General features: G+C 68.7%; 93 protein-coding genes, 3 tRNA genes and 2 pseudogenes (1 of these 98 running past the window's edge). 49 read left to right on the forward strand and 49 right to left on the reverse strand.

Translation table 11 applies throughout. The features are described from left to right. A partial coding sequence (locus C469_RS08690) for a methyl-accepting chemotaxis protein (RefSeq protein WP_008005757.1) occupies window positions 1-1489 on the reverse strand: 1489 nt, incomplete at its 3' end. A 141-nt stretch (window positions 1490-1630) separates the two neighbouring features. Here C469_RS08690 and C469_RS08695 point away from each other — a divergent pair. Further along, a complete protein-coding gene (locus tag C469_RS08695) occupies window positions 1631-3421 on the forward strand; it encodes an excinuclease ABC subunit C (protein ID WP_008005759.1) in 1791 nt (596 codons plus the stop codon). Window positions 3422-3774: 353 nt separating this feature from the next. Here the strand turns inward: C469_RS08695 and hemL are convergent, their stop codons facing one another. The 5 genes from hemL to C469_RS08720 all read right to left on the reverse strand — a co-directional run bounded on the left by hemL (window position 3775) and on the right by C469_RS08720 (window position 9751). Beyond that, on the reverse strand, window positions 3775-5112 hold the full coding sequence (hemL, locus tag C469_RS08700; RefSeq protein ID WP_008005761.1) for a glutamate-1-semialdehyde 2,1-aminomutase: 1338 nt from the start codon (window positions 5110-5112) through the stop codon (window positions 3775-3777). 188 nt (window positions 5113-5300) lie between these two features. Then, window positions 5301-6971: an ammonium transporter gene (locus C469_RS08705; RefSeq protein ID WP_008005762.1), complete on the reverse strand. Its 1671-nt coding sequence runs from the start codon at window positions 6969-6971 to the stop codon at window positions 5301-5303. A 505-nt stretch (window positions 6972-7476) separates the two neighbouring features. Continuing rightward, window positions 7477-8508 (reverse strand): DNA repair and recombination protein RadA, encoded by a 1032-nt coding sequence (gene radA, locus C469_RS08710; protein ID WP_008005767.1) that lies wholly within the window; start codon window positions 8506-8508, stop codon window positions 7477-7479. A gap of 217 nt (window positions 8509-8725) precedes the next feature. Next, window positions 8726-9226, reverse strand: a complete 501-nt coding sequence (locus tag C469_RS08715; RefSeq protein WP_008005768.1) for an ACT domain-containing protein — start codon at window positions 9224-9226, stop codon at window positions 8726-8728. Window positions 9227-9280: 54 nt separating this feature from the next. Next, on the reverse strand, window positions 9281-9751 hold the full coding sequence (locus C469_RS08720; RefSeq protein ID WP_008005770.1) for a DUF6789 family protein: 471 nt from the start codon (window positions 9749-9751) through the stop codon (window positions 9281-9283). 189 nt (window positions 9752-9940) lie between these two features. Here C469_RS08720 and C469_RS08725 point away from each other — a divergent pair, with 189 nt between their 5' ends. Continuing rightward, window positions 9941-12166, forward strand: a complete 2226-nt coding sequence (locus tag C469_RS08725) for an ATP-dependent DNA helicase (protein WP_008005772.1) — start codon at window positions 9941-9943, stop codon at window positions 12164-12166. A gap of 43 nt (window positions 12167-12209) precedes the next feature. Here C469_RS08725 and C469_RS08730 read toward each other — a convergent pair whose 3' ends face one another. Beyond that, window positions 12210-12569 carry a DUF7473 family protein gene (locus tag C469_RS08730; protein ID WP_008005774.1) on the reverse strand — a complete coding sequence of 120 codons (360 nt, stop codon included), beginning with the start codon at window positions 12567-12569 and terminating at the stop codon, window positions 12210-12212. A gap of 73 nt (window positions 12570-12642) precedes the next feature. Further along, window positions 12643-13200: a TATA-box-binding protein gene (locus C469_RS08735; protein ID WP_008005776.1), complete on the reverse strand. Its 558-nt coding sequence runs from the start codon at window positions 13198-13200 to the stop codon at window positions 12643-12645. A gap of 87 nt (window positions 13201-13287) precedes the next feature. Here C469_RS08735 and C469_RS08740 point away from each other — a divergent pair, with 87 nt between their 5' ends. The 3 genes from C469_RS08740 to rpiA all read left to right on the forward strand — a co-directional run bounded on the left by C469_RS08740 (window position 13288) and on the right by rpiA (window position 16494). Beyond that, a complete protein-coding gene (locus C469_RS08740; protein ID WP_008005777.1) occupies window positions 13288-14370 on the forward strand; it encodes a THUMP domain-containing protein in 1083 nt (360 codons plus the stop codon). 190 nt (window positions 14371-14560) lie between these two features. Further along, window positions 14561-15688 carry an ORC1-type DNA replication protein gene (locus C469_RS08745; RefSeq protein ID WP_008005780.1) on the forward strand — a complete coding sequence of 376 codons (1128 nt, stop codon included), beginning with the start codon at window positions 14561-14563 and terminating at the stop codon, window positions 15686-15688. A 71-nt stretch (window positions 15689-15759) separates the two neighbouring features. Next, complete coding sequence (rpiA, locus tag C469_RS08750) at window positions 15760-16494, forward strand: ribose-5-phosphate isomerase RpiA (protein ID WP_008005781.1); 735 nt, start codon at window positions 15760-15762, stop codon at window positions 16492-16494. A 97-nt stretch (window positions 16495-16591) separates the two neighbouring features. Here rpiA and C469_RS08755 read toward each other — a convergent pair whose 3' ends face one another. Beyond that, window positions 16592-16759 carry a DUF1931 family protein gene (locus C469_RS08755; RefSeq protein WP_004047560.1) on the reverse strand — a complete coding sequence of 56 codons (168 nt, stop codon included), beginning with the start codon at window positions 16757-16759 and terminating at the stop codon, window positions 16592-16594. Window positions 16760-16946: 187 nt separating this feature from the next. Between C469_RS08755 and larB the strand changes: the two genes are divergently transcribed. Both larB and C469_RS08765 read left to right on the forward strand, forming a co-directional pair. Then, complete coding sequence (gene larB, locus C469_RS08760) at window positions 16947-17744, forward strand: nickel pincer cofactor biosynthesis protein LarB (RefSeq protein WP_008005783.1); 798 nt, start codon at window positions 16947-16949, stop codon at window positions 17742-17744. A gap of 225 nt (window positions 17745-17969) precedes the next feature. Next, window positions 17970-18242, forward strand: a complete 273-nt coding sequence (locus C469_RS08765) for a GIY-YIG nuclease family protein (protein WP_008005789.1) — start codon at window positions 17970-17972, stop codon at window positions 18240-18242. A 21-nt stretch (window positions 18243-18263) separates the two neighbouring features. On the opposite strand, the gene hisG is transcribed toward C469_RS08765, so the two are convergent. Continuing rightward, window positions 18264-19154 (reverse strand): ATP phosphoribosyltransferase, encoded by an 891-nt coding sequence (gene hisG / locus C469_RS08770; RefSeq protein WP_008005790.1) that lies wholly within the window; start codon window positions 19152-19154, stop codon window positions 18264-18266. Window positions 19155-19314: 160 nt separating this feature from the next. On the opposite strand from hisG, the gene C469_RS08775 reads away from it, so the two are divergent. The 6 genes from C469_RS08775 to C469_RS08800 all read left to right on the forward strand — a co-directional run bounded on the left by C469_RS08775 (window position 19315) and on the right by C469_RS08800 (window position 28658). Then, window positions 19315-21204, forward strand: coding sequence for a hypothetical protein (locus tag C469_RS08775; protein ID WP_187127445.1), 1890 nt, complete (start codon window positions 19315-19317; stop codon window positions 21202-21204). A gap of 72 nt (window positions 21205-21276) precedes the next feature. Next, window positions 21277-23331, forward strand: coding sequence for an excinuclease ABC subunit UvrB (gene uvrB, locus C469_RS08780; protein WP_008005794.1), 2055 nt, complete (start codon window positions 21277-21279; stop codon window positions 23329-23331). Between the two features lie 104 nt (window positions 23332-23435). Beyond that, window positions 23436-23966: a hypothetical protein gene (locus tag C469_RS08785; RefSeq protein WP_008005797.1), complete on the forward strand. Its 531-nt coding sequence runs from the start codon at window positions 23436-23438 to the stop codon at window positions 23964-23966. Between the two features lie 86 nt (window positions 23967-24052). Next, complete coding sequence (locus tag C469_RS08790; RefSeq protein WP_008005799.1) at window positions 24053-24652, forward strand: hypothetical protein; 600 nt, start codon at window positions 24053-24055, stop codon at window positions 24650-24652. A 366-nt stretch (window positions 24653-25018) separates the two neighbouring features. Continuing rightward, window positions 25019-27637 (forward strand): ribonucleoside-diphosphate reductase subunit alpha, encoded by a 2619-nt coding sequence (locus C469_RS08795; protein ID WP_049911203.1) that lies wholly within the window; start codon window positions 25019-25021, stop codon window positions 27635-27637. A 28-nt stretch (window positions 27638-27665) separates the two neighbouring features. Further along, complete coding sequence (locus C469_RS08800; RefSeq protein WP_008005803.1) at window positions 27666-28658, forward strand: ribonucleotide-diphosphate reductase subunit beta; 993 nt, start codon at window positions 27666-27668, stop codon at window positions 28656-28658. Window positions 28659-28680: 22 nt separating this feature from the next. Here the strand turns inward: C469_RS08800 and C469_RS08805 are convergent. After that, window positions 28681-29996: pseudogene (locus tag C469_RS08805) on the reverse strand (SPFH domain-containing protein). 156 nt (window positions 29997-30152) lie between these two features. Here C469_RS08805 and C469_RS08810 point away from each other — a divergent pair. Further along, entirely contained in the window at window positions 30153-31454 is a 1302-nt protein-coding gene (locus C469_RS08810; RefSeq protein ID WP_008005805.1) for an O-acetylhomoserine aminocarboxypropyltransferase/cysteine synthase family protein, read from the forward strand. A gap of 25 nt (window positions 31455-31479) precedes the next feature. On the opposite strand, the gene C469_RS08815 is transcribed toward C469_RS08810, so the two are convergent. From C469_RS08815 to C469_RS08830, 4 genes are all read right to left on the reverse strand, one after another. Next, window positions 31480-32310, reverse strand: a complete 831-nt coding sequence (locus C469_RS08815) for an ABC transporter permease (RefSeq protein ID WP_008005807.1) — start codon at window positions 32308-32310, stop codon at window positions 31480-31482. Continuing rightward, the gene (locus tag C469_RS08820) at window positions 32307-33341 is read right to left on the reverse strand and encodes an ABC transporter ATP-binding protein (RefSeq protein ID WP_008005808.1); all 1035 of its coding nucleotides are present in this window, start codon (window positions 33339-33341) and stop codon (window positions 32307-32309) included. The genes C469_RS08815 and C469_RS08820 overlap by 4 nt, the downstream gene beginning before the upstream one ends. A 43-nt stretch (window positions 33342-33384) precedes the next feature. Further along, window positions 33385-35565: an NAD-dependent DNA ligase LigA gene (gene ligA, locus C469_RS08825; protein WP_008005809.1), complete on the reverse strand. Its 2181-nt coding sequence runs from the start codon at window positions 35563-35565 to the stop codon at window positions 33385-33387. Between the two features lie 118 nt (window positions 35566-35683). Beyond that, window positions 35684-36859: a metal-dependent hydrolase family protein gene (locus C469_RS08830; protein WP_008005810.1), complete on the reverse strand. Its 1176-nt coding sequence runs from the start codon at window positions 36857-36859 to the stop codon at window positions 35684-35686. Window positions 36860-36969: 110 nt separating this feature from the next. Between C469_RS08830 and C469_RS08835 the strand changes: the two genes are divergently transcribed. Beyond that, window positions 36970-38661, forward strand: a complete 1692-nt coding sequence (locus tag C469_RS08835) for an HVO_2922 family protein (protein ID WP_008005811.1) — start codon at window positions 36970-36972, stop codon at window positions 38659-38661. Between the two features lie 98 nt (window positions 38662-38759). Here C469_RS08835 and C469_RS08840 read toward each other — a convergent pair whose 3' ends face one another. Next, complete coding sequence (locus C469_RS08840) at window positions 38760-39032, reverse strand: glutaredoxin family protein (protein ID WP_008005812.1); 273 nt, start codon at window positions 39030-39032, stop codon at window positions 38760-38762. Window positions 39033-39620: 588 nt separating this feature from the next. Further along, window positions 39621-40535, reverse strand: a complete 915-nt coding sequence (gene mdh, locus C469_RS08845) for a malate dehydrogenase (RefSeq protein WP_008005813.1) — start codon at window positions 40533-40535, stop codon at window positions 39621-39623. A gap of 117 nt (window positions 40536-40652) precedes the next feature. On the opposite strand from mdh, the gene C469_RS08850 reads away from it, so the two are divergent. The 3 genes and pseudogenes from C469_RS08850 (at window position 40653) to C469_RS08860 (ending at window position 44425) form a co-directional block, all read left to right on the forward strand. Continuing rightward, window positions 40653-41246: a DUF7474 family protein gene (locus C469_RS08850; RefSeq protein WP_008005814.1), complete on the forward strand. Its 594-nt coding sequence runs from the start codon at window positions 40653-40655 to the stop codon at window positions 41244-41246. A gap of 65 nt (window positions 41247-41311) precedes the next feature. Next, complete coding sequence (locus tag C469_RS08855; protein ID WP_008005823.1) at window positions 41312-42712, forward strand: MFS transporter; 1401 nt, start codon at window positions 41312-41314, stop codon at window positions 42710-42712. Between the two features lie 73 nt (window positions 42713-42785). Further along, window positions 42786-44425, forward strand: a pseudogene (locus C469_RS08860) (histidine kinase N-terminal 7TM domain-containing protein). On the opposite strand, the gene C469_RS08865 reads toward C469_RS08860, so the two are convergent. The 4 genes from C469_RS08865 to C469_RS08880 form a co-directional block, all read right to left on the reverse strand. Then, window positions 44426-45172: a hypothetical protein gene (locus tag C469_RS08865; RefSeq protein ID WP_261797446.1), complete on the reverse strand. Its 747-nt coding sequence runs from the start codon at window positions 45170-45172 to the stop codon at window positions 44426-44428. Window position 45173: 1 nt separating this feature from the next. Then, window positions 45174-45917, reverse strand: coding sequence for a DNA polymerase sliding clamp (locus C469_RS08870; RefSeq protein ID WP_008005825.1), 744 nt, complete (start codon window positions 45915-45917; stop codon window positions 45174-45176). 62 nt (window positions 45918-45979) lie between these two features. Further along, complete coding sequence (locus C469_RS08875; protein ID WP_008005827.1) at window positions 45980-46303, reverse strand: hypothetical protein; 324 nt, start codon at window positions 46301-46303, stop codon at window positions 45980-45982. Between the two features lie 127 nt (window positions 46304-46430). Then, window positions 46431-47810: a phosphoglucomutase/phosphomannomutase family protein gene (locus C469_RS08880; RefSeq protein ID WP_008005829.1), complete on the reverse strand. Its 1380-nt coding sequence runs from the start codon at window positions 47808-47810 to the stop codon at window positions 46431-46433. Window positions 47811-47966: 156 nt separating this feature from the next. On the opposite strand from C469_RS08880, the gene C469_RS08885 reads away from it, so the two are divergent. Beyond that, window positions 47967-48506, forward strand: a complete 540-nt coding sequence (locus C469_RS08885; protein WP_008005831.1) for an NADPH-dependent FMN reductase — start codon at window positions 47967-47969, stop codon at window positions 48504-48506. An 80-nt stretch (window positions 48507-48586) separates the two neighbouring features. On the opposite strand, the gene C469_RS08890 is transcribed toward C469_RS08885, so the two are convergent. Further along, window positions 48587-49657, reverse strand: coding sequence for a phosphotransferase family protein (locus C469_RS08890; RefSeq protein ID WP_008005833.1), 1071 nt, complete (start codon window positions 49655-49657; stop codon window positions 48587-48589). Window positions 49658-49824: 167 nt separating this feature from the next. On the opposite strand from C469_RS08890, the gene C469_RS08895 reads away from it, so the two are divergent. The 6 genes from C469_RS08895 (at window position 49825) to C469_RS08920 (ending at window position 56575) form a co-directional block, all read left to right on the forward strand. Beyond that, window positions 49825-51045 carry an acyl-CoA dehydrogenase family protein gene (locus tag C469_RS08895; protein WP_008005835.1) on the forward strand — a complete coding sequence of 407 codons (1221 nt, stop codon included), beginning with the start codon at window positions 49825-49827 and terminating at the stop codon, window positions 51043-51045. A gap of 166 nt (window positions 51046-51211) precedes the next feature. Beyond that, the gene (gene hjc / locus C469_RS08900) at window positions 51212-51754 is read left to right on the forward strand and encodes a Holliday junction resolvase Hjc (RefSeq protein WP_008005837.1); all 543 of its coding nucleotides are present in this window, start codon (window positions 51212-51214) and stop codon (window positions 51752-51754) included. An 87-nt stretch (window positions 51755-51841) separates the two neighbouring features. Next, window positions 51842-52786: a serine/threonine-protein kinase Rio1 gene (gene rio1, locus C469_RS08905; RefSeq protein ID WP_008005838.1), complete on the forward strand. Its 945-nt coding sequence runs from the start codon at window positions 51842-51844 to the stop codon at window positions 52784-52786. A 102-nt stretch (window positions 52787-52888) separates the two neighbouring features. Continuing rightward, complete coding sequence (locus C469_RS08910) at window positions 52889-53431, forward strand: KH domain-containing protein (protein WP_008005839.1); 543 nt, start codon at window positions 52889-52891, stop codon at window positions 53429-53431. 536 nt (window positions 53432-53967) lie between these two features. Beyond that, entirely contained in the window at window positions 53968-55620 is a 1653-nt protein-coding gene (gene thsA / locus C469_RS08915) for a thermosome subunit alpha (RefSeq protein WP_082230124.1), read from the forward strand. A gap of 313 nt (window positions 55621-55933) precedes the next feature. Next, entirely contained in the window at window positions 55934-56575 is a 642-nt protein-coding gene (locus C469_RS08920; protein ID WP_008005841.1) for a lactate utilization protein, read from the forward strand. Between the two features lie 275 nt (window positions 56576-56850). Here the strand turns inward: C469_RS08920 and C469_RS08925 are convergent. Continuing rightward, window positions 56851-56924: transfer RNA gene (locus C469_RS08925), tRNA-Lys, on the reverse strand. Between the two features lie 111 nt (window positions 56925-57035). Here C469_RS08925 and C469_RS08930 point away from each other — a divergent pair. Beyond that, entirely contained in the window at window positions 57036-58373 is a 1338-nt protein-coding gene (locus tag C469_RS08930; RefSeq protein ID WP_008005843.1) for a M20/M25/M40 family metallo-hydrolase, read from the forward strand. Here the strand turns inward: C469_RS08930 and C469_RS08935 are convergent. After that, window positions 58346-59014, reverse strand: a complete 669-nt coding sequence (locus C469_RS08935) for a DUF7119 family protein (RefSeq protein WP_008005845.1) — start codon at window positions 59012-59014, stop codon at window positions 58346-58348. The genes C469_RS08930 and C469_RS08935 overlap by 28 nt on opposite strands. A 163-nt stretch (window positions 59015-59177) precedes the next feature. Between C469_RS08935 and C469_RS08940 the strand changes: the two genes are divergently transcribed. Further along, complete coding sequence (locus C469_RS08940) at window positions 59178-60299, forward strand: aminopeptidase (protein ID WP_008005846.1); 1122 nt, start codon at window positions 59178-59180, stop codon at window positions 60297-60299. Window positions 60300-60314: 15 nt separating this feature from the next. On the opposite strand, the gene C469_RS08945 is transcribed toward C469_RS08940, so the two are convergent. Both C469_RS08945 and C469_RS08950 read right to left on the reverse strand, forming a co-directional pair. Next, window positions 60315-62525 carry an LUD domain-containing protein gene (locus C469_RS08945; RefSeq protein WP_008005848.1) on the reverse strand — a complete coding sequence of 737 codons (2211 nt, stop codon included), beginning with the start codon at window positions 62523-62525 and terminating at the stop codon, window positions 60315-60317. Next, the gene (locus tag C469_RS08950; RefSeq protein ID WP_008005850.1) at window positions 62526-63032 is read right to left on the reverse strand and encodes a LutC/YkgG family protein; all 507 of its coding nucleotides are present in this window, start codon (window positions 63030-63032) and stop codon (window positions 62526-62528) included. Window positions 63033-63218: 186 nt separating this feature from the next. Between C469_RS08950 and C469_RS08955 the strand changes: the two genes are divergently transcribed. Next, complete coding sequence (locus C469_RS08955) at window positions 63219-64931, forward strand: L-lactate permease (protein WP_008005851.1); 1713 nt, start codon at window positions 63219-63221, stop codon at window positions 64929-64931. A gap of 618 nt (window positions 64932-65549) precedes the next feature. Here C469_RS08955 and pheT read toward each other — a convergent pair. Both pheT and pheS read right to left on the reverse strand, forming a co-directional pair. Then, window positions 65550-67286: a phenylalanine--tRNA ligase subunit beta gene (pheT, locus tag C469_RS08960; protein WP_008005852.1), complete on the reverse strand. Its 1737-nt coding sequence runs from the start codon at window positions 67284-67286 to the stop codon at window positions 65550-65552. Next, window positions 67286-68794: a phenylalanine--tRNA ligase subunit alpha gene (gene pheS, locus C469_RS08965; RefSeq protein ID WP_008005853.1), complete on the reverse strand. Its 1509-nt coding sequence runs from the start codon at window positions 68792-68794 to the stop codon at window positions 67286-67288. Before pheS ends, pheT begins: the two co-directional genes overlap by 1 nt. Before the next feature lie 291 nt (window positions 68795-69085). On the opposite strand from pheS, the gene C469_RS08970 reads away from it, so the two are divergent. After that, entirely contained in the window at window positions 69086-69388 is a 303-nt protein-coding gene (locus C469_RS08970) for a HalOD1 output domain-containing protein (protein ID WP_008005855.1), read from the forward strand. Between the two features lie 27 nt (window positions 69389-69415). Here the strand turns inward: C469_RS08970 and C469_RS08975 are convergent, their stop codons facing one another. The 3 genes from C469_RS08975 to C469_RS08985 form a co-directional block, all read right to left on the reverse strand. Then, window positions 69416-70123: a hypothetical protein gene (locus tag C469_RS08975; protein ID WP_008005863.1), complete on the reverse strand. Its 708-nt coding sequence runs from the start codon at window positions 70121-70123 to the stop codon at window positions 69416-69418. Between the two features lie 75 nt (window positions 70124-70198). Further along, window positions 70199-70849: a nucleotide-binding protein gene (locus tag C469_RS08980; RefSeq protein ID WP_008005865.1), complete on the reverse strand. Its 651-nt coding sequence runs from the start codon at window positions 70847-70849 to the stop codon at window positions 70199-70201. Beyond that, window positions 70846-71736 (reverse strand): DUF7857 domain-containing protein, encoded by an 891-nt coding sequence (locus tag C469_RS08985; RefSeq protein WP_008005866.1) that lies wholly within the window; start codon window positions 71734-71736, stop codon window positions 70846-70848. The genes C469_RS08980 and C469_RS08985 overlap by 4 nt, the downstream gene beginning before the upstream one ends. 96 nt (window positions 71737-71832) lie before the next feature. Between C469_RS08985 and C469_RS08990 the strand changes: the two genes are divergently transcribed. Then, window positions 71833-72996, forward strand: a complete 1164-nt coding sequence (locus tag C469_RS08990; protein ID WP_008005868.1) for a hypothetical protein — start codon at window positions 71833-71835, stop codon at window positions 72994-72996. A gap of 269 nt (window positions 72997-73265) precedes the next feature. On the opposite strand, the gene C469_RS08995 is transcribed toward C469_RS08990, so the two are convergent. From C469_RS08995 to C469_RS09005, 3 genes are read right to left on the reverse strand one after another with little or no spacing between them, the layout of a single operon-like run. Further along, window positions 73266-74078 carry a CPBP family intramembrane glutamic endopeptidase gene (locus tag C469_RS08995; protein ID WP_049911182.1) on the reverse strand — a complete coding sequence of 271 codons (813 nt, stop codon included), beginning with the start codon at window positions 74076-74078 and terminating at the stop codon, window positions 73266-73268. Beyond that, window positions 74078-74485: a DUF4260 domain-containing protein gene (locus C469_RS09000; RefSeq protein WP_008005872.1), complete on the reverse strand. Its 408-nt coding sequence runs from the start codon at window positions 74483-74485 to the stop codon at window positions 74078-74080. Before C469_RS09000 ends, C469_RS08995 begins: the two co-directional genes overlap by 1 nt. Further along, complete coding sequence (locus C469_RS09005; protein ID WP_049911185.1) at window positions 74478-75254, reverse strand: hypothetical protein; 777 nt, start codon at window positions 75252-75254, stop codon at window positions 74478-74480. The genes C469_RS09000 and C469_RS09005 overlap by 8 nt, the downstream gene beginning before the upstream one ends. 173 nt (window positions 75255-75427) lie before the next feature. Between C469_RS09005 and C469_RS09010 the strand changes: the two genes are divergently transcribed. Further along, the gene (locus tag C469_RS09010) at window positions 75428-75853 is read left to right on the forward strand and encodes a type IV pilin (RefSeq protein ID WP_049911187.1); all 426 of its coding nucleotides are present in this window, start codon (window positions 75428-75430) and stop codon (window positions 75851-75853) included. A 31-nt stretch (window positions 75854-75884) separates the two neighbouring features. On the opposite strand, the gene C469_RS17835 is transcribed toward C469_RS09010, so the two are convergent. Beyond that, the gene (locus C469_RS17835) at window positions 75885-75989 is read right to left on the reverse strand and encodes a DUF7386 family protein (RefSeq protein ID WP_449272117.1); all 105 of its coding nucleotides are present in this window, start codon (window positions 75987-75989) and stop codon (window positions 75885-75887) included. A gap of 528 nt (window positions 75990-76517) precedes the next feature. Then, window positions 76518-76697, reverse strand: coding sequence for a hypothetical protein (locus tag C469_RS17490; protein ID WP_049911189.1), 180 nt, complete (start codon window positions 76695-76697; stop codon window positions 76518-76520). A gap of 27 nt (window positions 76698-76724) precedes the next feature. Between C469_RS17490 and C469_RS17495 the strand changes: the two genes are divergently transcribed. The 5 genes from C469_RS17495 to C469_RS09040 all read left to right on the forward strand — a co-directional run bounded on the left by C469_RS17495 (window position 76725) and on the right by C469_RS09040 (window position 85899). After that, window positions 76725-77237, forward strand: coding sequence for a hypothetical protein (locus tag C469_RS17495; RefSeq protein WP_241429993.1), 513 nt, complete (start codon window positions 76725-76727; stop codon window positions 77235-77237). 469 nt (window positions 77238-77706) lie between these two features. After that, window positions 77707-77985 carry a ribbon-helix-helix domain-containing protein gene (locus tag C469_RS09025; RefSeq protein ID WP_049911190.1) on the forward strand — a complete coding sequence of 93 codons (279 nt, stop codon included), beginning with the start codon at window positions 77707-77709 and terminating at the stop codon, window positions 77983-77985. 197 nt (window positions 77986-78182) lie between these two features. After that, a complete protein-coding gene (locus C469_RS09030) occupies window positions 78183-83198 on the forward strand; it encodes a DUF4011 domain-containing protein (RefSeq protein WP_008005882.1) in 5016 nt (1671 codons plus the stop codon). A gap of 338 nt (window positions 83199-83536) precedes the next feature. After that, a complete protein-coding gene (locus C469_RS09035) occupies window positions 83537-84928 on the forward strand; it encodes an ATP-binding protein (protein ID WP_008005884.1) in 1392 nt (463 codons plus the stop codon). A gap of 101 nt (window positions 84929-85029) precedes the next feature. Next, window positions 85030-85899 carry a DNA adenine methylase gene (locus C469_RS09040; RefSeq protein WP_008005885.1) on the forward strand — a complete coding sequence of 290 codons (870 nt, stop codon included), beginning with the start codon at window positions 85030-85032 and terminating at the stop codon, window positions 85897-85899. A gap of 15 nt (window positions 85900-85914) precedes the next feature. On the opposite strand, the gene C469_RS09045 is transcribed toward C469_RS09040, so the two are convergent. The 5 genes from C469_RS09045 to C469_RS09065 form a co-directional block, all read right to left on the reverse strand. Continuing rightward, the gene (locus C469_RS09045; RefSeq protein ID WP_049911192.1) at window positions 85915-86952 is read right to left on the reverse strand and encodes a restriction endonuclease; all 1038 of its coding nucleotides are present in this window, start codon (window positions 86950-86952) and stop codon (window positions 85915-85917) included. 71 nt (window positions 86953-87023) lie between these two features. Then, entirely contained in the window at window positions 87024-88046 is a 1023-nt protein-coding gene (locus tag C469_RS09050) for a hypothetical protein (RefSeq protein ID WP_008005890.1), read from the reverse strand. 296 nt (window positions 88047-88342) lie between these two features. After that, window positions 88343-88415: transfer RNA gene (locus C469_RS09055), tRNA-Arg, on the reverse strand. A gap of 27 nt (window positions 88416-88442) precedes the next feature. Then, window positions 88443-91118, reverse strand: coding sequence for an efflux RND transporter permease subunit (locus C469_RS09060; RefSeq protein ID WP_008005891.1), 2676 nt, complete (start codon window positions 91116-91118; stop codon window positions 88443-88445). Continuing rightward, window positions 91119-92942, reverse strand: coding sequence for a COG1361 S-layer family protein (locus tag C469_RS09065; RefSeq protein ID WP_049911194.1), 1824 nt, complete (start codon window positions 92940-92942; stop codon window positions 91119-91121). 217 nt (window positions 92943-93159) lie between these two features. On the opposite strand from C469_RS09065, the gene C469_RS09070 reads away from it, so the two are divergent. The 7 genes from C469_RS09070 (at window position 93160) to C469_RS09100 (ending at window position 100325) form a co-directional block, all read left to right on the forward strand. After that, on the forward strand, window positions 93160-93966 hold the full coding sequence (locus C469_RS09070) for a TrmB family transcriptional regulator (protein ID WP_008005895.1): 807 nt from the start codon (window positions 93160-93162) through the stop codon (window positions 93964-93966). 136 nt (window positions 93967-94102) lie between these two features. Continuing rightward, complete coding sequence (locus tag C469_RS09075) at window positions 94103-95716, forward strand: PAS domain S-box protein (protein WP_008005897.1); 1614 nt, start codon at window positions 94103-94105, stop codon at window positions 95714-95716. 91 nt (window positions 95717-95807) lie between these two features. After that, the gene (gene rimI, locus C469_RS09080; protein WP_008005900.1) at window positions 95808-96281 is read left to right on the forward strand and encodes a ribosomal protein S18-alanine N-acetyltransferase; all 474 of its coding nucleotides are present in this window, start codon (window positions 95808-95810) and stop codon (window positions 96279-96281) included. Window positions 96282-96349: 68 nt separating this feature from the next. Next, window positions 96350-98149, forward strand: coding sequence for an oligoendopeptidase F (pepF, locus tag C469_RS09085; RefSeq protein ID WP_008005901.1), 1800 nt, complete (start codon window positions 96350-96352; stop codon window positions 98147-98149). Window positions 98150-98792: 643 nt separating this feature from the next. Then, the gene (locus tag C469_RS09090) at window positions 98793-99695 is read left to right on the forward strand and encodes a tetratricopeptide repeat protein (protein ID WP_049911196.1); all 903 of its coding nucleotides are present in this window, start codon (window positions 98793-98795) and stop codon (window positions 99693-99695) included. Next, complete coding sequence (locus tag C469_RS09095) at window positions 99696-99995, forward strand: DUF424 domain-containing protein (RefSeq protein ID WP_004047822.1); 300 nt, start codon at window positions 99696-99698, stop codon at window positions 99993-99995. Window positions 99996-100013: 18 nt separating this feature from the next. After that, complete coding sequence (locus tag C469_RS09100; RefSeq protein ID WP_049911197.1) at window positions 100014-100325, forward strand: hypothetical protein; 312 nt, start codon at window positions 100014-100016, stop codon at window positions 100323-100325. Between the two features lie 61 nt (window positions 100326-100386). Here the strand turns inward: C469_RS09100 and C469_RS09105 are convergent, their stop codons facing one another. The 5 genes from C469_RS09105 to C469_RS09125 all read right to left on the reverse strand — a co-directional run bounded on the left by C469_RS09105 (window position 100387) and on the right by C469_RS09125 (window position 106496). Next, window positions 100387-101499: a pyridoxal-phosphate-dependent aminotransferase family protein gene (locus tag C469_RS09105; RefSeq protein WP_008005906.1), complete on the reverse strand. Its 1113-nt coding sequence runs from the start codon at window positions 101497-101499 to the stop codon at window positions 100387-100389. Between the two features lie 94 nt (window positions 101500-101593). Continuing rightward, on the reverse strand, window positions 101594-101851 hold the full coding sequence (locus tag C469_RS09110; protein ID WP_008005907.1) for a DUF7561 family protein: 258 nt from the start codon (window positions 101849-101851) through the stop codon (window positions 101594-101596). Between the two features lie 401 nt (window positions 101852-102252). Further along, window positions 102253-103377: an ABC transporter ATP-binding protein gene (locus C469_RS09115; RefSeq protein WP_008005909.1), complete on the reverse strand. Its 1125-nt coding sequence runs from the start codon at window positions 103375-103377 to the stop codon at window positions 102253-102255. Beyond that, a complete protein-coding gene (locus tag C469_RS09120) occupies window positions 103367-105187 on the reverse strand; it encodes an ABC transporter permease (RefSeq protein ID WP_008005910.1) in 1821 nt (606 codons plus the stop codon). The genes C469_RS09115 and C469_RS09120 overlap by 11 nt, the downstream gene beginning before the upstream one ends. 7 nt (window positions 105188-105194) lie before the next feature. After that, the gene (locus C469_RS09125) at window positions 105195-106496 is read right to left on the reverse strand and encodes a thiamine ABC transporter substrate-binding protein (RefSeq protein ID WP_008005912.1); all 1302 of its coding nucleotides are present in this window, start codon (window positions 106494-106496) and stop codon (window positions 105195-105197) included. 246 nt (window positions 106497-106742) lie between these two features. Here C469_RS09125 and C469_RS09130 point away from each other — a divergent pair, with 246 nt between their 5' ends. Both C469_RS09130 and hisA read left to right on the forward strand, forming a co-directional pair. After that, the gene (locus C469_RS09130; RefSeq protein ID WP_049911198.1) at window positions 106743-107588 is read left to right on the forward strand and encodes a hypothetical protein; all 846 of its coding nucleotides are present in this window, start codon (window positions 106743-106745) and stop codon (window positions 107586-107588) included. A gap of 65 nt (window positions 107589-107653) precedes the next feature. Beyond that, the gene (gene hisA / locus C469_RS09135; protein ID WP_008005917.1) at window positions 107654-108409 is read left to right on the forward strand and encodes a 1-(5-phosphoribosyl)-5-[(5-phosphoribosylamino)methylideneamino]imidazole-4-carboxamide isomerase; all 756 of its coding nucleotides are present in this window, start codon (window positions 107654-107656) and stop codon (window positions 108407-108409) included. A gap of 20 nt (window positions 108410-108429) precedes the next feature. Here the strand turns inward: hisA and C469_RS09140 are convergent, their stop codons facing one another. Beyond that, window positions 108430-109245 carry a UspA domain-containing protein gene (locus C469_RS09140; RefSeq protein WP_008005918.1) on the reverse strand — a complete coding sequence of 272 codons (816 nt, stop codon included), beginning with the start codon at window positions 109243-109245 and terminating at the stop codon, window positions 108430-108432. After that, entirely contained in the window at window positions 109245-110696 is a 1452-nt protein-coding gene (locus C469_RS09145; protein ID WP_008005920.1) for an APC family permease, read from the reverse strand. The genes C469_RS09140 and C469_RS09145 overlap by 1 nt, the downstream gene beginning before the upstream one ends. Before the next feature lie 106 nt (window positions 110697-110802). Between C469_RS09145 and hisB the strand changes: the two genes are divergently transcribed. The 3 genes from hisB (at window position 110803) to cgi121 (ending at window position 114537) form a co-directional block, all read left to right on the forward strand. After that, the gene (gene hisB / locus C469_RS09150; RefSeq protein WP_008005921.1) at window positions 110803-111399 is read left to right on the forward strand and encodes an imidazoleglycerol-phosphate dehydratase HisB; all 597 of its coding nucleotides are present in this window, start codon (window positions 110803-110805) and stop codon (window positions 111397-111399) included. Between the two features lie 97 nt (window positions 111400-111496). After that, window positions 111497-113944, forward strand: a complete 2448-nt coding sequence (locus C469_RS09155; RefSeq protein WP_008005923.1) for an ATP-dependent DNA helicase — start codon at window positions 111497-111499, stop codon at window positions 113942-113944. Beyond that, complete coding sequence (cgi121, locus tag C469_RS09160; protein WP_008005927.1) at window positions 113941-114537, forward strand: KEOPS complex subunit Cgi121; 597 nt, start codon at window positions 113941-113943, stop codon at window positions 114535-114537. The genes C469_RS09155 and cgi121 overlap by 4 nt, the downstream gene beginning before the upstream one ends. A gap of 190 nt (window positions 114538-114727) precedes the next feature. On the opposite strand, the gene C469_RS09165 is transcribed toward cgi121, so the two are convergent. After that, a tRNA-Gln gene (locus C469_RS09165) sits at window positions 114728-114800 on the reverse strand. Between the two features lie 191 nt (window positions 114801-114991). Here C469_RS09165 and C469_RS09170 point away from each other — a divergent pair. Continuing rightward, window positions 114992-115343, forward strand: the 5' portion of a protein-coding gene (locus C469_RS09170) for an IMP cyclohydrolase (RefSeq protein WP_008005928.1). 257 nt of this gene lie beyond the right edge of the window; 352 of the gene's 609 nt are visible here — the first part of the coding sequence; the start codon lies at window positions 114992-114994; its stop codon lies off the right edge, out of view.

Here is a 115343-nt window from a genome sequence, read left to right on the forward strand (position 1 = left end):
ATGTGTATAAGAGACAGGTCGCGGCCTGGTCGTCCGTGGTCCGGGCGACCTCGGCGACGCCGGCGGCGGCCTCGTCGACCGCGTCCGCGATCTCCTCCAGCGAGTCGAGCACCGTCTCGATCTCGGTGCCCGCGTCCTCGATGCGGTCGTGCGAGCGCTCGACGGCGGTGCTCGTCTCGTCGGACTGCGCCTGCAGCTCCGCGAGGCTCTCCGTGATCTCCTCGGTGTAGCCGCGGGTCTCGTCGGCGAGCTTCTTCACCTCCTCGGCGACGACCGCGAAGCCGTCGCCGCCCTCGCCGGCGCGGGCCGCCTCGATGTTGGCGTTCAGCGCGAGCAGGTTGGTCTGCTCGGCCACGTCGGAGATGACTTCGATGACCTCCTCGATGTCGTCCATGCGCTCCGAGAGCGCGCCGACGCTCTCGACCAGCTCGTCGCCGATGTCGACCACGTCCTCGGTCGCCTCGCGGGCGTCCTCGCTGGCGTCGAGCCCCTCGTCGGCGGCCTCGCTGGCGGCGACCGCGGCGGAGTCGACCTGGTCCGCGGTTGCGGCGACCTCCTCCATCCCGGCCGAGAAGGACTGCATCTCGGAGACGCTCTCCTCGAGGAGCTCGTTCTGCTCGTCGACGTTCTCGGCGATGTCGGCGGCGGCCCCGCTCGCCTCCTGGACCGTCCGGTCGATCCGTCGGGCCTGCTCGTGGACGCCCTCGGAGAGGTCCTGGAGGTTCTCCGCCATCCGGTTGACGACGTCGATGACGGCCAGCAGCTCCTCGTCGAGGATCTCGCACTCCTCGTGGCAGACCGCCCGGGCGTCGAGGTTCCCCTCACCGATCTCCTCGGCCGTGGCGCGGATCTCCGAGACCAGCTCCTTCGTCGCGTCCCGCTCGTTGATGTTCTCCGTGCGGTCGATGACGACCTCGGTGACGCCGACGAGCTCGTCGCCGTCGTACAGCGGCGTCGCCGTGAACTCGATGTGCTTCTCGTCGCCGTGCTGGTCCAGCATCGTGCTGGTGTCGCGGTAGCGGTTCCGGGCCGAGTCACACCGTTCGACGCCGTACACCTCGTCGGCGTCCTCGGGCGCGTCGAGCACCTTGTCGGCGAGGGTGTCCGCCCGGCGGCCGTCGGGGTAGAACAGCTCTGAGACGTGACCGTGGCCGACCGCGTCCTCGCGCTCCGTCCCGGTGAGCGAGACGATAGACCCGTTCCACTCGGCCACGTTGCCGTCGGCGTCGAGGACGAACGTCGGGACGCTCGTCGCGTTGAACATCTGCTCGAAGCCCGCCCCGGCCAGCGTCGCGGCACGGTCGACGCCCGTCTCTTCGGTTACCCCGTACTCCTCGGCGTCGGTCTCGTTCGTTACGCCCCGCCAACCGGGTCCGTCCGATCCCGAGTCGCCGGTCTCGTCGCCGACGACGACGCCCCCGTCCGGGACCGATCGCGAGTCCCGGTCCCGACCGAACGCCCGTCGGAGCAGCCCTCGTAGTCCCGTCATTTCTACCTGGGGCTCCCCCAACCATCTAAATAAACTGTCGCTCTTGGTTCCCAAAATTGATAATCACGGCCAGCCGGACGACGGGGGCGGTCCGATCCCCGCCCGCAGCGTTCAAACGCGTCCGGCGGCTACCCCTGACCGATGGACGCCGACGCCGTGCGCGAGCGGGCCGCGGACCTCCCGACCGATCCCGGCGTGTACCAGTTCCGGGCCGGGGAGACGACGCTGTACGTCGGCAAGGCCGTCGACCTCCGCGCCCGCGTCAGGTCCTACGCCGACCCGCGCTCGGGGCGCATTCGGGGGATGGTCGGGCGCGCCGACCGGATCGAGTTCGCGGTGACGGACACCGAGACGCAGGCGCTCCTCCTGGAGGCGAACCTGATAAAGCGGCTCCGACCGCGCTACAACGTCCGGCTGAAGGACGACAAGTCGTACCCGCTGGTCGCGATCACGGATCACCCCGTGCCGCGGATCGAGGTGACCCGCGACCCCGAGGAGGGCGCGGTCGCGTACGGCCCGTTCACGGACAAGCGACGCGTGGACGCGGTCGTGAAGGCGATCCGCGACGAGTACCGCCTCCGCGGCTGCTCCGACCACAAGTACGCGAACCGGGACCGCCCCTGCCTCGACTACGAGATGGGGATCTGCTCGGCCCCCTGTACCGGCGAGATCGACCCCGAGAGCTACGCCGAGGACGTGGCGGCCGCCCGGCGGTTCTTCGAGGGCGAGACGGGCGTCCTCGCCGACCCGCTCCGGCGGCGGATGGAGGCCGCCGCCGAGAGTGCGGAGTTCGAGCGCGCCGCGAACCTCCGGGACCGACTCGAGGCGGTCGAGGCGTTCCACGGCGAGGGCGGCGAGGCCGTGAGCGACCGCGGCGACGACCGGACCGTCGACGTGCTCGCGGCCGCCGTCGAGGGCGATATCGCGCGCGTCGCCCGGCTCCACAGCGAGCGCGGCCAGCTCGTCGACCGGAGCCGCCACCGGTTGGACGCGGCGGCGGTGGGAGACGAGGGTGACGGCGACGCGGACGACGCCGGGGAGGACGTTGCCGGAGAGGACGCCAACACGCCCGCAGCGGTCCTGTCAGCGTTCCTCGCGCAGTACTACGCCGAGCGGGAGTTCCCGGACGCGGTGCTCCTCGCCGAGCGCCCCGCCGACTCGGACGTGGTCGACTGGCTGGAGGCCGAGGGGGTCTCGGTCCGCGTCCCCGGCGCGGGGCGGGAGGCGAAGCTCGTCGAGCTCGCGCTGAAGAACGCCCGCAAGCGCGGCGGCCGCGACGACCCCGTCGGCGCCCTCGGCGAGCGGCTCGGGATCGACCGCCCCGCCCGGATCGAGGGGTTCGACGTGAGCCACGCGCAGGGGACCGCGGTGGTCGGCTCCGACGTGTGCTTCGTCGACGGGAGCGCGGAGACCGCCGACTACCGCCGGAAGAAGCTCACCGACCGCAACGACGACTACGCGAACATGCGCGAGCTGGTCCGGTGGCGCGCCGAGCGCGCGGTCGCCGGCGAGGACGACCGCCCCGACCCCGACCTCCTCCTGATCGACGGGGGCGAGGGCCAGCTCGGGGCCGCCCGCGACGCGCTCGCGGAGACCGGCTGGGACGCCCCCGTCGTCGCGCTCGCGAAGGCCGAGGAGCTGGTCGTCACGCCGACCGGAACCCGAAAGTGGCCCGACGACGCCCCCGAGCTCCATCTGCTCCAGCGGGTCCGCGACGAGGCGCACCGCTTCGCCGTCTCCTACCACCAGACCGTCCGCGACGAGGTCAAGACGGTCCTCGACGACGTGCCCGGCGTCGGTCCCCAGACCCGCCGCCGGCTCCTCCGGCGGTTCGGGTCGGTCGAGAGCGTGCGCGAGGCTTCCCGCGACGACCTCACCGACGTCGACGGCGTCGGCGACGCGACCGCCGAGACGCTCCGCGAGCGTTTATAACTGAACGACGCGGTCGGCGTCGCCGGCGGCAGAGCCGCCGGCTGCAAGAGACGCGTCGCGCCTCCATGCGCCCCAGTGAGCGGCCCAAAGGGCCGCGAACTGACGGTGCGAGGGACGCGGTGAGCGCTCAGAGAGCGCGAACCGGGAGGTTGGGGAGGCGTGAGGCGCGGTTGCGGTCGGGTGGGGCTTTGGCGGTGTTCACCGCAGAGCCGTCGATCACGTATTGCCGAGCGACCGGGGCTGTGGAGGTGTTCACCGTGCCGTTTCAGATTTATAAACGGCCGACAACAACACCACTCGATCGCTTATAAACAACTGATCTGCCAAATTGACACACGTACTCCCGCTATCGCTCAGATCGCTTCTCGGTACGCCTCCAAGGTCCGCTCGACGTCCTCCTCCGTATGCGCGTAGGAGGTGAACTGGCACTCGAACTGGTTGGCGGTGAGGAACACGCCGCGCTCTTTCATCTCCTGCCAGAACACGCGTTCCCACCGGTCGGTGGCGGCGCGGGCGACGTCGGCGCCGTTCTTCGGACAGCCGTCGTAGCGGCCGCAGTCGGGGTTCTGCCGACAGCCGCCTGCACAGCAGGCGTCCGGATCGTCGGGCGCGTCTCGCGTGAAGATCGTCTTGAACATCGAGTCGGTGCCGACGACGGTGTACTCGGGCGCGCGCTCCGCACAGATATCTGCGATCCCCTCGCGGAGCTTCCGGCCGAGCCGGTTGACGTGCTCGTACACGTCGTTCTCGGCGGCGTACTCCAACGACGCCTTCCCGGCGGCCATCGTCACGGGGTGTCCCGAAAAGGTCCCCGACTGGAACACGTCGCCGGCCGGAGTGAACTCCTCGACGATCTCCGCTTGCCCACCGATCGCGCCGACCGGGAACCCGCCGCCGATGATCTTGCCGAACGTCGTCACGTCCGGGGTGACGCCGAACTTCGACTGTGCGCAGCCGAGGCCACCGACGCGGAACCCGGTGATGACCTCGTCGAAGACGAGGAGGGACCCGTGGTCGTCACACAGGTCGCGAAGCGTCTCGTGGTAGCCGTCCACGGGCATCACGATCCCCATGTTCGCGAGGATCGGTTCGACGAGGACGGCGGCGATGTCGTCGCCGTGTTCGGCGAACACCTCTTTGGCGGCCTGCGGGTCGTTGAACGGGATCGGGAGGGTGTGTTGCGCGAACTCCTCCGGGATCCCCTTCGTCGATGGATGGGCGTCCCCCGGGGACCCCTCCACGAGCGTCGACTCCTGGGCGCCGTGGTAGCCGCCCTGCATGACGACGATCTTGTCGCGGCCGGTGTGCCCCCGTGCGAGCCGGACCGCCGAGACGGTCGCCTCCGTCCCGGAGTTGACGAACCGGATCGACTCCACGCTCGGGACGTGCCGCGCCACGAACTCGGCGTGCTCGACCTCGATCTCCGTGGGCGCGCCGTACATCGGCCCCGCCGACGCGTGCGACTGGACCGCCGCCTCCACCGCGTCGGGCAGGTCGTGGCCGTACAGCAGCGGCCCGTACCCCATCACCCAGTCGACGTACCGGTTGCCGTCGGCGTCGATCACGTGGCCGCCGTCCCCGCGCTCGACGAAGAAGGGGTGCGGCATCGTCGCCCGGACCGAGGAGTTGACGCCGCCGGGCATGACCGACAGCGCGCGGTCGTACAGCGCGCGCGAGCGTTCGTGGTTCATGTCCGACGGTTGGGTCGGCGGGATGAAAGTAGTTGCCGACCGCCGGCGTGACCGGGGCGAGGGCGCCCGGGATCGAAGTCGACGGGCGCCGCGGCTCGGAGCCGGAGCGTCACTGAAAAAGCGCGCGTCGAAATCCGCCGGTTACGGTTACTACCGTGAACGGCCTCGCGTCGTCTCCGACGCCGGCCCTACACCGCCTCCGGACCGGTCGTGCCCGTGCGGACCTGCAGCGCGTCCTCGACGGGCATGATGAACACCTTGCCGTCGCCGGGCTCGCCGGTCTTCGCGGCGCCGGCGATAGCGTCCGCGACCTCGTCGGCCGGGATGTCGGCGACGACGACCTCGACTTTCACCTTCTGGTGGAGGTCGACGGTGAACTCCTCGCCGCGCCACTGGCCCTTCTTCGCGGGCTGGCTGCCGCGGCCGGAGACGTTCGTCACGGTGAGCGAGGGCGCGTTGATCTCCGCGAGCGCCTGCTTGATCGCCCCGAGCTTGTCGGGACGGACGACCGCGGTGACCATCTTGATCTGCGAGCCCGCCTCCTCGCCGCCGTCGGCGCGCGGGGAGTCCTCGGTGGTGTCGACGACGGCGCCGCCGTCGGTCGCGACGTTCGCGCGGCCGAACTCGGGGTAGGTCTCGACGCCGTGCTCGCTGACGTCGAGCCCGTCGCGTTCGTGGTCGGGGGTGACGCGGGCCTGACCGACGGCCTTGAACGCGCCGAAGACGACGGCGGTCGCGACGACCGTCCACGCGGTGATGGCGACGACGCCGATGACCTGCGAGACGAGCAGGTCGACGGAGAAGCCGTTGATGCTGACGAACGGCAGCGCGACGACGCCGATGACGCCCGCGGAGCCGTGAACCGGGAAGACCGCGCACACGTCGTCGATCTTCATCTTGTCCGAGACGAACTTGAAGACGAGCGGGAGCTGGAGACCGCAGACGAGCGCGACCAGGATGGCGCCCCACCAGGTCGCCAGGTTCGCGATGCCGGTGACCGCGACCAGACCGGCGAGCACGCCGTTGGCGACGTACAGGGTGTCCACCTTCTTCGTGAGGTACATCGAACCGAGCGCCGCGCCGATGGCGCCGGCGCCCATGCCGAGCGTCGTCGTCAGCGCGACGCGACCGACCGCGGCGTAGCCGCCGAGCGCGAGTTCGCCGGACTCGGTGACCGAGAACACGGTCGCCGTCGTGCCGACGTTGAAGCCGTACCAACCGAACGCCAGGATGAGGGTGCCGAGCACCGCGAACGTCATCGAGTGACCGGGGATGACGTTCGTGGAGCCGTCCTCGGCGTAGCGGTCCATGCGCGGACCGAGCATGTACGCCGCGGTGAGCCCGGCGATACCGCCGACGCCGTGGACGATCATCCCGCCCGCGAAGTCGACGAAGCCGACGGCGGCGAGGGGGCCACCGCCCCAGGTGATGCCCGCGACGACCGGGTAGATGACCGCCGAGATGGCGACCGTGTACGCCACGTACGCGCGGAGCTTCGCGCGGCCGGCGACCGCGCCGGAGACGATCGTCGCCGCCGTCATCGCGAAGACGGCGCCGAACAGCCAGCTGTTGATCCAATCGCCGTCACTGAGGGCCGAGGCCGAAGAGAAGCCGCCGCCACCGGCGACGCCCTCGATCCCGAAGCCGACTAAGAAGTACACGAGAACGCCGATACCCCATGTGAGAAGGTTCTTGGTGAGCTGGTTCGCGACGTTCTTCGCGCGTACCTGCCCCGCCTCGAGCATGGCGAAGCCGGCGTGCATGAAGAAGATCAGGAAACAGACCATCGCGACCCACATCAGATTCACGCCCTCCGCGAGGACGCTCGGATCGATGCTCGCGAGTACGCCGGTCGTCACGCTCCGACCACCTCAACTGAACATACGTCCTTCGAACCACGCATTTCGTTCGTGTTCATGTGCTGAATCACGTTCCGACAACGGGGAATAGGGATATATAAACGTTTGAGTTGGGTTTCACAAAAAATCTTCTTGATAATACGCCGAGTGTCAGATATAAGGACAAATGAATGGTGTATAAGGACGTATTTCCGACTGACTGTCCGCAATCCTTGCGCTCGAACCGGACAGATGTTTTATAAATTATCTGATAATACGTGTCGGAGCGGGCGATTTCGGGGCGTGCGGCGCCGGGCGCGGTCGCCGCTGGCGATTTTTGCCGCGCCGAATTCGGCCCGAAACCGGCGTTATGGCGTCAAACGACCGAAATCGAGCGTTTCAGACGCTCCGAGAGGAAGTTTACGTTCGTCAACCGGTGTCGGAGTTCGATCCAGATACGATCGGCGGATCGGTCGATCGCGTTCGAATCGGAAGCCAGCGGTGCCGACCGGGGAACTGGAGCGGGCTACTCCGGCTTCAGCCCCTCGCCCTGCACCCGCATCACGGCCTCGCCGTCCGCGAGGTTCGGCGCGTCGACGAGCCGGACGATCCGCTTGTCGCCCTTCGACTTGCGGAGGTACATGCGGAACGTGGAGGCGTGCCCGAGGATGTTCCCGCCGATCGCCTGGGTCGGGTCGCCGAAGTAGGAGTCGGGGTTCGACGCGACCTGGTTGGTGACGAGGATGGCGGTGTTGAACAGGTCGCCGATCCGCATCAGGTCGTGGAGGTGTTTGTTCAGCTTCTGCTGGCGGTCGGCGAGCTCGCCCCGACCGACGTACTCCGCGCGGAAGTGGGCCGTCAGCGAGTCGACGCAGACGATCCGGATGGGCCACTCGCTCTCCTCGTGTTCGCCGGCGAGCTCCTTGGCCTTCTCGGCCAGCAGGATCTGGTGGTTGGAGTTGAACGCCTTGGCGACGTGGATCTGGTCCAAGAACGCGCCGACGAGTTCCTCCATCGCCTCCTCGTCGCTCGGCGTGCCCTCGATCTCGCGGCGCTCCATCTCGTCGACGAGGATCTCGTCGTCGAGCCCGCGGACCATGTCGTCGATCCGCTCCGGCCGGAACGTGTCCTCGGAGTCGACGAAGATGCACCCGCCGTCGAGGCCGCCGTGCTCCGGCGGGAGCTGGACGTTGACGGCCATCTGATGGGTCACCTGCGACTTCCCGGACCCGAACTCGCCGTACACCTCGGTGATCGACTGCGTCTCGATGCCGCCGCCGAGCAGGTCGTCGACCTCGTCGATCTGCCAGGAGAGCTTGCCGATCTCCTCGCGGCGTTCGAGCACGGTCGCGCCCGTCTCGAAGCCGCCGACGTCGGCGGCGTCGCGGGCGGCGTTGATGATGTCCGCGGCCGAGGATTCGCCGATGTCGGCGGTGTTCGACATCTCGCCGGGGCTCGCGACGGCGATCGACTGGTAGCTCTCGAACCCGTTCTCGACGAGCTTGTCTGCGGTGGCGGGGCCGACTCCGGGGAGGTCTTCGAGTTCGTCTTCAGGCATGTACACGACCCTTGTTCGCCATCCCGTATAAAGACTGGTTTACACCCGAGTGAAAGTGAAAATCGGGCCGGAACGGCGCTCCGGACTGGCTCGGCATCGCACGTGAGGCTCCGGTCGGACGCGGCGCTCGCCGTCGCGGCGGAACTGGTCGGTCCACCGATCGCTCGATCGGCGGCGGTCGCTCTCGCATCGCCGACCGTTTCAGAACCCGACCGTTTCAGAACCCGACGCGGCGGACGTACGCCAGATCGCGGATCTCGACGAGGAGGTCGCCGGAGAGGTCGGCGTCGGTGATGACGTACAGCTTCGGGTCGTCGGTGAACTCCGGGTCCTCGCTCAGGACCTGCCGGATCGAGACGTCGTGGTCGGCCAAGATGCCGGTCACCTCGGCGACGATCCCGGCCTCGTCGGCCGCCGCGACCTCGATCGTGAGGACCGTGAGGTCCAGGACGGGAGCTAGGTCCATCAGGCTCGGCACCGACGAGATGTTGGTGAAGATGCGCTTCAGTTCTGGGTCGGCCAAGATCGCGTCCGTCGTCGAGTCGACGACGCGGCGGTCGACGTCGAGCTCGCGCGCGATGCCGGTGTAGGGGATCTCGATCCCGCCGGAGACGACCCGCCCCTCCTCGTTGACGGAGAAGCCGCGCTCCAAGAACAGCCGGATCACGGACTGCTGGCTGGGCGACCCCTCGAACTTCTCGAGGATCTCGTCGAACATTCGTTGCTACGGTGCTCGTCGCCGAGGAGTTAAAAAGCGGGGTACTGCAGCGTCTCAGTTCGCGACCGACGAGTAGACGCCGCCGAGGACCGCCCCGTACACGACGTGGCCGACGAGGCTCTCGACGCCGACGTTCGGCAGCGGCGGCGCGCCCGGGAACCCGACGGCGCCCAGCCAGATCGGCATCGCGATCACCGCGAGCGCGACCCAGACGAGGAAGCCGTAGCCCGCACCGACGCCGAGGCTCGTTCCGGCCGAGTCGCCGAGGTGCGGATTCAGGCTCGCGATCGCGGCGAATCCGAGACCGATGACCGCGCCGTGGGACATGTGGATCGCCCAGCCGACCGCGCCGGCGGGTCCCTCGATGCCGTACATCGCCGGGATCGCCATCTGCAGTACGCCGGGGGTCATCACCGACATCATCGCGCCGAAGACGAGTCCGCCGACCAGTCCGCCGGTCACGCCCGCCTTCCAGTTGCCGGTCTCAGTCGATACGTCGGTCGATGTTACGGTTTCAGTCGCCATCTCGGTTCGGTAGTCGCCCGAGAACCGGTAATTCGTGCCGGTATAATGCGGTCGCGTCGCACAGGCCCCATACTTATATATAGTTGTTGAAACTACTGTGCCGGATCAAATAGTCGGCTCTCCGTGCCGTCCGACCACGTCCGCCGCGGCACCCCACCCCTTTTAGCCGGTGGCGCCGAACTGCGTCCCGTGTCAGAGTCGCCGCATCTGCGGTTCTTCCCGTACGAGGAGCCGTACCCGAACCAGCGCGAGGCGATGGACAGGGTCGCCAACGCGCTGGACCGCGGACAGGACGTGCTGTTCGAGGGCGCGCCCGGGACGGGGAAAACACTCTCCGCGCTCGTGCCCGCCTTGGAACACGCCCGCGAGCACGACCGCACGGTCGTGATCACGACCAACGTCCACCAGCAGATGCGCCAGTTCGTCGAGGACGCCCGCGCGATCACGCGCGAGGAGCCCATCCGCGCGGTCGTCTTCAAAGGGAAGTCGTCGATGTGCCACATCGACGTCGACTACCAGGAGTGTCAGACCCTCCGGGACACCACCCGCGAGATGGTGGAGACCGAGAGCGAGGTCCGCGAGCTCGAGAGCCGCCAGCGCGAGCTGCTGGCGGAGAGCCGCGAGGGCGACGCGGGCGCGGCCGAGGCCCGCGAGTCGGTGATGGACGAGCTCGACGAGCTGGAGGCCGAGATCGACGAGTACGAGACCGCGAACGTCTGCGCGCACTACCGGAACAACCTCGTCGAGAACACCGACGAGTTCTTCGGATGGCTCTTCGAGGACGTTCGCACCCCAGAGGACGTGTACGCGTACGCGGACGAGCGCGAGCTCTGCGGCTACGAGCTGTTGAAGGAAGGGATGGAGGGCGTCGATCTGGTGGTGTGTAACTACCACCACCTGCTCGATCCCAACATCCGCGAGCAGTTCTTCCGGTGGATCGACCGCGACCCCTCGGAGATCATCACCGTCTTCGACGAGGCACACAACGTCGAGGACGCCGCCCGCGACCACGCCACTCGGACCCTCACCGAGAACACGCTAGACGCCGCCCTCGACGAGCTCGCGGAGAGCGACGACTCCCGCGCCGAGGCGTCCGAGAACGTCGTCCGCGCGTTCCGCGACGCCCTCGTCGAGACCCGCGACGACGCGCTCGGCGTCGGCGGGCGCGAGTCGGTCGGCGAGAACTGGGAGGACCTCTCTATCGCCAACGACGACCGCCGAGACGACCTCACGCTCGCGTTCCTCCGGAACTACGAGGGGAAGGGGATCGACACCGAGACCGAGCTCGCGATCCAGCTCGGACAGGCGCTCGACGAGGAGTACGAGCGCCGTTACCGCGACGGCGAGACCACGACGCGCACGGAGTGCCAGACCCTGCAGGTCGCCCGCTTCGTCTCGACGTGGATGGAGGAGGGGACCGAGCTGGGCCAGTACCCGGTCGTCTCCGTGCGCCGCGACGGCGCCACCGACGAGGTGTACGGCCGCGCGGAGCTGTACACCTGTATCCCGCGCCGTGTCACCGAGGCCCTGTTCGACGAGGTCGCCGCGAGTGTGCTGATGAGCGCGACGCTCCGTCCGTTCGAGGTCACCAAGGACGTGCTCGGCTTGGAGGACGTGGCGTCGCTGGCGTACGAGATGGGGTATCCCGAGGCGAATCGCCGGACGTTCGCGGTCGACACGCCGCCGCTGTTCGCCTCCGAGCGCAACGACCCGGAGACGCAGGAGGCGGTGGCGTCGCTGCTGCGCGACGCGATCCGCTTCACGCCGGGGAACACGCTCGCCTTCTTCCCCTCCTACGCCGAGGCAGAGCGCTACTACGAGCGGCTCGGCGGGTCGGCAGGCGGCGGCACGGGCGGCGGCACCGGCGCCGGCGGCGGGCTCGCGGGCGCGGACCTCGGAGCGCTGTACCTCGACGGCCCCGGCGAGGACGAGGAGGACCTGCGCAGGAGGTTCGTCGAGAGCGACGACGCGACGCTGTTCACCTCGCTGTGGGGGACGCTCGCCGAGGGCGTGAGCTTCGACGGCGACGACGCCCGGACGGTCGTGGTCGTCGGCGTTCCGTACCCCCACCTCTCCGACCGGACGGAGGCGGTCCAGGACGCCTACGACCGGGCGTTCGCCGACCGCGACCGCTCCCGCGACCCCGGCTGGGCGTACGCGGTCGAGATCCCGACGATCCGCAAGACCCGACAGGCGCTCGGTCGGGTCGTCCGCGGCCCCGACGACTTCGGCGTTCGGATCCTCGCAGACCGCCGGTACACGACCGCGGACATGGGGAAGTACTCGGTCCGCGGCGCGTTCCCGCCGGAGGAGCGCGAGGAGCTGCTCGACATCGACCCGACGAAGCTGAAGTTCGCGATGCTGAACTTCTACGGCGACCACGACGCGTACGACGGGGCGCCGCCGGAGCCGTGAAACGGCGGTGAGGGAGAGCCGCCGGTTGCCGTGAGTCCCCGTTTCACCCCGGTCGCGCCGCGAGCAGCACCGCGATTCCGAGCAACACGATCCCGAGCAGCGTCGTGATCACGGCGTGGATCACGGTCATCCCGACCACGAGCCGCCGAGGCTGGTCGTAGCTCCACGCGAACATCGCGCCGTCGACGAGGAGCGCGGCCGCGACGATCAGCGCCTCGGGGAGCGCGAAGGCGCCGCCGACGACGCCGATCACCGCGGGGAGCGGGCCGACGTAGAGGGCGCGGCGCGGGTCTACGTCGCCGAGGACGTTCCGGGCGGCGAGGTGGGCGGTCACGGAGAGGAACAGCGCGAACAGAACGGTCGTCCCCAGCACCGACGCCGGCGTCACCGTCTGAAGGAGCATGGGCCAGCTACGTGACCGCGCGTAAAAGCGATCGCGGAATCGGCACGGGAAGAATGGGCAGCGCGTCGACCGCCTACGCCAACAGTCCGAGTCCGTCCAGCTCCTCGACGATCACGTCGACGGCGGCCGCGGCGTCGTCGGGACTCGTCCCGCCGGTGACGACGAGCTTCCCGCTGCCGAACAGCAGCGCCACCACGTCGGGCTCGTCGATCCGGTAGACGAGTCCGGGGAACTGCTCCGGCTCGTACTCGATGTGTTCGAGCCCGAGCCCGATCGCGATCGCGTTGAGGTTGAGACTCTCGCCGAGGTCCGCGGAGGTGACGATGTTCTGGACCGTGATCTCGGGGTCCTCGATCGGGATCTGGAGCTTGCGGAGCTCGTCGAACACCAGGTCGAGGCTCTCGTGGACGGCCTCGATGGAGTTCGCGCCCGTACAGACGATCTTCCCCGAGCGGAAGATCAACGCGGCCGACTTGGGGTCCGTGGTGCGGTAGACGAGTCCGGGGAACTGCTCCGGGTCGTAGTCGGCGCCCTCGAGGTCCATCGCGACGCTCTGGAGGTCGAGCTCCTGCCCGATCCCCGTGGAGGCAACGACGTTCTCTATCGTGATCGTCTCCTTCGGATCGGCCATTTCTACCTCTGTACACAGTTGAAGCACGTAAAAAGGTGGCTGGTCGGAACCGCTATCCTCTTGCAATCGGCGACCGGACTCCGCGGCGTGTACTGGCTCGAACTCGCCGGCGAGGAGGACGCGTTCGCCGCCCGCGAGGCCGCCGTCGCGGCGACGGGCGTGGAGCTGCTCGCACCGGGAGTCGCGGGCGCCGGGAGCGTCGGCGGTGGGGGAGACGCCGGCGACGCGAGCGATCCGGTCCGCCGGCTCGCCTACACCCGCGCCGCCCACGAGGCGATCGCCCGGACCGACGCCGAGATAGACGCCGCCGCGGCCGCCCTCGACGCGGCGCCCCTCGACCGGTCCGGCACGATTGCGGTCCGCGCTCGCAACGTCCGGAACACGACCGGCGTCTCGACGGGCGCGGCCGAGCGCGAGCTGGGCGGCGTCCTCGTCGACCGCGGGTTCGACGTCGACCTCGACGACCCCGACCACGTCCTGCGCGCGCTGTTCGCGGCCGGCGAGCGCGACGACCACGAGGCCGTCCCGGGCGCGGACGGCGGCGAGGCGTCCGTCTGCGCGCTCGGGTGGGTCGCGGTCGAGGCCGCCCGCGACTTCGCGCCCAAGCCGACCGACCGCCCCTTCTTCCAGCCGGGGAGCATGGCGCCGGCGGACGCCCGCGCGTACGTCAACCTCGCCGGCGCGGCGCCCGGCCGGACCCTCCTCGACCCGATGTGCGGCACCGGCGGGCTTCCGCTGGAGGCCGGGCTCGTCGGGAGCGACGCGGTCGCGTGCGACGCGCAGGCGAAGATGGTCCGCGGGACGCGCGAGAACCTCCGGGAGTACGTGGGCGGGGGTGACGGCGGCGACGCGGACAGCCCCGACTTCGCCCCCGACTGGCACGTCGCCCGCGGCGACGCCACCGACCTCCCCCTACGCGACGACGCGGTCGACGGCGTCGCGTTCGACGCCCCGTACGGCCGCCAGTCGAAGATCGCCCGCCACGAGCTCGCGGACCTCGTCTCCGGCGCGCTCGCCGAGGGCGCTCGGGTCGCGCCGCGCGCGGTGATGGTGGCCGACCGCGACTGGCGCGGGGAGGCCCGAGGGGCCGGCTGGACGGTCGACGCCGCGTTCGAGCGCCGGGTCCACCGGTCGCTCACGCGGCACGTGCTCGTGCTCGACCGGGAGTGACCACGGTCGCTCTCGGCGCGCGACCGCCGCGAGTGCGGGGCGGGTTCGACGCCGGTTCGACGCGATCGCACCGTCCCGAGAGTGAACGATCGGTCGGCGATACCCGGCGGGTGAGCGTCGCAGGCGACAAGTTTCAGTTTCACCGTCCCCGCGGGCAACGGTTAAGTGGGCGGCCTGTCGTGGTGTTCACATGACCGGGGACGCCGGCGGCGACATGCTCTCGTGGGACGAGTCGGTGTTCCGCGACGAGTCGGTGTTCGAGATCGACCACGTCCCCGAGACGTTCCGCCACCGCGAGAGTCAGCTGGAGAGCCTGAAGTACGCGCTCCGGCCCGCCGTCCGCGGCTCCCGCCCGCTCAACACGATGGTGCGCGGCCCGCCCGGCACCGGGAAGACCACCGCGGTCCAGAAGCTGTTCGGCGAGCTCGGCGCCCGGACCGACGTGCGGACGGTCCGCGTGAACTGCCAGGTCGACTCGACGCGGTACGCCGTCTTCTCGCGGCTGTTCGAGGGGATCTTCGACTACGAGCCCCCATCGTCGGGGATCTCGTTTAAAAAGCTGTTCGGCCAGATCACCGACCGGCTCGTCGAGGAGGACGACGTGCTCGTCGTCGCCTTAGACGACGTGAACTACCTCTTCTACGAGAACGAGGCCTCCGACACGCTCTACTCGCTTTTACGCGCCCACGAGGCGCACTCGGGCGCGAAGATCGGCGTCATCGTCGTCTCCTCCGATCTGGGCCTCGACGTGATCGACGACTTGGACACGCGGGTTCAGTCGGTGTTCCGCCCCGAGGAGGTGTACTTCCCCGTCTACGACGCGGCCGAGATCTACGACATCCTCTTCGAGCGCGCGAAGCGCGGGTTCCACGACGGCGTCATCGGCGACGCCGAGTTGGAGCGCGTCGCCGAGCTCACCGCCGAGAGCGGCGACCTCCGGGTCGGGATCGACCTGCTCCGACGGGCCGGGCTCAACGCGGAGATGCGCGCCTCGAAGACGATCGCCGAGGAGGACGTGGAGTCCGCCTACGACAAGTCGAAACACGTCCACCTCTCGCGGTCGCTCCGCGGGCTCTCGGAGTCCGAGCGCGCCCTCGTCCGCGTGCTCGCCGAGAACGACGGCGAGCGCGCCGGGACGGTGTACGAGGCGTTCCACGACGAGACGGACCTCGGCTACACCCGCTACTCGGAGATCATCAACAAGCTCGACCAGCTCGGCGTGATCGAGGCCGAGTACGCCGACGTGGAGGGTCGCGGGCGCTCCCGAGAGCTCTCCTTGGCCTACGAGGCCGAGGCGGTGTTAGACCGGCTGGAGTGACCTCGTCGTCACGGACCGGCCCGCCCCGCGACCCCGACGCCTTTTCAACCGCCCCGCACGCAGTCGACTCCATGAAGACGAGCGGCGGCAGCGACGCGGCGAAGCGACGCGCCGGCGAGTCGGCGGCCGAGGCGGTCGCCGACGGCGAGGTGGTCGGCCTCGGCACCGGGTCGACGGCGGCCCACGCGATCCGGCGGCTCGGCGACCGGGTCGACGCCGGGCTCGACGTCAGGGGCGTGGCGACCTCCTTCGCGAGCCGCGAGCTCGCGGCCGAACGCGGGGTTCCCCTCCTCGACCTCGACGAGGCCGTCGGTCCCGACGCGCCCGGGATCGACGTGGCGATCGACGGAGCGGATCAGGTCGCGGTCGGCGGGGAGGGCGACGAACCGGCGACCGGCGTCGGGGCGCTTATAAAGGGCGGCGGCGCCGCCCACGCCCGCGAGAAGCTGGTCGACGCGGCGGCCGACCGCTTCCTCGTCGTCGCCGACCCCTCGAAGGAGGCGCCGGTCCTCGACCGACCCGTTCCGGTGGAGGTACTCCCCGCCGGCCGAACCGCGGTCGCCGAGGCGGTGCGGGCGGCCGGCGGCGAGCCGACCCTGCGGCGCGCGGAGCGGAAGGACGGGCCGGTCGTCACGGACAACGGGAACCTCGTGCTCGACTGCGCGTTCGGCGCGATCGACGACCCGGACACCCTGGCGACGACGCTGGCGACGACGCCCGGCGTCGTCGAACACGGGATCTTCGTCGGACTCGCGGACGAAGTCCACGTGGGGACGGAGACGGGCGTGCGGATCGCGCGGCGGTGAGGGGAGTCCGCGGGACCCGATCGCGTCCGGATCGACGGACGCGCCGCTCGTCGGTCGGCAGTCGCGCAAAAAATGAAGAACGGAAAGCGCGTCCGTCTTAGAGGTCGCGAGGCTGGACCGTCTTCCGGTCGTTGGCCTCGGCGCGGCGCGCGGCGTCTTCGAGCAGCTCGTCCACTTCGTCGTCCAGCGCGTCGTAGAAGTCCGAAGCGACGTTCTTGTCGTCCAGGGCTTCCTTGACGGCCGCTTTGACAATAAGGTCTGCCATGCGCTCGACGCTATCCGGCGACAGTTAATAAGAGTTCCTGAATTCGCCCGCGAGGGACGCCGTGCGGGCGGTTCGCGGCGGTGTCCCGAAGCGCTCACTTATAAACTTTGTGAGAACGAGAGCGGATCGGCGACCGAGATCGGCTCGGATCGATAGGTACGACCCCGTTCGGCCCCCACGAGCGACCATGCGCGACACGCTCGAGGCGCTCGACGCCGGGGAGATCGGCGTCGCGGAGGCGGAGTCACGGCTCGCGGGCTACGCGACGACGGCGGCGGGGCGGTTCGACGCCGCCCGCGAGCGACGGCGCGGGATCCCCGAGGCGATCCTCGCGGAGGGGAAGACGCCCGCGGAGGTCGCGGCGCTGACGGCGACCGCGGTGGAGACGACCGGGCGCGCGCTCGTCACGCGGGCCGATGCCGACGACGCGGCCGCGATCCGAACGGCGATTGAGGACCGCGAACTCGACGACGGGACCGACACCGGGGACCCGATCGACGCGACCGTCGACCACGACGAGCGGACCGGAACCGTCGTCGTTCACGCCGGCGACTTCGAGCGCCCGGCCCTCGACGCGACCGTCGCGGTCGTCGCGGCAGGCACCGCGGACGCGGCGGTCGCGGGGGAGGCGGCGGTCGTCGCCCGCGAGATCGGCGCGACGGTCGACCGGGTCGACGACGTGGGAGTCGCGAATCTCGACCGGATCTTGGACCAGCGCGACCGGATCCGCGAGGCCGACGCGGTCGTGGTCGCCGCCGGACGCGAGGGGGCGCTCCCGACCGTCGTCGCGGGACTCGTCGCCGCGCCGGTGATCGCGCTCCCGGTCTCGACCGGCTACGGCGTCGGCGGCGAGGGCGTCGCGGCGCTGGAGGGCGCGCTCCAGTCCTGTTCGGTGCTCACGACGGTGAACGTCGACGCCGGCTTCGTCGCCGGCGCGCAGGCGGGGCTGATCGCTCGGGCGGTCGACGCGGCCGGGCGCGACTGATCGCTCGGGCGGTCGACGCGGCCGGGCGCGACTGATCGCTCGGGCGGTCGNGGGCGGTCGACGCGGCCGGGCGCGACTGATCGCTCGGGCGGTCGACGCGGCCGGGCGCGACTGATCGCTCGGGCGGTCGACGCGGCCGGACGCGACTGACTCGTCGGCCCGCCGTCAAGCCGAAGCCGTCCCGAGACCGGTACCTATTCGCCTCGGTCGCACCGATCCCGCGTCGTGTCGACACCGAACGAGGACTCGTCTCACCACGTGTACGTCATCGAGTGCGCCGACGGCACGCTCTACACCGGCTACACCACCGACGTGGAGCGACGCGTCGCCGAACACGACGCCGGCGAGGGCGCCAAGTACACCCGGGGCCGGACTCCCGTGACCCTTCGCCACGTCGAGTCGTTCGGCTCGAAGTCGGCGGCGATGTCGCGCGAGCACGCGATCAAGTCGCTCACGCGCGCTCAGAAGGAGCGGCTGATCGACGGCGACGACGGCTGAGTCGGTGAGGCCGCGGCCTCGCTACTCGACCAACCGCTCGATCTCGGTGACGAGGATGCCGGTCGCCCCGACCGACTTGAGCTCCGAGATCGTCGCGAACACGTCGCGCTCCTCGACGACGGCGTGGACCGCCACCATCCCGTTGCCGTTCTCGTCGGCCTCCACGTTCATCACGGTCGGTCCGCCGAGTCCGGGGATCACGTCTTTCACCTCGTCGAGCCGCTCTTTCGGCGCGTTCATCATCAGGTACCGGCGCCCGTCGGCCGCGAGCACGGACTCGAAGGCGGTCAGGACCTGCTCGACCTTCGGGTCGTCGACCACGTCGGAGCGCGCGAACAGCCGCACCGAGGAGTCGAGCACGTCGTCGATCACGGCGAGCCGGTTCACCTTCAGCGTCGTGCCCGTGGAGGTGATGTCGACGATGGCGTCGGCCATGTCGACGTGGGGAGTCAGCTCCGTGGCGCCCGTCACCGTGACCACGTCGGCGTCGACGCCCACGCGGTCGAGGTAGTCGCGGGTGACCGCCGGGAACTCGGTGGCGATCGTCCCGCCCGCGAGGTCGCCGACGCTCTCGATCTCGCCGTCCTCAGGCGCCGCGAGGACGAGCCTGCAGGAGCCGTACCCCAGATCGAGTACGTCGACGAGGTCGCCTTCTTCGGCCGCGGCCGCGGAGTCGACGACGCCGCCCGACTCCGCGGCCTGATCGAGGCCCGTGATCCCGATGTCCGCCGCGCCGTCGCGGACGTACTCGGGGATGTCGGCCGCGCGCGCGAAGAGGATCGACACGTCGGGGTCGACGGTGTCGGCGTACAGCTGGCGGTCGGCGGTCTCCTCGACGTGGAGCCCCGCGCGCTCTAAGAGCGAGAGCGTCGGGTCGTGTAGGCGGCCCTTGTTGGGGACGGCGATGCGCATACGTCGAGCGTCGCGGGGGGACGGGGAAACGTTTTCGTCCGACGGCTCGGTCGCTGTGAACCCCGTACTGACGGCGGATCCGGGACACGGACGAACTCCGTGCGAGTTAGCGCGCTAATATACGCCATCTTATATACTTATAAAACATTATGAATACTGGATGAGTACAAACCCCACCGACGCGAGACGCCGAACCGGGGGCCGTTCCGACGGGCTCGGACCGACGAGACGGGCAGTTCTCGCCGCCGGTGGGGTCGTCGCGCTCGGCGGGCTCGCGGGGTGTTCCGGCCTCGACGGACTGGTGGACCGCGCCGGCGAGCAGGTGCTCGGGACGACGGTCTCCACGCCGGCGGCGTTTTACGCCGGACGGTCGCCGGTAGACGAGCGAGCGGGTAGCACCACCGACGGCGAACGCGGCGACCGGGCGCAGGTCCTCCGCACCGGCCCGGTCGGGGTGGCGTACGTGCCGGCGACGGCTCGGGCCGACTCCCGGGAAATCGAACTCGAAGGATTTTCCGTCAGCGGGGCGACGAAAGCCCGGGACTACAACTCCTCGCGTTCGAACAAACCCAGCTCCGAGTGGTGGGCCGGCCCCGACGACGACATCGTCGACGACGACGATGACGCGGACGGTATTCTGGACGTCGAACTCGAGCTGCTGGGCCACGTCGTGACCGCACAGGACGCCGTGGAGCGACGCGCCCCGGACGAAGCGAAACGCGCCCTCGACGCGTTCATCGACGACACCGAGACCGCCCTCAGACCGAAACTCGACAACTGCGGGACCGGCGTCTGTGAGACCGTCCGTGAGAACTCCGATATCCGAGAGCAGGGCGTTCGGATCGCACGCCGGGCCATCGCCGACGCGAACTGGGCCGCGGCGGTGCGAGAGCTCGCGGGCGTCGAGGAGATCGTCCTCGGAGACGTCGAGCGGCTCGACGACGTCCTCGTCGAGCGTCGCCCCGGGCGGCCGCGGTTCATCGACGTTATCGAGTACCTGCGAGGCACGCCGACCGTCGGCGAGCGCTTCACCGTCTGCCTGCCCGACGCCAGTCTGCCGGGGGATCTCGGCTCGCTCGCCGAGGAACTCACACTGGACCGGGTCCTCGCGTACTTCGCCCCCTCACACGAGCCAGATGGTCGACGGACACCGTTCAGTGACCGATACGGAACGCGGGGTATCGAGTACGACGACGAGGGCTGCGTTCGACTCGACGGCCCCGTCTCGCTGCATAGGGATATCGCCTGTCAGACGATCCTCTCGGCCGAACTGGACACGTACCGCACCGAGAACCGGGCGATAGTCGGCTTCGCTACCGAAGGGGGCGCGGTCGTTAGCGGCGCGCCGGCGTTGGCCGACACCGATGGAAAACGTGTCTTCCTCGTGGCCGACGACGTCACGGGTGAGATCATCTTAGGCGAAGACAGAGACATGGTGATGCCGGGAAGCGCCGACGACGGCTCGGTGAGCGCGACGCTGGTCTGTCCCGTGGCCGTGACGCCCGCGGACTGCCCGTGTCCGTTGCCCGGGCTGTTCTACGTTCGGCGGATCGTCCGCGACGATCAGCTCGTCTTCGCCGGCGGGTGGATCCTCGACGAGGGCGCGCTGTACGAGGATTCGGTGACTCTTCTGTTCGACGAGGGGCCGACTGAGGTCGCGAGTGTGACTCCCGACGACATCGAGAGCGACGACTTCGACGACCGCGTCGTCGAGGGGTTCTCCCGCGACCGGAGCCGATACGGGTCGGCGATCGGTAGCGCTCGGGTACAGGGAACCGAGATGAACAAGGCGGAACTGATCGAGGCGATGGCGTCGCACGCATTAACACAAACTGACGGGGGGCGGAAGGGGCTCAACGCCGTGAACGTCAAGGTACTCGGCAGACAGGGAGCCGACGATGACGGCGACGAGGGGCCGACCTACGTGAGCGCAACCGCCGTAGACGCCCCGCTCGTCCATCTGGCCGGAGCCGGAACGCGCTCGCCGGACGAGAACATCGGACTGTTGTCACGAGGTATCGATAAGAAAGATATCCGCAGAGGGATGTGACCGCTCGCACGGGGCCGCGCCGCCGTCGATCCCCGCGCCGCTCAAGTGTCTCGCCGCCCAACGACGCGTATCGTGAGCGACGCCGACTCTCCCCTCTCCGAGGACCGTCCGACCGTCGACCGCCCCCTCCGCGTCGACGCCCCGTTCGAGCCCGCGGGCGACCAGCCGGAGGCGATCGACGGGCTGGTCGAGGGGTTCGAGTCGGGCGCCGACAGGCAGACCCTCCTCGGTGTGACGGGGTCCGGGAAGACGAACACCGTCTCGTGGGTCGCCGAGGAGCTTGACCAGCCGACCCTCGTCTTGGCCCACAACAAGACGCTCGCGGCCCAGCTCTACGAGGAGTTCCGCGAGCTGTTCCCGGACAACGCCGTCGAGTACTTCGTCTCCTACTACGACTACTACCAGCCGGAGGCGTACGTCGAGCAGACGGACACGTTCATCGACAAGGAGATGTCGATCAACGAGGAGATCGACCGCCTCCGCCACTCCGCGACGCGCTCGCTCCTCACCCGGGACGACGTGATCGTGGTCGCCTCGGTGTCGGCCATCTACGGCCTCGGCGACCCCCAGAACTACCGCGACATGGCGCTCCGCTTGGAGGTCGGCGAGGAGGTGGGTCGCGAGGAGCTGCTCACCCGGCTCGTCGACCTGAACTACGAGCGCAACGACGTGGACTTCACGCAGGGCACCTTCAGGGTGCGCGGCGACACCGTCGAGATCTACCCGATGTACGGGCGCTACGCGGTCCGGGTGGAGCTGTGGGGCGAGGAGATCGACCGCATGCTCAAGGTCGACCCGATGAAGGGCGAGGTCGTCTCGGAGGAGCCCGCCGTCATGCTCCACCCGGCGGAGCACTACTCGATCCCGGACGACAAGCTGGAGCAGGCGATCGCGGAGATCGAGGACCTGATGGAGAAACGCGTGCGCTACTTCGAGCGACAGGGGGACCTCGTGGCGGCCCAGCGCATCGAGGAGCGCACCACCTTCGACGTCGAGATGCTCCGCGAGGCGGGCTACTGCTCGGGGATCGAGAACTACTCGGTGCACATGGACGACCGGGAGTCGGGCGACGCCCCCTACACCTTACTCGACTACTTCCCCGACGACTTCCTCACCGTCATCGACGAGTCACACCAGACGATCCCCCAGATCAAGGGGCAGTACGAGGGGGACAAATCGCGGAAGGACTCGCTGGTCGAGAACGGGTTCCGGCTCCCGACCGCCTACGACAACCGCCCCCTGACGTTCGAGGAGTTCGAGGGGAAGACGGACCGCACGCTCTACGTCTCGGCGACGCCGAGCGACTACGAGCGCGAGACCTCCGACCGGATCGTCGAGCAGATCGTCCGCCCGACCCACCTCGTCGACCCGAAGGTGGAGGTGACGGGGGCGACGGGACAGGTCGAGGACCTCCTCGAACGAGTCGGCGAGCGGATCGAGCGCGACGAGCGCGTCCTCGTCACCACCCTCACCAAGCGGATGGCCGAGGACCTCACGGAGTACTTCGAGGAGGCCGGGATCGACGTGGCGTACATGCACGACGAGACGGACACCCTGGAGCGCCACGAGATCATCCGCGACCTCCGGCTCGGGAACATCGACGTGCTCGTCGGGATCAACCTGCTCCGCGAGGGGCTCGACATCCCCGAGGTCTCGCTGGTGGCGATCCTCGACGCCGACCAGGAAGGGTTCTTGCGTTCGACCACGACCCTCGTCCAGACGATGGGGCGCGCCGCGCGCAACGTCAACGGCGAGGTCGTCCTCTACGCCGACCGGATGACGGACTCGATGGAGGCAGCCATCGAGGAGACCCAGCGGCGTCGCGAGATCCAGCTCGAGTACAACGAGGAGCACGGCTACGAGGCGACCACCATCGACAAGCCGGTCGGCGAGACGAACCTCCCGGGCTCGAAGACGGATACCTCGTCGGTCAGCGTCGGCGACGTGGAGAGCCCCGAGGAGGCGAAGGCGCAGATCGAGGCGCTCGAAGATCGGATGGACGAAGCCGCGAGCAACCTGGAGTTCGAGCTGGCGGCCGACATCCGCGACCGGATCGCGGAGCTGCGGCGCGCCTTCGAGCTCGACGGCGGCGACGACGGCGTGCCGGCGCCGATGATCGACGAGTAGGGTGGCGCCCCGGTCGCCTCGACCGCTCTCGCGCCGGCGCCGATTCTCGCGCGTCGAGACCCGCGACGACGGGGTTTTTATCCGCGAGCGTCGGAACGCGTCACATGAAGCGGCGCGCGGTGGTGGCCGGACTCCTCTCCGTCGCCAGCGCGGGCTGTACCGACCGCCTCCACGACGTGGCGGCCTCGACGCCGCGAGACCTCGCGGTCCGGAGCCGGTACGTCGACGGCGACCCGCTCGTCGAGGGGCAGAGCGTGCGCTCGCTCCCCGAGGGGCTTCTGACTCACGCCGCCTCCTTCCGGTCGGAGTCGGAGGCGACGGCGGCGGTCCTCCCCGACCGCTCGGAGACGCTGGCGTTCGTCGAGGCCACGTCGTTCGTCGACGACGGCGGCGAGTCTGTGCTCGTCGCCGCCCAGCGGCTCACCGCGCCCGAGGTCGAGCTCCGGCTCGGCGCGATCAGCCGAACCGGGGACCACTCGCTCCGCGTCGCCGTCGACGTGGCGGGCGTCCGCGGCGAGGTCCAGACCGACGACCCCGTGGTCAAGACGCTCCTCCTGCGGCTGACGGACGAGCGGGGGCCGCCCGAGCGCGTCGTCGTCTCGATCGAGGGCGACCGGGCCGGCGTGACGGTGTGAGGCGGAGGAGCCCCGAGCGGTGAGTCCACCGGTCCGACCCGTTCGCGTCCCGCGATCGTTTAGTGGCTCGGCGGTCTCCCGCCGATATGGCATCCCTTCGTCGTCGCCTCCTCGGCGCCGCGCTGCTCGCAGCCGCCGCGGCCGCGTTCGGGGTCGCAGCGACCGTCGCGCCCGTGATCGTCCCCGAGGCCGGGACCGCGTCCGGTAACCCCGACCTCGTCGTGCCCTCTCCGGTCTCGCTGTTGGCCGCGCCCGCGCTCCTCGCGGTCGGATCGGTGTTGCTGGTCTCCGGGGGAGCCACGCTCCTCGACGCCGACCTCTCCGCGCGCGCCGCCCTCCTCGCGCCCGCGCTCGGCGCCGTCGTCGCGCTCGCGCTCGGCACCGGGATCGGTACGGACTTCGGGGCACCCCTCGCCGCGTTCGCCGCCTCGGAGGCGCTCGCGACGCTGAGCGCCGGTCCGCCCGGCACGATCGCGGCCGGCGCCGTCGCCGGAGCGACGGTGGCACCGGTGGTCCGCGCCGCGACCACGGAGGACACGGTGACGCTGCTCGTCGGCGCGACCCTGCTGCTCGCGTCGGTCGCGGCCGCGTCGGCCGACCCGCTCGCGCTCGCGACCGGGGGCGTCGCCGGCGCGCTCGCGGTGGGCGCGCTCTGGGCGGTCGACCCGGCGACGTGGCGGCCCTGACCTCGCGGTCGCTACCGGAGTTGGAGCCGGCGGCGGCGCGATAACTCCCTTCTCGGCGATCGATCCGACCGCGTGAGAGGCGAAGTCCGCCGCGTGTTCGGAGTCGGTACGCCGCGCTCTCCGCACGCCGTTATACAATCTAAATTGTTTTACTGAAATTCTGTTGGTAATATTTATCCCGGTGGAGCCGGAGGTGTCTGACACGGTTCGAACGGTGGACGCCGCCGATCGCGGTCGATAGCCGCGCTCTCGCGGCGATCGGAACGCGACCCGCGAGTGGCGACGCTGTCGACGCTCCGCGGCGGATCGGTCTCGATCGGTCCGCGGCGGAGCGGACCCGGACGAGCCGGACGAACCGGAGACACCATGAGCACGACGACACACGACACCGCGGTTCGCGACCTGCTCGACCGCGCTCGGGCGGGCCACGAGGACGTATTGAACGACGACGAACGCGACCGGATCGCCGACGAGGTCGAACGGGCGCTGTACGACGGCGCCGATCCCGGAGAGGTGGCCGAGGCGACGGTCGACGCGCTCACGGCGCGCATCGAACGCGACCCCGCCTACGACGCCGCCGCCGCTCGCGTCGCTCGGGAGGACTACTTCAGACGGGTGACCGGCGAGCGGCCGCCCGAAGGCGACGACGCGCTCGCGGCGGCGTACCGCGACTCCTTCCGCGGGGCGATCGCCCGAGGGCTCGACGCCGACCTGCTCGACGAGCGGATGGGCGAGTACGACCTCGACCGGCTCGCCGACGCGATCGAGCCGGGGCGGGACGCCCTCTTCGACTACACCGCGCTCGACACGCTCGAGCAGCGGTACTACCTCCGGGAGGCGGACGCGGAGCCGTTCGAGCTCCCACAGGTGTTCTGGATGCGGGTCGCGATGGGCGTCGCGCTCCGCGAGGAGGAGTCCGAGCGCGAGGCCCGCGCCGAGGAGTTCTACGAGGTCCTCTCGACGCTGCGGTTCGTCCACTCCACGCCGACGCTGTTCCACGCCGGGACGACCCACCCCCAGCTCTCCTCGTGTTACCTCACGACCGTTCCGGACGATCTGGAGGGGATCTTCGACGCGTACAAGGAACACGCGACGCTCTCGAAGTGGTCCGGCGGGCTCGGCAACGACTGGACTCCGCTGCGGGCCGACGGCGCGCTGGTCTCCTCGACCGGTGTCGAGTCGACCGGCACGGTGCCGTTCCTCAAGATCTCGAACGACGTGACCGGCGCGATCAACCGGTCCGGGAAGCGCCGGGGGGCCGCGGCCGCCTACCTCGAGGCGTGGCACCTCGACTTCCCGGCGTTCATCGACCTCCGCCGGAACACCGGCGACGAGCGCCGCCGCACGCACGACATGAACACCGCCGCGTGGGTGCCCGACCTGTTCATGGAGCGCGTCGAGGACGACGCGGAGTGGACGCTGTTCTCCCCGGACGAGGTGCCCGACCTGCACGGCGCGTACGGCGAGGAGTTCGAGAGACTGTACGAGGCGTACGAGGAGGCCGCCGAAAACGGCGAACTCCGGCAGTACGAGACGGTCGACGCGAGCGAGCTCTGGCGCGAGACGCTCACGCGGCTGTTCGAGACGGGCCACCCGTGGATCACGTTCAAGGACCCGTGTAACGTCCGGTCGCCGCAGGACCACGTCGGCGTCGTCAACTCCTCGAACCTCTGTACGGAGATCACGCTCAACACGAGCGACGAGGAGACCGCCGTCTGCAACCTCGGCTCGGTGAATCTCGCGCGCCACATGACGTTCCGCGGTGACGCGGAGGCGCACCCCGCGCCCGACGACGTCGCGGTCGCGGCGCGGAGCGGCGGAGACGGCTCCGGGAACGCGACCGAGACGGCGGACCCTCCCCTCGATCTCGGCGCCGACGGCGACGCCGCCGAGCTCGACGCCGAGCTGTTCGCCGACACCGCCGAGACGGCGATGCGGATGCTCGACAACGTCGTCGATCTCAACTTCTACCCGACGGAGAAGGCCGAGCGCTCCAACATGCGGCACCGACCGATCGGGCTCGGAATGATGGGGTTCCACGAGGCGCTCCAGCTCGCCCGCGTCCCGATGAACTCCGAGCGCGCGCTCGGATTCGCCGGGAAGGCCGGCGAGCTACTGGGGTACCACGCGATCGACAACTCTGCCAAGCTGGCGGCCGAGCGCGGCGCCTACGAGACGTTCGAGGGGTCGAAGTGGGACCGCGACCTCCTGCCGCAGGACACCCTCGACCTGCTGGCCGACGAGCGCGACCGGGAGGTCCCGGTCGACCGCGAGGAGACGCTCGACTGGGACGCGGTCCGCGAGCGGATCGCCGACCACGGGATGCGCAACTCCAACACCACCGCGGTGGCGCCGACGGCGACGATCTCCACCATCGCCGGCACCTCGCCGTCGATCGAGCCGCTGTACTCGAACCTCTACGTCAAATCGAACATGTCTGGCGACTTCACCGTCGTCAACGAGCGACTCGTCGCCGACCTCAAGGCCGAGGGCCAGTGGGGCGCCGAGGCCCTCGACCGCCTGAAGTACCGCGACGGCGCGGTCGGCGACCTCGACCTGCCCGGCGACCTCTCGGACCTCTACCGCGGCGCCTTCGAGATCGACCCGCGCCACCAGCTCCGGCTCACCGCGCGGCGCGGCGCGTGGATCGACCAGAGCCAGTCGCACAACGTCTTCTTCCCGTCGACCGACGGCTCGTTGCTCGCCGACGTGTACGAGACCGCGTGGGAGTGCGGGCTGAAGACGACGTACTACCTGCGCACCCTCGGTGCGTCGAGCATCGAACAGTCGACGCTCGACATGGCCGAGTACGACGACACGCAGTCGCGCGGCGGGGACGGTGATTCCGACGGCGGGTCCGGGTTCGGCGACGAGCCGGCTTCGGCCGCCGTCGAGTCCGAGGACGACCCGACCGCCGACTCGTCGAGCGCGGCGGGAGACGACCTCCCGACCGTCGAGGACCCGACGTGCGACGCCTGCCAGTAATCAGCCGATTGCCGAACTCACACCACCGATGCCGATACTCAACACCGACAGCCAGCACGACCCGAACAAGATCCTGCCGATACAGTACGACTGGGCCCGCGAGTACTACCGGAACGGCGTCAACAACAACTGGGTCCCCGAGGAGGTCCCGATGGCCGACGACGTCCACCAGTGGGAGAACGACGAGCTCACCGAGGCGGAGCGTCAGCTCGTCGAGTGGAACCTCGGGTTCTTCTCGACGGCGGAGTCGCTGACCGCGAACAACCTCGTGTTGGCGGTGTACGACTACGTCACCGCCCCCGAGTGCCGCCAGTACCTGCTCCGGCAGGCGTACGAGGAGGCGATCCACACGGACACGTTCATCTACTGCTGTGACTCGCTCGGCTTCGAGCCCGAGTACCTGTACGGGATGTACGACCGGATCCCGGCCATCCAACGGAAAGACGAGTTCGTCGTCGACCTGACGCGGTCGATCGACGACCCGTCGTTCACCGTCGAGACCGACGAGGACGTGCGGGAGCTCCTCCGAGACCTCGTCGGCTTCTACGTGATCATGGAGGGGATATTCTTCTACGCCGGCTTCGCGATGATGCTCGCGCTGAAGCGGCGCGGGAAGATGGTCGGGGTCGGCGAGCAGTTCGAGTACATCATGCGCGACGAGTCGCTCCACCTCAACTTCGGGGTCGACCTGATCAACACGATCCGCGAGGAGAACCCCGGCGTCTGGACGGCCGAGTTCGAGGCGGAGATCGACGAGCTGATCCGCGAGGCCGTCGAACTGGAGTCGACCTACGCCGAGGAGGCGTGCCCGCCGGACCTCATGGGAATGTCCGCCGAGGGGTTCGTCGAGTACGTCGAGTACGTCGCCGACCGCCGGCTCACCCAGCTGGGCATGGACGAGCGGTTCGGCACGGAGAACCCGTTCCCGTGGATGTCCGAGGCGGTCGATCTGAACCGCGAGGCCAACTTCTTCGAGCGGCAGGTCACCGAGTACCAGTCCGGCGGGTCGCTGGACTGGTAGGCGGTCGGCGGCGGCGCGTCGATCAGTCGCCCGGTCGCTCGCTTTCGGTCTCCAGTTCGATGTCGCGGTCGGCCTCGCGGGTCTCCTCCGCCTGCCGGGCGAGGTCGACGTCGCGGGCCGTGTCCGCGTCGCGGGTCTCGTCGGTCCGCAGGTCGCTGTCGGCCACCGTGTCGAGCTGTTCGAGCGCGCTCTCGATGTCCTCCAAGCCGAGCATCTTCTCCGTCTCCTCGTCGAACTCCAAGCTCGCTAACCCCTCCATCTGCTGCACGTCGGAGCCGGAGAGGGCCTTGCCGTAGCGGCCGACGAGGCTGGTGAGTTCCTGCGGGAGGACGAACGTGGTGGACTCGCCTTTCCCGATCTCCTCTAAGGTCTCCATGCCGCGCTCGATGATGGCGCGCTCGCCCATCGACTCGGCNCGAACGTGGTGGACTCGCCTTTCCCGATCTCCTCTAAGGTCTCCATGCCGCGCTCGATGATGGCGCGCTCGCCCATCGACTCGGCGGAGCGCGCGCGGAGGACAGTGGAGATGGCGTCGCCCTGCGCCTCGAGGATCTGGCTCTGTTTCTCCCCCTGCGCGCGGATGATGTTCGACTGCTTGTCACCCTCGGCCTGCTCGACCGCGGAGCGGCGTTCCCCCTGCGCTTCGAGGATCATCGCGCGCCGGCGACGCTCCGCGCCCGTCTGTTGCTCCATCGCGCGCTGGACCTCCTGCGAGGGGCTCACCTCGCGGACCTCGACGGCCTCGACGCGGATCCCCCACTCGTCGGTCGGCTCGTCCAGCTCCTCGTTGATGCGGTCGTTGATCTGGTCCCGGCGCGAGAGCGTGTCGTCGAGTTCCATGTCGCCGAGGACGGCGCGGAGGGTGGTCTGCGCGAGGTTCGAGACGGCGTTCTTGTAGTCGTCGACCTCTAGGAAGGCCTTCTTCGCGTCCATCACCTTGATGTAGACGACCGCGTCCGCGGTCACCGGCGAGTTGTCCCGCGTGATCGCCTCCTGCTGCGGGACGTCGAGCGTCTGCGTCCGCATGTCGAACGCGTACGTGCGGGAGACGAACGGCGGGATGAGGTGGACGCCGGGTTCGAGGAGCTTCCGGAACTCGCCGAACACCGTGAGCGCCTCCTTGTCGTAGGCGTCGACGATCTCGACCGCGCTGACGACCGTCACGGCCGCCAGCAACACCGCGAGCGCCGCGACGCCGAAGACGAGGCTCTGACTGAGGAGGGCGAAGCCGACGAGCAGGGCGGCGCCGAGCGCCGTGTACTGCCAGACGGAATCGGGGATGCCGCCCATCGCGTCCTCCAACTCGAAGGAATCGCCGCGCGGACCTTGGGTTCCCATGGCTAACGTTACGTTTCAACGCTGTTAACGGTTCGCACGAGACGGGGGCGCTCGGGCCGAAACCGACCGGGAGGTCGTTGCCGCCCCGTCTCCGAGATACCGGAAACGGCCGCAACATCGGGCGGCTTTACAACTTCGGCGCACGGAGCCGCTCGTATGGCATCCGACGACGACAACGACCGCGAGTTCCGCACCCGAAGCGTCCACGCCGGCTCCGATCCGGACCCGGCCACCGGCGCGCGCGCCACGCCCATCTACCAGACGACCTCCTACGAGTTCGAGGACGCCGACCACGCGGCCCGGCTGTTCGCGCTGGAGGAGGCCGGCAACGTCTACTCGCGGATCATGAACCCGACGAACGCCGCCCTCGAAGAGCGGATCGCCTCCCTCGAGAACGGCGTGGGCGCGGTCGCCACGTCGTCGGGGATGGCCGCGCTCGATCTGGCGACGTTCATGCTCGCGTCCGCGGGCGACAACGTCGTGTCGTCGTCCGCGCTGTACGGCGGTACGTACACCTACCTCACCCACTCGGTCGAGCGCCGGGGGGTCTCGACCCGCTTCGTCGACCCGCTCGACTACGAGGGGTACGCCGACGCCATCGACGGCGACACCGCCTACGTCCACCTCGAGACCATCGGGAACCCCGCCCTCGTCACGCCCGACATCCAGCGGATCGCCGACATCGCCCACGAGCACGGCGCCCCGCTGTTCGTCGACAACACGTTCGCGACGCCCTACCTCTGCCGCCCCCTCGACCACGGCGCGGACCTCGTCTGGGAGTCGACGACGAAGTGGCTCACGGGCAACGGGACCACGGTCGGCGGGATCTTGGTCGACGGCGGCTCGTTCCCGTGGGCCGAGCACGCAGAGAAGTACCCCGAGATCGCGCAGGACAACCCCGCGTACCACGGGATCAACTACGTCGAGGCGTTCGGCGAGGCGGCGTTCACGTTCGCCGCGGTCACCCGCGGGCTGCGCGACCTCGGCGACCAGCAGTCGCCGTTCGACGCGTGGAACACCCTCCAGCAGACCGAGTCGCTCCCGCTCCGGATGGAGCGCCACTGCGAGAACGCCGGGATCGTCGCCGAGTACCTCGACGAGCACGAGGACGTGGCGTGGGTGAACTACCCCGGGCTGGAGAGCCACGAGACCCACGAGGAGGCGAGCGAGTACTTGCAGGGCGGCTACGGCGGCATGATCACCTTCGGGCTTGAGGGCGGCTACGAGGCCGCGAAGGGGACGGTCGAGAACGCCGACCTCGCCTCGCTGCTCGCGAACGTCGGCGACGCGAAGACGCTCGTCATCCACCCGGCGTCGACCACTCACCAGCAGTTGACCGAAGAAGAGCAGGAGGCGGCAGGCGTCACCGGCGACATGGTACGGCTCTCGGTCGGTATCGAGGACCCGGCCGACATCGTCGCCGACCTCGAGGCGGCGATCGAGCGCGCGTCGGCGTAGTCGGCCGCGAGACAGCCGGTTTCCCTTATAAATCGTCCGTGTCGAACTTCCAGAGCCCGGCCAGCGGCGGCGCGATCGTCCAGAACACGAGCATCGACACCGCCGATATCTGCTGATTGACGGCCTCGCCCGAGAGCAGCTGGCCGCCGAGGAACGCGTTGGACAGCAGTTCGACCCCGGTTATCGGGTTCGCGACCTGCAGGAACACGCTGATCTGCTGTTGCGAGACCGGCAGGGGACCGATCAGTCCCGCGTCGCCCGCGGCACCGAGGAACCGCCCGGTGATGGCACCCCACAGCATCACGAACAGGACGTAGGTCGCGACCCCACCGATCAGCGCCTGTCGCTGCGTCCTCGCCGCGGCCGAGCAGCCGACCGCGATCGCGACGAAGACGACGCCGAGGACCGCGGCGAAGACCGTGTACCCGAGGTACGACCCGACGTTGAACGCCTGGATGTACCCGAGCTGAGCGAGCGCGAACAGTACGACTGCCGGGAGGAGGAAGCCGGCGAACACGGCGAGCGACAGCGCGGCGCCGCGCCCGGCGACCTTTCCGAAGACCACGTCGGCGCGCGAGTGCGGCAGCGACAGGAGCAGCTTCAGCGAGCCCGACTCGCGCTCGCCGCTGACGGCGTTGTACCCGACGACGACGCCCACGAGCGGGACGAGCGTCGTCACGAGGAAGGGGCCGACGGCGGCGCTCAACAGGAACTCAGTCGCGAACTGCTCGCCCGGCGGCGCGAAGACGTACGCGAAGACGGCGACGAGCAGCGAGAACAGCGCCACGAGGATCAACATCCCGCGGGAGCGCACGGTGTCCTGGAAGTCCTTCTCCGCGATGGCGGGGAGGCTCATCGGCCCACCTCCTCGTGCTCGTCGGTGTCGTCGGCGTCGCCGGTGTCACCGATATCGCCGGCATCGGCCTCGTCGGTGTCGTCGACCCCCTCCTCCCCCGGATCCTCGCCGCCCGCACCAGGCGCGTCGCCCTCCGTGTACGCCAAGAAGAGGTCCTCCAGCGACGCCTCGCGGGTGTGGAAGTCGGCGACGGCGACGCCGGCGTCCTCCAGCGCGCCGATGACGCGCGTCTTCGCGCCGTCGGCGCAGCTCACGACGAGCGCGTCGCCGTCGCGGTCGACGCGGCTCACGCCGTCGAGGTCGCGGACCGCGGCCACCGCGTCGGCGTCCGCGTCGTCGCCCACCGCGATCTCTAGCGTCTCCTCGCCGCCGACGGCCTCGCGGAGCCCCGCCACGGAGTCCTCGGCGACGAGGTCGCCCTCGCGGAGGATGCCGACGCGGTCGCAGACGGCCTCGACCTGTTCGAGGATGTGCGAGGAGAAGAAGACGGTCGCGCCGCGGTCGGCCTCGGCCCGGACGATCTCGCGCATCTCCTTCGCGCCCGCCGGGTCCAGCCCGGAGGAGGGTTCGTCGAGGATGAGCAGGTCGGGGTCGCCGGCGAGCGCCATCGCCAAGGCGAGCCGCTGGCGCATCCCCTTCGAGTAGCCGCCGGCCGTGCGGCCGGCGTCGTCGAGGAGCCCGACGCGGTCGAGGAGGGCGTCCGGGTCGTCGTCAGCCTCCTTCGACCGGACCGCGAACTCGACGTGTTGGCGCCCCGTGAGCCGGTCGTACACGGAAAAGCCGTCGGGGAGCACGCCGGTGCGTTGGCGGATCGCGACGCCGTCGGCCGTGGCGTCCTGTTCGAGCACGCGCACCGTCCCCGCGGTCGGGCGAACGAGGTCGAGCACCATGTCGATCGTCGTCGACTTGCCGGCGCCGTTCGGACCGAGGAAGCCGTACACCTCGCCCTCCTCCACGGTGAGATCGAGGTCACGAACGGCCGTGACGTCGGCGAACTCCTTCGTCACGCCCCGCAGTTCGATGGCGGTCATACCACCTCGTTCCCGCGTCGCCGGATAAAGGGTTGCGGGTTCGCTACTCGTCCCCCTCGGGCGGCCACGCCACCCCGCGCTCCGCGAGAAGCTCGGCGAACTCGCCCTCGTCGAGCAAGGGCACGCCCTCCGCGTCGGCGTCGTTTCGCTTCGACCGCCCGGGGCTCTCGCCGGCGACGAGGTAGTCGGTGTTGCCGGAGACGCTCGACGTGGCGTTCGCGCCGTGCGCCTCCACGTGCGCCTGCGCCTCCCCCCGCGTCGTCGAGAGCGACCCGGTGAACACGAACGTCAGGCCGTCGAGCGCCTCGCCGGCGTCGACGTCGACCGATTCCGGGTCGACGCCGCGCTCGCGGAGCCCCTCGATCGCCGCCCGGTTCTCCTCGGTGTCGAGGAACGTCCGGATCGACTCGGCCACCTCGGGGCCAACGTCGTCGACGGCGCGGAGCTCGTCCCCGTCGGCGTCGATGATCGCGTCGAGGTCGCCGAAGTGCGCCGCCAGCGCCCGGGCCGTCGTCGCGCCCACGTCGGGGATCCCGAGCCCGGCGAGGAAGTCGTCGAGCGGTGGCTCCCTCGTCGCCTCCAGCTCCGCGATCAGGTTCTCGGCGCTCGTCTCGCCCCACCCCTCCAGCGCGGCGAGGTCGTCGACCGCGAGGTCGTAGAGGTCGGGCAGCGACTCGACGAGTTCGGCCTCGCGGAGCTGTTCGACGCGTTCCGGGCCGAGCCCCTCGATATCGAGCGCGTCTCGGCGCGCCCAGTGTTCGATCGCCCGATCCAGCTGCGCCGGGCACCCGAGCCCGCCGGTACAGAACGCGAGGGGGCCGTCGCGCTCGACGGGGGCGTCGCAGATCGGACAGCTCTCGGGGAAGGCGTAGGTCCCCTCGGAGCGCTTCTCGACCACCTCGGGGACGTAGGGGATCACGTCGCCGGCGCGGTAGATCCGCACGCGGTCGCCGACGTTCACGCCGAGCGCCTCGATCTCGGCGGGGTTGTGGAGGGTCGCTCTCGAGACGGTGACGCCGCCCACGTCGACCGGGTCGAGCTCGGCGACGGGAGTGAGCCGACCCGTCCGGCCCACCTGCACCGTGACCCCCTCGACCGTGGTCGTCGCGGTCCGCGGCGGGAACTTGTACGCGAACGCCCAGCGCGGCGCCCGCGCGGTCGACCCGAGCGCCTCGCGGTGCGCGCGGTCGTCGACGGCGATCACGACGCCGTCGATCGCGTAGTTCAGCCCCTCGCGGTCGGCCATGAGGCGGTCGCGGTAGTCGAGCGCGCCCTCGATGTCGGGGACGCGCTCGACCCGGTCGGCGCGCCGGAGGCCGAACGCGTCGAACGCGTCGAACTCCGCCCAGTGGGTGCCGGGGCGGTCCGGGGGGCCGGATTCGGGGCCGTCCTCGCCTCGCGCCGTCCCCTCGCCGTCCGTCTCCCACGCCAACACGTCGAAGAAGAACACGTCGAGGGGGCGCTCCGCGACGACCGACGGGTCGAGCTGACGGAGGGTGCCGGCGGCGGCGTTACGGGGGTTCGCGAACGGCTCCTCGCCGCGCTCGATCAGCTCCTCGTTGTACGCCTCGAACGCGTCGCGGGGCATGTAGGCCTCGCCGCGGACCGCGAGCCGGGAGGGCGGGTCGCCGCGTAGCTTTCCGGGGACGGACCGGATCGTCCGGATCTGCTCGGTCACGTCGTCGCCCGCGGTCCCGTCGCCGCGGGTGGCGGCGCGGGCGTACTCGCCGTCCTCGTACACGACCTCGACGGAGAGCCCGTCGAACTTCGGCTCGCAGACGTACTCGACCCCGCCCGGGTCGAACCCCTCGGCGTCGAGCCCCTTCCGCACGCGCTCGTCGAACGCTCGGACCGCCTCCGCGTCGGTCGAGTTGTCGATGGAGCGCATCGGCGCGACGTGCTCGACCGTCTCCAGCTCGTCGAGGGGTCGGCCGCCGATCCGGCGGGTGGGGGAGTTCTCGGTCGGGAGGTCGAACGCGTCCTCGAGCTCCCGCAGCCGGGCGAACAGCCGGTCGTACGCCTCGTCGGGGACCAGCGGATCGGCCTCCACGTAGTACCGGTGGTCGTGCTCGCGGACCGCCGCGCGGAGCAGCGACGCCTGCTCGGCGGCCTCGTCCTCGGAGAGCGACGCGACCGGTTCGAAGTCGGTCGGCGGCGACTCGACGTAGGGGTTCTCGTCCGGGTCCGCGTGCCGGGGCGTCGACCCGGAGTGCGCGCTCGTCATCGACTGATCGTTGCGTCGGCTCGGGTTAAAAACGAGCGTTCGGGGGCGGTCGACCGCGCGGCGGGACCGTCGCACGGTCGACGTCGCGAGCGGCGGCCGCGCGTCCCTACGCGCGTCCCTACGCGACCCGATCGCCCGCGGCGAACACCGCTTTCGGCTCCTGCCACGCGGTCACGTCCTCCGTGGGGTCGGCGTCGAGGACGACGAGGTCGGCGCGGTACCCCGCCTCGACTCGCCCCACGTCGTCGAGCCCGAGGAGGTCGGCGGCGTTGACGGTGGCGGCCTCCAGCGCGCGCTCCGGCGAGAGGCCGTAGTCGACCATGTACGCCAGCTCCCGCGGGATGTCCGCGAAGAAGTTGAACGGGGTGCCGGCGTCGGTCCCCATCGCGACGGGGACGCCGGCGGCGAGCGCGTGGTCCCACGCGTCGTCGAAGCGGTCGGCCGCGTCCTCGGCCTTTTCCACCGCGTCCGCGGGAATCCCGGCCTCGACGCCGTTGTCGACGATCCCGCGGAGCGCGCTCGCGGTCGGGACCCAGTAGGTCCCGCGCTCGGCCATCATCTCGGCGGCCTCGCGGTCCATGAACGTGCCGTGCTCGATACTGGAGATCCCCGCTTCGACCGCGTTCTTGATCCCGACCTCTCCGTGGGCGTGAGCCGCGGTGGGCGTGTCCGTCGGCGCGGCGGCGTCGGTGAACGCAGCCAGCTCCTCGGGGGTCAACTCGGGGGCGCCCGTCACCGCGCCCTCGGTGAGGACGCCGCCCGTCGCCATGCACTTGAGCACGTCCGCGCCCGCCTTCAGCTGCTCGCGGGCGGCCTTCCGGATCTCGCTTGGCCCGTCAGCTTCGCGCCCGAACCAGTTGCCGTGGCCGCCGGTCATGATCACGTTGCGGCCGCACGCGAGGACGCGCGGGCCGTCTATGTCGCCGGCGGCGACCGCCTCGCCCGCGTCGAGCGCGAGCGTCCCGCGGCTGCCCAGATCGCGGACCGTCGTGACCCCCGCTTCGAGGGCGTCTCGGAGGTTGCCGGCCGCACGGTAGCTCGCGGTGTAGTCGCTGTCGGAGACCGCGGTGGCCACGTCGGGCCGCCCGTCCATCATGACGTGGACGTGCGCGTCGATCAGCCCCGGCGCGACCACCGATCCACTCGCGTCGGTCTCGGCGTCGACCGCCTCCTCGCCGCCGATCTCCTCGACCGCGTCCGGCCCGACCGCGACGATCTCGCCGTCCGCGACGGCGACGTCGCCCTCGCGGGTCCCGTCGGCGTCGACCACCCGTCCGCCTCGAAGCACGTGCATGCCCTCACAGGGGGGCGTTCGATCCGTAAACGCTCGGGTCGCGGTACCGCTGCGCACGGGTTCGTGTCTCTGACCCATACACATATCCGGGTGGGTTGAGACGGCTACCCATGGCAAGCGATGAACAGCGATCGTCCGGCGGGCTGTACGAGCGGCGCATCGGGACGCCGACGACCGACGACGAGGTGAACGGGTTCTGGCTGTTTGGGTTCGGCGTGCTGCTCGGACTGGCCGGGGTCGTCCTCTTCTTCCTCACGGAGTCGGCGACGACCGCCCGCGGGCTCGCGTACGCGCTCGCGGCGCTGGCCCCGCCGTTCGTCATGCTCGGCGCGGTGATCCGCTTCCCGCTCCGCCGATCGGGGACGTTCTTCGGGTACCTCGGGACGACGGTCAGCGTCATCGGCGTGGTCTGGTTCGTGAACATCTTCCCGGGCGGCTGGTCCACCACCTCCGGCGAGCCGACCGTGATCGCCGTGTACGGTGCCGGACTCGCGCTCATCGGGCTCGCGGGGACGGTCGTCCCGCTGCTGTCCGACCCGGTCCGTGAGGACTACGAGCGGATGCGGGGCGCGGCGGTGGCCGCGACGACCGAACGCGACGAGACGAGCACGGAGTTGGAGGCGACCGAGTCGGAGTTGGAGGCGGTTCGAGAGGAACTGCAGACGACCGAATCGGCGCTCGCAGAGATCCGCGAGGAGCTCTCGGAGACGGAGTCGGCGCTCGACGCGGCCCGCGCGGAGACGGCGGCGCTGCGGGAGAGCAAGGCGCGGTTCGAGCTGTTCGAGGACGCGGGCGGGAAGCCGCGCTGGCGGCTCCGCCACCGCAACGGCAACGTGATCGCGACCGCCGGACAGGGGTACAGCAGCCGCGGCAAGGCCCAGAAGGGGCTCCACAGCGTCCGGCGGAACGCGCTCGGCGCCGGGATCCTCCGGATCGAGACGTCGATCGCGGAGGCCGATTCGGTCGCCGCCGACGACGGCCCCGAGCCCGCGGACGCCGCGGACCCGGACGTGGCCGTCCCGAGCGAGGACGAGGCGAGCGCGAGCGCGGCGACCTTCGAGCTGTTCGAGGACGCGGGCGGCGACTGGCGCTGGCGGCTCCGCCACGACAACGGGAACGTCATCGGCGACTCGGGCGAGGGGTACGCCTCCAAGTCGAACGCGAAGCGCGCGCTCGGCCGGGTCCGCGAGCACGTCGCCGCCGCGGACTACCTCCGGGTCGACCCGACCGCCTTCGAGATGTTCCGCGACGCGGCCGGCGAGTGGCGCTGGCGGCTCATCCACGAGAACGGGAACGTGCTGGCCGACTCCGGCGAGGGGTACTCCTCGCGCTCGAAGGCCCGGCAGGGGCTCGACAGCGTGCGGTCGAACGCCGCCGACGCGGCCCTCGAAGCGGTCGGCGACGACGGCGCGAGCGGTGACGCAGACGGGAGCCCGAACGCGACCTTCGAGCTCTACGAGGACGCGGCCGAGGAGTACCGCTGGCGGCTCCGCCACCGTAACGGCAACATCATCGCCGACTCCGGCGAGGGGTACGGCTCCGAGTCGGGCGCGCGGGACGCGATCGGACGCGTCCGCGAGTACTCCCCCGAAGCCGACGTGTTAGAGGTCGGCAACGCGGCCTTCGAGATCTACGAGGACGCGGGCGGCGAGTGGCGCTGGCGGCTCCGCCACCGCAACGGCAACATCGTCGCCGATTCGGGCGAGGGGTACGCCTCCCGGTCGAACGCGGTCGAAGCCGTCACGGGTGTGAAAGCGAACGCCCCCGGCGCGGCGGCGGAGACGGTCGAGGCGGGGGAGTAGGTCGAGGCGGCGGAGACGGTCGAAGCGGGAGAGTAGGTCGAAGCAGGGGAGCAGGTCGGCGCTGGCCGGGGCGTTTTTCGAGTTCTTTTAAAAGTCGATCAGGACGCCGCGAGGAGCTTCAGGCGCAGGTCCCGCTCGTCGACCTCGTACTTGAACGCCGGGTGGCCGTCGACGAGCACGTAGGGGACGCGCTCGCCGTACTCCGCGGCCAGCTCGGGGTCCTCGTCGAGGTCGACCATGTCGAGGTCGACCGCCACGTCGAGGCCCTCGGCGACCTCCTCGATGGTCTCGCGGGCGACCTCGCACAGCGAGCAGTCCTCGCGGGTGTACACCGTGACGGGCACGGTCTCCGAGGCGTCCGTCTCGCTCATACTCGGCTGTTGGGTCGGCGGCGACGAGTCGCTTTCGATCAATCGGATTCGCGGAGAGTGGTAGCGTCGGAGACATTTCTAAAGCCACAGCCGCTCGCTTATAAGCGGGTGACTGTCTATCGACGGTGGACATCTTCAAAGCCCCAGCCGGGAAGCCGACGTACGCTCGCTGCGCTCCTCACTCGGTCGCTATCGCTCTCTCGTTGCGGTGCTTGCGTCGCCTACGTCGGCTTCCCGGCTGCCCCTTTGAGTCCCGCCCCGCACCGCAACCGCACCTCACACCTCCCCAGCCTCGTCGCCGGCGGCTTCGCCGCCGGCTGCCCGTGGCGCTCTGCGCCACGCTGTCACCGGACTACGTCCGGTTGCAAGCGAGAGCTTCGCTCTCGCCCTGTCGCTGGCGCCGATGGCGCCAGCGACTCCCTCGCGCGGTGCTGCTCGGCCGCGAAGCGGCCTCGCAGGCACGCGCCACCGCGTAGCTGTTTATAAGAGATCGCTCACCGCTGTCGCTGACTCCGGCTACCGTCGTAAGAAAAATCGGGAGATTGAGACCGCGTCGCCGCCGACGACCGACGAGAGCCGAGCCACTTTTTAAGCGATCTTGTCGTACTGCTCGGAGAGCTTCTCTGCGGCCTCGTCGAGCAGGTCGGCCTCGTACTCGTCGAGCTCCCACTCGACGACCTCCTCGACGCCGTTCGAGCCGAGTTTCGCGGGGACGCCGAGCGCGGTGTCCTCGTAGCCGAACTCGCCGTCGAGCACGACCGAACAGGGGAGCACCTCGCCGGTGTCGTTCAGGATGGCCTCGACCGTGTGCGCGACGCCGGTGGCGGGCCCCCACTGCGTGGCGCCCTTCCGACTGATCACGTCCATCGCGGACTCCTGGAGGTCCGCGAGGATCTGCTCTTTCTCGTCGGCGTCGAACTCGGGGTCCCGACCGTCGACGCGCACCTTCGAGAAGACGGGCGCCTGCGCGTCGCCGTGCTCGCCGAGGATCGTCGCCTCGACGTTCCGCACGGGCGCGTCGAACCGTTGAGAGAGGACGTACCGGAAGCGCGCGGAGTCGAGCCGCCCGCCGAAGCCGACCACCTTGTGGCGGTCGCGGTCGCCCGCCTCGTACAGGTGGCGGTTGAGGAGATCCACCGGGTTCGAGGTGGTGACGGTGACGAAGTCGTCGTTGTGCTCGGCCAGCGACGAGCCGATGTCCTCCATGATGGGCGCGTTGTCGCCCGCGAGGTCGATCCGGGTCTGGCCTTCCTGCCGGGGGATGCCGGCCGTGATGACGACCACGTCCGAGCCGGCGGTGTCCGCGTACTCGCCCTGCCGGACGGTCGTGTTCGAGTCGTAGGCGACGCCGTGGTTCGTGTCGGCCGCCTGACCGATCGTCGTCTCGCGCTGGTCCGGGATGTCGACGAAGACGAGCTCGTCGACCACGTCCCGCAGCGCGAGGTTGTACCCGGCCGCGGCACCGACGGTCCCCGCCGCACCGATGACGCTCACTTTCGTCATACCGTGAACTCGGGGTCGGGCGGCGAGTAAACGTTTCGGAACCTCACGAATGTACACGCCGGCGCGACGGGGAGCGTCGCGAAAACTCTAACTCCGGCGGCCGCGCACACCCATTCAGTGCCGACGTTCCGCTACCCGTGTCCCGGCTGTCGGACGACCAACAGCCTCCACGACGCCGACTGCGACTTCGAGGGCGTGAGCTGGCCGACCATCGAGAAGGCGTACACCGACCTGTTGACCGTCCTCACTGCCGAACGCGACGGGATGGCCGAGTCCACGCTGCGCGAGGCGGTCCACGGCGAGTGGAGCGGCCTCCACAAGGCCGCGCTCGGCGCCCTCGAACGCGAGCAGCGCGTCGTCGAAGACGGCGACCGTCTCCGGCTGCTCACCGCCGCGGAGTTCAAGGAGCTCGTCTCCGAGCCCACCCGCGACCCGATGCGCACCGTCTACGAGCACGGCTCCGTCCCCGGCTGCCACGACAACGCCGTCTTCGCGATGGTCGCGTGGTACGAGATGGTCGGGCTCTCGTGGCCCGAGACGCGCGAGAACGTCGTCGACTGGCTCCGCGAGTCGGGCGCGTGGGACCGCGGCGGCTTCGAGGAGTCCTCGCCCGAGGAGCTCGTCGACGCCAAACGTCACGTGTACGACGAGGGCTACGGCTGGAAGGAGAAGGGGCAGTCGGCGAAGCGCGTCATCGAGCGGCACCTGTAGGGCGGGGGACCGACTCCGCTCCCACGCGACCGGCTTTTTAAGTCCGAGCGCGGCGTCTCACCACCGTGACACATCCGGAGGCCGGCGCGGCGTCGATCGAGGGCGACGTCGACGAGATCGACGACAGCGCGGCGGAGACCGGTGACGGCGCTTCGCGACCCCCCGCCGTCGCCAACCCGCGGCGCGCGCTCGCCGTGGTGATCGGCGTCGTCTTCATCGACCTGGTCGGCTTCGGGATCGTGATCCCCATCCTCCCCTTCTACGTGCGGTCGTTCGGCGTCAGCGACGCCTTCATCGGGCTGCTCGCGGCGTCGTACTCGCTCGCGCAGTTCCTCGCCGCGCCCACGCTCGGCCGGCTCTCCGACCGGATCGGGCGCCGGCCGGTCCTGCTCGCGTCGCTCGCGACCGCGGGGGTCGCGTGGGTGACGTTCGGCTACGCCGGCGAGTCGGGCGCGCGCTTCGGGACCGTCGCCGCGCTGGCGACGCTGTTCGCCTCCCGGACGCTCGCCGGGGCGATGGGAGGCAACATCGCCGCCGCGCAGGCGTACGTCGCCGACATCACGCCGCGGGACCGGCGGGCGGGCGCGCTGGGGCTCGTCGGCGCCTCGTTCGCGCTCGGGTTCGTCTTCGGCCCGGCGATCGGCGGCCTGCTCGCCGCCGACGCCGTGGTCGCCCGCGCCGACGCGCTCTTCCCGGCGTTCGTTCCGGCGACGGCGTACTCGCTGCCGAGCTTCGCAGCGGCCGGGATGAGCTTCCTCGCTGTCGGCGTCGGATTCGCCTTCCTCGAGGAGCCGAACCGGACGCGCCCGGCGGCGGAAGTCGGCGGCGGGCGCACCACCGCGATCGGTCAGTTCCGCGACGCGCTCGCCTCGGCGGCGCTCCGGCCGCTGACCCTCGCCTACTTCGTCGTCGCCGTCGCGTTCGCGGGCGTGCAGGTGATGTTCATCCCGTACGTCGCCGACGCGTTCGGCTACGACGCGACCGCCGCGGCGTTCCTGCTCACCTACGTCGGCGTCCTCGGCGCGGTGAACCAGGGCGTCCTCGTCGGCCGGCTCTCGCGGGTCGTTCCCTCGCGCACGCTCGTCGCGGCCGGGTCGGTCGTCCTCGGGGGCGCGCTGGTCGCGATCCCCGCGACCGGGCTCGTCGACCGGGTCGCCCGGGGCGCGGCGCTCGGCGGACCGGCGTGGCTCACGCTCCCGCTGGTCGCGCTGCTCGTCGCGCTCGCGGCGCTCTCGCTCGGGAATGCCCTCGTGAACGTCTCGCTGGCGACGCTCGTCTCCGGGTCGGCCGGCGACGCCGAACAGGGCGCCGCCTTCGGGGTGACGCAGGGCGCGTCGAGCCTCGGTCGAACCGTCGGCCCGCCGCTGATGGCCGTCCTCTACACCGTCGCCGTCGCGTCGCCGTTCCTGATCGGCGCGCTCCTCCTCGTCCCCGTGGCCGTCGCGTTCGGTCGGTCGGCGGAGTGAGCGGGGGATGAGCGCCGAATCGACGAGCCGACCGCGATAGCTTTACGCCGCACGTCTCCCTCGTCACCGACAGATGCTCTCCGACCTCGTCCCCGCGTGGCCCGCCGTCGGCTCGTTCGCCGGCGGGGCGGGGGCGCTCGGGCTCGCGTGGGCGATCCGCGAACACCGGGGGCGCCCCGGCGTCGACTGGTTCCTCGGCGTGTTCGCCGCGCAGGCGACGTGGTGTCTCTCCTACGGGATCGGACTGCTCGTCGCCGACCGGGCCCTCAGGGTCGCGCTGGAGGCGACCGCGTGGCTCGGAATCGTCTGGACCGGCGTCGCCTTCCTCGGCTTCGCGCTGGAGTATACGGGTCGGAGCGACGTGGTCCGGAGCCGCCTCTTCGGTTCCGTGGTCGGCTTCGGGGTCCTCTCGACGCTTCTCCTCGCGACGAACCCGATCCACGGCGCGTTCTGGACCTGTCTCTTATACACATCTCTGATGGCNTCGCCTTGGTCGCGTGGACCCTCGAGCTCGGCCCGGTCCCGCAGCTCCAGCTCGCGCCGGTCATGTTCGTCCCGCACGTGCTGCTGGACGCGTACGCGTTCGACCGCGCGGAGATGTTCGACCGCAACCCGACGACCAGCCGCGCCGCCGAGCGCACCGCGATCGACGACCTGACCGACCCCATCGTCGCGCTCGGGCCCGACCGCCGGGTCGTGCGCCTCAACCCCGCCGCCGAGGCGGTTTTGGGCGTCGACGCCGAGACCGCTCGCGACCGACCCCTCGCCGAGTTCCTCGACCTGCCGGTCGGCGTCGAGGGCGACTCCGAGAGCGATCCGGAAGCGGACGGTACGGAGCCCGACGGCGGGCGCTCCCGCGAGACCGTCGAAGTCGACTCCGCGGTCGGGGCCGGGAGGCGCACCTACGCGGTGTCGACCTCCCGGCTGACCGACCCCAACGGGACTCGTGTCGGGTACACCGTCGTCCTCTCGGACGTCACCGAGCGCGAGCGCCGCCGCCAACAGCTGGAAGTGCTCAACCGGATCTTACGCCACAACCTCCGCAACGACGCCGGGGTCGTCCGCGGCTACGGCGAGATCCTCCGCGACCGCCTCGAGGACCCCGAGCTGGTCCGGATGGCCGACGCGGTCGAGCGCCGCGCCGGCGCGCTGGCCGCGCTCGGCGAGAAGGCCGGCACCGTCGAGCGGCTCGTCTCCGACAAGGAGGCGAGCCCCGTCGCGGTCGACGAACTCGTCGCGTCCGCCGTCGACGACGCGCGCGAGCGCGACCCCGACGCGACCGTCGAGTCGGTGGCGGAAGAGCTCGCCGACGGCGACTGGACCACGCGCGTCAGGGAGGACGCGCTCCGAGCGGTCGTCGAGAACACCGTGGAGAACGCGCTCGACCACCACGACGGCGAGGGGACAGAGCGGGACGACGGGGGAGCGTGGGTGCGGGTCTCGCTCCGGCGGGAGGGTGAGCGGGTGGGAGACGGCGGCAGAGGCGACGACGACGACCGGTTCGTCCTCGTCGTCGAGGACGACGGCCCCGGCGTCCCCGATCACGAGGTCGAGGCGGTCGAGTCCGGCCGGGAGACCGCGCTCGAACACGGCTCGGGGCTCGGCCTCTGGGTCGTCGAGTGGGGCGCCGCGGCGATCGGCGCCGAGGTCGACTACGCCGACCGCGACCCGCGCGGGACCCGGGTGACGGTGTCGATCCCGGTCGTGAACTGATCAGAAGGCGCGCGCCTCACCGTACGCCTGTGCCTTCAGGCGATCGTAGCGCTCCCGCGAGTCGAGCACCCACTTGTACTCGAACCCGGGCGGTGGATTGACCATCCAGTCGAGGAAAGAGCGGGTCTCTTCGACCCCGAAGCGGATCGTTTCGCGGCCGTACGACGGTGAGAGGCCAACCTCCTCGAATAGATTTAAAAGGAAATCCTGACGATCGTCTCGGTGTCGTATCCGTATCGATGCTCTGGGTTCGCCGTGTTCCTGAACATCGAGACACCCGTCACAGACGTACCACATCTTCGCGATCCGTGGCGTCAGCGATAGGCTCTCTGGGAACCGCTTCTCGCCGGATCGGTACCATCGACGAAGTGACCGCATGAACGGGTGAGATCTCGATATGACGGTGTACATATCGTGATAGTTCTCAGCCCTCGCATTTGGACTGAACCCCGATTCACGGTTATTCTGTGCCAGTTCCGCTGCCGTCTTTTTTAAGACGACACCGGTACTCAATATCCCCATCTCGTGGTCGAACCACTCCAAAAATTGCTTATTAACCATGGGGAGACGGAATAACCCGTGAGATCCGTCGTTCGTCTTCGGGACAGATCCATCACCCATGAGACATCCAATGAGGATCTCGCGAAGGTACGTGGGAATCTCGGGGTAGTGACAGCTGCCGCGTGCCCAGTGACTACCGATTCGCTTGAACGACTTTCCGCATTCTGGGCACGTTTCCCTAGGCAATTTAGTCGCTCTGAATGCGGGGGGCTAACATATACGTTGCGTGCCCGAGCCCCTCGGCGAACCCGTAGTGGAGCTTGACCGGGAACTCCTCGCCGAGTTCGATAGTGACCTCGGCGTCGGAGGGGATCGCCTTGTTCATGTCCTTGAGGTAGTCGAGGCTGAACAGCGAGTCGGCGGGGCCGGCGGTGAGCGCGATGAGGTCCTCGCGGGCGAGCCGCAGGTCGACATCGTCGGTGTCGCCCTCCGCCTCGATGAAGAACGCCTCGTCGGTCTCGTCGACGCGCAGGCGGATGTGGTCCGAGACCATGTCGGCGGCGGTGATCCCGCGGTTGATCTGGGCGCCCTCGACGACGATCTCGGAGGCGAGATCGAGGTCGGGGATGTCCGGCTCCTGACGGATGGAGTCGGGGTCGATGAGCGCGAGGGTGTACGAGAGCCCGTCGATCTCGATGTGGAGCTTGCGGGTCTCCTCGTCGAGTTCGAGGTGGATCAGGTCGCCGGAGTTGGCCATGCCGGCGATGTCTTCGAGGCGGGCGAGGTTGACGCCGATGACGCCGCCGTCGGCCTCGTAGGACTCGAACGCGGCGGCTTCGAGGGTGAGATCGACCATGCCGACGTTGGCGGGGTCGACGGCCCGGATGGAGAACTCCTCCTCGTTTAAGCGGATCTTACACTCGTCGACCAACACGCTCACCGAATCGAGCGCGTCCTGTAGCGTCGACGCGCCCACGATGGCCTTGAACATATACGTTCGGCTAGGGCGGTATCACCTAAAAAGGCACCCGATCGGACCGGCCACGGAAACGCTCAAAGCGACCGGATCAGCCGGGCGACGACGACCGCGAGCGTGACCACGGCCCGTACCAGCCGGAGGCGTTCGAGCCGGTATTCGACCGTTTCGGGGTCGCACTCCTCGTCGGGCTCCGAGCGGTCGCGTTCCGGTCGATGGTGTTCCGACCGATCGCGTTCCGGCCGATCGCCCTCCGTCCCCCGGGGAGGGTCGACGCCGTCGTGGTGGCGGTCGTCGCGCCGGTCGGGGTCGTTCCGGTCGTCGCAGTCGCCGCCGTCGGTCGCACTCGGTCCGTCACTGGCGCCGTTCGGCGTCGAGGGTCCGGGAATCTCATCGTGCATGGAACCACCGCGGCCGACTCGCCGGCCGCACGCGACGATACGGTGTTAATTCATAAGTATTCGAGCCGAATGTAAAGTGAAACTGAAAGTCGTCGCGGGCCGGTTCGAATCCGGTTCCGCTCGGCGCTCAGATCAGCGGCTCGACGATGTCGCGGCCCTCGGCGAGGAGGGCGTCGACCGCCTCGTCCGAGTCGGCTTCGGCGTACACCCGGAGCTTCGGCTCGGTGCCCGAGGGGCGGACGAGCAGCCACGAGCCGCTCTCCAGGAGGAGCTTGAACCCGTCGAGGGTCACCACCTTCGCGACGCCCTGACCGGAGACCGACTCGGGGATGTGGTCCTCCAAGTCGCCGAGGACGCCCGCCTTCCGGTCGTCGGGGCAGTCGAGCGACACCTTCCCGGACGCGATGTGGCCGTGTTCGTCGAGCAGGCGGTCGACTCGGTCGTCGAACGGCTCCGCGGCGTGGGTGCCCGCGGCGAGCAGCGACATCAACACGCCGTCCTTCTCGCGGACGTGCCCGCGGAGGGTGAACCCGCCGGACTCCTCGCCGCCGAACAGCGCGTCGTGCTCGCCCATCGCCTCGGCGACCCACTTGAAGCCGACCGGGGTCTCGTACACCTCCTCGCCGTGCGCCTCGGCGATGCGGTCGACGAGGAACGTCGTCGAGACGGTTCTGACGGCGGGCCCGGAGTCGTCCTCGAGCAGCCGGTCGTAGCAGGCGGCGTAGAAGAGGTTGGCGTCGAGCACGCCGCGCTCGGGCGTGACGACCGCGATCCGGTCGGCGTCGCCGTCGTTGGCGATCCCCAGATCCACGTCGCTGTCGGGGTCGGTGACCCGAGCGGCGAGCTCCTCGAGGTGCTCGGCCGAGGGCTCGGGCGAGTCGCCGCCGAAGGTCACGTCGCGCTCGCAGCGCAGGCGGACGACCTCGGCCCCGGCCGACTCGAGGAGCGCGTCGGTGACGCCGCGCCCGCTCCCGTGCATCGCGTCGTACGCGACCGTGAGCCCCTCCAGATCGGCGCCCACGAGGTCGCGGGCCGCGTCGGCATGGTCGCTCACGAGGTCGACCCGCGAGACCTCGCCGCGCTCGGCCTCGGGGAGGAGGTCGGGCTCGGCGAGGCGGTCGACGATGTCCTCGGTCGCGTCCGGGAGCGCGGGCGCGCCGTCGCTCGGGATGAACTTCACGCCGTTGTACTCGGGCGGGTTGTGGGAGGCGGTGACCATGCACGCGCCCGCGAGCCCGCGGTCGACGATGGCGTAGGCGATCACGGGCGTCGGGGCGTCGCGCTCGGGGAGGAGCACGTCGAAGCCGTTGCCGGCGAGGACCTCGGCGAGGCTCTCGGCGAACCCCTCGGAGGTCTCGCGGGCGTCGTAGCCGACCGCGACCGGCTCGTCGTGGCCCGCCGCCTCGAGGTGGTCGGCGACCGCCTGCCCCACGATCCGCACGCGCTCGTCCGTGAAGGTATCGAGCGTCGCCCGCCAGCCGTCCGTACCGAAGGATATCTCGTCCATACCGACCACGTCGGCGGCGGGGACAATAATGCCCGGTGCCGCGCGCGAACCTTGCGGGGCGAGTCGGCGGTAGCGATTTATAACTAACTGCGGCGGCGTCGCCGGTGTTCACCCCCGACCGCCCGCGTTTTTGTCCCCGGACCGCGAACGCGGCGTATGACCCGAATCGCCGCGATCTCCGGCAGCCGCCGGGAGGCGAGCACGACGCGGGCCGCGCTGGCGGTCGCGCTCGACGCCGCGGCCGACGCCGGCGCCGAGACCGACCTGATCGATCTCGGCGCGGTCGACCTCCCGCTGTATCACCCGGACGAAGACGTGCAGGGCGACAGCGAGGCGCTGAAGCGCCGCGTCCGCGAGGCCGACGGCGTCCTCGCCGGCACCCCCGTCTACCGGGGCTCTTTCTCCTCGACGTTTAAGAACTTCCACGACTTCTGCGGCTCGGAGGAGTACGAGCGCACCGCGGTCGGGCTGCTCGCGACCGCCGGTGGGGGCTCCTACGGCGGGACGCTCGAACACCTCCGGTCGACGTTCCGGAACGTCCACGCGTGGACGGTCCCCCACGAGGTCGGGATCGAGGGCGCGTCGAGACGCGTCGAGACCGGCGAGAACCCGCGGATCGTCGACGCCGACGTCAGGCAGCGCACGGAGCGGCTCGGCCGGGTGGTCGTCGAACACGCCGAGCGGCTCCGGCGGTGACGGCGGTGCGCTGACGGGCGGGCGGCCTCACGACTGGTCGGCGTCACAGGCGGTTAGTGTGGCTTCACGGCCGGTCGGCGTCACAGCCGGTCGGTCTCCCCCTCGACGTACGCGAGCGCCCGCTCCGCGAGCGCGGGCACCGCCGACTCCATCGTCGGGTAGAGCGGGTCGTCGGCGTCGCCCCGCAGGTGCCGCGCGAGGAACATCTCGCCGAGGGCGGCCATCTTGTAGGCGGCGAGCGCGCGGTAGAACCGCTCGCGTCGGAACGAGCGCCCCGTCGCCGATTCGTAGCGGTCGACGAGTTCGCCCCGGGTCGGATACCCCGCCCGGGCGGTGAACGTCGGCATCAGCTCCGGCATCGCGGGCGTCGGGTCGCCCGCGTCGTGCCAGAACAACAGGAGCCAGCCGAGGTCGGCGAGCGGGTCCCCCAGCGTCGACAGCTCCCAGTCGAAGACGGCGACGATCTCCGGCGGCGTGCCGGGGCCGTACATCGCGTTGTCGAGCTTGAAGTCCCCGTGGACGAGCGCGTCCGGGTGGTCGTCGGGGGCGTTGGCCGCGAGCCACTCGCCGAGCTCGACAAGCTCCGGGACCGCCCGGACCGCCTCGGTCGCCTCGAACGCCCAGTCGAGCTGGGCGGTCCAGCGGTCGACCTGTCGCGCGGTGTACCCCGCGGGGCGGCCGAACTCCGCCAAGCCGACCGCCGCGTAGTCGACGTCGTGGATCGCCGCCAGCGCATCGACGAGTTCGGTCCCCACTCGCTCTCGGGCCGCCGGGTCGGCGAACCGGTCGGGCTCGTCGTCGCGGAGCACGTCGCCCGCGGTCCGCTCCATCACGTAGAAGTCGCTCCCGAGGACGCCGTGGTCGTCGCAGGCGCGGAGCGTCCGGGGAACCGGCACGTCGGTGTCGCCGAGCGCGTCGACGACGCGGTGCTCCCGGAGGACGTCGTGGGCCGTGTCGGCCGTCTCGCCCGGCGGCGGCCGCCGGATCACGAGGTCGCGGTCGCCCCACGCGACGAACAGCGTCTCGTTGGAGTGGCCCGCGGCGTGGCGCTCGACGGAGAACGCGTCGGCGGGCCCGAACTCGGCCCGCAGGTACGACGCGAGCGCGTCCTCGTCGACGAGGCGGTCGCGGTAGTCGGGGTCGGTCGTCATCGCGACTCCGTTCGCATGGGAGCGAGTTCGACGCGGGCGACGTAGCTCTTTGGGAGGCGGTACCGAGACGCTTTGGGAAGGGTAGCGAGACGATTTCGGAGGCGGTCCCGGCCGCAGTGGCTCGCGGTACCCGGAACCACTATCCGCGGCACGAGTCAACGACCAGCATGGAGTACGACGACGTCGGGAGGGGGCCGGAGGTCGCCGCGGCCGTGCGGGAGTTCGTCGACGAGACGGTGCTCCCGGTGGAGCGCGAGTGGCTCGGCCGGGGACCGATCCCGTCCGCGGAGGTCGAGGCGCTGCGCGAGGCCGCCCGCGACCGAGGGATCTACGCCCCGCAGGTCGACGAGGCGTACGGCGGGCTCGGGCTCGGGTTCCGCGAGATGCTGCCCGTGTTCGAGGAGGCGGGGCGGAGCCTGCTCGGGCCGACCGCGCTCCGCTGCGCGGCGCCCGACGAGGGCAACATGCACACCTTCGAGATCGCGGCCACCGACGACCAGAAGGAGCGGTGGCTCCGCCCGCTGGCGACCGGCGAGATCGACTCCGCCTTCGCGATGACCGAGCCGATGCAGGGCGGCGGCTCCGACCCCAAGATGCTGGCGACGACCGCCGAGAAGGCCGGCGACGAGTGGGTGATCGACGGCCACAAGTGGTGGACGACCGGCGGCGCCGAGGCCGACGTGTTCCTGACGTTCGCGCGCACCGACCCGGAGGCGCATCCCTACGCCGGCTGCTCGGTGATCCTCGTGCCCGCCGACGCCGACGGCGTTGAGGTCGTCAGGGAGATCCCCCACCTCGGCGAGGGGCTCGCGGGGACGAGCCACGCGGAGATCCGGTTCGACGGGGTCCGCGTGCCGGTCGAGAACACGCTCGGCGAGGAGAACGAGGGATTCGCGCTGGTCCAGCGCCGGCTCGGTCCGGCGCGGCTCACCCACTGCATGCGGTACGCGGGGATGGCCGACCGCGCGCTCGACGTCGCGACGGCGTACCTCGCCGAGCGCGAGGGGTTCGGCGAGCCGCTCGCCGAGAAGCAGGGGCCGCGGTTCCGGATCGCCGACCGCCGCACGGAGCTCCACGCCGCGCGGACCGTGGTCAGGCACGCGGCCGGGCGGATCGCGGACGGGGGCGAGGCCCGCGTCGAGGTCGCGATGGCGAAGACGTTCGCCGCGAACGCGGTCCAGGAGGCGATCGACGACGCGCTCCAGTTCTGCGGCGGCAACGGGATCGGCCACGACCTCCCGATCGCGCGCTTCTACGAGAACGTCCGCCAGTTCCGGATCGTCGACGGCGCCGACGAGGTCCACCGGCGGACGATCGCGCGCGACGCCTTCGCGGACCCGCCGACCGAGGAGCTGGACGCGGTCACGCGCTTCGGGGAGTTCGAGTAGCGTCCCGAAGCGGCGGTGGTCGCCCGCCCCGCCTCGGCCTCGACTCGACTGCTTCGTCGTCGACCCGTCAGTCTCGCCGCCGCCCCGTCAGTCTCGCCGCCGACCCGCCGGCCTTTTGACCGCCTCGCGCCTACGGCGCGTATGACCGAACCGGGGGACGACGACCGTGTCCGCTAATCGCAAGGGCGACCGCCGCGAGCGCGAGTTGGTGAACGCCCTCGACGACGCGGGGTTCGCCGTAATGCGCGCGCCCGCCAGCGGCGCCGCGACGGAGCGAGAGCTTCCGGACGTGCTCGCCGGCGACGGGGAGGCGTTCTACGCGATCGAGGCGAAATCGAGCGCGGGCGACCCGATCTACCTCACCGGCGAGGAGGTGGAGGCGCTGCTCTTCTTCGCGCGGAACTTCGGCGCGAAGGCGCGGATCGCGGTCCGGTTCGACCGCGAGGACTGGTACTTCTTCCACCCCGGCGATCTGTACACCACCGACGCCGGGTCGTATCGCGTCAAGAAGGAGACGGCGCTCGCGGAGGGGACCGACTTCCCCGAGTTCGTCGGCGAGACGGAGAAGGTGACGCTCGCCGAGGTCGGCGCCGACGACGGGCGCCGCGGCGGAGACGGGACCGACCCCGAGACGGAGGAGCGCCGGGAGATCCTGGAGGCGGTGCGGGACGGACACATGCCGGTCGAGGACGCGCTCGACGTGTTGTGACCTGCGGTCGGAGCGCGACGGGCCGCGCCGGGGTCGGCGGCGCGTGACCCCCTCGCTTATCCCTCGCGGCGCCGAACGTCGGGACGAATGAGCGAGGAGTTCGTCCTGCTGGAGCCCGACGATCAGCCCGGCGACGAGTGGGAACAGCTGGACGTCTCCGACACGGAGGCGGACCGGATCGCGCTCCGGCAGGACCGGGAGTTCGACGAGTTCCGCAAGCGGATCAAGGACACCGAGCAGTTCAAACTGCAGGAGTCGGTGTTCGACGACGCGACGCTGGCGGCGATTTACAAGCTCGTGCAGGACGGCTACGTCGACGCCTTCGGCGGACCGGTGTCGACCGGGAAGGAGGCGAGCGTCTTCGAGGCGCTCGGCGGGCAGGCGGGCGAGCGGCCGGAGCCCGGCTCCGAGGCCGCGGGCGGCGGGCCGGAGGGCGTCCACTCGGAGCGCGAGGTCGCGGTGAAGGTGTACCGGATCAACTCCTCGAACTTCCGGCAGATGCGCGACTACCTCGAGGGCGACCCGCGGTTCGACGGGATCGCGAGCGACAAGAAGGCGGTCGTGTTAGCGTGGACCCGCAAGGAGTTCGCGAACCTCGAACGCGCGCGCAAGGCCGGCGTTCGGGTCCCCGAGCCGATCGCGGTCCAGCGGAACGTCCTCGTGATGGAACTGGTCGGGCACGCCGAGGACCGCGCCCGGCGGCTGAACGAGGTCGACGTGGAGAACCCCGAGACCGCCTACGAGGTCGTCCGCGAGTACATGCGCCGGCTCTACCGCGCCGGCCTGATCCACGGCGACCTCTCGGAGTACAACATGATCATCCACGACGGCGAGCTGGTGATCATCGACATGGGACAGGCGGTGACGGTGCACCACCCGAACGCCGGGGAGTTCCTCGACCGCGACTGCGAGAACGTGGCGACCTTCTTCACGCGGCAGGGGATCGATGTCGACCCCGACGACCTCCGCGCGTACGTGACGGAGCCGGAGTCGGGCGCAGAGTCGGACTCGGGCGAAAGCTCCGACGAGTAGATCGCGTCGATTCCGCTCTAAATCGCCGAGAAACCCCGTCACGCGACCGCACACCCGATGCCGGCGGACACGTTTAAAAGGCTTCGCCGGGTATCTCGCCGTATGCAACACGTGACGGTTCCGCAGGACCGTATCGGCGTCGTCATCGGCGCCGGCGGCGAGACGATGCGGGAGATCGAGGAGCGGGCGAACGTGCGGCTCGATATCGACTCGGAGTCGGGCAGCGTCGCCATCGAGGAGCGCGACGACCCCGTGGCGGTGATGGTGGCGCCGGACGTGATCAAGGCGATCGGGCGCGGCTTCAAGCCGGAGACGGCGCTGTCGATCCTCGACCACGACCTCCGGACGCTCGACCTGATCGACCTGTCGGAGCACACCCGCAACGACAACGACCTCCAGCGACAGAAGGGCCGGATCATCGGCGAGAACGGTCGCACGCGGGAGCTGCTAGAGGAGCTGTCGGGCGCGAACGTCGTCGTCTACGGCTCGACCGTGGGCGCCGTCGGCCAGCCCGAGGAGCTCGAGGTCGTTCGCCGGGCGGTCGGGATGCTGCTCGACGGGGCCCCCCACGGCGCGGTGTACTCGTACCTCGAGCGGATGTCGAACGAGCTCGACGACGACGTGAGCTTCAACGCTCCGCAGTAGGGAACTGATTGTTCGGTGTCGACGTTGGTGTCGCTATCGACGTTCGTTTATAAGCGGCTGCTTCTGACGGTGCGGTGAACACCTCCAAAGCCCCAGTCGCGAGGACGACGAGGGCCTTGCTGCGCTCCTCGTCACTCGCGTTCCCGTTCCTGCGGTGCCTTGCTACGGCCCCCGTCGTCCTCGCGACTGCCCCTTTGAGTCCCGCCCCGCACGGCACGGCAACCGCAGCCTCACGCCTCCCCAGCCTCGTCGGTCGGCCTTCGCTTTCGCTCCGGCCGACCGACTCCCTCGCGCGTGCTGACTCGCGGGCCTTCCGGCCCGCTCGCAGGCACGCGCCACGCCGTCTGGTTATAAACACCCCCACAGCCAGCAGTTGATCTTGAGTTCTATATAAAGGGCCGTGTGAACGCACCGCATACCGGACGATACTCCCCCACCGTGTTGCGTTTTCGCACGACCCGAGCGAAGGGTTTATATAGAATCACAAACAATCAATGGCTGTAATGTCACAGCGCCAGCGGATGGGCAATCAGCCCATGATCGTACTTTCCGAGGAGTCGCAGCGAACATCCGGAAAGGACGCTCAGAACATGAACATCACGGCCGGCAAGGCGGTCGCGGAGTCCGTCCGCACCACGCTCGGCCCGAAAGGGATGGACAAGATGCTCGTCGACTCCGGCGGGTCGGTCGTCGTCACGAACGACGGCGTCACCATCCTGAAGGAGATGGACATCGACCACCCGGCGGCCAACATGATCGTCGAGGTCTCCGAGACGCAGGAGGAGGAGGTCGGCGACGGAACCACCTCCGCCGTCGTCGTCGCCGGTGAGCTCCTCGATCAGGCCGAGGAGCTCCTCGACCAGGACATCCACGCGACGACACTCGCGCAGGGGTACCGTCAGGCCGCCGAGAAGGCCAAGGAGATCCTCGACGAGCAGGCCATCGACGTCTCCGAGGACGACTACGACACGCTCGTCGAGATCGCCGAGACGGCGATGACGGGCAAGGGCGCCGAGAACTCCAAGGACCTGCTCGCCGAGCTCGTCGTCGACTCCGTCCTCGCGGTCAAGGACGACGACGGCATCGACACGGAGAACGTCTCCGTCGAGAAGGTCGTCGGCAGCTCGATCGACAAGTCCGAGCTCGTCGAGGGCGTCATCGTCGACAAGGAGCGCGTCGACGAGAACATGCCCTTCGCGGTCGAGGACGCCGACGTCGCGCTGTTCGACGGCGCCATCGAAGTGAAGGAGACGGAGATCGACGCCGAAGTCAACGTCACGGACCCCGACCAGCTCCAGCAGTTCCTCGACCAGGAAGAGGAGCAGCTCCGCGAGATGGTCGACCACCTCGTCGACATCGGCGCCGACGTCGTCTTCGTCGGTGACGGCATCGACGACATGGCACAGCACTACCTCGCGCAGGAGGGCATCCTCGCCGTCCGCCGCGCGAAGTCCGACGACCTCAAGCGCCTCGCCCGCGCGACCGGCGGCCGCGTCGTCTCCAACCTCGACGACATCGAGGAGGACGACCTCGGCTTCGCCGGCTCCGTCGCCCAGAAGGACATCGGCGGCGACGAGCGCATCTTCGTCGAGGACGTTGAGGAGGCGAAGTCCGTCACCCTCATCCTCCGCGGCGGCACCGAACACGTCGTCGACGAGGTCGAGCGCGCCATCGAGGACTCGCTCGGCGTCGTCCGCACGACGCTGCTCGACGGGCAGGTCCTGCCCGGCGGCGGCGCCCCCGAGGCCGAGCTCGCGCTGCAGCTCCGCGACTTCGCCGACTCCGTCGGCGGCCGCGAGCAGCTCGCCGTCGAGGCGTTCGCCGACGCGCTGGAAGTCGTCCCGCGCACCCTCGCCGAGAACGCGGGCCTCGACCCCATCGACTCGCTGGTCGACCTCCGCTCCCGCCACGACGGCGGCGAGTTCGGCGCCGGTCTCGACGCCTACACGGGCGACGTGATCGACATGGAGGCCGAGGGCGTCGTGGAGCCGCTCCGCGTCAAGACTCAGGCCATCGAGTCCGCGACCGAGGCGGCCGTCATGATCCTCCGCATCGACGACGTCATCGCGGCCGGCGACCTCAAGGGCGGCGGCTCCGACGACGGCGGCGACGAGGGCGGCCCCGGCGGCGCGCCCGGCGGAATGGGCGGCGGCATGGGCGGCATGGGCGGCATGGGCGGTGCGATGTGAGCTTCGCGTAGGCCACACCACACACCCCACGCCGACCGCAGCCGCTTCGCCGCACCGCTTCCCGACCGACCGTCGCGCGCCCCTTTCGGGCCTCGACGACACGCGATTTTTATCGAGACGATCGATTCCCTAGTCCCCGACTTGTTGTTCGAAGCGTAAGCCGTCGCTCCGTCGACACGACGATAACACCGGTGTAACCACCCGACACGGGTGTTCGCGAGTCGTTAAGTGTCGCCCGCGCCTCCGATCGATCCACGAGATGGGACCGCCCCGAGCACGTGCTCGCGGCGCGTTCCGTCCGATTTGATACATAATGCCACAGCAGAAAGCTGACTACGCGGACGACGCCGAGATCGACGAGACGCTGGACCAGCCCGCCGACGACGCGACCGTCGAGGAGACGGTCGCGAACCTCGAGGAGCGCGGCTTCGACGTCGTTGTCGTCGACGACGCCGACGAGGCGCTCGACGCAGTGGAGTCGCAGATCCCCGCCGGGGTCTCCGTGATGAACGGTCACTCGACGACGCTCGAGGAGATCGGCTTCNCCCTCGCGCCATCAGAGATGTGTATAAGAGACAGGATCTGGAGCATCGACGACGACGCCGAGCGGCAGACCGCGCGACGCGAGTCGCAGACGGCCGACTACTTCCTCGGCGGCATTAACGCGATCGCGCGGACGGGAGAACTGGTCGCCGCCGACCTGTCCGGCAGCCGCGTCGGGGCGTACCCGTTCGCCGCCGGCAACGTGGTCATCGTCACGGGCACGAACAAGATCGTTCCCACCCTCGACGACGCGCTCGACCGGCTGGAGTCGGTCGCGTACCCGCTCGAGAACGAGCGCGCGCAGGAGGCGTACGGCGTCGAGTCGTCGATCGCCAAGCAGCTCATCTACCGCCGCGAGACCGAGGAGGGCCGGACGACGGTCGTCCTCGTGCGCGAGCAGCTCGGGTACTGACCACGGAAGACGCCTCGGCGTCGAAGCGGCGAGGCGGCACGCGTTCTTTCCCCCCAGTTTTCGCGTCCGTGAGCGGCGGCGCTGATCGCGGTGGCGAGCCGGGAGGGACCCACGCGAACGACGCGAGCGTGGGTCAGTCGCACCCAGTGGGTGCGACGGGATTCGAACCTCACTCGCACGATCGCCTCGCTCCGCTCGGCGCTGCGTGCTCCCTGGTTCGAATCCCTCCCGACCGGTTCCCTCACCGCCTCGCTGTCGCTCGGCGGTTCGGTGCACGGGCCGGGAGGGATTCGAACCCCCGACCGTCCGGTTAAAAGCCGGACGCTCTCCCTAACTGAGCTACCGGCCCAGACACGAATCCGTAGGAAGAGACCACGGATAAACGTTTAGAAACCGCGTGCGGCGAGGGGATCGCCCGCCGACCCGAAACGGTTTCTCGAGGCGCGCCGTCGCCGACCGCATGGACTTCGACATGCGCGCGTTCGCCGCCGACTGCTGCCGGTTCGCCTCGACGGCCGGCGAGGAGGCGGCCGCCGCCGAGTTCGTCGAGCGCGAACTCGACGCGCTGGGGTTCGAGACGTACGCGTGGGACGCCGATCCGGATCTCCTCGCCGACCACCCTTCCTTCCCGGGCGACCTCGACGAGTCGGACGTGGCGGGCCGGCGGAGCGTCGCCGGCGTGCTCGCGCTCGGCGGCGCCGACGGAGATCCGAGCCGGGACGCCCCCGCGGTCGTCTTAAACGGTCACATCGACGTAGTGCCGGCCGAGCCCGCCGAGTGGTCGAGCGACCCGTTCGAGCCGGTGTGGGGAGAAGCGTGGGAGGGGGCGGGTGACGAGAGCGGGGAAAACGCCGGCGAGACCCTCACCGCCCGCGGCGCCGCGGACATGAAGTCGGGGGTCGCGGCGTGCGTCGGCGCGGCGCTCGACGTGCGAGCGGCGGTCGCCGCCGGCGCGGTCGACCTCCCGGACGCGGGGCTCCGCGTCGTCGTCGAGGCGGTCGCCGGCGAGGAGGACGGCGGGTACGGCGCCGCGACCGCGGCGCTCGCGAACCCCTACCCCTTCGAGCGCGACGCCGCGATCGTCGCGGAGCCGACGGAGCTTCGCCCCGTGGTCGCCTGCGAGGGGTCGCTGATGGCGCGGCTGGAGCTGACCGGAAGAAGCGCCCACGCCGCCACGCGCTGGCGCGGCGAGGACGTGCTGCCGCGGTTCGAGGCGGTCCGGGAGGCGTTCGCGGAGTTAGAGACGGAGCGCGGCGAGGCGGTGAGGCACCCCTTATATACGGCGTTCCCGGTGCCGTGGCCGGTGGTGTGCGGGACGGTCGAGGCGGGCTCGTGGGCGTCGACGGTGCCGGCGACGCTGACCGCCGAGTTCCGGATCGGCGTGGCGCCCGGCGAGACGGTCGACGAGGTGGGGGCGGCGTTCCGCGCGCGGCTTGCCGAGGTGGTCGCCGAGGACGAGTGGCTGCGCGAGCACCCGCCGACGTTCGAGCGGTTCTCGGTGCAGTTCGAGCCCGCGGAGGTCGCCGTCGACGAGCCGATCGTCGAGGCGGCGCGGGCGGGGCTGGTCGACGCCGGGCTCCCGGACGCGGAGCCGACGGGCGCGACGTACGGCGCCGACTCGCGGCATTACGTCGCGGCGGGGATCCCGACGGTGCTGCTGGGTCCCGGGAGCATCACCGAGGCGCACTACCCGGACGAGACGATCGCGTGGGAGGAGGTCGAGCGCGGGCGAGAGGCGATCGCGGCGGCGGTCGGCCGGTTCGCGGAGAGCTACTCCGCGTCCGACTCGGCGAAGTAGTCGTCGAGCGCCTCCGCGACGAGGGCGCCCGGCTCGACGTTCCGGTTCGAGGCGCGGCGCCTGAGCTCCACGTAGGCGTCGAGCGGGAGCCGGATCCCGACGTGACCGAGCTCGACGCCCGCCTCGCGGACCGCGGTCTCGACGTCGCTCCCGTCGTTGACGGCGGAGGCGATCGAGCGCACCTCCCGGACCGTGAGGTCGCCGTCGATGGTCGCCCACGCCAGCAGGTAGCGGTCGGTCCCTCCGAGCCGCGCGACGTGTTTCGCCGCGCTCGGCGCGATCCGCCCGCTCGCGACCTGTCTGCGGATCGCCTGCGGGAGGTCGTGGACGCGGGCCCACTTGCGGATGAACGCCACCGAGACGCCGTCGCCGGCGCGTTCGGCGGCCGCCTTGTACGAGCCGACGCCGCGGACGAGCGCGGCGCAGGCGGCCGCTCCGCGGAGCATCAGCACGTGGTCTTCGTCGCCGACGTCGCCGGCCGCGAAGCGGGCGACCGTCTCGGCCGCCTCGGCGACGCTGTCCGGATCGTCGGGGTCGAACCCGACCGCCTCGGCGGCGCGCTCGCCCGTCACCGCCGGATCCGACCGGACGACGGGCTCGCCGACGGGAGAGCGTCTGTCCGCGGGTGACTCCTCGTTCATACCCTACCTCACCGGGTGCGCGCACATAAGCGGCCGGCACCGGGGCAGGTTTCGCTGCCGACGACGACGGCCGGAGCGCCGGATCCGCAGCGCTTCGAGACGGCGAACCGGCGCGTACGGCCGACGCGGAGGGGTTTTTACCGGCCGACCGAGACCTCACGGCATGGACGAACGCGTACGCGAGCACGCGGAGGTGCTCGTCGACTGGAGCGCGCGGGTCGAGGACGGCGACGACGTGGTCGTGAGCGTCGCCGAGGACGCCCACGAGCTGGGCGTCGCGGTCGCCGAGGCGCTCGGCGAGCGGGGCGCGAACGCCACGACGCTGTACGGATCGGCGGAGCTCTCGCGAGCGTATTTAAAGGGGAGCGAGCGGGGCGAGCGCGACTTCGACGACGAGCAGGCCGTCGACCGCGCGATCTTCGAGGCCGCGGACGCCTACCTCCGGATCGGCGGCGGGCGCAACACCACCGCGACCGCGGACGTGTCGAGCGAGACGCGGCAGGCGTACGCGAAGGCGAGAGCGGACGTGCGCGAGGCGCGGATGGACACCGACTGGGTGTCGACGGTCCACCCCACGCGCTCGCTCGCCCAGCAGGCCGGGATGGCCTACGAGGAGTACCAGGACTTCGTCTACGACGCCGTGTGCCGCGACTGGGAGGCGCTCGCCGACGAGATGGCGGCGATGAAAGACGCCCTCGACGCCGGCGAGGAGGTCCGGATCGTCACCGAGCGCGACGACGCCCCCGACACCGACGTCTCGATGTCGATCGCGGGCCGGACCGCGGTCAACTCGGCCGCCTCCGTGGCGTACGACTCCCACAACCTCCCGAGCGGCGAGGTGTTCACCGCCCCTTACGACACCGAGGGAGAGGCGTTCTTCGACGTACCGATGACGATCGACGCGACCCGCGTCCGGGACGTGCACCTCGTCTTCGAGGACGGCGAGGTCGTCGACTTCTCGGCCGGCGCCGGCGAGGACGCGCTCGCGAGCGTGCTCGACACCGACCCCGGCGCCCGGCGGCTCGGCGAACTGGGTATCGGGATGAACCGCGGTATCGACCGGTTCACGGACTCGATCCTCTTCGACGAGAAGATGGGCGACACGGTCCACCTCGCGGTGGGACGCGCCTACGACGCCTGCCTGCCCGACGGCGAGTCCGGCAACGACAGCGCGGTCCACGTCGACATGATCAGCGACGTGAGCGAGGACTCGCGGCTGGAGATCGACGGCGAAGTCGTCCAGCGGAACGGCACGTTCCGGTGGGAAGACGGGTTCGAGGACTGATCGAGAGGGCGTCGGCTACCGCCCGTCGAGCAGCCGCACCGGGTGCGCGGGTCGGCGCGTGAGCAGCGCGTCGAGCTGTTCGAGACACGACGTGCCGCTGGCGACGACGGTTCGGTCCGCGGTGTCGTCCGTCGTGAACTGGTCGACGAGCGACTCGCCGACGTCCACGCTGAGCTCGTAGTACTCGGACTTGTAGCCGAAGCTGCCGGCCATCCCGCAACACTCCACGTCGGAGGTCGTCACGTCGAAGCCGGCGTCTTCGAGGACGGCCGTCGTGTACGGCTCTAGGTCGAGCGTGCGCTGCTGACAGTGGCTGTGGTAGGCGACGCGCTCGCCGTCGCCGTCCGGGAGCGCGTCGACGTCCGCGCCGTTCTCCAACAGCCCGTAGACGTACTCCATGATCTCGTAGCTGTGCCCGTCCAGCGCCTCGTAGCTGTCCTCCTCGAGGAGCCGCTCGTACTCCCGGTTGAACATCGCGAGGTCCGAGGGCTCGATGACGACGACGTCGCGGCCGGCGGCGACGGCGGGCGCGAGCGCGTCGTAGACTGCCTCGGCGTTCGACTGCGCGGTCGCCACCATCCCCTGCGAGAGCGGCGCGCGACCGCTCTCGCCGGCGGCCGGGATGTCGACGCGAACGTCGAGCGCTTCGAGGACGCGGACGGCGGCCTTCCCGCGCTCGGTGCGCACGTAGTTCGTGTACGCGTCCGGGTAGAGCGCGACCCGCCGGCGCGCCTCGTCGGGGCCCACGCGCGGCCCGCGCGCTTCGAACCAGTCGACGAGAGATTCGCGCTCGAACCGCGGGAGCTCGCGGCGGCTGTCGACGCCGAGGGTCCGCTCCATCAGCGAGCGGGCCGGACCGGCCTGCGCGACCCAGTTCGAGAGGGGCGCGAACGCCGATCCGAGCTTCGCCAGCGTGTCGAAGTTCCCGAACAGGCGTTTCTGCGGGTCGACGCCGCCGGGCTCTTCGTCGGGGGTGAGCCCCTCGACGAGGAAGTCGAGGTCGCCGTCCTTCCCGCGGTTGATGCGGTCGCGGACGACGGTGTTGATCCACGGGATGTCGATCTTCACCGGACACTGGTTCACACACCGGCTACACCCCGTACAGAGGTCGTTGAACTCGGCGGCGCTGTCCTCCCCGTGGACGCCCGCCTCCCAGCCGGTGGCGATGCCGCCGGAGTACGTCTCGCCGCCGAAGGCGTGCCCGCCGACGTGCTGGAAGTTCGCACAGGAGTTCGCGCACGCCGAACACCGGATGCAGTACAGGGTCTCCCGGAGCTGGTCGTCCTCGCGCATCTCCATGCGGCCGTTGTCGATGAGCACGAGGTGGAAGTCGCGGTCGTCGCCGGGACCGAGTTCCCGGTCGTCGCCGGGACCGCCCTCATCGCCCCCGCCGAAGGTCGGCGAGTCGCCGGGCGGCGTGAAAAGCGAGACGTAAGAGGTGATGTCCTGTCCGGTCCCCGACCGCCCGATGAGCTCCACGAACGGCTGGAGGTCCTCGACGCTCGGGACGACCTTCTCGACGCCGGCGACCGCGACGTGGGTGTCGGTCGCCTGCACGCATTTGCGGGCGTTGCCCTCGCTCGTGACTAAGGCGAGCGTGCCGGTGTCGGCCGTGACGAAGTTCGCGCCCGTCATCCCGACCTCGGCGTCGAGGATCTTCTCGCCGAGGTACTCGCGGGCGAACCGCGTCAGCTCCTCGGCGGTTTCGAGCGGCTCCTCCGGCTCGAACACCTCGTTGAACAGGGCCGCGATCTCCTCGCGGGACTTGTGGATCGCCGGGGCGACGATGTGCGAGGGCGCCTCGTCGGCGATCTGCAGGACGAACTCGGCGAGGTCGGTCTCCCAGACGTTCGCGCCGCTGGCTTCGAGGGCGTCGTTCACCTCGATCTCCTCGCTGGTCATCGACTTCGATTTCACCGCGTTCCGGCCGTCGACGACCTCCGTGATGTATCGGTTCGCGTCGGCCGCGTCGTCGGCGACGTACACGGTACCGCCGTTGTCCTCGATCGCCTCGGTGACCTCGTCGACGAGCTCGGGAAGGCGCTCGATGGCGTCCTCCTTGATGGCGCGGGCCTCGTCTTTGAGAGCCTCGTAGTCGTCGAGGTCCGCGGTGGACTCGTACCGTCCCTCGTTGAACACCCGGGTGTTCTCGTGGACGCTGTCGCCCTCGGTGTCGAGGAGGTGGCGGATGTGTTCGGCCTTCCGCCGACGGTTGTCGGCGCTCATCTACGCGTCCTCCAGGAGAACGACGGTGACGTCTATCGGCCCGTGCGCCCCCTTCACGAGCGCGCCCATGTCCGCGGTGGCGCTCGGTCCGGTCGCGACGATTGCCTGCCCGGTGCCGCCGCGGATGTCCTCGGCGAGGCGGTCGAACGTCGCGTCCATGTCCGGCAGGACGTCGCTGGCGGCGATGACGGCGACGTGTTCGTCGGCGTAGAGGCTCACCGGCTCCTCGCCGTCGGCCCCGCCCTGAATGACCACGGAGCCGTAGTCGGCGATGCCGTATCCGGCGGCGGTGACGCCGGTCGCCGCGGCTTCGAGCTCCGCCACCGTCGGGTCCGTCTCCACGGCGTCCGGCAGCGAGACGTTCTCGAACGGGAGCGGCGCGCCGACCGCCGGAGCGTCGAGGAGCGGGGCAAGCGCCGACTCGAACCGGTCGGCGGTCGTCCGGACGAGGTCGACGTCGATCTCGTCGAGGGACGACTCGAAGGTCGCGATTGGCTCGGCTGACATAAACGGACGTTTATGAAACAGCCTAATGGGTGTTTCCCTCAACACGTGTTGGTGATCGTATACATAATGTATTTTTATTATCGAATCTGCGTCCCGTACGGCGATGTTTGGCAGTTGATATCATTCAAAAAGAAAATTACATATACCTCGTTGTTAGACGACGAAATACGGTCGAGAACTCCAATCATGACTAACGTGCTCACACTGGCGCTCGTCGGCGTCATCCCGATCGGTGTCGCGTTCGTCCTGCTCGCCGGGCTTCGGTGGTCGGCGGCCCGCGCGATGGGGGTCGGGTGGCTGCTCGCCGCGGGTATCGGACTGACGTACTGGAGCATGGAACCCGACTGGCTGCTGGCGTCGGCCGTCTACGGCGTGCTACAGGCTGTCGACATCATTCTCATCGTCTTCGGCGCGATCCTCCTGATGAACTACCTCGAGGGGAGCGGCGCCATCGCCACCATCAGGTGGTACTTCGGGCAGATCGAAGAGGACAGACGCATTCAGGTGCTGCTCATCGGTCTCGGCTTCATGACCATCATCGAGGGGGCGGCGGGGTTCGGCACGCCGGGCGCGCTGGCCGCGCCGCTGTTCATCGGTCTCGGGTTCCCGCCGCTGGCCGCCGCGGTGTTCGGGCTCTTCTTCAACGCCCCGAACCCGCCGTTCGGCGCGGCCGGAACGCCGGTGATCGGCGGGACCGGAGCGGTCATCGAACCGGCGCTGTCGGGCTCGGTGGGCGTCGCCGAGTTCCTCTCGATGGTCTCGGCGTGGTCCGGCGTCGTCACGGGGGTGACGTACGTGTTCTGGGGCCTGCTCGGCGTGTTCTTCCTGGCGTATTGGTTCGGGGACGCCGACGGCGGGCGGAGCGTCGGCGAGGCCGTGCGGAGCACCCTCCCAGTCGCGCCGTTCGCGCTCCTGCTCGGCGCCATCACCGGCGGGACGCAGCTGGTGATCGCGTGGTTCATCGGCCCCGCGCTCCCCGACATCGCCGCCGGGTTCGTGGTGCTCGCGGTCGGCCTCGTGCTCGCGAACAACGACGTCCTCATCCCGAACCGCGAGTGGGACTTCCCCGACGAGTCGACGTGGACCGACACGTGGCTCGGCGGCCTCGACCTCGACGAGATCGCCCGGGACCAGCCGAAAAAGGAGATGTCCGTGCTGTTGGCGTGGACGCCGTACCTCCTCGTCGCGCTCGCGCTCCTCGTCACGCGGTGGCCGGACCTCGCCGTCGCCGGCACCGACGTGCTCGCGTGGATCCAGAGCTTCTCCGTCAGCATCGACTCGATCCTCGGGACGGAGCTCGGGTACACGCTCCAGTACCTCTATCTGCCGGGAACGATGCCGTTCATTCCGATCGCGGTTCTCACCGGGCTCATCCACAAGATGGACACCGGCGAGATGGGGGCGGCGTGGCGGCGCTCGATCGAGCAGGTCGCGCCGGCCGCGCTCACGCTCATCATCGCCGTGTCGATGACGCAGGTGATGATCCAGTCGCAGACGAACACGGCCGGGCTCCTCGGCATGATGGAGGCGCTCAGCCGCGCGCTCGCGATGGGCGCCGGCGGCCTGCTCCCCATGGTCTCTCCGTGGGTCGGCGCCATCGGCTCCTTCATGACCGGGAGCAACACGTCCTCGAACATCCTCTTCAGCGTGCTCCAGTTCAACGCCGCCGAGACGGTCGAACTCTCCCGGACGGTCGTCGTCAGCCTGCAGAACGTCGGCGGCGGCCTCGGGAACATGGTCTCGGTGCTGAACATCGCCGCCATCTGCGGCGTCGTCGGGATCACCGGCCGCGAGGGCGACCTGCTGCGGAAGGCCATCGTTCCGATGACGCTGTTCGCGCTGTTCGCCGGCGTGTTCGGGATGCTGCTGACGTACGTGCTGGTTCCCGGCCTGTTCTGATCGCCGGGGTGGTTTTTTGATTGTTCGGCGCTGGTGGAACGCTTGACTGCAGATACAGCTCGGCTCTCTAGCGATCAGTACAGAGACAGCAATGAGCAATAGCGGGAGTGGGTGAAGTAGATCGGTCGATCCGTTGTTTATAACTGATCGAGCGACGTTGCTGTCGGCTATTTATAAGCGATCGACGACTCCGTAGTGAACACTTCCAAAGCCCCAGCCGCGAGGCCACAGTACGCTCGTTGCGCTCCTCGCTCGCTCCGCTCGCTGCGGTGCTTCCGTCGTCTACTGTGGCCTCGCGGCTGCCCCTTTGAGTCCCGCCCGACCGCCCCGCACCTCACGCCTCCCCAGCCTCGTCGGTCGTCCTCCGCGTTGCTCCGGCCGACCGACTCCCTCGTGCGGGCGGTTCGCGCCCTCCGGGCGCTCACCGGCGCACGCCACCGCCGTGTTCATTTATAAGTGATCGTCGACGTCGCTCACGACTTTTAAATATCCCATCACTACCGCCAATCTGCAAGACCCGCTCTCGATCGCGCACAGCACTTCCGGGCGATCGTGATCGCGTCGAGGCGTCTCACCCGATCTGACGCGGGAGAGACGGGGAAAACGACCGACTCCGTCTCAGCGCAGCGCGTCGAGGTGGAACTCGAAGGCCGCGACGGGCACCTCGAGGTCGTGTTCGGCGAGCACGGCGGGGTGGACCTCGCCGATCACGCCGACCTCGTCGCCGTCGATCACGACGGCGGCGGTTCGACCGTCGATGAAGGAGGGGTGCTCGGTGCGCGGGGTTTCCAACTCCGCGCCGAAGTCGTCGCACACCGCCTGCAGTCGGCCCTTCGCGGCCTCGTAGGAGGCGTCGCGCCGGGCGACCGCGCCGGCGACGTGGCGGCGCTCGGCGACGTTCGTGTTCTCCGCGTCGTCGCGCTCGGCCGCGAAGCCGACCTCCGCCACGTCCTGCGGGTACGCGTTGTGGGTGTTCCGCTCGAGCAGCATGATCAGCGAGGGGACCGCCCACGTGCGGAGCTGGGTGTACTCCTCGCTGTAGGGTTCCGTGATCGCGACGGGGTCGCCGCCGCCGAACGCGTCGCTTCCCGCGTCCAGGTTCATCCGGTCGTAGTTCTCGGTCCCGCTCGTCATGTGGAAGTTGAGCAGGTCCTCGAAGCCGAGCCCGACGAGGCTCGTCCGGACCGCGTCCTCCAGCCGCGAGCGCTCGTGGCGGCCGCCGACCGTCCCCACGTCGGGGTAGCGCGGCTCAAGGTTGTCGAAGCCGTAGGCGCGTCCCACGTCGTCGACCAGATCGAGGGGGTGGAGCACGTCGACGCGGTACGGCGGGACCTCCACCTCGTAGGTCACGTCCCCGTCGAGGGCGTAGGAGGCGTCGAGCCCGGCGCGCTCGAAGCAGTCGACGACCTCCTCGGGCTCGAACTCGACGCCGAGCAAGGTCTCGATGCGGTCGTGGCCCACCGACTTCTCGTCGACGTCGAGGTTCGGGCGGACGAGCTCCGCGCCGTACTCGCTCGGGGCGGTCGCGCCGTCGTCGTAGTTCACCTCGACCTGCTCGATCGTCGCGCCGCGGGCCGACAGCGCGTAGCAGACGATGTTGCACATCCGGTCGATCGTCCACTGGTCGGTGCCGGTGAGCTCGACGAACAGCTCGCGGGAGCCCGTCGTCACCTCGGTCCGCTTCCCGTTGATGACCGGCGGGAACGAGAAGAGGCCGAGCTCGTCGTAGATCGCGGGATAGCGGTTCAGATCCTCGACGAGGTCGGCGTAGGTCTGCCCGGTGGCGTGCTCTTCGAGCACCTCGGTCGGTGTCAGCTCGTCGTTCGCGTCCAGCGGGACGAACGACACCCCGTCGGGGTCGACGCCGCGGTAGGTGATCGACGGCTCCGCGCCCTCCTGTAACGGCGCGCCCTTGACCATCGCGAGGTCGTGGATTCCGATCGCGCCCTTCGCGCGGCCGCGCCCCATCGTCGCGTGGAGCTTTTCTTGTAGTTGGATCAGCGAGTCGAGCGCGCCCTCGTCGAGGTCGACGCCGCGGACCACGGCGCCGGTGACGTACGGGCGCTCGTCGGGGACCGACTCGTCGACCTCGATCGTCCACTCGGGGTCGTTCGTCTCGGGGACGTAGACGCCGCGGTCGTCGCCGTAGTGGTAGCGCAGCGAGCGCGCGACGCCCTCGACGGAGAGCCGGTCGAGCCGGTCGGGCGCGAACTCGAACTGGAGGAGGCCGTCGTCGGTCTCCCCCTCGAACTCCAAGCCGAGGCCGAACAGGTCCTCTTTGAACTCCTCGTCGCTCGTGTCGGTGCGGCCGGTGAGCCCGCGCAGCTCGTCGGTGTCGATGTCGACGACGGGCATCAGTAGCTCACCTCCGCGTCCCGCAGGAACTCGATGTCGGCCAGCGTCCCGTGGAGGTCGCGGATGTCCTCCGCGCCCGTCGTCAGCATCGCGAGCCGTTCGAGGGCGAGCCCCCACGCCATCACGTCGCAGTCGACGCCGAGCGGGCCGGTGACCTCCTCGCGGAACACCCCCGAGTTACCGATCTCGATCTCCTCGCCCGTCTCCGGGTGCTCGCCGAACAGCTCGAAGGAGGGCTCGGTGTACGGGTTGTAGTGGGGCTTGAACCGGATGTCGGTGATCCCGAACTGCCGGTAGAACTCCTCGAAGGTGCCCATCAGGTCGCGCACCGAGAGGTCCTCGGCCATCACCCACCCCTCGATCTGGAAGAACTCCAGCAGGTGCGTCGGGTCGAGCGTGTCGTTGCGGTACACCTTCTCGACGGAGAAGTAGCGCTGCGGGGGCTCGAGCTCCGCGCCCGCGATCCCGGAGAGGTACCGCATCGAGAGCGACGTGGTGTGCCCTCGGAGAGCAATCTCGCGGGCGAACTCCTCGGACCACGGCGAGTGGTAGCCGTCGCCGTCCTCGCCCCACCCGTCGCGGTGGGCCGACTCGACGCGGCGAATCAGCTCTTCGGGGATGTCTTCCATCGGGTCCACGTCGAGCGCGAACCGGTCCCAGTGGGTCCGGGCCGGGTGGTCCTGCGGCATGAACAGGCAGTCGTTGATCCAGAAGTCGCTGTCGGCGTGGGGGCCTTCCATCTCCTGGAATCCCATGCCGACGAGCACGTCCTTCACGCGGTCCGCGGTGCGGCGGAGCACGTGTTTCCGGCCGCCGGAGACCGCCGGCGCGTCGGCCTCGACGTTGTACTCCGAGAACTCCACGTCGCGCCACTCGCCGCTCGCGAGCAGCTCCGGCGTGACCTGTGCGACCGTCTCCGCCGCCTCGACGCCCGTCATCAGCGCGTCGACGCCGTCGTCGGTGAGCGTCACCGATCGGGTGACCGACTCGCCGCGCTCGACGAGCCCGCGCGAGTCCAGCTGGCCGAGGACCGAGTCGTCGACCGCGGGGTCCTCTCCCGCCGCGAGCGCCGAGAGCGCGGCCGCCTCGGAGTCGGCGTCGGGATCGGCGTCGGGATCGACCGTCAGCTCGCCCGAGTCGATCGACCCGAAGCCCTTGCGCGCGAAGTTCGAGAGCGCGATGTCGACCTCGGGGCCGTCGAGGTCGGCCTCGCCGATGACTCGTCCCATCGAGACCGCGGACTCGTCGGCACCGAGCGCGACCCCGGCGCGGTAGAGCCGCGTCTCGGGGAGCCCGTCGTCGACGTACCGCCGCCCCTCGTCGGTGACGGCGAGCGTCTCGGCGGCGGTCTCACCGACGGAGCAGAGCCCCTCGTCGCGGAGATCGAAGGCCGCGCCGGTGACCGTCTCCGGTTTCAGTCCGGTCTCCGCCGCGATCTCGTCTATCGTCCGTTCGTCCGTCGCGCTCGCGGCCTCGAGGACCGCGAGCTGTCGTTCCGGGAGTCGCATTCGAGTTGTCTCTATAGCCGTCTGGCTGGTTGGTAACGGTTCCGGCACGTCGCCGCCGATCCGCGCGGTTTCACCGCTCGGCCGCGGGACGGATCCGCCGCGCGCGACTCACCCGAAAACGAACCCGAACGCGTCGCCGTCGATCCCGCTGGCGATGCCCGACCCGATGCGTTCGAGTGACATGGTACCGAGTGGCTATCGATCGAACAGAGCCGTTTCGCTCGCCGTCAAAATTTCAGTATCGATACGCACGGGGAGGCATTTATATGCACGTCCGACGCCGAAACGGGTATGAGCAGCGCAACGGCGGATTCGCGGGGTCACGGGCGGGTTTCGGAGCACGTCCGCGTCGAACACGGGGGCGCGGGTCCGTCACCGAGCCGGGCCGTCATCGAGGCCGTCGCCGGCGCCGCCGGCATCGACCCGATCGACCTCGGCGACGAGGCGGGGATCGTCCTCTACGATCACGTCGAGCCGGACGCGCTGGACGCGCTCGTGTCCCACGCCGGAACCGACGTCGACGTCTCGCTTTCCGTCGCCGGCTACGAGGTCAGCGTCGACGCGACGGCGGTCGTCGTCGAGCCGACCCGCTGACGGCCCAAATCGACCGATATCGGCGTCTCACGACGCCTCTGCCCCTTCTCGCTCCCGCAACGCCGCGATCCGATCGCCGAGCGGCGGCTGCACCTCGAACCACGTCGACCAGTCGCCGGTCGCCGGTTCGACTCCGCGGATCGCCGCCGCGCGCTCGAACGCGTCGGCGACCCGATCCGCGCCGACCGCGTCCGCGGCGCGGTCGTCGGCCGCGTACTGCACCCGCCGCCCGACCCAGAACGCCGCGAGGCCGACGGCGACGAGCGACGCGAAGCCCGCGTCGAACGGAACCGTCGCGGTGACGATCGCCGCCAACACGCCGACCACCGCGGCGATCGCGATCGCGCGGAACTCGCCGTAGTACGTCTCGACGCGACCGGCCTCGGCCGCGAGCAGGCCGATCGCGATATCGTCGTCAAGATCGTCGAGCACGGCCTCCGAGAGGAACAGCACCCGCCGACGGGGCGGGCCGCGGACCGCGACCTCGACGGGGCCGACGCCCTCGCGCCCGGGTTCCCCTCCGGCTTCGCCGCCGACTTCGCCCTCGCCGCGCCGCTCGATCGCGATCCGGTCCACGTCGAGTCCCGCGGTCTCGCGGAGGGAGTCGAGGCGGCCGCGCTCGGCGTCGGTCGGCTCCCGGAGGTCGCGGAATCGGTCGGCCGCGTACAGGGGGCCGATCTCGACGGCGAGAAACGTCAGGACCGCGACGCCGGCGAGCAGGGCGGCCGTGATCATCGTCCGCGGGTCCGTCCCGGAGCGGTAAAAAGGCGCGATTTCGCGGTCAAGCGTCGAAAAGCGGGCCGCCGCCCGTCAACGGGGAACTCGTCGAGCGAGTTCTCGGACCGCCTTCGCTGCGGCGCTGTCGCGCGCGGCGTTCACGACCGGTCGCTCTTCGGCGACAGAGCGGCCGACGCGCGGATCGGCGGGGACGACCGACGCGGGCGCGCCGAGCGTGTCGGCGATCGCGTCGGTCGGCGGCTCCTCGGTCACTCGGTTGACGGCGCAGCCGACGAGTCCCGCGTCGAGCTCGCGGGCGAGTTCCCGAGTCCGGATCGCGTCCGCCAGCGCGAACGCCCGCGGCGACACGACGAGCAGGCAGGCGTCCGCGACCGCGAGCGGGACCCCTGCGTCCGCCCGTCGGCCCGCGGGACAGTCGAGCACGACGGCGCCGCGCTCCCGTTCGATCGCTGCCACCGCTGATTCGAGCCGCCGGAGGTCGGCCGCCCGCGCGCCGGCGAGCGTCCGGCCGCAGGGGACGATGTCGACCGGGCCGGCGCGCAGCGTCTCGATCGGGTCGGCCTCGCCGGCGAGCACGTCGTGGAGGTCCGGACCGCGGCCGCCGGGCAGGTCCGCCATCCCGAGGTCGGCGTCGACGACGACCGCGTCGAGCGCGGCGGCGACGTTGTACGCGAGCGTCGTCTTCCCGACGCCGCCCTTCCCGCCGGCGACCGCGAGGATCACGCGAGTCGCTCCAGCGCCTCGACCGGCGCGTCGGTCGCCTCCGCGCGCGCCGCCAGCGCCGCCGCGCGCTCGCTCAGTTCGCTGAGCCGCTTCGCGTCTGCGGCGACCCGCTCGTCGAGCCCTGAGAGCGCCGCGACGCCGTCGGCCTCCGCGACCGCCGCCGTCGCGGTCGCCAAGTCGGCGTCGGTCAGCCGCTCCGCCCGATCGATCCGTTCCTCGACCGCGTCCAGTCGCGCCCCGACCGCGTCCGACCACCCCGTCGTCTCTCCCGGCGGGGGCGCAGGGGCGTCTGGGTCGCTGGCCGGTTCATCGCTGTCGACCGCGTCAGCGCCGTTTCCGGCGGCGTGGTCCGAGCGGCTCGACCGACCTTTCGAGTCCGCCTCGCCGGCCCCAGTCGCCTCGCCGAGCCCGGTCGCCTCGCCGGCCCCAGTCGCCTCGCCGAGCCCGGTCGCCTCGCCGGCCCCAGTCGCCTCGCCGAGCCCGGTCGCCCCGCTCGCGATCGCGTCTCTCGGCGGTCGGGAGTCGCCGAGCCGCCGGAGGGCGTCAGCCGTCGCGGACGCGGGTCCGTCGGCCCTCCCACCGGGTCCAGCATCTCCCGACTGCTCCGTCGGATCGACCGCCTCCACCTCGGCGACCTCGACCGGCGGATCGACCGGCGGGGCGCGGGTCGCGAAGCCGAGCGCCCGCCGTTCGCCGGGTCCGAGGCGCAGCGTCACGCCCGACTCGTCCCACCCGGTCTCCGGAAGGCCGCCCCGGCGGGGCGGGAGCACGGGGCCGTCGAGCCGGCTCTCGATCCGAACGCGTCGGGGGACGGCGCCGCCGTTGCGAACGCGACACCGAACCAGCGACACGCCGCCTTCCCGGTCGACGTCCCACGAGAGGTTCATACGCCGGGTGCCGCGGTATCGCTTTTAAATTGCGGGGCGACGAGCGCGTGAGCGCGACGGGAGACCGCTTATTATCCGGGAGGGCGTCCGCCCCGTATGAACGAGCCGGCGGTGTTCGATCGCGTGGTGACCGCGCTCGACGAGCGGAACTACGAGCCGCTGGTTCACGTTCCCGAGGCGCACAGCGACGCGTACGCGGACGTGCTCGACCGCTGTCGCCGCCACGAGATAACGATCCGCGGGCGGTACCCCGACGTGCTCGGGTTCACCGAGTCCGACCGCGTGTTCGCGATCGAAGTGAAGGGCTCGACGAACCTCCTTCGGGGAATCGGACAGGCGCTGACCTACCAGCAGGGCGCGCACGTGTCGTATCTCGCCGGTCACGGCGACGCCGTGCGGCCGCACGCCGACCTGCTCCGTGCGAAGGGTGTCGGCGTCATCGGCGTCGAGGAGGACGGAGCGACCGCGTGGCGCTCGCCGCCGAGCGCGGAGTCGACCGCGGAGGTCGCGGACATCGAGGGGCAGCTGTCGCTCCGGCTCCGCGGGAACGAGTTCGGCGGCGACATCACGACGCTGAGCCTCGCACAGCCCTTGAACTACTTCGCGCCGGTCGTCGCGATCGACCGGTACGGCCCCCTCGCGCGCGACGAGCTCGTGGACGCGATCGCCGACGAGTACGGCTTCGGCGCCGGCGGCGAGACGGTCGCGAGCGCGCGCACCCTCGGACTGGTCTCGACGGGATCGCCTCACGAACTGACCTCGCAGGGAGAGCTGGCCGCGACGGTGCTCCGCGGCTACGGGATCGAGGACCTCGACGACCTCCGGCTGACGAAGGAGGACGTCGCTCGACGCACCGTCGCCGAGGTCCACCCGCCGCTCGCGGTCCTCCTCCGGAACTCCTTCGTCAGACACCCCGAGTTCGGGCTGCTGCTCGACGCGCTCCGCAAGGAGGGGCCGCGCGTACACTTCCTCGATCTCGTCGAGCGGCTCGTCCGCGAGTACCCGAACGTCTTCCTGAGCGCGTTCTGCACGACGCGCGGCGCGGCTCGCGCCCGGGAGCTGATCGAGCGCGGCGAGACCGCCCGGCTCTATCGGGACCGAGGCGTCTGGACCGACGTGATCCGGACTAACGTCCTGTTCAACTTCGTCCAGCAGCTGAAACACGTCGGCGTCCTCGCGCCCGAGACGCGCAGTCACAGCGGCGCGATCGCCGACTACGACCCCGACGCGAAGCCGTGGATCGTCGCGGACGCGGAGTGAGGTCGGTTCGAGAACTCGGCCGCCTGCCGTTCGGCGACACCGGGTGCCCAGTGACGGCTTGGTAGAGCCCCGCCCAGTGCGGTCGCGGCGACGGTTAACCCGAGCGTGCTGAGCGCAGTCATCTGGATGGTGAGTCCGCGCGTCAGTGCAAGCTCCGCGAGCACCGCCTCCGAGTCACCGGGACCGGTCGAAGCCATGCGTTAGTGTCACTCAGTCATTCATTAACGGTACAACTCTGGAGCGTCGCCTCGTCGGAGACCAGATCCTGATCACGTGACGAGAATCAGAACGGTGGAGACGCCGACGAGCGCCACGTGGAACGCGGCGTGTGCGATCATTGCGGTTTCGAGCGACCGTCGCCAGAACAGCCAACCGAGCGCGACGCCGACGATAGCGTTCAAGAGGACCGTTCGGACGATCAGCGGAATCGTTAGCTCGAACGTCGCGGCGAGCGCGGGTAGGTGACCGACGCCGAACGCGACGGCACTCACGGCGATGGCAATCCACATGATCGTCGCCGAGGGCGACTCGGTCGCATTCCCGAGCCTGTTTCGCCCCCACCAGAGGACGTACGCGAGGGGCGCCATGACCCCCCAGCGGAGGAGAATCTCCTCCGTGATACCCCCGTAGAACAGCCGCATCGGAACCGACGCGAAGAGTTCGCTCAGCGCTTCCGTATCCGTTAGGGTCACCCCGGCGGGGAACCCCGCGAACTGTGCGAACGCGACGTCCAAGACGGCGACGACGGCGAACAGCCCACCGCCGACCGCTGCTGCGAGTGGCAACGAGTCGCGTCGCTCGCCCCATTCCGACGTACCGGTGGCCGCCCAGGCGAACACGTGGGAACTGAGATCGATGCGCGGGGCCGTAACCGCGCCGAGGACGACGAACACGATCAGCAAGAGTGTGGAATTCGCCGCTGCGAGCACTACTAGCGTCGGATACGAGAGCGTCGAAAGTTCGGGAATCTCTCGAAGCGTCGGGACGGAAGCGATGGCGAGAGCGATCACGCCGACCATTCCCAGCGCGAACAACGCGATCACACCGCGTGTGGAGGGCCTCCAGCTCGGGGAAGCAGTCATTACGAGACTTCCTCTCCCGGTTTCAATAAAAGAGTATTGCGCTCGGTGGACGGTGCAGGGCGGGCCGGGTAGAGAGATGCGCGCTTGAATCCGAATTCGAATTTAAGTCCATAGCCGAAGAGGCGGTCAGCGCCGATGTGGCCGCCCCAAATCAGTGCGATGAGGAACGCCGTTCGACCGTCGGCCCAGAAGCCGAGACCGCCGAGAGCCAACGGTAGTGTGTCTGTGTGAATAACGCTGTAGCTCAGTGCGCCTACCCGTGAACCGGGGAGATAGCCGAGCATGGACAGGTCGAGGCCCAGCGCGAGGACGATCAGTAACCAAATTGGTCCGTCAAGGGTGACGTACCCGCCCAATGCGATTCCCAGCGCGGCTAGTCCCTCAACACGCAGGAACGTTTTACTCAACTCCAAGTTCTCGCGCAGCGGCCGCCGAGATCGTGACCCCGGCGTCAGCCGTGGTAACGCGCTCGGTAAGTACGTCATCGAGTATGTCTCGGAGTTCCGCGATGAACGAGCTCGGGCGTTCGACCTGAACGCGCGTTGTCGATTTCCCGGCGTAGTTCAGCCCACGGTGTCGAACGTAGATCCGCACAAACGACCGCCGAACCGACCGAGGTACGTCCCATACGACCGCCGGGAGATGGTCGAGCGTCGTCTTCACGCCGGTCGGGGCGTCCATCGCGACGAGACACCGACCGAGGACCGTTCCGTCGCAGGTAGGCACGACCTCGGGTGCCCGCCCGTCGATGTCGGCGTTTCGGGTCCGCGTCTCGACGCCGACGCGCTCGAAGGCGTCGCGAATCTCCGCGACGTTCACCCGTTTCCCGGGTGTCACCGCGGGGAGGTAACTCTCGGTCGCGATGCTCCCGCCGGCGAGGACGTGCGCGAGTAGCGCGACGAGTGAGGCGGCGGTCTCCCCGTCGGGGTCCGGATCGATCCACCCGCGGTCGATTGCCGCGTTGATTCCCCGAACCGGGTCGGGAACGGCGTCTTTGAGCCACCCACGGACGCGTCCAGCGGGGAGATCGAGCGCGCGCCCGACGCGGACCCGACCGGCGTTCGGGTGCTCGGCGGCGTACTCGCGGACGCGGCGGTAATCGCGGACTTTCTCCCACGGGTCCGGATACACGCGATCGCTGTATGTGCGAGCGAGAGCCGCTGCCGTGGGGACCATACACGTGATTCTGCGACAACAGATTTGAACTCATGCCTCAAATTTTCACACATGATACCCACGCCATTAAGTACATATACCGGATCACCATCCCTCCAAATAGCCAGCGACCCGAAGGACTCGCTCCGGCATCGGTTCCGGATCGGGATCCTCGGCCCCAGCTGGGTTCAATCATGAAACCAAGCAACCCGCTCAAAGGAGAAAATCGCGCCGTCAGTCCCGTAATCGGGGTCATCCTCATGGTCGCGATCACTGTCATTCTGGCCGCCGTCATCGGGACGTTCGTCCTCGGACTCGGCGATCAGTTAGGAGACACCGCGCCGCAGGCGAGTTTTGATGTTACGGACGTGAATTCTTCGAATGGAAACATTACCTTCGCCAAAACTGGCGGCCAGACGATCGATGCCGGTGATCTCACCTTATCGATTGCCGGAGACCGCTACGAAGACGCGTTACCTGATGAAGACTGGCAAAGCGGGGAGGAAAAAGTAGGAAATTACTCCGACACCGATACCTATACCGATGAGGAAACAGTCCGAATCATTCACGATCCGAGTGGCAGCGCGATCTTCGAGGAAACCGTGGATTTTAGCACCTAAAATCCAGTAGGCTGCGATTTGATTATCTGATTCATCGGCAAGAAGATTTTATTTGTGTCCGATATCGCAACCCTAGCACATCGGTGTTGAACTGGTGAATTGTCGCTGGGTCTAATTTGTCACGAGCGTCGCGAATACTCTTTTTGACTGAATCAGTGCGCGAGCGCGACGTCGATTACCACGCTCGTCGACCACTTGGGCGTCTGCGCGTAACCGACGCGATCGACTCGATCCGCGGCAACGAGGGTGAGTAACTGATGAACCGCAACACAAGCAAACTCGGAGGTTCGCCCTCGCTCTCGCGCTCGTCGTCCTGGTCCCCGGGCTCGGCCTCGGTCTTTCCGGCGTCGCGGCACAGTCCGACTCGACGACGCCCGTCGAGACGTGGGCGGCCGACCGCGATCCGATCGAGCGCGACTCTCCCGAGGGTGACGGGCTCAAGTTCGACGCGACCGACGAGAAGGACGGCCGGCCGTGGGACGTGCAGGGCTCGATGACGAACGGCGTCCGCCCAACGTTCAAGTTCTGGGAGGATCAGCACCGGACGCTCGGTCGCGAGGGCGGTGGCTACGTCTTAGTGTGGTACCGAGCCGAGGGACGAGAGATCACGGTCGTGCACGTCTCTCGCTGCGCGCGGCTGATCCTGCGAAAGCGGAGGAGTATCTTAGAATTTGTGGCCGTAGCCACACCCTGAACCGTCAACCGACCCCCCCGTCGGTTCGACGGCGATGTCGAGCTCGTCGACGTGGATCCCGTTCGCTTGGCAGAACACGATCGGCTCGTCCGTGCGCTCGTCGAGCGCCTTCCGCCCGGCGTTCTGCACCGCGTTCGTCGCGGCGCCCACGCCGTTGCGGACGCCTCCACGCGCCGCATGCAGCGCCTCGACGACCTGCTCGGCGACGTGGTGCGACCGGAATGCGACCGAACCACGGCGGGACGTGGCTGCCGCATTCCAGACAGACAGCGGACGGTGTCTCCACGGTATCGCCTGTGGCGGCGTCGAGAGGGAGATCTCGCGCCCGCCACGGAGAAGACCCAGATAGACGCGATTCGCGTCTTCGTGATGTGGTTAGAGGGCATCGACGCCGTCGTCGACGATCTCCACACGAAGGTGCGGTCGCCCGTGTTGCGTGACGTGCAGAACGTCCGCGACGTGATGCTCGAGTCCGATCGTGCCGAAGAGAGTCTCGAGTACCTCTCGAAGTACGAATACGCCTCGCGGCCTCACGTCGTGCTCACGCTGATGTGGCACACGATGATGCGGACCGGCACGGTCCACTCGCTCGACGCCGACGACTGCGATCCGGACGGGCGGTACATCGGCGTCGTCCATCGGCCTGAGACCGGAACGACGATCAAGAATGGATCGGTGGAGAACGGTTGATCGCGTTATCGAACGAGGTGTGTCGGCTGCTCGATGACTGGATAGCGAATCGGCGACCCGATGTCGACGACGAGTTCGGCAGGCGACCACTCGTGTCAACGTCGAAGGGACGCGCGCACCGATCGACGCGTCGGGGGATTGCTACAGGGACACAAGGCCCTGCGTTTCCACTGGAGAGTGCCTCCACGATCGTGATCCAGACGATTGTGACGCGATGGAGTATACCGCCGCATTCGACTGTCCGTCGAGCGTCAGTCCACACGCCCTTCGGCGTGGTGGGATCACTCACCACCTGAACAGCGATGTTTCGAAAGAGGTTGTCAGCGATTGTGCGAACGTGACACCTGGTGTTCTCGACGAACACTACGACCGCCGAAGCCAGCGCGAAAGGATGGAACAGCGACGGGGGTATCCCGACAATATTTAATTTGACGTAGCTGTTATTGCTACACAATTTCAACACAGCAGTATGTCCGAAGACAGTTCACCGCCCGAAAAAACGACCGTCAACATTCGGATGACGGAGATGTTTCTCGCCGATGTCGACGCAACGTGGGAAGACCTCGGGTACAACAGCCGTAGCGAGTTCATCCGCGATGTACTTCGTGACGCGGTGAAACATCCCGAATTCAACCGCGCGGATCTCAAGGCGATCGCTGCAAGCGAAGTCGACGTTAAGGAAGGTCAAACACACTCCAGCGAGGATATCAAAGCAGAGTATGGACGTGAAGATGCGAGTGATCGATGAGCGAGAAATGGGACCGGGAGCTCATTGACTGGTCGAAGCGACAACTCAACGTAAGTGATTGTCTGGAGGCACGAACGCAGTGACTCAACTATCGTGTTCTTCGAAGAACCGCAGAGTAGGCTCTTCCTAATACCACTACACTAGCTAGAAAGATATATCCATACTGGCCTATCTATACATTCCATCCGACTTCTATCATGAGTGAGCAGACGTTTGTATGCGACGAGTGCCAGCGGACACTGCCGCAATGGATGAAGCACGAGGGCCGTACCTGTACGCAGTGCGCTGATAATGCGGATGTTAACTGGGACGAGCCAGCCACATCTGGGGATGCCAATGACACGGCAGACTCGGGCAATCCGGAAGGCGAGGGCACTGTCGGCTCACTCCTTGATACCCCTTCGGAGCAGGAAGCTAACGATACCGCGTCTGACTCGGAGACGGCCACAGGGAGCCACATCGTGGCGCCGATGTGGGACACTACCCTCGATACTGAGGCATTCGAGCGTGCGACCGATCAGACGGCCACCACAACAGACGAGACCGAGACGGCGTCCAACCCTCTCGATAAGAAAATCAACAGTTGGAAGGAACAGCTCCTGGATTTGACGCGACGGAGCAACCTCGTCAATTTCTCGGCAACGAAAACGAAGTCACTTCCGTTCCATCGTGCTGACCCACTCACGGTTGCGAACACGATCTTCGACCGTGACCCCCTCTATATTCGCCGTTCAGCACAAGACGAAGAGGGTGGTTCCCCCGCAGATCCGGCCACGTTAGCCGCCGACGAGGTGGCGTCTATCCGGGCGAACGGCGCGACGGAGAACTCACTCAATAACATTCGCCTGCGGGAGAAACGCTTCCTCCGCGAACGGGGCGTTGACTCGCTTTTCATCGCGTTCGGGACACTCCGATGGTACGACGTCGACCATAGCGACTCGGAGCTCCGTACGCCGCTCTTTCTCGTCCAAGTCACGCTCGACGAAGAGACGAACCGAAACGCCGACCGCCACGACTACGAGATCACAAGCGAAGATGCCGAGATACAGATTAATCCCGCGCTTCGGAAGCTACTGAGCGCGGAACGCGGTATTCACCTCGCGCCGGATGAGGCCTTCTCGCTTGACGAACTGGAAACGGCGTTCGCATACCTTGATGACGTTATCAGCGGATTTGAACGCTGGCGTATCGCGCCCGAAGTAATACTGGGTATCTTCGACTTCTCGAAGTTCGGCCTCTACGCCGACCTCGAAGAAAATCGGGAGGCCATCAAAGACGATCCATTAGTCAAAGCGATTAACGGCAATCCCGACGCGTTGCCCGAGCCCGCTGCCACGCCGAGTGCGGAGGAACTCGACGAACAGGTGTCGCCTGCCGATACGTATCAGGTGCTCGACGCCGATTCGAGCCAGCAAGAGGCTATCGAAGCAGCCAAGCGCGGCGTGAGTTTCGTCCTTCAGGGCCCACCCGGGACGGGCAAGAGTCAGACAATTTCGAACATCATCGCGGAGAAGATGGCCGCCGACGAGACCGTCCTGTTCGTCAGCGAGAAACAGGCCGCACTCGACGTTGTCAAAGACCGCTTAGACGATAATGATCTCGGGCGTTTCTGTTTGGAGGCCCACGGCGAGAAAGCGAGCAAGAAACAGGTGCTCGAAGATCTCGGTCGCGAGCTCAATGCCGATCCACTCCAACACCCGCGTGAACGGGATCGTGTCGTCAACAAACTGGAAACGACGAGACGAACGCTCAATCAGTATAAAGACAAGCTGTTCTACCAACCTGAGGGCCAAGACATAACACCGTATGAAGCGTTTGGGATCGTCTCCAAACGGGATGACTGCCCGCGCATCGATGCCTCGTTTGAACAGCCAACTGAGTACAGTCAATCAGACATCCAGGCGATTGAAGAGCAACTCGCATCGCTGGCAGCCTACGAAGACGAGTTCAACCGTGATGGGAACCATCCCTGGCAGCACGTCGCTATCTCACGCTGGCAGATTGATACCGCCGAGTCAGTCGAGACGACGATCTCGGAGGCTATTACGACGCTTGAGGACCTGAAACGCACACGGGAGGCCGCTGAATCGTTCCTCGACACGTCGCTGTCCTCAATAGCGGACCTGCGTGCGGCTGATGATCTCGTTACGTTACTGGGAGACATGCCGGACGTGGCCCTGACGCCAGAACACCTTGAACGAGACTTCTACGCGCGTGACGATCGTCTTCAGTCCCTCGCCGCGAAGAGCCGTGAACTCACCGAGAAGCGAAGTGACCTCACTGAACACTACGAGGAATCGATCTTTAGTACGGATGCCACCGAACTTCACGGCGAGTTGAGTGGTTACGGTATACTCCGATACGTGAGTCCCTCGTATCGGCGGCTCAAGAAACGCATTCTCTCACACGCAGCTGATGGCTACCGGCCGGGTATCGAGGGACTCCGATCGGACACGAAGGCGTTGATGCGCGTCGATGCCCTCGCGGACGAAGTTGAGGAGTACGATGCGATGACTGACCAGCTTGGTCATCTCTACGATGGGCCGACGACGGATTGGGAGACAGTATTGGACACCCAGACGTGGGTGGCTGCCATCGCAGCCAACGATCTCGTAGACGCAGACGTCCTAGATGAGTTAGTCCTCGAACGCGATGCCGACGAGACAGCTGCGCTTGCGACGCGCCTCGATGGAGTCCTTACTGACTGGGAGACTGCAAGAAACGATCTCGCGGATGTCTTCGATCTCGACGCGGTTTCGATTAACGACGCCGATATCGAAACGGCAGCCATGGGTGCGGTCGAATCCTGGTTTACCACTCGATACGATACTATCGAAGAACTACAGTCGTGGATTCAGTATCAAGACACACGCGACGATGTTCTGGAGAGTCCGGCGGGCGAATTCCTAGAGCGATACCTCGCGGAAGGTCACGCAGCCGAGACGCTCATCGATACCTTCAAGCGGAACTTCTACACGGAGTGGCTCAACGAGGTGTACTCTCAGACCGGTTTCGACTCGTTCAGTGCGACGGAGTACAACGATTTACTCGAAGAGTTCCGGCATCTCGACCAACAGCAGCGCGAGTACGCAAAAGCCGAGATTCAACATCGCGTCACGAATCGACGCCCGCAAACGGAACTCAAGCATGCGAGTAGCTCCGAACAGGTAACGCTGCGTCGCGAAGTCCAGAAGAGTCGCAAGCACATGCCGCTACGCGAACTCTTCGATGAGGTGTCGACGCTCGTCACGACACTCAAGCCCTGTTTCATGATGAGCCCCCTCTCGGTTGCCCAGTACGTGCGACATGGTTCGATTGAATTCGATACGGTCATCTTCGACGAGGCGTCACAAATCATGCCACAGGACGCCATTAGCAGTGTTATTCGCGGTGAGCAGGTAATCATCGCGGGCGACAGCAAACAGCTCCCCCCGACATCGTTCTTCCAAGCGGATGTCGAAACCGCCCGTGGTGTGCGCGAGGACCTCGAGAGCATTTTGGATGAGGCCTCAACGGTTCTTCCCGAGAAGCGGTTGCTCTGGCACTACCGCAGCCGGACGAACGAGCTTATCGAGTTCTCCAACGCGAAATACTACAACGGCGCACTTCGGACGTTCCCGGATAACAACGCCGACGACGCGATGGGTGTTGACTTCGTCTACGTCGAGGATGGTCTCTACGATCGAGGTGGCTCGAGCACGAACCAACCGGAGGCGGACCGCGTCCTCGAATTGGTACGTGAGCATCTTCAGGAACGGCCCAATAAGAGCCTCGGTGTCGTTGCGTTCAGTTCTGCACAAGCACAGGCCATTCGAGATACTATCGAGGAAGCGCGTGGCCAAGACCCCGAGTTGGATGCGTTCGTCTCGGAGGATGACGCCCTCGAGGGCTTCTTCGTGAAACCACTGGAGAACGTCCAGGGAGACGAGCGGGACGCGCTCATCTTCAGCGTCGGCTACGGACCGGATGAGGCCGGCAAGATCTCGATGAACTTCGGCCCGCTCAATCAGACGGGCGGCGCACGCCGACTGAACGTAGCCGTGACGCGTGCCAAAGAGCACATCCAAGTGGTCTCCTCGCTTCAGCCGGGCGATATCGACCTCCAGCGCACGGATAAAGGCGGTGTTGAGGACTTCAAACACTATCTCGAGTACGCAAAGCACGGTGACGACGCACTGACTCGCTCGGACTCAGAGACACAGTTCCTCCAGTTCGACTCCGAGTTCGAAGAGGCCGTCTACACAGCACTGGAGAATCGCGGCTTAGATGTCTCGACACAGGTCCAAAGCTCCGGATACAGCATTGACCTCGCAATCAGGCATCCGGACAAACCGGGCAAGTACGTCCTCGGTATCGAGTGTGACGGCGCCGCCTACCATTCCTCGAAAACTGCCCGTGACAGAGACCGGACGCGCCAGGCCGTGCTAGAGGATCTCGGATGGACGATTCACCGCATCTGGTCGCCTGATTGGGCCTCGAACAAGGGCCGCGAAATCGAAGCCATCGAATCGAAGGTCGAGAAACTCATCGCGGATAGTCCCGTCGCTGATGGTGGCGTCTCGACGGAGGTAGCGGAGGTCACTGTCGATGCCATCCCAAAAGACGAACGAAGTGGTATCCAAGAATACACCACTGACTGGCAGGAACCACAGGTTACGACACGCCGTGACAAGTCCTTCGACGAGGTGTCGACGCGGCGCGTTGCGTCGACGCTTGTGAACGTCGTCGACGAATTCGGGCCTGAAAAACGAGATACCATATTCCGAGCCGTCATTAGTCGGTGGAATATCACCCGTCTCGGGAAGAATATCCGCCAGTCACTCAACAAGACAGCGCGCAAGCAAAACCGACGGGATGCGGTGTGTCTTCACGACGGCTTTATCTGGCCCGGTGAGCGCCCCAACACGATTACACTCCGAACTAACACTGGGACTGCGAGTCGGTCTGCTGATGAGATTCCCCTCGAAGAGCTCGCACGGGCAGGCCATCTGATACTCGACGCAGGTACCCGGATGACACGCGAGGATCTCGTACTCGAGATCGCACGTCTCTACGGCTATCAGCGTACTGGCTCCAAGATTAGGGCACATATCAACGATGCCGTCGACATTCTGATCTCCGAGGACTGTGCGAAACTCGGTGCGTCCGGCGAGACAATCGAATTTATCGATGTTGACGCGGACCGTATTCTGCTTAACCGAATTTACGGCTAAGTTGTACCGGCATTGTTTCGCTAACCCAAAATCTCGTTTATAGCCAAGGGACTCTGTTGAACCCCTACAAATTCGCCACCATCTATGAAATGTGAGATCACCCAGAAATAACAATTTATTGTTATATTTTCCCAAATGAGGCAAACAACTTATAAAATCGTTTCGTGATTTGAGACGAAAGGTAGTATTTCCAACAGACTTGCCGCCGCATATGTCTGGTCTCGGATCTATTCTAATTTTGCGTTGGTTGAATCCTCAGTCGATGATATCTCTAGATATGATATTCCAGAATATAATTATTCAGAATATTTTTATCTCACACCCGCTAACTCAGCGCCATGACAGACTTCGTGAACCGCTCGGAGGAGTTAGATCGGCTTCACAGCCTTTTCGACTCGGGGAACGCGGATCTCGCTGTCGTGTACGGGCGGCGACGGCTGGGAAAGACGAGACTCGTCAAGAAGGCGCTTGAGAGCCGAGAGAACGCGGTCTTCTATCAAGCACGACAGAAGACGCGGGAGCTCCAACTGGAACAGTTCGTCGAGGCTGCGGCTGACACAGTTCCTGGTATCGAAGATATTCGTCCCGATTGGGAGCGGCTGTTCAGGTATCTGGCCGACCAGAACGCGATCGTCGTCCTCGACGAGTTTCCGTACCTGATCGAACAGGATGAGAGTCTTCCGTCAGTGTTACAGGCGTTGTTCGACCACGAGTTCGACGAGTCGGAGACGACCTTCGTTCTGGTCGGATCGTCGATCAGCATGATGGAGGAAGCGACCCTGCTCGGAGACAGCCCGTTATATGGGCGAACGTCCCTCACACTCGATATCCGTGAACTCTCGTTCGACGCCGTGACGGAGTTTCTACCAGACGATGCGACGGCGGACGAGGTCGTTCGCGCGTGGAGCGTGTTCGGTGGCGTTCCCTACTACCTCGAGGAACTCGACGCCGATCGGTCGCTCGGCGAGAACATCCAGCAGACGGTGCTGACTCGTCACGGGTCACTCCGCAACGAGCCGGAGCACGTCCTCCGGATGGAATTGACGGAGCCGACGCGCTACTTCTCGATCCTCGAAGCGATCGCCGGCGGGGCGACCGGCCGCAACGAGATCGCCGGCGTGACCGGTATCGACTACAACCAACTATCGACGTATTTGGACCGTCTTTCTCGGCTTCGGCTCATCGAGCGGCATGTTCCAGTGACTGAGAAACCCGAACGGTCCAAGCGAAGCCAGTACCGGCTGCGTGACCCCTTGTTCCGGTTCTGGTTCCGGTTCCTGTACGGGAGTTCGGATCGCTACGATCAGTTCGGCGACGGGACCTACGAACGACTCGTCGAACCGGACATGGCCGACTTCGTCGCTCCCGCGTTCGAGCAACTGTGCTGTGAGTCCCTGTGGACGCTGTACGACGAGACGCCGATCGTCGATGTCGGGCAGTGGTGGTATCAGGACCACGAGATCGACGTCGTCGGACTCACTGACGAAAACACACTCGTCGTGGGCGAGTGTAAGTATCAAGAATCGCCGCTCGACTACAGCGCGCTGGCATCGCTGGAGACACACGTTGAGGAACTCCGATGGCAGCCGTCGGGCGGTGGCAAGCGGACCGTCGAATACGCGCTGTTCTCTCGGAGCGGGTTTACTGACAGCATCCGCGAAGCTGCCGCCGATCGCGACGATGTACGTCTTTACACGATCGACGACATCGTCGCCGCGCTCGGAGAGTAGTTACTCTCCAAACGCCATCTCAACAAGACTAATCAAGTACCGAGAGAGACTGCTACTCCAACGAGACAGTTTTTTGCTAATACCGAGGAGATCTATGCTAAATGGTGGAGCCGATCTTAAAATGGGCAGGTGGGAAGCGCCAGCTTCTCTCAGAGATCACGGCGCTGTTTCCGATCTCATATGAGGCGTATCACGAACCGTTCGTAGGAGGTGGCGCTGTGTTTTTTCATCAGGATCCTGACGATGGGACAGTAAACGATCTGAACACGCGGTTAACAACGTTTTATGAGATCGTTCGAGACCAACCGGACGCCCTCATTGCCGAGAACAAGACACACGAGCATACGGAGGAATACTACTACGACGCTCGTTCGGAGTTCAATACGCTCCTTACCCAGTCGACTCTAACACAGGACGAGAGGATCCGAGAGGCGAGCTTACTATTATACTTGAATCGGACGTGTTTCAACGGATTGTACCGGGAGAACAGTGACGGCGAATTCAACGTCTCTTTCGGACGCTATTCAAATCCAGATTGGGTACAAGAGCAGCGGATTCGGAAGGCATCACGTGTCCTCCAAGACACAGTAGTTTTTAATACGGATTTCAGCTACGTCGTCGATGAGGCTTCCAGCGGCGATCTTGTGTATTTTGATCCGCCGTACGAACCGGTATCGAAAACCGCGGATTTCAATTCATATCAGGCGGCTGGATTCGATCGAGAGGACCAACGGCGGCTTCGTGATACCATCATAGAACTCACAGAGATGGGTGTATCTGTGATCCTCTCTAATTCGCCGCCGGTCACGGAATTATACAAAGACTACGACGTATTCTCGATCAGCTACGTAGACGCCACTCGTGCCATAAATAGCGATGCTAGCAGCCGCGGGGAAGTCTCGGAAGTACTCATTACAAACGTTCCACCAGATGAGCAACGGCGAAAGACCCTCTCCGACTTTACTGAATGAGTCGTCGAAAATCCCTCAGCGTGGCGTCGAGGCTAGAACGTATTGTTGCTGGGCTCCTCGGCCGCTCGTAGTGATTTCTGGAAGGCGAACAAGCCACTGTCCGACGGTTCGGGCACGTCGACGAGTGGTTGAGTCCGAGAGATCTGTTTCGGCAGCGAGGATCTCCGTAATATCACTTCGGGAGAGAGTACCGTCTACTTCCAGCTGAGCGTATACGCGGGAGATGATCTCGACATCACGGATCTGTTGTGTGAGAAGATCATCTGCGGATTCTCGATTGCCACGATCGAGGTACGTGAGGTATTCCTCACCGAGGCGAGTGAGTCCCCAACGGCGGATCGTGTGGTTGTCGACTTCGACCTCCTGTTCTTTGTGGAGAAACTGGAGAAGCCACGCGGCAATACCGTAATAATCCGCTTGCCTCGGATCAAACGTGTCCGTATCTGTCTGTCTTCGGACGTAGTCTGCGATATTGGGTTTAGTGTCGGAACCCACTCCAACCGCTTGGATAACAGTGCGTATCACCTCAAAATTGTCCGCCTGTGGTACTTCTAGTGACGGAATCGTGTCGGTGCGCTCCGGCTTCTCGAACGCGCTCCAGAACGTGGGATCGAGTTCGTATGACTCGTCGTCTGTAACGACGCCGATACTGCTCTCGATCATGATGTCCGTGAGCCGGTCACCGTCGATCAACCGAATGAAATCTTGGTTTGCGCTTGTCTCGGCGCCAGACGTGAACGAGGATGTCGTGATCACCGTTCCGATGTGATACTGTTGCTCTGAGAGTGCGCCTTTAAATCCGCGGAGGGTGCGGGCTCCGACTGTGTTTCCAGAAGCATATTGTTTCGCTTGAATGCCAAGCCGCGCGTGGAACAGTTCTCGATCGATGACCGCGTGAATATCAATTCCACCATCGCCACGGAATGGCGTTAGCTCAAGTTCACGAGTTGGCTCCGCACGCTCGATCACCATTTTACAGAGCTGTTCAAACTGCTCGTGGTCAATCTGTAACCCCTTATCAAGCAGTTCCTCTTTTGTCGTCGATACTCTCATTCAGGATCGAAGTTCTCATCGCTGAATAAAAATCCTCTCGCCAAAGCGACCAGTATGTTACAGCGGCTGGATCAATCTTTGGTTGAGAAATCTAGCTCCGAATACTCGTACGCGTAGCACTTGATCCCGTTCTCCTCACAGTGCGTCGCAAGCTCTCCCGGCGATACATCCTCCTCCTCGAAATCACCCAAGAACGCGACTGTCACGTTGTCATAGCCACGGTCCTCAGAGCCTTCGACCACGACGGCCGTGTTCGGATCGCTGTGGCTGGTCTTGATTACCTGGTCCCCCGGCACATATGGGTTCTCCGCGAACGCGAGGTTCTCGTGTTTGTACGTCCAGAGCTTGATGTCCTGGTCGTCACAGTACGACGCGAGGATCGCGGGGTGATAATCGCGCCACGCACCTGGTCCCTCGTCGAGCGAACTCGGGAACGCGACCCGTACCGCCTCTCCGTCCATTTCGTGTCCGAACGCCCCGGTGTTCTGCTCCGGCGGTAACACTTCGACGACGATCCCCACCGACGGCTCCGCGTCGCCGGCCTTCACCACTCGATCCCCCGGTGAGAACGGATTCTCCGGCTTCTGATTCATGTGGGCGGTGTTAGGCCCGAGATCGATCAGTTCGTTCATCGGTCGTGCCGCGAGGTGGTCGAGCTTCTCCGGAGAATCGCCCGAGAAGGCCGCCTCGGTTTCGACCTTCGACTTTAGGGTCTCGAGGCGCTCCCACCCGAGTAGCATCAGACTGTCCTCGTTGTCCCGGTGCCAGACCATCACCACGATGTCATCGTCGGGGTCCCGTTCGACCAGCGACTCGGGAAGAAAGGCAGAGACGTCCCGTGAGGACTTCACGTCGACCGTGTAGCCGAACACCTCGAAGTCGTGTCCGGAGAAGCTCTCGGGGTTACACCGCCGGATCGCCTCCTCGTTTTCCCACTCCCACATCTCGACGGGGAGGTACTCGCGACAGAACTGCTCAAACGCGAGCTCGCCGAGGTTACCGATCCGCTTGACGTCCAGGTCGTCGGCTCCCTGAATGACTGCCTGGTGGTGGGCTCGCTCGTGATCGATCTCGTCCGGGGTGAACCGATACATTACCTGAGTCTCAGACACCGTATAGAAATATCTTCAGAGTGAAATATCAAATCAAGGAACTAGAGAGGGCAGCATCCGGCGCGAACTGGTTTGACGGGTCGCGGCGGACGACCGAGATGCGAACCGAGAGGTCTACGACGCCCTCGAAGACGAGTAGCCGGCGCTGTTACGGGTTCACGGGTCCAACTGTTGCTACCCGTCGGGGAGAGCGATACGGCGCGACGGGATCCACGCGAGCAAACGCAGTGAGCGAGCGTGGGGCCAGTCGCGCCCGTGAGTGAGCGAAGCGAAGCGAACGGGCGCGACGGGATTTGAACCCGCGGCATCTTGGTCCGGAACCAAGTGCTCTGTCCGCTGAGCTACGCGCCCTCACGACCGGATATCCGCGGCGAGCGTTTAACGCTTCTGACTGCGGCCGTCCGGACCGGTCCGTGGTGAGGTGTCGCTGGCGTCGGCGACGGGTTCGCTCCGCCGAGACGCCGCCGCGAGCGCCGGGCTCCACTCGAAACGGTCTCCATCGGCGTCGTCGACGGTCCCCCCATCGGTACGCGCGTCCTCGGCCGAGCGGTCGACGCCGTCGGGGGGTCCGCGGTCGCTTCCGCTCTCGCTCCCGGACTCGACCCCGCCGAGCGCCCGGCCGATCCACAGCAGGTCGGGGCGACGCTCGACGACGGCGGCCCAGGCGACGAGCGCCGGCGGCAACACCACCAGTGAGGCGAGGTACGCGAGCGAGATGCTCGCGGCGGTCAGGAGGCCGAACTGGCCGAGGATCGGGGTGATCGCGAGCACGAGGACGCCCGTGCCGAGCGCGGTGGTCGCCATCGTGCCGGTGAGCGCGCCGCCGGTGCCTCGGAGGGTGGTCTCGATCGCGGCGTCGGCGTCGCCGAGCGCGACGTACTCGTCGTGGAAGCGGTGGGCGACGTGGACCGTGTAGTCGACGCCGAGCCCGATGGTGATCGAGAGGATCGTCGCCGTGAGCGCGTTGAAGGGGATCCCGGCCAGCCGCATCGTCGCCGTGAGCGCCGCGACGGTGACGGCCACGGGGAGGAGCGTGACGAGCCCGAGCGCCGGGCTCCCGAGGAACAGCCGGAACAGGACGATGAGCAGCAGCGCCGAGAGGCCCAAGGCGGCCGACAGCGAGACGATCGCCGAGTCGAAGATCGTTTCGCTCACGGCTTGGAAGACGACGATCTGGCCGGTCGCGGTGGCGTCCCCGCGGTAGCGGTCGGCCACCGCGCGGGCGTCGGCGGTGATTTCGGCGTCGGCGGCGTCGGACTCCACGTCGTACACCACGCGCGTGGACCGGTCGTCGTCCGCGAGGTACTCGCCGGTGAAGTCTGCGTAGCCCGAGTCCCGCAGCTCGCCGTAGATCCGGTCGAGGTTCCGATTCGGGGGGCCGTCGTCGAGCGCCGACTCGTCGACGAGCCGTTCGAACTCGGGGTTCTCGTCGGCGTAGCCGTCGATCGCGTCGGTCACGCCGGTGGCGCTGGCGCGCCCGTCCGTCTCGACGAACGTGTCCGGGGGGTCGCGCTCGGCGCGGTCGAGGCCCCGGAGGGCGGCGTCGCCGGTCATCCGCCGCTCGACGTAGACGGTCACGGTGTCGTCCTCGCTCGTGGCGAAGTTGTCGGAGAGGAAGTCGATCGTCTCGGTCGCGGTGTACTCGCCGGGCTGCATCGGACCGGGGAAGTAGTCGACGTAGCCTGGCTGCTCGCTCGGCGGCAGGAAGTCGTCGTCGTCGAACGTGGTGTCGACGCCCGCGCCGTACCCGGCCGCGCCGGCGGTCAGGAGGAGGACGACGACGAGGAAGACGGCGGGCGCGGGCCGGGAGATCGCGGACAGCGACGGGAGCAGCCGCCCGAGCGCGGAGTCCTCGGAGCCGAGCGGGCGAGAGCCGAACTCGGGGAGCGACCGCTCGGCGCGCCAGCGGTCGACGAGCAGCTTCGCCGCCGGCAGGAAGCCGACGAAGATGACGAGGGTGAAACAGATGCCGATGCCGGCGACGAGCCCGAACTCCTGGAGCGGGTCGAGCGAGCTGGTCAGGTTCGCGAGGAAGCCGATGATCGTCGTCCCCGCGATGATCGAGTACGCGACCGTCAGCTGGCCGAGCGCGTCGCGCATCGCGGTCGTCGGTTCGGCCCCCTCTGCGCGCTCCTCGCGGTAGCGGTTCACCGTGTGGATCCCGAAGTCGATCCCGATCGCGAGCAGGAGGACGGGCACCGCGATCAGCACGTCGGAGAAGGCGATGCCGGCGTAGCCGGTGAACCCGAACGTCCAGACCACGGTCATCAGCAGCGCGACGCCGCCGAGCACGAAGTCGAACGGGTCCCGGTACGCGTACGCCAACAGCCCCAGGATGACGGCGAGCGCCGCGGGAACGACGATCGCCAGCGAGTCGAAGATCACCTGCGCGAACTCGTTGTCGACGATGCCGCCGCCGAAGACCGTGACGTCGCCCGGGGCGCGCTCGGCGACCTCGCGCGCCTCCAGCTGGAGCGACTGGGTATCGGCCGACGCGGGGAACGAGTGCGTGACGACGCCGAGCGCCGCGGAGGCGGTCTGTGACTCGCTGTTGTAGTCGTCGGAGAGCAGCGTGGCGAACCCGGGGTCCTCGGCGGCCGCGTCGACCGCGTCGTCGATTTCGCCCGTGCTCGCGCGCTCGACCGCGTCGCGGGCGTCGCCGGCGGTCTCCGCGTCCTCGTCGAGTTCGGCCGCCACGTCCATCGCCGCGGCGGACACCTCGGTGACGCGGAGGTCGTCTCTGTCTTCCAGCCGCTCGGCCGTCTCCAACATCGCGAGCAGCCCGCGTCGGTCGAGGACGTTTCCGTCCCGCTGAATCAGCTGCGTCGTCGGCTCGTCGCCGCCGAACGCGGGCTCGAACTGCTCGTTCACTCGGTCGAGGGCGTCGGCCTCGTCGATCCCCTCGGTGAACTGGTCGCTGCCCGCCTCGGACTCGAGGAGGGCCATCCCGGGCGCGAACAGCACCGTGACGAGCAGGCAGGCGACGACGACCCGCTTCGGTCGGTCGACGACCCGGTCGGTTATCGCCCGGAAGACGCGCTCTGCGCCCGGCATCTACCGGTTTCCGCCGAACCGGTCGCGGGCGCGCTGGCGGAGCCGCGAGAGCGCCCGGCTCACCCGGCCGCGCTTCCAGACCGCCGCGGCGCCGAGCGCGAGGGCGCTCAGCAGGGCGACGATCCCGACCGGCGACCGGAGCACGCTGCCGCCGTCGTCGGTCGCGACCTCGACGGGGAGCCGGTAGGTGTCCGAGAGCTGCTCGTCGCCGTCGGCGTCGTCGTACCGGAAGTCCATCGCGGCGGAGTAGGTCTTCGGCGCGGCCCCGCCGTCCGCGCTCACCTCGAAGCGCAGGGTCGTCTCCTCGCCCGGGTCCAGCGAGGTGACGAACGCCTCGTCGTCGTCCGAGCTGATGGGCTCGTCGACGAACAGCTTCGCCTGCACGTCCGAGACCGGCTCGGAGCCGGTGTTGCGGACGACCACGTCGTACCGAGCGGTCTCGCCCGGCGCGACCCCGGCAGTGCGGCCGGCGTCGGTCGCGTTGCCGTCGCTGGGGCTCGCGTTGCCGTCATCGCCGGTCTCGTTGCCGCCCTCGCTGCCGTCGTCGCTGCTCAGTTCGACCGGCGAGACGGCGAACGTCTCCTGTTCCGGGCGCACGTCGACGACGGCGTCGTACGCGTTGGAGACGATCACGTCGTCGTCGAGCCCGCGGTAGCGCACGGCGAGGTTGAGCGTCCGGTTGCCGGGGTTCGCGTCGGATCGGATCCCGGCGTCGAACGTCGCCGTCGCGGTCTCGCCGACCGCGAGGTCGCCGACGGTCACCCGCGTCTCGCGGGGGACGACGTTCTCGTCGGCCGGGATCGTGTCCGCCGCGACTCCCTCCGGCGCCGGCGCCTCGTTGTCGAACGCGACGACGGCGTTCTCCACCGCACGCGGGCCGTCGTTGCGGACTTCGACCGCGAACGAGCCGTCCTTGCCGACCTCCAGCGAGCTCTCGAGACCGGTCACGTCGAACGCCTGCCGCGAGAGCGGCGTCACGCCGGTCCGGACGGTCCGGGCGGCCGCGTCGGCGCGCTCGGCGTCCCGGTATTCCACGTCGAACTCCAGCGTCGAGGCCCGCGGCGTCGCCTCGGCCGCGGCGTCGAACCGGTAGGTGAACGTGCGGTTCTCTCCGGGCGCCCAGTCGTCGACGTACGTCTCGGTGGTGCCGGCCTCGGTGGTGAAGGTGAGGTCGGGGTCGACCGGCGTCGCCGCCACCGACGCCTCGCGGGCGGTCTCGTTCTGAACGTTCCGCATCGTCACGTTAACGGCGCCGGTGTCGCCGGCCTGCACCGCGCCGTCGACGGCGGTGACCGCGAACTGCGCGCGGTCGGTTATCTCGACGTCGACGAAGACGGTCTCGGTCTCGACGCGCTCGTCGCGGAGGGTCGCGCCGTTGTCGTCCTCCGCGTTGTACACGTTCCGGTACTCCAGTCGGATCGGGACCTGGTACACGCCGGGCTCCGCGTCCTCGTCGGGGACGACGGTGAAGTCGATCGGACCGGTGACGCCCCGGGGCACGTCGCCGACCGTCTGTTCGCCGGTGCGCACGTCGAAGGGCACGTCGCGGTCGGTCTCGTCGCCGGAGAGGACCCGCGCGGTGGTCTCGTGGGCGGTCACCACCTCGCTCTCGAGGTCGTCGAACCCCTCCTCGCTCACGTCGCCGCGGTTGTTCAGGCTCACCTGCAGCGTCGACTCCTCGCCGGGGACGAACGCCGTCTCGGGCGCGAACGCCTCGATGTCGGGGTCGCCGCTGACCGTGTCGTTGGCGGCGACCAGCGCGGTGCCGGCCGTCAGCAGACAACAGACCAGCGCGACGACCGCCACCCTCCGGATGCGACTCATATCAGTTGTCCGCGGTAGGCCGCGCCGACGTAATACCCTTCGGGAACCGATAGAAACATTATATCAGTTTCCAGTAATTTATTTAACGCCGATCTGTGGCCGAATACCGGTATGAGGCGCCGAAATTCGCGTTTATCTCGAGATCCGGTGTTCGTATCTCGAAACCGACTCTCGTTTCAGCGCCACTCATTTATATACTCTCGGCGTAGGTCGTCGCATGGAGTCGCTTCGCGACCTGGGGCTGTCGAGCTACGAGGAGCGGGCGTACCGCGGACTGCTCGGGCTCGGCACCGGGACCGCCGCCGACGCGGCCGCCGAGAGCGACGTGCCGAAGGGGCGCATCTACGACGCGCTCGGCGGACTGGAGTCCCGCGGGCTCGTCCGCGTCCAGAGCGACCGCGAGCCGAAGCGGTACGCGCCCGTCGAGCCCGCGGTCGCCGTCGACCGGCTCGTCGAGACCAAACGGCGGGAGCTGGAGCGCCGGATCGAGACGTACGAGTCGGGGAGGGACGAGCTGGTCGACCAGCTGGCCGACGCGGAGACGGCCGACGACCGGTTCTGGACCGCCGCCGTCGGCGCCGACGACTCGCTCGACCTGCTCTTCGAGCGGGTCGACGCCGCGGCGGAGTCGATCGTCGTCGTCGCCACCGAGGTCTCCTCGCAGTTCGAGGTGGACCGCGAGGGACCGGTCCTCCTCGACCGGCTGCTGTCGGCGATCCGCCGCGGCGTCGACGTCTCCGTGCTGCTGTCGCCGGCGATGTTCGAGGACGCGCTGACCGCGATCGACGAGGACCGTGCGGTGCTCGCGATGGCGCAGGGCGCGTTCACGCTCCGCGTCACCGACGACGTGTACGGGAACTTTTACCTCATCGACGGCGAGGAGGTGTGTCTGGAGGTGTCCGACCCGCTCGCGCCCGACCGCCTCTTCGGCATGCTCGACCTGCGCGACCGGGGGTTCGCGACCCGCGTGAGCGACGGGTTCGCCGACGCGTGGGAGGCGGCCCTGGTCGTCGAGGATATTTAAGCGTCGGAACGGATGACTCTCCGTGACGATGACAGGAGATCGCCCGCAGTCGCCGGAATTCGCCGTCGATTATCTCCGCCGATAATTTGGGGGCGCACCTTTATTCGATCGCGTTCGAAGGGGCGACAGAGCTAGCGTGACCCTTCGCCCGACCGACCGCCCGGCGGCCGCAACACCCGACACCCGCGACGGTGACCGCCGGGAGTCGGGCGATCCGCCGGCCGACGGCTCCGTTCGCGATCCGACGGTCCCGGAGGGCGAGACCGACGCCGACGAGGGGGCCGGTCCCGTCGCGTCGCCCGTCGCCGGCGCCGACCGGTTCGTCGCGGCCGTCGCGGTCGACGGCGAGGTGCTGTTCGCCGGCCCCTCGGTGCCCGCGGTGCTCGGGGTCGAGCGGGCGGCGCTCGTCGGCGAGAACCTGCTGGACCGCGTTCACCCGAACGACCGCGAGCCAGTCTCCGACGCGCTCTCCGCGGTCGCGACCGACCGCGTCGTCACCCACCGGATCCGCCGCGCGAACGGCGGGTTCGTCTGGGTCGAGTCCGTCGTCGACGAGGAGTTGGCCCCCGAGTTCGGCGGCCGCGTCGTCACCGCGCGCCGCGTCGACTCCGAGGCGACCTTCCCGGAGCGGTTCCGGGAGTTCCTCGAGTACGGCACGGACCTCGTCACCGTCGTCGACGCCGACGGCCGGGTCCGGTACGAGAGCCCGTCGGTCGAGGAGGTGCTCGGCTACGAGCGGGGGTCGACCGTGGGGCGCTCGCCGCTCGGCTACGTCCACCCCGACGACCGCGAGCGCGTGACCGAGCGGTTCTACCGCGCGCTCAACGACCCCGACGCGACGCCCACGATGGAGTACCGCTACCGCACCGCCGACGGCGACTGGGTCTGGTTAGAGTCGCGGACCCGGTCGCTGCCGGCCGACACCGCGGTCGGCCGCCTGCTCATCAACTCCCGTGACGTGAGCGAGCGGAAGGCGCGCGAGCGCCGGCTCACCGACCGCAACGAGCGGCTCGACCGCTTCGCCAGCATCGTCTCTCACGACCTCCGGAACCCGCTGTCCGTGATCCGGGCGTCGATGGAGATGGCGAAGCTGAAAGGCGACACCGAGCCCCTCGAGCGCGGCGAGCGCGCCGCCGACCGGATCGACCAGCTGGTCTCGGAGCTGCTGACGCTCGCCAGGCAGGGCTCCGGGATCGACGAGCCGACCGAGTTCGCGCTCGGCGGCGTCGCCCGCGAGGCGTGGGAGACCGCCGGGAGCGCGGACGCGACCCTCGTCGTCGGCGCGGACGCCCGAGTGCGCGGCGACCGCGGCCGCCTGCGACAGGTGTTCGAGAACCTGTACCGGAACGCGACGGAGCACGCCGCGTCGGACGCCGGCGCCGACAGCGGTCCGACCGGTGCCGACGCGGCGGCCCCGTCGACCGACGGCGGCGAGGACGACCCACTCACCGTCGTCGTGACCGCGACAGACGGGGGGTTCCTCGTCGCCGACGACGGACCGGGGATCGACCCGACGCACCGCGAGGCGGTGTTCGACCCCGGCTTCACGACCCGCGAGGACGGGACGGGCTACGGGCTCGACATCGTCCGCGAGGTCGTCGAGTCGCACGGGTGGACGGTCGAGCTCCGGGGCGACGGCGCCGATCCGACGTGTCCGGACGCCGTGACGGTCCCCGACGGGGCGTGCTTCGTCGTCAGCGGCCCGGGCCCCGACGCGGCCGAGTCGGGCGCGCCGTGGATCGACGGATGACCGCGGTCGCTTCGGCTCCGCCGGCGTCGCCGCGCTCCGCACCGCCGCGCCGTCCCGTCGCGTTTATTTCTCGCCGCCGCTAACCTGACCCGTGACCCCCGTCGACGCGACCGTGCGTCCGGTCGAGCGCGCCGACCTGCTCGCCGTGGTGCGGATCGAGCGCGCGTGCTTCTCGGATCCGTGGCCGTACGACGCCTTCGAGCGGCTGCTCGACGAGCCCGCGTTCCTCGTCGCGGAGCGCGACGGGGCGGTCGTCGGCTACGTCGTCGCGGATTCCACCCCAAACCACGGGCGCGACATCGGCCACGTGAAGGACCTCGCGGTCCACCCCGAGGCGCGCGAGCGGGGGATCGGCCGGACGCTGCTCCGGTCCGCGCTCGCGCGGCTCCACGCGGTCGGCGTCGCCGTCGTGCGGCTCGAGGTCCGCGAGAGCAACGCGACCGCCCGCTCGCTGTACGCGGACGAGGGGTTCGACCCGATCCGCCGCATCTCGAACTACTACCGGGACGGCGAGGACGCGCTCGTGTTAGTCGTCGACCTCGCGGAGTGGACGGCGGGTGAGTGAGCCGACCACTTCTCGCGCGGACTTCCGCTTTTAATAAGTCTTAGTGCCCTGGGGGCCAACCCCGCGGTATGAGTTCGGTTCCCGAGCGCGCGGAGATCGACGAGGCGTACAAGTGGGACCTCCGGAGCGTCTACGCGGACGACGAGGAGTGGGAAGCCGCCTACGAGGCGGTCTCGGAGCGGATCGAGGAGCTGGCGGCGTACGAGGGGCGCGTCGCCGACGACGCCGCGACCCTGCTCGAGCTGCTGGAGCTGCGCGAGGAGATCTTCCGCGACCTCCAGCAGGTGATGACGTACGCACAGCTCCGCAGCGCCGAGGACACCCGGAACCAGGAGTACCAGGCGATGTCCGCGAGGGCGTCCTCGCTCGGTTCCGAGGCGTCGAGCGCGATCTCTTACCTCGAGCCGGAGCTCCAGTCGCTCACCGACGAAGAGGTCGAGTCCTTCGTCGACGCCGAGCCCGCCCTCGCCGAGTACGAGCACTACCTCGACGACGTGTTGCGGATGAAAGCGCACACGCGCTCGGCCGAGGTCGAGGAGGTGCTCGCGGACCTGTCGGAGGTCACCGACGCGCCGAGCGAGATCTACTCGATGCTGACGAACGCCGACATGACCTACGGCGTCGTCGATGACCCCGACGGCGAGGCGGTGGAGATCACGCAGTCGAACTTCACGAAGCTCCAGACGAACCCGGACCGCGAGTTCCGCGAGCGCGTCCACGAGACGTTCTACGGCGAGTGGGCGAGCGTCCGCAACACGGTCGGCACATCCCTCGAGAAGGCCGTCCGCGAGCACGCGACGAGCGCCGAGATCCGCGGCTACGACTCCGCGCGCGAGGCCGCGCTCGACGGCTCGAACGTCCCGGTCGAGGTGTACGACACCCTCGTCGACAGCGTCGACGACAACCTCGGCGTGCTCCACCGGCACGCTGAGCTCAAGGAGGAGGCGCTCGGCGTCGACCAGCTCCAGAGTCACGACCTCTACATGTCGCTGACGGGCGATCAGGGCCCCGACGTGGCGTACGACCAGGCCCGCGAGTGGGTGATCGAGGCGGTCGCGCCGCTGGGCGAGGCGTATCAGGAGCGGATGGCCGAGGGGCTCGACTCGCGGTGGGTCGACGCCTACGAGAACCGCGGGAAGCGCTCGGGCGCGTTCTCCTCCGGGACGTACGACACCCAGCCGTTCATCATGATGAACTACCAGGACGACATCGCCTCGATGTTCACGCTCGCGCACGAGCTGGGCCACTCGATGCACTCGGAGCTGGCCGGCGACGCCCAGCCGTGGCACGACGCGAGCTACGAGATCTTCGTCGCGGAGATCGCCTCCACCGTCAACGAGACCCTGCTCACCCACCACCTGCTCGACACGGTCGACGACGACGAGCTTCGCACGCACGTCCTCGACGAGTACCTCGAGCGCTTCCGGTCGACCCTCTTCCGCCAGACGATGTTCGCGGCCTTCGAACAGCGGATCCACGAGCGCGTGGAGGCCGGCGACGCGCTCACCCCCGACGCCTTCGACGAGATCTACGCCGACCTCAAGGGCGACTACTACGCGCCAGCCGAGCTCACCGGCGGCATCGAGCGCGAGTGGGAGCGGATCCCGCACTTCTACTACGACTTTTACGTGTACCAGTACGCGACCGGCATCTCCGCCGCGGCCGCCATCGTCGAACGCGTCCTCGACGAGGGCGAGCCCGCCGCGGCCGACTACCGCGAGATGCTCCGAGCGGGCGGCTCGGACTACCCCCTCGACGTCGTCGAACTCGCGGGGATCGACATGGCCTCGCCCGACCCGATCGAGTCGGCCGTCGGGGTCTACGACGACTACCTCGACGAGATCGCGGCGCTGCTGGATCTGGAGTAGTCGAGAGAAAGCGGAGCGATCGATGTCGGGAGTGGGTATAGCAAATTTGTGAAGCAGTTATTTATAAACGATTGAGTGATGTTGCTGGCAGCTGTGTATCGGTGATCGATTCCGCGGTGAATACTTCCAAAGCCCCAGCCGGTGAGGCGGGCGCACGCTCGCTGTGCGCCTCAGTCGCTCGTTCCACTCGCTCCCTGCGGTGTCGCCGGCGGCTTCGCAGCCGGCTGCTCGTGGCGCGTAGCGCCACGCTGCTTGCGTCGCCTGCGCCCGCCTCACCGGCTGCCCCTTTGAGTCCCACCCGACCGCACAGCACCTCACACCTCCCCAGCCTCGTCGCTGGCGGCTGTCGCCGCCAGCGACTCCCTCGTGCGGACTGCTCGCGCCCGGTGGGCGATCGCAGGCGCACGCCACCGCCGCATTCATTTCTAAGCGATCATCGCTATCACTCAGCTCCGTTTACATACGTTCTTGTCACCACCGATCTGCAATACCTACTCCCGTAATCGCTCAGTTCGCACCCTTCAGCGTCGGGTGTTTCACTCTCCTCCGTCTCTGAAGAAGGAGCGATCAACAGACCCGGCCACGCCCTCGCCGCGACGCTCCGACGCAACCCTTACGCGTCGTGACCGTCAAAACCGGGTATATGACCGACGAACGCGACGACGACCGCCACGAGTTCTCCGCCGGGCAGGGCGTCGACGCCGGCTACGAGGAGTTCACCCTCGACCCCGAGGAGATCGACGCCGACCCGAACACGGTCGACCCCGTCGACTCCCGCGTCCTCACCGATATCATGGACAAGCGGAACGTCGAGAGCGACGCCGTCGACGTCGAGCGGCTGATCGACGTGGGGCTCTCGTACATGGGGATCAACCGCTTCGAGGAGGCGACCGAGACGTTCGAGCGCGCCGCCAGCTTCGCCGAGGAGGACTCCCTGGAGGCCCAGGAGGCGTGGGTGAACAAGGGCGCGGCCCACGCCGAACTGGAGGAGTACGATCAGGCGATCGGCGCCTACGAGGAGGCGCTGCGGATCGACGGCGACTCCGAGCACGCCGCGACCGCCGAGACCAACCTGGCGTACGCGCTCTGGGAGTCGGGCCGGGGCGAGCAGGCGCTCGAACACGCCGAGCGCGCCGTCGAGACCGACCCGCGCTTCGCGGAGGCGTGGTACAACCGGGGGTTCCTGCTGGTCGAGCGCGGGCTCGCCGAGGACGCCGTCACCTGCTTCGACAACGCGATCCGCCTCGGCTACCGGAGCGCGGGCGTCCTCGAAGAGAAGGCGCGCGCCCTCGAGGAGGCGGGCGAACACGAGCAGGCCGAGGAGGTCGCCGACCGCGCCGACGAGATCCGCCGCGAGGCGGAAGAGCAGATGGTCGAGGAACAGACCGGGCAGGCGCCCGGGCCGGGCGGGCAGGCCGCACAGGGCGGGCGACCCGGGGCCGGCGGGCAACCCGGCGCCGGCGGTCGCGGCGGTCGCGGCGGACGGGGCGGCGCGCGCGAGGAGCCGGAGCGAGAGCTCCAGGGTGAGGGACCCGAGGGCTTTTAAATGCTCCTCCGCGAGCGCGAGACCGCCGAGGGACGGCTCGTCTCCGTCTGCGACGCCGACTGCCTCGGCGAGACGTACGACAACGGGCGCGCGACGATCACCGTCAGCGAGGAGTTCTACGGCGGCGACGACGCCGTCGAGGCGACCGCCGAGGAGGTCGTTGCGGGGCTCCACCGCGCGCAGGTCGCGAACATCGTCGGCACCGAGGCCGTCGGCGTCGCCGTCGAGGCCGGGCTCGTCGACGAGGAGACCGTCCTGGAGTTCGAGGAGACCCGACACGCACAACTGCTCTGGCTGTGACCGATCGGCGATGACACGATGAAGCGACTGACGAGAGCCGAGTTGGCAGAACGAGTGGGGCCGCGACCGCCGTCGGACGCGTTCTGGAGCCGTGTGATCGCGGCCGAACGAGGGACGATCAGCGTCGGCCCCGAGGTCGTCGGCGACACCGACCGGCGGGCGCGAGAGAACCGGCGGCGGCGCGGCGAGTCCGGCGACGACGGCCTCCTGTCGCCGGGCGACATGATCGACGTCGGCGAGGCGTCGTTCGTCGTCGTCGCCGTCGACGAGACCCGAGCCGGCGGCCGACGGTATCGGATCGAGCTGGTCGAGCCGCGACGGGGCGATTGAAAAGGGCGTCGTCGCCGCCCGCCCCAGAGCGAACCGACGACCCCAGAGCGAACCGCCCGCGCTACAGGTCCGCGACGTCCTCGATGGCGTCGGTGAGTTCCTTCACGCTCTCGACGGTGTGTTCGCCCATGTGACCGATGCGGAACGTCTCCTCGCCGAGCTGCGAGCCGTAGCCGTTCGAGAAGGCCATGTCGTACTCCTCGCTGACTTCCTCGATCGTCGCGGCGACGTCGATCCCCTGCGTGTTCTCGATGCAGGCGACCGTCTGGGACTCGTAGCCCTCCTCGGGGAACATCGCGAAGTGCTCGTCCGCCCAGTCGTGGACGTATTCCATCATCTCGCGGTGGCGCTCGTCGCGGGCGCGGTGGCCCTCCTCGAGCATGTGTTTCATCTGCTTGCGGTACGCCAACATGATCGGGATGGCGGGCGTCGAGTGGGTCTGGCCCTTCCGGTCGTAGTAGTCGATGGTGCGCCGGAAGCCGCCGTACCACGAGGAGTCGCCCTTCTCGACCTCGCGGTCGTAGGCGTCCTGACTGACGACGCAGACCGCGAGCCCCGGCGGCATCGCGAACGCCTTCTGCGTGGACGCGAAGATCACGTCGATGCCGTGGCCGTCGATGTCGACGTAGTCGCCGCCGAGCGCGGAGACGGCGTCGACGACGAAGTAGGTGTCCGGGTACTCACTGATCACGTCGCCGATCTCCTCGATCGGGTTGCGGACGCCGGTCGACGACTCGTTCATCACGGTCGCGACCACGTCGTAGTGCTTGTCCGTCGATTCGAGGTGCTCGCGGATGTCCCCGGGCTTGACCGCCTCGCCCCACTCGTACTCCAGCCGGTCCACGTCTTTCCCGAGCCGCTCGGCGACGTTGGCGTGGCGCTCGCTGAAGCTCCCGCAGGTCGGCACTAAGATGTTCTCGTCGACGAGGTTCAGCGTCGACGCCTCCCAGAACTCGGTGCCGGACGCGGTGAGGACGACCACGTCGTTGTCGGTACCGAGGAACGTCTTCGTGTCCTCGACGATGGTGGTGTACAGGTCGGTCATCCGGTCCATCCGGTGGCCGAACGTCGACTCCGTCATCGCCTCGATGACGTCGTCGCGGACCTCGGTCGGACCGGGGATGTACAGCGTCTTGTCGTCGTAGTCGTCGCGGTATTCGCGTTTTGTCGTCACGGGATCCACCTGATGGATCGTATCGCGTCGTGCGGGGGTATGTTCCTTGTGATACGCCGCAAAAGGGGACCGGCGTTCGGGTGTCGAACCCGTCCTATTTCCAGTGCCAGAAGTCGTTGCCGTCCTCTTCGACGGGGTCGGTGCGCTCGCGGAGGGCGGCGACGTCGTCGGCGGTGGGCTCGTGGTCGTCCGGGAGCCGCTCCATGCAGTCGAAACAGAGGAAGAACTCGGAGTCGTCGGTGAGCTCCAGGGTCATGCCCTGCGTCGACTCGAACGCGAAGTTCCACAGATCGCCGATCCCGCCGGCGATCCTGACGGACCGCTCGCAGACGTCACACGACTCCGTGGCCATACGTGGGGTAGCGACTCCGAGCGGTAATGCGTGTCGACGAAGACGTGATCGCTAGCGAATCGGCGGTGAATGGTATCGGAACACCCGGTTGCTCGTTTATAAACAGGTGGCTGTGGATCGACGGTGATCACCTCCAAAGCCCCAGCCGCGAGGACTCGCGCGCCTTGCTGCGCTCCTCAGTCGCTCGTTGCACTCGCTCCTTGCGGTGCTTGCTACGGCGTGCTTCGCCCTCGCGGCTGCCCCTTTGAGTCCCACCCACCGCAGCCTCACACCTCCCCAGCCTCGTCAGTCGCCCTCCGCGTTGCTCCGGGCGACTGACTCCCTCGCACCGGCGGTTCGCGGCCCTCCGGGCCGCTCACCGGGGCGCGCCAACCGCATTTCTATTTATAAACCGTCGTCAGTCAGCTCCTGTCGACGCCGATAACGTGCGCGTCCTCCGGGTCGAAGCCGACGACGACCTCGCCGGAGAGGGGATCGCGCGTCCGGACGAGGAGGTCGCGACCGCCCCAGCCGAGGGTCACGCGCGTCGTCTCGCCGAGGAACTCCGCGCTCGCGACGGCCGCCCGGACGCGGCTCTCACCCTCGTCGATCCGCAGGTACTCGGGCCGGACCGAGAAGGTGAGCCGGTCGCCGGGCGCGATACCGTCGCCCCCCTCTCCGCCGACCGCGACCCGGAGGGTCTCGCCGCCGACGTCGACGCCGGCGACGCGGGGCGCGTCGTCGCGCTCGGCGGGAGCGAGGTCGGTGACCCGCCCCGCGAAGACGTTGTTGTCGCCGACGAACTCGGCGACGAACCGGCTCGACGGCTCGCGGTAGACGGTTCGCGGGGGCGCGACCTGCTCGGGCCTCCCGTCGCGCATCACCGCGACGCGGTCGGAGATCGCCAGCGCCTCCTCCTGGTCGTGGGTGACGTAGACGGTCGTGATTCCGAGCTCCGACTGGATCTGCCTGACCTGCACCCGCAGGCGCTCGCGGAGCTGCGCGTCGAGCGCGCTCATCGGCTCGTCGAGGAGGAGGAGATCGGGACCGGGCGCGAGCGCGCGAGCCATCGCGACGCGCTGCTGTTGCCCGCCCGAGAGGCTCTCCGGGTCGCGGTCGGCGGCGCCCGGAAGGTCGACCAGCTCGAGCAGTTCGTCGACGCGCTCGTCCCGGGTGACCCCCTCGGGCGGGTCGGCGAAGTTGAGGCCGTACCCGACGTTCTCGCCGACGGTCATGTGGGGGAACAGCGCGTAGTTCTGGAAGACGACGCCTACGTCGCGGTCCTCTGGCGGCACGCCAGCGACCGACTCGCCGGCGAAGCGGACGGTGCCGGAAGAGGGCTCCTCGAAGCCCGCGATCAGCCGGAGCGTGGTCGTCTTCCCGCAGCCGGAGGGGCCGACCAGCGTGAAGAACTCCCCCTCGCGTACCCGGAGGCTCACGTCGTCGACGGCGGTGGCCTCCCCGTATCGCTTCGTCACCCCGTCGAGTTCGACGGCGGGGCGGGTGGCGGTGTCGTCGACCTCTTCCGCGCCCGGCTCAGAGCCCACGCGTCTCACCTCCGAGCCGCTCGATGACGACGAAGCTGAGCCCGGTGACGACCAGTAGGACGACGCCCATTGCGGTCGCCGGTCCGAGCCGACGCCCGATGAACCGTTCGATGGCGACCGGCATCGTGTACGCGTCGGCGCCGGTCGCGAGCACCACCGTCGCCGTGAACTCCCCGATCGAGATGGCAAAGGCGAACGCCGCGCCCGCGACGACGCCGGGCCAGACGAGAGGGAGCTCCACGTCCCGAATCACCCGCGCCCGCGACGCCCCGAGCGCCCGGGCCGACTCGATCAGCGAGCGGTCGAGCCCCTCCAGCCCGGGCGCGACCGTCCGGACGACGAAGGGGTAGCCCGCGACCGCGTGCGCGACGACGATGGCGACCGCGCCGGTCGCCGCGAACCGCCAGCCGGCGACCTCCACGCCGAAGACGAGTCCGCGGAGGAGCCCGAGCCCGACGACGATCCCGGACACCGCCAGCGGGGCCATCGCGGCCGCGTCGACCAGCTTCCGCCCGCGGTACCGCCGGGTCGTCAACACGGCGACGACGACCCCCATCGGGAGCGCGAGCAGGGTCGCGGCGCTCGCGAACGTCAGCGAGTTGCGGATCGCGGGCCACGGCCGCACCTGAAACGCCGCCCCCGTCTGCTGGCGGTCGACCAGGAAGCGGTAGTGGTCGAGCGTGAGCGCGCCGTCCCCGCCCGTGACGCTCGCGAGCACCATCGAGGCGATGGGCGCGACGAAGACGAGCCCCGCGACGACGACGTAGGCGGCGAGGCCGAGCCGGGAGAGTACCTCGCTGATGGATGGAGAGTCGGGGAACGGGGACTTACGCGGGAGGGGCCGAACGCCCCGCGAGCTGACCGTGTTGCGCGCCTCGTAGCGCAGGTACGCGAGCAGGACGCCCAGCGAGATGACGAGTTCGACGATCGCCAGCGCGGCCGCCTCGGCGTAGCTCAGGTCGCGGACGAGCCGGTAGACGAACACCTCGACGGTCGCCAGCTGGAACCCGCCGAGCGCGAGCACGATGGGGAAGGTCCCGAACGTGAACACGAAGGTGAGCGCCGCGCCCGTCAGCACGGCGGGGTACACCTGCGGCGCGACCACGTCGTAAAACGCCCGGACGGGCCCCGCGCCGAGGCTCCGGGCGGTCTCGACCGCGCTCGCGTCGACCGACTCCCACGCCGCGGTCGTCACCCGGGCGACGAGCGGCGCGTTATAAAAGGCGTGGGCGATCACGATCGCTTCGAGCGTGAACAGGAGGTCGACAGGCGGGAGGCCGAGCGCCCGCAAGACGGCGTTCAGCGTCCCGTTGTCACCGAACGTGGCGACGAAGCCGACCGCGACCATGATCGACGGCAGCACGAACGGGACGATCGTCAGCGACCGCAGCGTCCGGCGGCCGGGGAACTCGAAGCGTGCGAGCAGGTAGGCGGCCGGGAGCCCCAAGGCGACGCTGGCGACCGTCGACAGCGCGGCCTGATACGCGGTGAACCCGACGATCCCGAGCCGGCGCTCCGGTGAGAGGAAGTCCCGCGCGACCGCGAGCGGCGACTCGCCCGCGAACAAGCGGGCGAACTCCCCGAAGTAGAACGGGTCGCGCAGCAGCTCGGCGAACACCGAGAGCGTGACCGCGCCGTCGACGACGACCGCCTCGATCAGGACCGTACCGACCGGGTAGTAGAACGCGGCGACGAGCACGGCGCTCGTGACAACCGCGAGCGCGGTCAGGAGGCGTCCGCGAAGGCGTCGGGTGATCCGCTCACGGAGCGTACGACGACTGTCGGCGGCGCCGCGGCTGGCGTCTGCCACGCCGCCGTCAGTTCCCGGCGAACTGCCGCTCCCAGTCTTCGACCCACTCACTGACCGAGCCTTGGAGCTCGTCGTACGTGAACGTCACCGGTTCGGCCGGCTCCTGCGCCAGCTCGGCGTAGTCGTCGGGGAGCTCGGCCGTGTCGGTCGCGGGGAACGCCACGTTGCGCTCGGCGATCGCTCCCTGCACGTCCGGCTCCAGCATGAACGACATGAACTCGCGGGCGAGCTCGGGCTCGTCGGCGTCGGCGAAGACGGCCATCCCCTCCGGGTTGGCGTACGCCTGGTCGTTCAAAAACCGGATCTGGTGTTCCTCGAGGTCCTCGCCCTCCATGCTCGCGAACACCTGGTCGGTCGAGTAGGAGACGACCATCGGGGCCTCGCCCTCGCTCCACGCGGCGTAGGCGTCGTCCCACGAGCCGAGCACGCGCACGTCGTTGTCCTGGAGCGCCGCCCAGTAGTCGAGGTAGTCGTAGTCGGGGTCGCCGTCGCCGCCCTCGACCGCGCCGTCCGGCCCGTCGCCGAACCGGTGGACGGTGTGGAGGAGGAACGACCGCCCCGTCGTCGAGGCGCCGGGGTTCTGCGCGATGAGCGCGCCCGCGTGCTCGTCGTCGAGCAGGCCCTCGAACGTCTCCGGCGCCTCGGTCGCGGTCCCGTCGTACACGAGGCTCACGTAGCCGGTGTCGAAGGGGACCGCGCGGTCGAACGGGTCGAACAGCAGCCCCTCGCGCACGTCGTCGAACCCCTCGACGTCCCCGCGCTCGGCGAACAGGTCGTCGTCGAGCGTCTCGTCGACGCGCACCAGGTCCTCGGTGGTGAGCCCGACGTAGAGGTCGGCGTCGATCGACACCCCCGAACCGGCGCGCTCGACGTAGTAGTTCACCTCGTTGTCCGGGGTCGCCCACTCCAGCTCCGCGTCGACCCGCGACTCGAACGCCTCTTTGAGCCACTCGCCCGGGCTCACCGACGGCGCGTCGATGAAGCTGCTGTAGGTCGCGACCGTCAGCGTGGGCGTCTCTTCGTCGTCGCCGTCGCTCCCGTCGCCGTCGTCGCCCTCTCCGTCATCGCCGTCGTCACCGTTCTCCCCGTCGTCGCCGTCGCTCCCGTCTGACTCGTCCCCGCCGTCCGTCGGCTCGGCGCTACACCCGGCGAGCGCGACGGCCCCCGCCGCGCCGCCGAGCGCGAGGAACCGTCGTCGAGTGGGTCGCCCGGTGCGCCGGTCGGCGCGTCGGCCGACGCCGCCGGGGGAGTCCGCCTGCCGGTCGTCGGGGGCGTCGCGCCGGTCCGTCTCGGTCGCGTCGTCGGTCATTACCGAGTTGTTACACCCAGTGGTTACATAAGGGATCCGTGTCGCCGGCGGTGGATGGTGGGGCGGGCGGTGAGCAGGCAGTGGGTTGGCGGGCGGTGGGACGGTGAGACGCTGGGGCGGGCGGTGAAGCGACGATCGGTGAACCGACGGAACGCGCGTGTTCGCTCGGTTCGCCGCGGATCCGGCGATATCAACCCCGATAGCGCCGCCGACACCGATTTACCGCGCGCCGACATTCATCCGTTCATGAACGAGAGACCGACCGGGCGAGAAACCGCGGGGCCGAGCGAAAACGCGACTGGCGTCACGCGGCGACGCCTGCTCGCGGGCGGCGGGGCCGTCGCCGTCGCGGGGCTGGCGGGCTGTCTCGGCGGGCGCGACGGGCCGGTGCCGGCGCCGGAGGTGACGAGCGACCGGATCGACGACGGCTGGCGGCTCCTCGACGAGTCGGAGAGCACGGTGTTCGAGCAGTCGTACGGCCCGGTGACGGTGACCGCGCTCGAACACACCCGGATCTACGAGTACGTCTCGGTCGCCGAGGCGCTGTCGGAGACGTTCGGCGCGAGCGGGTCGCCGGTCGTCTTCTTCGCCACCCGGATCGACGTCCGACCGGCGATCGACGGCCTCCCGGCCGGGATCGGACGGGACCAGCTGATGGCCGAGGTGGAGACCGCCGCGATCGACGCGTTCCGGTCGCAGCTGAACGCGAGCGGGATCGAGAACGTCGAGATCGTCGACGAGGGGACGAGCACCGTGCGGAGCGGCCACACCGCGACCACGTGGCAGCTGACGGGCGAGTTCGCCGTCGACGGCGAACTGCCGCTTCCCGACGGGTCGACGACGAGCCTCGGCGAGACCGTCGACATCGAGTCGCGGCTGGGCGTCTGGCACGACGGCACCGACGTGTTGGTCGCGGGCGGCGCGTATCCGGCGGAGCCGCTCACGCAGGTGATAGACGAGGCCCTCCCGAACGCGATCGACGCCGAGACCTTCCTCGAAGAGACAGTCGACGAGGAGACGAGAGCGGCGCTCGCGACCGAGCCCGGGGCCTTCGACGAGGAGATCTCGGCGCTGCTCATCTCGGTGGAGTGAGCGCCGGGGGTCACGTCGAGGCTCGAACCGACCCGTTTAATCGGCGCGCGCGGCTCTGTCCCGGTATGAGCGGCTTCCCTTCCTTCGAGGTGATCCCCGCCGTCGACGTGCAGGACGGCGAGGTCGTCCAGCTGGTCGGCGGCGAGCGCGGCACGGGCAAGCGGTACGGCGACCCGGTCGAGGCCGCCGAGCGGTGGATCGAGTCGGGCGCCGAGACGCTCCACCTCGTCGACCTCGACGGCGCGTTCGAGGGCGAGCGCGTCAACGCCGACGCGATCGAGGCGGTGGTGGAGGCGGTGGGCGGCGACGCGGTCGACGACCGCGTCGGCCTCCAGCTCGGCGGCGGCATCCGGACCGCGGCGGGCGCGCGCGACCTCCTCGACCTGGGGCTCGATCGCGTGATATTGGGCACTGCAGCGGTCGAGACGCCCGAGATCGTCGCCGAGATCGACGAGACGCACCCCGGCAGCGTGGTCGTCAGCCTCGACGCGAAGGACGGCGAGGTCGTCGTGAGCGGGTGGACCGAGGGGACCGGGCTCGACCCCGCCGAGGCCGCGACGCGCTACGAGGAGCTGGGCGCGGGCGCAATCTTATTCACGAACGTCGACGTGGAGGGACAGCTGGAGGGGATCGACCGCGAGGCGGTCGCGAGCGTCGTCGACGCGGTCGACATCCCCGTGATCGCCTCCGGTGGGGTGACGACGACCGACGACGTGGCGGATTTAAAAACGGCCGGCGCGGCCGCGGTCGTCGTCGGCACCGCGCTGTACGAGGGACGGTTCACGCTGCGAGAGGCGCAGGCGGCCGCGGACGAGGCCTGAACCGCGACCGTCCCCGCCGATCATTCCTCCGGCCGCTCGCGCTGGACGACTAACACCGGGCCGAGGAAGCGCTCGGCGACCTGTTCCGACGGCATCCCGAAGACGAAGGTGGTGACCGACGGGTCCGTTTCGCCCATCACGACCGCGTCGTGCGACTCGGCTCGGCCCGCGATGGCGTCGATCGAGGCGTCCGCGTCCTCGACGAGCGTCTCGATCCGGTCGGGAGCGATCCCGCGCTCGACGAGGTCGGCTTTCACTCCGTTTAAAAACGACTCTCCGTCGTCGGGGGTCTCGCCCTCGTCGAGGGCGTGGTAGAGCGTCACGTCGACGCCCCCGTCGGCGAACAGCCCGGCGACGAGCCGCGTGTTCCGCCCGACGCCGACCGTCCCACGGAGCGCGACGAACACCGAGTCGACGCACTCCGTGCTGTTCGGAACCAACACCGCGAGGCAGCCGTACTCGTAGATCAGCCGGTCGATCGTGATCTCCTCGTCGTGGGTGAACACGAGCCGCGTCTCGACCTCGGCGCCGGCCGCGGCGAGGCGGTCGGCGAACTCGTCGAGCTTCGACATCGCCGTCTCGCCGAACTGCTCGCGCGCTTGCTCGGCCGCGGTCTGCTCGGGAATCGCGTGATACCCGAGCAGCACGACGTGCGCGTTCGCGAGCAGCTCCGGCGTGCCGTTCGGAAGCGACTCGCCCTCCAACACCGCGAGCGGGACCAGCACCGACGGTCGGTCGATCGCTGGGGGTTGTTCGGTCGCCGGATCCCTTTCGGTCGCCGGATCCTCTCCGCTCTCGGGCTGTGCCCCGCCGTCGTCCGCGGGTGTCTCGGTCATCAGAAGTCACCTTTGAGTTCGACGTCCGTCCCGTAGTACCGGTACCAGCCGTAGGCGGCGAGCATGACGGCGGCCCCGACGGCGATCGACGCCAGTTGCATGAACGCGATCAGCGCGAAGCTCGCGAGCCCGCCGACGGCGGCGACCGCGAATCCGGCCGGACAGCGGAACGAGGGGGCGTACCAGGGCGGCCGCTCCCGGCGGAGCTGTATCAGCGCGACGCAGATCAGCCCGTACATCACGAGGTGGAGGAAGGAGGCGACCTCCGCGAGCAGCGCCACCTGTCCGGTCGCAGCCAACACGACGATCGGACCGCCGGCGAGGCCGAGGGCGACGTGCGGTGTGCCGTACGCGAGGTTGAGCCGGCTCGCGTCCTCGGGGATGATCCCGTCGCGGCTCACCGCGTACACCGCGCGGGAGGCGCTGAGGATCGAGGCGTTCGCGCTGGAGAAGGTTGCCAACAACCCGGCGACGACGATCGCCAGCGCGCCCGGGAGCCCGACGAACGACCGGGCGACCTCGACCATCGCGGTCTCGCCGAACTCGCCGAGCCGGACGCTGCCGAACGCGCTCGTCGCGACGAAGATGGTGACGACGTAGAAGACGCCGACGAGGAGCACCGAACCGACCATCGCCAGCGGCAGGTTCCGGCTCGGCTCCGTGATGTCGCCCGCGACGGTCGCGACCTGCGCGAACCCGAGGTACGAGGTGAAGACGAGCGCCGCCGTCTGGAGCACCGGGAGCGCCCCGCCGGGCGGGAAGAACCGCTCCGGGGTGCTCTCGGCGCCGAAGACGCCGAGCGCGTCGAGCGAGCCGTAGCTCAAAAAGAGCGTGAGGATGACTAAGAGGAGGATCACGATCCCGTTCTGGAGCGCCGCGGTGTTCTCGGTCCCGAAGAGGCTGAGGGCCGTGAGCCCGACGCCGAAGGCGACGCCGAGGGGGATCGCCGGGTCGATCGGGAGCGCGATCCCCGCTTCGAGGAACACCTGTCCGGCGTAGCTGCCGAGCCCGACGAGGTAGAACGCGGAGGCGAACACGAGCCCGAGCCAGAGCCCGATCCCGACGATCGCGCCGGCGGCGCTGCCGAGCCCGCGCGAAATGAAGAAGTAGCCACCGCCGCTGCGGGGCATCGCGGTGGCGAGCTCCGACGCCGGCAGGGCGACGAGGAGGGCGATCACCGCTCCGATCGCGAACGAGAGCGACGCCGCCGGGCCGGCGTTCTCGGCCGCCAGCCCCGGGAACACGAAGATCCCCGCGCCGATCATCGTCCCCACGCCGATCGCGAGGCCCCCGACGAGCCCGATCGTCCGTTCGAGCTCCCCCTCTCCGGTGTCGGCGTCGACGACGTCGGCGACGGCGTCCGGGACCTCGACGCCGGCGGGCGATGCGTCGGTGCCGGAGCCCGTCGCGTTCGACGGACCGGACCCCTCGGGGGGCGCTGAATCGTCCATACCGTGCCGAGACGATTCGCTGACGTGACAAATATCCACCGCCGAACCGGGGACCGTCGCCCGACACACCCGCAACCGACTTACGAATCCCCCGCGACGAGCCGGTATGAGCGACCACGACCGGACCGCGGCCGTCACCCGCGAGACGAGCGAGACGACGATCGAGCTCACCCTCGCGGTCGACGGCGACGGCGACAGCGAGGTCGACACCGGGATCGGGTTTTTCGACCACATGCTCGAATCGTTCGCGAAACACGGCCTCTTCGATCTGACGGTCGCCTGCGACGGCGACCTCGACATCGACGACCACCACACGGTCGAGGACGTGGCGATCTGCCTCGGCGAGGCGTTCGACGAGGCGCTCGGCGACAAGCGAGGAATCCGGCGGTACGCCGACCGACGGGTCCCCCTCGACGAGGCGGTCGCGAGCGTCGTCGTCGACGTGGCCGGCCGCCCGTACTACGACTTCTCGGGCGAGTTCTCCCAGGAGTCGGTCGGCGGGTTCACGAGCGTCATGGCCGATCACTTCGCGCTGTCGCTCGCGCACAACGCCGGGCTGACGCTCCACGCCGCGGTCGAGACGGGCGACAACGCGCACCACGAGGTGGAGGCCCTTTTTAAATCCCTCGCGCGGGCCCTCGACGACGCGACGCGGCTCGACGAGCGCCGGAGCGACACGCCGAGTACGAAAGGCGAGTTGTGAGCGGAGCGTCCGGGGACGAGGGCCGCGAACGACCGCCGGCCCCCGCCCACGACTGCGTTCCGACGGTTTAAATCGGGTCGGGACCCACCCTCCACCAATGCAACCGAGTTCGCTCTCCGGGCTCCCCGCGGGCGTCGGCGAGGCGCTCGAAGCGGAGGGCGTCGCCGAGCTGTACCCGCCACAGGAGGCCGCCGTCGAGGCCGGCGTCGCCGACGGCGAGAGCCTCGTCGCCGCGGTGCCGACGGCCTCCGGGAAGACCCTGATCGCCGAGCTCGCCATGCTGTCCGCGGTCGAGCGCGGCGGCAAGGCCTTATATATCGTCCCGCTGCGCGCGCTCGCCAGCGAGAAGAAGACCGAGTTCGAGCGCTGGGAGGAGTTCGGCGTCACCGTCGGCGTCTCCACCGGCAACTACGAGTCCGACGGCGAGTGGCTGGCGACCCGCGACATCATCGTCGCCACCTCGGAGAAGGTCGACTCGCTCATCCGCAACGGCGCCCCGTGGATCGACGACCTCACCTGCGTCGTGAGCGACGAGGTCCACCTCGTCGACGACCCGAACCGCGGCCCGACCCTCGAGGTGACCCTCGCGAAGCTCCGGCGGGTGAACCCCGGGCTCCAGACGGTCGCGCTCTCGGCGACCGTCGGCAACGCGGACGTGATCGCCGACTGGCTCGACGCCGAGCTCGTCGAGTCCGACTGGCGCCCCATCGACCTCCGGATGGGCGTCCACTTCGGCAACGCGATCGACTTCGCGGACGGGAGCAAGCGCGAGGTGCCCGTGGAGCGCGGCGAAGACCAGACCGCCCGGCTCGTCGCCGACGCGCTCGACACCGAAGAGGACGGCCAGGGCGGCTCCTCGCTCGTCTTCGTCAACTCCCGTCGCAACGCCGAGTCCTCCGCCCGGAAGCTCACGGACGTCACCGGCCCTCGGCTCACCGACGACGAGCGCGATACGCTCCGCGAGCTCGCCGAGGAGATCCGCTCCGGCTCCGACACCGACACCGCCGCAGACCTCGCGGACGCGGTCGAGCAGGGGTCGGCGTTCCACCACGCGGGGCTCCGGAGCGAGGACCGCGCCCGCGTCGAGGACGCGTTCCGCGACCGGCTGATCAAGTGCATCTCCGCGACGCCGACGCTCGCCGCCGGCGTCAACACCCCCGCCCGCCGGGTGATCGTCCGCGACTGGCGCCGGTACGACGGGGAGTTCGGCGGGATGAAACCCCTCGATGTGCTGGAGGTACACCAGATGTGCGGGCGTGCGGGACGCCCGGGGCTCGACCCGTACGGCGAGGCGGTGCTGCTCGCGAACGACGCGGACACGAAAGAGGAGCTGTTCGAGCGGTACCTCTGGGCCGACCCCGAGCCGGTTCGATCGAAGCTCGCCGCCGAACCCGCGCTTCGGACCCACGTGCTCGCCACCGTCGCCTCCGGGTTCGCTTCCACTCGTGACGGCCTCCTCTCCTTCCTCGACAACACCCTCTACGCGACCCAGACCGACGACGAGGGGCGGCTCGCGGCCGTCACCGACACCGTCCTCGACTACCTCGCCGTCAACGACTTCGTCGAGCGCGAGCGCGACGGCGGGAGCGGGAGCCTGACCGCGACCGGCATCGGCCACACCGTCTCGCGGCTCTACCTCGACCCGATGAGCGCGGCCGAGATGATCGACGGGCTCCGGTCGGTCGCTCGGGACGCCGACGGCGCGACCGCGGGCGCCGAGGGAGCGACCGGCGAGTTCGTCAGGACCGGCGACGACGGCGACGAGCCCGGGTTCGGGACCTACACGCGGCCCGGGGAGGAGGAATCGGCAGAGCAAGAGGAGACCGACGAAGAGCCGACGGAGCCCCCCGAAGTCACGCCCCTCGGCCTCTACCACCTCGTCAGCCGCACGCCCGACATGTACGAGCTCTACCTGAAGTCGGGCGACCGCGAGACGTACACCGAGCTCTGCTACGAGCGGGAGACGGAGTTCCTCGGCGACGTGCCCTCCGAGTACGAGGACGTGCGCTTCGAGGACTGGCTCGCGTCGCTGAAGACCGCCCGCCTGCTGGAGGACTGGGCGAACGAGGTCGACGAGGACCGGATCACGGAGCGGTACGGCGTCGGCCCTGGCGATATCCGCGGGAAGGTCGACACCGCCGAGTGGCTCTTGCGCGCGGCCGAGACCCTCGCGAGAGACGTGGAGGGCGTCGACGGCGACGTCGTCGTCGCGGTCCGCGAGGCCCGCAAGCGGATCGAGTACGGCGTCCGCGAGGAGCTCCTGGACCTGGCCGGCGTCCGCAACGTCGGCCGGAAACGCGCCCGGCGGCTGTTCGAGGCCGGAATCGAGACCCGCGCCGACCTCCGCGAGGCCGACAAGCCGGTCGTCCTCGGCGCGCTCCGCGGTCGCGAGCGCACCGCCGAGCGGATCCTCGAACACGCCGGCCGCGAGGACCCCTCGATGGACGACGTGCGGCCGGACAAGTCGGCCTCCGCGGCCGCGACCGCCGGCTCCGGGAGCGACGGGGACGGGGACGGACAGGCGAGCCTGGGTGATTTCCGATGACCGACGCCGACGCCGGCGCGGGCGACGCCCCCGCCTCGCCGGCGACCCCGCCCCACCGGCTCGTCGCGGGGACAGTCGCCATCGACGACCTCGACGCGTTCCTCGCGACGCTCGACGAGGTCGCGGCGGAGACGGGCGCGGTCGTGCAGGCGTTCGACGCGGACCTGATCGTCTCGGCCGCGCACCTCTGCGAGGCGACCCGCCTCGCCGCCCGCGCGATCGCCCGCGACGAGGCCGTCGCCCGCGATCCGGGCGTCGAGGTCATGCTGTACGCGGCCGGCAGCCGGCAGATCGACCGCGCGTTCGCGCTCGGCGTCTCAGAGGGAGAGCAGCGAACGGTCGTCCTCGTCGCGGACTTCGGTGCGGTTCCGGGCGCGGACCGACCTGCCGCGGACCTCGACGCGGCCGCTGCGTCGGTGGAAGACCTGCTCGAGCCGGCGACGGGGGCTTCGGCCGAAGGGTTCGACCCGTCGTGCGACGCGGAACGCGTCCGGGAGTTCTACGAGGTCGGCGACCGCGAGATGGCCGCGACCGCCGGAGGACTCGCCGACATCGTCCGCGAGCGCGTCGCGCTCCTCGACGTCGAGAAGTAGGTCGAACCCCTTCGCTTCGGCTGGAAAACGCGGTACGTGGTGGGGTTTTCGTTCCAGTCGAAACGCGAACAGGGCGGACCGTAGCGGGGCGGGTCGCGGGTCCCCGAGGAGTCGAGACGCCGGTCCGACGGCGGTCGGGTCGTGGCTCCGACGAGAGTCGGTCGGCGCGGACCGAAGCGAACCGCGAGAATAGTCCATCCTGGATTCGAACCAGGGTCGTTGCCCCCAGAAGGCAACAGGATTGGCCACTACCCCAATGGACTGCGTGCACTCACCGATAGCCAGTGGGTCTTTGTAAGCGTTGCGCGTCGCGGGCCCTCTGTCACGGGTTCACAGGCCTTCGGGAGCGGGGCGGGGGCGAGTGCCGAGGGGGACGAGGGAGTTCCGCCCGAGACCGATCTCCGAACGTGCGTATATCGATGCGCTTTAGCCGGTCGGATAGCCACGAACCTGTATGTACGTCGGACGATTCGTCGTCGTCGCCCCCGGTATCGGCGCCTACCGCGTCTCCTCGCGCTCGTTCCCGAACCGCCGCGTGACGGATCGGGAGGGAACGCTCACCGTCGGCCCGACGCCCGACGCGCCCGAGACGGACAACCCGTACGTCTCGTACAACTGCGCGCGCGCGGTCCGGACGCCGACCGACGAGCCGCTCGCGGTCGTCGGCAACGGCTCCCACGTCGACCCGATCGCGGAGAAGCTCGAGCTCGGGTACCCCGCCCGCGACGCGCTGGCGACGCCCCTGCTCGCGCTCGACTTCGAGAAGGACGACTACGACACGCCCCGGATCGCCGGCGTCGTCGCCG

The organism is Halorubrum lipolyticum DSM 21995, assembly GCF_000337375.1.
GTDB classification, from domain to species: Archaea; Halobacteriota; Halobacteria; order Halobacteriales; family Haloferacaceae; genus Halorubrum; species Halorubrum lipolyticum.

What these genes read in the sequence shown, in the direction of transcription:
- C469_RS08875 (WP_008005827.1), bottom strand. Translation starts at nt 46,303, where the DNA reads ATGCACGATGAGATTCCCGGACCCTCGACGCCGAACGGCGCCAGTGAC.
- C469_RS09110 (WP_008005907.1), bottom strand. Translation starts at nt 101,851, where the DNA reads ATGGCCACGGAGTCGTGTGACGTCTGCGAGCGGTCCGTCAGGATCGCC.
- pheT (WP_008005852.1), bottom strand. Translation starts at nt 67,286, where the DNA reads ATGCCCGTCGTCGACATCGACACCGACGAGCTGCGCGGGCTCACCGGC.
- pepF (WP_008005901.1), top strand. Translation starts at nt 96,350, where the DNA reads ATGAGTTCGGTTCCCGAGCGCGCGGAGATCGACGAGGCGTACAAGTGG.
- C469_RS08975 (WP_008005863.1), bottom strand. Translation starts at nt 70,123, where the DNA reads ATGATCACGGCCGCCCTGCTCGCCGGCGTCGCGGTCCTGACGTTTCTC.
- C469_RS08945 (WP_008005848.1), bottom strand. Translation starts at nt 62,525, where the DNA reads ATGAGCGCCGACAACCGTCGGCGGAAGGCCGAACACATCCGCCACCTC.
- C469_RS09030 (WP_008005882.1), top strand. Translation starts at nt 78,183, where the DNA reads ATGAGTGAGCAGACGTTTGTATGCGACGAGTGCCAGCGGACACTGCCG.
- C469_RS08815 (WP_008005807.1), bottom strand. Translation starts at nt 32,310, where the DNA reads ATGAGCCTCCCCGCCATCGCGGAGAAGGACTTCCAGGACACCGTGCGC.
- C469_RS09140 (WP_008005918.1), bottom strand. Translation starts at nt 109,245, where the DNA reads ATGACCGAGACACCCGCGGACGACGGCGGGGCACAGCCCGAGAGCGGA.
- C469_RS08840 (WP_008005812.1), bottom strand. Translation starts at nt 39,032, where the DNA reads ATGAGCGAGACGGACGCCTCGGAGACCGTGCCCGTCACGGTGTACACC.
- C469_RS08720 (WP_008005770.1), bottom strand. Translation starts at nt 9,751, where the DNA reads ATGGCGACTGAAACCGTAACATCGACCGACGTATCGACTGAGACCGGC.
- C469_RS08810 (WP_008005805.1), top strand. Translation starts at nt 30,153, where the DNA reads ATGGCATCCGACGACGACAACGACCGCGAGTTCCGCACCCGAAGCGTC.
- C469_RS08730 (WP_008005774.1), bottom strand. Translation starts at nt 12,569, where the DNA reads ATGCTCCTTCAGACGGTGACGCCGGCGTCGGTGCTGGGGACGACCGTT.
- hemL (WP_008005761.1), bottom strand. Translation starts at nt 5,112, where the DNA reads ATGAACCACGAACGCTCGCGCGCGCTGTACGACCGCGCGCTGTCGGTC.
- C469_RS08785 (WP_008005797.1), top strand. Translation starts at nt 23,436, where the DNA reads ATGAAGCGGCGCGCGGTGGTGGCCGGACTCCTCTCCGTCGCCAGCGCG.
- C469_RS08775 (WP_187127445.1), top strand. Translation starts at nt 19,315, where the DNA reads ATGAGTACAAACCCCACCGACGCGAGACGCCGAACCGGGGGCCGTTCC.
- C469_RS08715 (WP_008005768.1), bottom strand. Translation starts at nt 9,226, where the DNA reads ATGTTCGACGAGATCCTCGAGAAGTTCGAGGGGTCGCCCAGCCAGCAG.
- radA (WP_008005767.1), bottom strand. Translation starts at nt 8,508, where the DNA reads ATGCCTGAAGACGAACTCGAAGACCTCCCCGGAGTCGGCCCCGCCACC.
- C469_RS17495 (WP_241429993.1), top strand. Translation starts at nt 76,725, where the DNA reads ATGCAGCGCCTCGACGACCTGCTCGGCGACGTGGTGCGACCGGAATGC.
- C469_RS09095 (WP_004047822.1), top strand. Translation starts at nt 99,696, where the DNA reads ATGCTCCTCCGCGAGCGCGAGACCGCCGAGGGACGGCTCGTCTCCGTC.
- C469_RS09125 (WP_008005912.1), bottom strand. Translation starts at nt 106,496, where the DNA reads ATGACCGACGACGCGACCGAGACGGACCGGCGCGACGCCCCCGACGAC.
- C469_RS08895 (WP_008005835.1), top strand. Translation starts at nt 49,825, where the DNA reads ATGGAGTACGACGACGTCGGGAGGGGGCCGGAGGTCGCCGCGGCCGTG.
- pheS (WP_008005853.1), bottom strand. Translation starts at nt 68,794, where the DNA reads ATGCGACTCCCGGAACGACAGCTCGCGGTCCTCGAGGCCGCGAGCGCG.
- C469_RS08885 (WP_008005831.1), top strand. Translation starts at nt 47,967, where the DNA reads ATGACCCGAATCGCCGCGATCTCCGGCAGCCGCCGGGAGGCGAGCACG.
- C469_RS08955 (WP_008005851.1), top strand. Translation starts at nt 63,219, where the DNA reads ATGACTAACGTGCTCACACTGGCGCTCGTCGGCGTCATCCCGATCGGT.
- C469_RS08985 (WP_008005866.1), bottom strand. Translation starts at nt 71,736, where the DNA reads ATGAACCTCTCGTGGGACGTCGACCGGGAAGGCGGCGTGTCGCTGGTT.
- C469_RS09005 (WP_049911185.1), bottom strand. Translation starts at nt 75,254, where the DNA reads ATGGTCCCCACGGCAGCGGCTCTCGCTCGCACATACAGCGATCGCGTG.
- C469_RS08935 (WP_008005845.1), bottom strand. Translation starts at nt 59,014, where the DNA reads ATGAACGAGGAGTCACCCGCGGACAGACGCTCTCCCGTCGGCGAGCCC.
- C469_RS09050 (WP_008005890.1), bottom strand. Translation starts at nt 88,046, where the DNA reads ATGTATCGGTTCACCCCGGACGAGATCGATCACGAGCGAGCCCACCAC.
- C469_RS08930 (WP_008005843.1), top strand. Translation starts at nt 57,036, where the DNA reads ATGGACTTCGACATGCGCGCGTTCGCCGCCGACTGCTGCCGGTTCGCC.
- C469_RS09035 (WP_008005884.1), top strand. Translation starts at nt 83,537, where the DNA reads ATGACAGACTTCGTGAACCGCTCGGAGGAGTTAGATCGGCTTCACAGC.
- C469_RS09065 (WP_049911194.1), bottom strand. Translation starts at nt 92,942, where the DNA reads ATGAGTCGCATCCGGAGGGTGGCGGTCGTCGCGCTGGTCTGTTGTCTG.
- hisB (WP_008005921.1), top strand. Translation starts at nt 110,803, where the DNA reads ATGAGCGACCACGACCGGACCGCGGCCGTCACCCGCGAGACGAGCGAG.
- C469_RS09010 (WP_049911187.1), top strand. Translation starts at nt 75,428, where the DNA reads ATGAAACCAAGCAACCCGCTCAAAGGAGAAAATCGCGCCGTCAGTCCC.
- C469_RS08800 (WP_008005803.1), top strand. Translation starts at nt 27,666, where the DNA reads ATGCCGATACTCAACACCGACAGCCAGCACGACCCGAACAAGATCCTG.
- C469_RS08970 (WP_008005855.1), top strand. Translation starts at nt 69,086, where the DNA reads ATGAGCAGCGCAACGGCGGATTCGCGGGGTCACGGGCGGGTTTCGGAG.
- C469_RS09090 (WP_049911196.1), top strand. Translation starts at nt 98,793, where the DNA reads ATGACCGACGAACGCGACGACGACCGCCACGAGTTCTCCGCCGGGCAG.
- C469_RS08890 (WP_008005833.1), bottom strand. Translation starts at nt 49,657, where the DNA reads ATGACGACCGACCCCGACTACCGCGACCGCCTCGTCGACGAGGACGCG.
- C469_RS08830 (WP_008005810.1), bottom strand. Translation starts at nt 36,859, where the DNA reads ATGCACGTGCTTCGAGGCGGACGGGTGGTCGACGCCGACGGGACCCGC.
- C469_RS08790 (WP_008005799.1), top strand. Translation starts at nt 24,053, where the DNA reads ATGGCATCCCTTCGTCGTCGCCTCCTCGGCGCCGCGCTGCTCGCAGCC.
- C469_RS08990 (WP_008005868.1), top strand. Translation starts at nt 71,833, where the DNA reads ATGAACGAGCCGGCGGTGTTCGATCGCGTGGTGACCGCGCTCGACGAG.
- C469_RS08820 (WP_008005808.1), bottom strand. Translation starts at nt 33,341, where the DNA reads ATGACCGCCATCGAACTGCGGGGCGTGACGAAGGAGTTCGCCGACGTC.
- hisG (WP_008005790.1), bottom strand. Translation starts at nt 19,154, where the DNA reads ATGCGCATCGCCGTCCCCAACAAGGGCCGCCTACACGACCCGACGCTC.
- C469_RS08795 (WP_049911203.1), top strand. Translation starts at nt 25,019, where the DNA reads ATGAGCACGACGACACACGACACCGCGGTTCGCGACCTGCTCGACCGC.
- C469_RS09025 (WP_049911190.1), top strand. Translation starts at nt 77,707, where the DNA reads ATGTCCGAAGACAGTTCACCGCCCGAAAAAACGACCGTCAACATTCGG.
- C469_RS09040 (WP_008005885.1), top strand. Translation starts at nt 85,030, where the DNA reads ATGGTGGAGCCGATCTTAAAATGGGCAGGTGGGAAGCGCCAGCTTCTC.
- C469_RS08835 (WP_008005811.1), top strand. Translation starts at nt 36,970, where the DNA reads ATGGCAAGCGATGAACAGCGATCGTCCGGCGGGCTGTACGAGCGGCGC.
- C469_RS08910 (WP_008005839.1), top strand. Translation starts at nt 52,889, where the DNA reads ATGCAACACGTGACGGTTCCGCAGGACCGTATCGGCGTCGTCATCGGC.
- C469_RS08880 (WP_008005829.1), bottom strand. Translation starts at nt 47,810, where the DNA reads ATGGACGAGATATCCTTCGGTACGGACGGCTGGCGGGCGACGCTCGAT.
- C469_RS08950 (WP_008005850.1), bottom strand. Translation starts at nt 63,032, where the DNA reads ATGTCAGCCGAGCCAATCGCGACCTTCGAGTCGTCCCTCGACGAGATC.
- C469_RS09130 (WP_049911198.1), top strand. Translation starts at nt 106,743, where the DNA reads ATGAACGAGAGACCGACCGGGCGAGAAACCGCGGGGCCGAGCGAAAAC.
- rio1 (WP_008005838.1), top strand. Translation starts at nt 51,842, where the DNA reads ATGAGCGAGGAGTTCGTCCTGCTGGAGCCCGACGATCAGCCCGGCGAC.
- C469_RS09155 (WP_008005923.1), top strand. Translation starts at nt 111,497, where the DNA reads ATGCAACCGAGTTCGCTCTCCGGGCTCCCCGCGGGCGTCGGCGAGGCG.
- C469_RS08940 (WP_008005846.1), top strand. Translation starts at nt 59,178, where the DNA reads ATGGACGAACGCGTACGCGAGCACGCGGAGGTGCTCGTCGACTGGAGC.
- C469_RS09060 (WP_008005891.1), bottom strand. Translation starts at nt 91,118, where the DNA reads ATGCCGGGCGCAGAGCGCGTCTTCCGGGCGATAACCGACCGGGTCGTC.
- rpiA (WP_008005781.1), top strand. Translation starts at nt 15,760, where the DNA reads ATGAAGACGAGCGGCGGCAGCGACGCGGCGAAGCGACGCGCCGGCGAG.
- C469_RS08735 (WP_008005776.1), bottom strand. Translation starts at nt 13,200, where the DNA reads ATGGCCGATCCGAAGGAGACGATCACGATAGAGAACGTCGTTGCCTCC.
- C469_RS08755 (WP_004047560.1), bottom strand. Translation starts at nt 16,759, where the DNA reads ATGGCAGACCTTATTGTCAAAGCGGCCGTCAAGGAAGCCCTGGACGAC.
- C469_RS09070 (WP_008005895.1), top strand. Translation starts at nt 93,160, where the DNA reads ATGGAGTCGCTTCGCGACCTGGGGCTGTCGAGCTACGAGGAGCGGGCG.
- C469_RS09045 (WP_049911192.1), bottom strand. Translation starts at nt 86,952, where the DNA reads ATGAGAGTATCGACGACAAAAGAGGAACTGCTTGATAAGGGGTTACAG.
- larB (WP_008005783.1), top strand. Translation starts at nt 16,947, where the DNA reads ATGCGCGACACGCTCGAGGCGCTCGACGCCGGGGAGATCGGCGTCGCG.
- C469_RS08695 (WP_008005759.1), top strand. Translation starts at nt 1,631, where the DNA reads ATGGACGCCGACGCCGTGCGCGAGCGGGCCGCGGACCTCCCGACCGAT.
- C469_RS09100 (WP_049911197.1), top strand. Translation starts at nt 100,014, where the DNA reads ATGAAGCGACTGACGAGAGCCGAGTTGGCAGAACGAGTGGGGCCGCGA.
- C469_RS08995 (WP_049911182.1), bottom strand. Translation starts at nt 74,078, where the DNA reads ATGACTGCTTCCCCGAGCTGGAGGCCCTCCACACGCGGTGTGATCGCG.
- hisA (WP_008005917.1), top strand. Translation starts at nt 107,654, where the DNA reads ATGAGCGGCTTCCCTTCCTTCGAGGTGATCCCCGCCGTCGACGTGCAG.
- mdh (WP_008005813.1), bottom strand. Translation starts at nt 40,535, where the DNA reads ATGACGAAAGTGAGCGTCATCGGTGCGGCGGGGACCGTCGGTGCCGCG.
- ligA (WP_008005809.1), bottom strand. Translation starts at nt 35,565, where the DNA reads ATGACGAGCGCGCACTCCGGGTCGACGCCCCGGCACGCGGACCCGGAC.
- thsA (WP_082230124.1), top strand. Translation starts at nt 53,968, where the DNA reads ATGATCGTACTTTCCGAGGAGTCGCAGCGAACATCCGGAAAGGACGCT.
- C469_RS08745 (WP_008005780.1), top strand. Translation starts at nt 14,561, where the DNA reads ATGACCGGGGACGCCGGCGGCGACATGCTCTCGTGGGACGAGTCGGTG.
- cgi121 (WP_008005927.1), top strand. Translation starts at nt 113,941, where the DNA reads ATGACCGACGCCGACGCCGGCGCGGGCGACGCCCCCGCCTCGCCGGCG.
- C469_RS08870 (WP_008005825.1), bottom strand. Translation starts at nt 45,917, where the DNA reads ATGTTCAAGGCCATCGTGGGCGCGTCGACGCTACAGGACGCGCTCGAT.
- C469_RS09145 (WP_008005920.1), bottom strand. Translation starts at nt 110,696, where the DNA reads ATGGACGATTCAGCGCCCCCCGAGGGGTCCGGTCCGTCGAACGCGACG.